The sequence below is a fragment of the Mycobacterium branderi genome (assembly GCF_010728725.1).
GTDB classification, from domain to species: domain Bacteria; phylum Actinomycetota; class Actinomycetes; order Mycobacteriales; family Mycobacteriaceae; genus Mycobacterium; species Mycobacterium branderi.
Genome location: NZ_AP022607.1, coordinates 743,727 through 859,069, shown reverse-complemented (window position 1 = coordinate 859,069; position 115,343 = coordinate 743,727). Strand labels below are relative to the sequence as shown.

The window sequence follows — 115,343 nt, the reverse complement described above, 5'->3', positions numbered from 1 at the left end:
TCCTGCCGCCGCGGCCTCGCTCGCACTAACTACTCCGCTTGAAACTGGACTGGCGGATTTTGTGCGCCGACATGGGCATCCACGGTGATGGCGCCGGTAGTGCCGTCGATCGTAATGGTGGCACCGTCGGAGATTCGGCTCATCGCGGTCGGGACCTGGACGGCGGGCAGTCCATACTCGCGCGCAAGGCAGGAACCGTGTGCGAGCCTTCCGCCGGTCTCGAGAACGAGTCCCGATATGACGCCGAACACTGGTGTCCATCCCGGATCGGTGCTGTTGCAGACCAGGATGTCTCCGTCGGTTAGAGTGCCAATCTCTCGGAGGCTCTTAATGATTCGGGCCGTCCCTACGGCGCGCCCGGCGGATAATCCGGCTCCGCTCAAATCGGCATCAGCGTCGGGCGTTTCGTCGAATTGAACGCCTTGACCGTTACGCAAGAACAGCGGTGCAACGACCTCTTTATCGTCTTCGCGTTTCCAATCGCGGAAGCGGCCCTTTATCTTCAGCCGGTCCAGGACCGGGTTGCCGCGGCCGTAGCACAGGTCGAAGGCTTCTTGGTGACCGAGGAAGAACACGTCCATTGGATAGTCGATGAGGCCACGCTCGGCGAGGCGCCATCCCAGTTCAACGTAGCCTCTTTTCATTGCGAGTAGGCCGCGGTCGACGAAGTAGCGCTCATCGTCTCGTATCACAGTCCACCTGTGCACGTAGTCGAGTGCGAGTTTTAAGGCTTCGGCCTTCAACGTGCCGAGGGGTCCTTGTTTGAGGTTGGCGATGACTTCCTTGGTGGCGGCCTCGCGTTTTGCATTGACGCGTTGTTCGAGGACAGACGGGCGCACTGGATCGCTCACGTTGAGCAATGCCCGGAACGCTTCGTAGTCGATCGAAGGGTCCTCACATCGCCGGGGAAAGTACATGTCACGGTCCGTCATGCCCCGGTGGCCATGCCGGCTGACGAAATCTTCGTAGCGGCAGAGGAATTCCCGGCCTGCCGGGAAGTTGCGTAGGCGCTCGAAGAACTCGTCGCCACTGTGGTTGCGGAAGCAATGCAGAAGCGCTTCGGATTCGCGAATCGTCTGCGCGAGTTCCCATACCTCCGCGTTCTCGATCTGGGTCGCTGAGCGCGTCGTAGATCCGGAGATCAGGTCTCCGAACGCGTTTGGATTGTTGCCGGTGTACCAGTGGGCGAGAATCAAGCCCACGACGGCGAGGGCATCGCGTGCGTAGATGACGTAGCCGTGCCAGACCCTTTCCGAAAGCGTCGCTTCTGCGGCGGCGTATTTCTGCAGATACGTCTCGAGTTGGCGGTCGGTCATTCGAGCGAGCCGCTCTGGCGTGGTTCCGTTGTACCACTGCTCTCGCTGGTCCATCCATTGCCGAAAGACGTTTAGCCAACGATAGAAACCGTCGTCGGGATTCAGCATTCGGATCCGCATATACATGCGGACATAGTCGAGGTAGTTGAACTTCGCGGACATGACGTCGGCGTGCCACGATGGCGGCAGCCAGTTCTGAAGCATATTCGCGCGGATGGGCGGCGGTGCCGTTGCCTCCAGAAGCCTTCTGTGCAACTCGCAGTTGGAATAGACCTTAGCCCTGTGGAACTTCCAGTACCTCAGCCGGTCGAGCTCAGCGCATCCCCAGCCCTTAACGGCATATAGCTGCGCTTGGTGTTGGCCGGGTGCGCGCATGGAATACATCATTGGGCTGCATGGGCCCGTCCATCCCTCGTCAGCTGTCGCGCGTGTCCAGATCGTGTCATCTGGCTCGGGTACTCGCTGCCAGTCGTCCAGATCTACATCCCAGCTGAACTCGACGCCCGTGATCGGACGGGACTGCAACAGGAAGAAGGTATCTGCGTGTAACGCCCATTCAATATCTTGAGGCACATCGTGGTAGATCTCTTGTACATGCCGACCGAGCTCGGCTAGCTTCACCACCCGATCATCCGACAAACTAAAGGCATTGCGGTCGGCCGCCGGAAGCTCTTCGGTGATGGTTCCGCTGCCCGTGTCCCGGTTGGGGATAGCGCGGGTCGCCTTGTCACCGAGCGTCTTTGCGCGGATCCGTAAGTCGCCATGCTTCACCACGAATTCGTCGGGTGTGACGGTGCCCGAAACCACCGAGTCTCCCAGCCCCCAGCTCGCGTTAATCAGGATCTCGTCAGTCGCGGCGTTGACGGGATTGGCGGTAAACATGACCCCGGACACATCCGAGTCGACCATTGTTTGCACCACCACGGCGATACGCGCCCGGCACTGATCGAACCCATTCTGGTGACGGTATGCCGTTGCCCGCGCTGTCCACAGCGACGCCCAGCACCGCCTAATCTGTTCAAGCAGCTCGGTCGCTCCCTTGACGTTGAGATACGTGTCGTGCAACCCCGCAAATGATGCATCGGCCATATCCTCTGCTGTTCCTGACGACCGCACCGCGACCAGTACTTCCTCACCGAGTGCGCTGTAGGCCTTCTCGATGTCAGCCGCGACCTCAGCCGGCACCTTCGCCGAGCGGACCAGTTCGCGGATGGTGGCCGTCGCATCCTCAACCAGCCCCGCATCGCCAAAGTCGATCGTGTCCAGCGCATCCCGGATCAGTTCGTCCATGGCGTTGGCTTCTAGGAATGTCGCGTATGCCTGCGCCGACACACAAAACCCTGGTGGTACGGGTAGCCCGTACGCCGCCATCACTCCGAGATTAAGGGCCTTGCCGCCAACCAGGTTCCTGCACACGGACTCGTCAAGATCAGCAAGGTCTTCAAACCCAAAGATCGTCGGGCCATTCATCGAGACCTCCTCCCGAGTGGCTTACAAGCTGCCCCTGCAACGGCTTTCTCACCGGTATCCGGCGAAGAAGGCCCGGACGTCCTCGACGAAAAGCTGGGGTTGCTCGAATGCCGCGAAGTGTCCGCCGCGCGGCATGTCGGACCAGTGTGTGATGTTGTAGTTCGCTTCGCACCACGCTCGCGGTGAGCGGATGATCTCTTTCGGAAAGGCCGCCACACCGGTGGGCAGGTCGACGCTGCCGGCGGCCTGGAAGCTCTTGAAACTTTCCCAGTACATTCGCGCTGAGGACGCCGCCGAGGCGGTGAGCCAATACACCATCACGTTGTCGAGCAGTTCGTCGCGGCTGACCACGTTTTCCGGGTGGCCGTCGCAGTCCATCCACGACCAGAACTTCTCGATGATCCACGCCATCTGGCCCGCTGGCGAATCCACCAAGCCGTAACCGAGTCTGCGGTCGGGTCGACTGCTGCTTGGCGTAGCCGGAGTCCCACGTTTCGTAATATTCGAGGCGGGCCAGCGCCTCCCGCTCATCGTCGCTCGGATTGTCCAGGGCGCCGGCGGGTGGCGCGCCGAAGGGCATGTTGGTATGAATGGCGATGCAGTGGCCACGGTTTCGGCCCAGCTGTGTAGTGACCGCCGCCCCCCAGTCGCCGCCCTGTGCGCCGTAGTGGTCGTAGCCCAGCCGGACCATCAGTGTTTCCCACGCCTGTGCGACTTTGCCGATACCCCAGCCGGTCGCGACCGGTTTCCCGGAGAAGCCATACCCGGGAAGGGAGGGGCAGACGACGTGAAACGCGTCTTCGGCTTGCCCTCCGTGTGCCGTCGGGTTGGACAACGGCTCGATGACTTTGTGGAATTCCACGAATGATCCGGGCCAGCCGTGCGTGATCACCAGCGGCAACGCTTCGGGGTGCGGGGAACGTTGGTGCACAAAGTGGATCTCGAGCCCGTCGATGTCGGTGGTGAATTGGTCGTAGCGATTCAGTGCCGCCTCCCGCACCCGCCAGTCGTAGCCGTCTGCCCAATAGGCGGCGAGCTCCCGGGCGTAGTGCAGCGGCAGACCCTGGCTCCAGTCATCGACGCATTCGCGCTCTGGCCAGCGGGTTCGCGACAGGCGTGCGTGCAGATCGGTAAGGACGTCGTCGCCAACCGTGATGCGAAACGGCCTGGGGTCTGTCATGGCGCTGCCATGGCCTGAATGCCCAGCATCCGTGTCCCGGGCGGGCCGTGTAAGAGTCCGGCATTGACACCGTCGGTAGGTAACACCTACACATTATGTATGTGCCACTTACTTCGAATCAAGCACGCGGGCCGGCGCGGCGGCGGCGGCCGCGCGCAGTAAGCGGCCGGCGCCGGCGATATGCGTGATGCGGCGGAGAAAAGGCGGGCGACATGTCGACGATCAGCAGCGGTGACCGCGACTGGAACATGGTGCTGGATGGCTTCCGGTCGTTTCTGGCCGAGCGCTGGCACGGCGCCAGCGCGATCTGCGTGAACATGGCAGAAGCCGTTCGTACAAACGGCTTTTCGAGTGAAGCGCGCTGCTGGATGTGTCGTGGCGCGAGCAGGGGGTGCCACGCTCACGTGGAATGGTACTGCGGGTCCCGCCGGCGGGCGAAGGGGTGTTCCCCGACTACGACCTGGTCCGGCAGGCCCGCGCCATGACGCTCGCGCGCTGCCACGGGGTGGCGGTGCCTGAGGTCATCGCCGTGGAAACCGATGAGTCCTATCTCGGTTCCGCGTTCCTCGCGATGGATCTGGTGCCGGGAAGAATTCCCGCCGACGAAGCACCCCAGTACTGCGTCGCCGGGTGGTTGTTCGAGGCCGCACCGGATCGGCAACGCGAGCTGTACAACAACTTTCACGACACGTTGGCCGATATCAACCGCATCGGCGCCACTACCGGCGCCGACCTGTCGTTTCTGCATCGCCCGCAGGGTGAGGGACCGGCAGGTGAGTTGGCGTGGTGGTCGAGCTACCTGGATTGGGCCACTGACGGTTTGCCGCCAACCGAAATGGTTGAGGCGCTAGCATGGCTGCACCGCAACCGCCCGGACCCAGAGCCACCCGCAACGCTGGTGTGGGGCGACGCCCGCTTCGGAAACGTGATCTTTGACGATGCCTTCCGGGTGCGCGCAGTGCTGGACTGGGAAATGGCAACGGCCGGCCCGGCGGAGGTCGACCTCGGATGGTCATTCGCGGTCCGGCGCTCGATCCAGCGCGGCAATGGGCTACCACTTGACCGTGAACTACCCGGCTTTCCCGATCGCGCGGCGACCATCCATCGGTACGCACGGCGCCTCGGCCGGCCGATCCAGGCACTTGGATGGTACGAGGTGTTCGCCATGGTCCGGATGGGCGCCGTCCTCAAGGCGCTGGCCGGACTGCTGCACCAGCGCGGCATCACCGACCACATCGTCCACACGATTCCACCGCTGCAGGATTGGATCTACGACCTGATGGAGGCCGCCCCATGATGTTCGCCGGACCTCTGGTGCCCGCAGACGATCACCTCAACCATCAGATCGCCGACACCTTTGCCACCGTGTCGCAGACCGATCGGGCATGGACCGAGAAGGTTGCCGCCTCGGCGTACTCGAACGACGGCCGACTGCAAATGGACTTCGGCGTCGGCAAATACACCAACCGTGGGGTGATCGACGCGTTCGGTGGGGTCAGTCGCGGAACCGATCAGTGGACTGTACGGGCGAGCAGGTCGTTGACGCCGGACGTGGACTCGGTGTCGGTGGGCCCGTTGCACTACGAAATCGTGGAGCCGATGACGCGGGTGCGTTTCGCGCTCGACCCGAACGACGTCGTACCGATCAGCTTCGAATGGAACTTCACCGCTGTCGTTCCCGCCGTGCTGGAAAACCGCGAGCAGCACCGCTCGCTGGGCGGTACGCGCATCGATGCCGATCTGGTGCGATACCACCAGATCGGAGTGGCCAGCGGATGGGTCGAGGTCGACGGTGAGCGAACCGAATTCGATGACTCGACTTGGATTTCCACCCGCGACCATTCCTGGGGGGTTCGCTACTACGTCGGCAATCCGGTGACTGACATCCCACCGGCGCCCGAGCTCGGCGCATCGTCGCACCACATGATCTGGATGCCGGTCCTGATGCAACGTGAGGACGGCTCCCGGTGCGGCTTTCATCTGTACTACACGGCGAGCACCTCCGAACTGGTGGGATCGTCGTTACAGGTTCAGGGCGGCTTCGAGTATCCCGATGGCCGAAGGGATGTGGTCGTCTCGGCGGTACCCGAGCTGAAGTACCGTCCCGACAATCGCCGCTTGCTCGGCGGCACCATCGCCGTGACGCTGGCGAGTGGTGAGGACCATCTCCTCACCGTTACCCCGATGTCTGACACGGGTTTTCATCTGGGAACCGGTCTGTACTTCGGCTTTGACGGTGACATCCATGGTGTCTGGCACGGTCCCCTGCACGTCACGGGCGAATACATCGCAGATTGCGACGCGCCGCAAACTGCGCGCCGGCTGCACCAGCTGCGCGATGCCGTGGTGGAAGTCCACGACCAGGGCGACGGCACGCGCGGCTGGGGCAACATTCAGACGATGGTGATCGGTGCACACCCCGGCCTGGGCCTGGACGCCGATACCTCGTTCGTCTGACCGGCGCGTTGATCCGTGGTTAGGTGATCGGGAACGACTGCCCGGCAGGCGCATCCGTGTCGAGGTAGAGGATCGAGTACCGGCGCGCAGCGAATACCCAGCGGTCACCGTCACGGCGCAGCTCGTCGTCATAGAGCGCGTACAGGTTCATGGCCGCGAGTCCGGGGGGGGAGCGCCCTCGGCGGCGCGGCCGAGCTCGTGCACGGTCGCTCTGCTGTGGGCGATCTCGTCGTGCACCGAGACGACGATGTTGCTGACGGTGAACAGGAAAAAAGTCGAGCCTCGATATCTGCGAGGACAATTCAGCGACGATTGCGTCGCGGCCCTCGATGCGTTGATCAACGGGTGGTCCGATCGTCCACACTGCGTCCGGTGCGTACATCGCAGCGTATGTCGCGACATCACGCCGGGTGACCGCGTCGGCGTAGCCCTCGATGACGCGCCGTACTGCCGCCTCACGACGAAGCATCTCCAGTTCGTGGGTCCCGATGTCGGTGGTCATCCGTTGCCTTCCTCGGCCTGGGCCGCTGTTGCTTACTTGCTGAATTCGATCGGAAGGTGTTCGTAGACATACATGTTGAGTCCCAGATTCGGATAGGTGGCCGTCGGTTCGCCGATCGTCATCCGTGCCGGGCGGGTCAGTAGTTCATCGAAGGCTGCGCGTATCTCGGCGCGGGCCAACATCGCACCCAAACAGTAGTGAGGGCCGCCGCCGCCGAAGGTGACATGCGGATTGTCGGCGCGTGAGATGTCGAAGGTGAACGGGTCCGGAAATACGTCCTCGTCGCGGTTCGCCGACGCGATCATCGACACCACGCGTGATCCGGCCGGTATCGTCTGACCGTCCATCTCCAGATCCGTTTCGCGCCGCGCACCCAGAACGCGATCGGCGATGTCCACCGCAATACTTCTTCGACAGCAGATGTGCGGACGGACTCATCAGATCGGTAGCGCTCCAGCTGATCCGGATTGTCGATGAAGGCCTGAAGGCCCGCCGTGAGGGCGTTTTTCGAGGTGTCGGCGCCGGCGAGGCTCAAGACGAAAAAGAACACTTCCAGCTCGTTCTGCTCGAGCGCATAACGATTGCCGTCGTCGTCGGTAGCGATCGCGGCGCACAACGTGCTCCAGATGTCGTCGGTGGGGTTGCGCCGTTTCTCGGCGGTCAGCGCGGACGCATACTCGAAGATCTGCATGTAGATGCCGGGCTCGTCTTCGGGCTTGATGCGCGAGGTCGGCGACTTGCTCATGATGATGTCGTCGATCAGTGTGAATATGCGGGGCCGGTCGGCTTCGGGGATGCCGACGATGTCGCCGATGACGGTCATCGGCAGGTGCCCGGCGACCTGGGTGACCCAATCACCGCCGCCCGATGCGTACAGTTCGTCGACCATCTTCTTGGCGCGTTCGCGAATACCCGCTTCGAGTTTGGAGATCGCGCGGGGAGTGAACGCGCCGCTGAGAATCTTGCGCCGCTTGTTCACATCGGGCGGATCCATGTTGATGATGCTGGGATAGGACGAAAAGGTGTCAAGCGCCTGAATGAGCGGGCCGTCGGTCGCGGTGAAACTGTCTGTGTCACGGTGGATCCGCACGACATGCCGGTGCTTGGTGCACACCCAGAAGTCGCGCTGCACCAGCTCGGCGTATTCGTGATGGATGATCGGTGATTCCTGGCGCAACCGGGTGAACACCTCGTGCGGGAATCCGGATTGCCAAATCGCCGGATCGGACAGGTCGATTGCGGCCGTTGTCATCTGGTCACCTCCTGGTCGAAGACAACCACGCCGCGGATATTGCGATCCTCGCGCAGGTCGTCGTATCCGTCGTTGATCTGGTCCAGCGAGTATGTGTTGGTGATCATCTCATCGAGCTTGAGTATTCCAGAGCTGTAGAGCTCCAACAGCTTTGGCACATCGGCGCGCGGATTCATCGAGCCCAGGATGGTGCCGCACAGTGTCTTGTTCATCAATGTGAAGTCCTGCATGTTGATATTGATCGACGTCATCGTTTGGGGCGACATTCCCGTGACAACGCAGGTGCCGCCTTTGCGTGTCATCGCCAGCCCCGCCGCGGGAAGGTCGCTGTGCACCAGTGACGGGGACAAAACGACGGCGTCTGCCATCACGCCGCGAGTGATGTCGCGGACGAGATCGATGGCCTCCTCGGTCGATGCCGCGGTGTGGGTCGCGCCGAAGCGGGTCGCCGACGTGCGCTTGAACTCGCTCGGGTCGACCGCGACGATGCGGGCTGCCCCGCTGATGTGTGCGGCCTGAACTGCGCTGGTGCCGATACCGCCGCAGCCGACCACGACAACGGTGTCGCCGCTGCGGACATTCGCCCGGTTGGTCACCGAGCCGAAGCCGGTCGGCACGGCGCAGGCCACCAGCGCGGCCGGCGTGAGGGAATGTCGGGGTCGATCTTGACCAGTGAGGTCTCGGCCACGACGGTGTGCTCGGCGAATGCGCCGACCTTCGACAGGTGGCCCAAGCCCTGACCCGACAGCGTGTGGTGGCGAAACGTCCCGTCCGTCGGCATACCGGGCACCATGGTCAACGATCCCGCGTCGCACAGGTACTGCGTGCCCGATGCACACCATCGGCAATGCCCACAGCTGGCGACGAATGACATCACGACGTGGTCGCCGGGCTGGAACTCGCTGACCCCGTCACCGACTTCCAGCACGACCGCGGAACCCTCGTGACCACCGATCAACGGGAACATCTCGGGCATGCCCATGGACTTCATCACGTCGTTGGGTGCGGAGAGGTCTCCGGTGACGATGTGTTCATCGGAGTGGCACATGCCGGCCGCCACGTTCTTGAGTAATACTTCGCCGGCCCTGGGCGGGTCGAGTTCAAACTCCTCCACCGACCACGGCTTGCCCACTCCGTGCAATACGGCCCCTCGTGTTCGCATCCCGGCTCCCGTTCTGGCCCTGCGCCCCGCCTCGACCCATACCCGTCGATGCTTCGGACGTGCGCGCCGTATGTGCTACTTACTTAGTCTGTAGGTGCCACTGACATCAGTCAAGGGATGGCGCGGCCGCTGCACAGTCTGCGCCCACCGGTTGCGCGTCCGGCGCCAAAAGCGTTCCCATTGTTTCTTGGCCGGCTGTTGAGCACCCCGAACAGCAGGTGGGTGAATTGCCGGAAGACCGTCGGCTACAGCGCGATCCAGACATTCTTGGGTCTGGTGAACTCGCGGATCCCTTCGCGGCCGCCGGTGCGTCCGTAACCGCTGGCTTTGACACCACCGAAGGGCACTGACGGCGGAATCCCGAAGAAGCCGTTGACCCATACGTTTCCCGCGGCGAGCTCAGCTACGACCCGATGCGTGTGTTGGAGATCCTTGCCCCACACGTAGGCCGCCAGCCCATAGGGGGTGTCGTTGGCCAACCGCACGGCCTCGGCGGCATCACTGAACCGAAGTAGCGCCAACACCGGCCCGAACACCTCGTTCTGGGCGATGTAGGAGTCGTTGTCGACGTCGGCCAACACGGTCGGAGGTATGTAGTAACCGGCGGCGAATTCGCCGGACATCCGTTCGCCCCCCATAACGACGCGGCACTCGGTGCGGGCGCGTTCGATCATCGACATGATCCGGTCTGCGGCCGCTGCACTGACCACGGGCCCCATGTGGGTGTCGGCGTCGAAGGGATCGCCGACGGTCAGCTGCGAAAGGATGTCAACGGCCATATCGACCACCGCGTCATAAACGCTGTCTTCGGCAATGACGCGTGTTCCGCTCAGGCATGTCTGCCCGGCAAGTTGCACGATGCCCCCGACCGCCTGCTGCACGGCCGCCGGTAGGTCGGCGTCGGCGAAAATCAGATTGGCACTCTTGCCGCCGAGTTCCAGGCACACCGGCGTCAGGTTCTGCTGTGCGCCGGCCAGCACGCGACGAGCCGTCGCTCCACTGCCGGTGAAGTGCAGCTTGTCGATACCGGGATGGCTGGTGAGGGCTTCACCGGCGCTGGGCCCGCCCGGCACCACGCTGACGACTCCCGGTGGAATACCGGCCTCTAACAACAATTCTCCGAAACGCAAGCTGGTCCATGGTGCGAGTTCGGGAGGCTTTAACACGACACAATTTCCGGCGGCAAGAGCCGGCGCGACAACCATGCCGATGGAGGCAAGGGGTCCGTTCCACGGAATGATGACACCGATGACGCCGTACGGCTCTTCCACCGTGTAGTCGAATGCCGGTACGGGCCAGGTCGCTTCGACCGTTCCGCCGATCTTGTCCGCCCAGCCGGCGTTGTATTCGAACAAGTCTGCTGTCAAATGTGGGGAGTGGGCGGCCAGCGACACCGGTGTGGCGTTCTCGATGACCGTGGTCGTCGTGAGTTCGTCGGCGTTGGTCCGGATCAACTCGGCTACCGCTAACAGCAGCCGACGCCGGTTGTCGCGGGGAAGAGCCGCCCAGGCGGGCGCCGCAGCACGTGCTGCTCGTACGGCAGCGTCGATCTCGGCGTCGCCGGCCAATGGGACACGCCGGGTGGCTGTCCCCGTGGCCGCATACCGGTGCTCGTGCCATCCACCGCTGGAGGTGCTGATCCGTTCGTCGCCCACCAGCAGGTGCGGGTCCGGTAGGACCTCGAGGGGTGGCGCGGTCATAGGCATGTCATCGCTCCTGGGTCGATGAGCTCGAGGTGTGCATCCGGACTCCTAATCACCCCAACGTCTCTCGTCCGGGAGGTCGATTCCGTAGGTGATACTTACCCAGTATGTGGGTGGCACTGACACTAATCAAGGCATTTCGTCACCACCGGGGGCGTGACCGGTGCGGCGAATCCGCCCGACCTTTCGGTAATTATCACTAACAGCCCCTGTATGTGGCACTGACATTTGGCGGTGATTTCTATTGCGATCATTGGAAACAGAGGGCTAACATCCTGTTCAGCGGGGGCTCATGGAGGTTGCGATGGCATCGGACGGGCAAGTCATCCACGCAGATGCGATTCTGGCGGGGGGATCGTTGGCCGGGCTCGTCGCCGCGGCCGTGTTGTCGCGACAGGGCTACCGGGTCATCGTGCTGGAGGAGACCGGACACCTCGGCTCGCGGGTCGGGGGGACGCAAGTAGACGGCTATTGGATCGACTGGGGGCACCGCGACGGCCACGGCGTGGGTGACATCGCGTTTGCTCCCGTCTTCACCAGGCGCGCCGCGGAGGCGGTGGGCATCTCCGCGCCGCTTCGTCCCTTCGTTGGCTCGTGCCTTCGGGTGCATTGGCTGCCCGATCAGCGGGTTACCGAACTCCCGATGGAGTCGGTGGTGGGAACCAGCGCCGACCCGGTCCAGCAGGTCCGCAGCTTGTGCACCTGCTTCGGCGTCGCGCCGGACCGCCTGGAGCAGGTCACCAAATCCATCCTTGACGCGATGATGCAGTTGGTCGGCATCAGCGACGAAGAAGCACACGCTCTGATACCCGCGCGACTGGCCGACTGGTTGGTGCGAAACGTCAGTGAGCCTGAGGCCAGGCGTGTGATTCTGCAGCAAAATGAGCTTGTCCCACTGGGCCCGAACGAGTCGCTTGGCCGCTATATCACCCATCTCAAGACCTTCGCCGGGGAAGCCGGCGCGGTGGTGATCGACCACGAACGCGTCGGCGGTGTGCAGGGGATCGTCACCGCATTCGCCGACGTCGTGAAAGACAACGGCGGACAGATCCTGCTGAACATGAAGCCTCTGGAGGTAATGGTCGGCGACCACGAGGTGCAGGGCGTTATCGCTCTTGACGAGTCGAGCCTCGTTCACGAATTCCGCGCACCGATCGTCATCACCGACTACGAGGGCTGGCGGCTGCCCGAATTCGTCGATCCCGATTTGCTGCCGGCCGGATTCGTCGAAGCGGCCAGCGACTTGCGCCAATACAGCGTCGCGTTGCCTTCGTGGTGGGCGGGGCTTAGTCGGTTGCCCCGGCGCAGGTCCGACGGTGAGGTGGAAGACCACGCAAGTCCCTGGCAGCGGATCTTCCGTGGCCGTGCTGATGTGAAACACGCATACGGCGGTTGGTTTTTCACGTCCGCATTTTCGAGGAACTCGGCACCACCCGGTAAGCACTTGCTCACATTCTGGTTGGAAACCTTCAGTGAGTCCGGTAAGCCGGGCTGGCGCAGTTGGGCGGATGCCCGCGCAGACCTCGATGTCGCGATCGATTACCTGCACCAGTACTACGCCGACCTTGATGAGTGCGTGGAATGGTCGCGCTACCAATACAAGACACCGCCGTCGTGGCTGTCGTGGTACTTGAAGCCGGCATATCGGCATCCAGTCAAAGTGTCGACGATCGACGGCTTCTACGTCGCCAGCGCGACAGCAGAAACCAAGGGCAGCTTCTTAGACATCGAGTGTGCTGTCGGACTAGAGGCCGCTGAACTGGCTCAGCAAGAACGAGGTCACCTCGTCAGCGACGCGCACGGCCACTGACCGCGGCACCGCCCCGAGCAAGGAGGATACCGATGGCGAACCCGAGCGAGCAGGAAATCAGAGACTTCGTGGCCGAACACTGCAGGATCTGGATGACCCGGGACAAGGAGGCTTTCATCAAGCTCTGGAAGAGCTTTGCCACCAAGGAGGTCATATTCGAAGATCCCGTCGGCACACCCCCGAAGGTGGGATGGGACCAATGGTCGGACATGTGGGACCGGTTCAATCCGTACATGGACGAATACCGCCCGGAGCGCGTCTACGTCTGCGGCACCGAAGCGGCGATCGCCTTTTACCACAAGATGAACACCGCCGGGGAGATCGTCGAGATTCGCGACATCGAGATCTGGAAGTTCGACAACGGCATCGTGACCGTGCGCTGTTGGTGGGACTTACCCGAGGGCGGGGCACACGCGGCATCTCTGACCGAGTATGCCGCCGAAGGGCGAACGTAGCAGCATGCCCGCCGAACGCACCAAGCCCGCCGTTGACAGCGACAGGCACCTGGTCGCGCCATGACGCGCAATCGGACGCCGCCGTTAGATACTCTGTCTACTATGCCGCCGCGTGGTAAAAATGCAGCCCGCCGGGTAGAACCCGAGCGCGACGGCGTTCGCGCGCGACTGCTCAAGGCCGCACATGAGCTCTTCACCGAAAAGGGCTATCGGGCGACGACTACCAAAGAAATCGCGGTGAGGGCAGGTGTCGCCGAACTCAGCCTGTTTCGCCACTTCGGTTCGAAGGTGGAAATTTTCGAAGCCAGCATCCTCACGCCGGTCAAGACCTACATCGACCAGTGGTGCCGTTCCTGGGTCGATTTCTCCAGCGAGGCAACCCTCGACGAAATGGCGGACAACCTCGTCGAGGGCCTCTATACACTCATCCGGCAGGATCGTCGCATCTTCCAGGAGTTGGTCGCAGCACGTTCGGATCCGCTGAGTGACCTGTACCCGTCGGCTGTCGCGGTCAGTGGCGAGTTGCGAAAGGGATTGCGCGCGGTCCACGATGCCTCCCTCGTCATCGCCCAGAAACACGGATTACCCGCCGATGACAAACCCGCCACGATCGGCGCGGTAGCAAGCATGATCATCGGTTCGGTCTTGCTCGAGGACTGGGCTTATCCGGCCAACAAGCGCGTGCCGGGCAGGACTCGCATGATCCGGGAGCTGTCCACGCTCATCGTTGACGGAACGACGCACCGCGGTCGGGGATAACGGCCGCCGCAGCACACGCCGGGCTCATCGGCAGCGCAAGCACTCTGTGAGTATCGGCTGACCGCTCGGGTAACCGCGTGAGGGAGAAGGCATTTCCCGCATGCGAACGCCCGCCCGGGGCCGCAGATCGGCCCGGCGAGCGGCTATGGCCGAGGATGCAGCGAGGCGACGAGCAAGTTCCGCAGGACGCCCTCATCGCCGCCATCTTCGGGCTTGGCCGGTTCGGCGAGCAGGCTGAAGTTGATCCGGACGATCCAGCGGGCCAGGGTGTCCGCCGGAAGGTCGCGGCGAATCTGGCCGGCTGCGGCGGCAGCCTCCAGGCGTCGCCCGACCATCTCGGCGAGCTGGGCCCGCCACAATTCAGAGCCTTCGGCAGCGTGATATGTGGCGCCCAGGGCTTGGTGGTCTTCGAGCAGTGATCGCATCGTCGGCGAGCTGCGGGCAATCTCGTTGCCGCGCAGGCACGCCGCGACCAGCTGAGCCAAGAAGGGTTCGTCAGTCTGCCAGCATTGTTCGACGGCTTCCAGCGTGGCGGTCATCGCTCGCACGAAGGAGGCTGCCAGCAGCGCATCCTTCGTCGGGAAGTAGTAGTAGACCGTTGACCGGTGCACGCCTGCGCGCCGGGCGATGTCGCTCATGCGGGTGCGTACCGGACCCTTCTCGGCGTAGCAGGCATCGGCCGCGGCCAGCAACCGTTCACGCGCCTCTTCTTCATCTGCGGGCAAGTCAGCGCGCCACGAGGGCGTGCGCCGTTCCCCGGGCTGAGCGGTCACACGATCAGCCTAAGCAATCCCACTGGTCTCGGCTCGGACCCACGTTGCGGTCGCACAACCAACTCGACGGGTGTCCGGTGGCAACGTCAGGCCGCGGGCGGCGGTTCTGTTGGTTGTCGGCCGGCCGCAGCGAAGGAAGCATTGAGTCACCGGTCCAACCTGTATAACCTAGTTCACTACAATTGCTGACCTTACCACCATCCGCGCAACGAAGAAGCCGATGAAGCCCACCACTGACGTAGCCCGTGCCGCGCCGCTCGTGGATGAGCTGCTGTTTCCGGAAGCGCCGCGTTGGCGAGCCGGGCAGCTGTGGTTTTCCGACATGATCGCCAAGCGCGTGTGCACCACGGACCTGAATGGAACCGTTGCAACGGTTGCGCAATTCGACGAGATGCCCGGCGGAATCGGGTTTTTGCCGGATGGCACACCGCTGGTCGTCGCTATGGCCACGGCGCGCCTGTTGGCCATCCGGGATGGTTGTGCCGCGGTGTATGCAGAGCTGGGTGATGCGGCAAGAGGACATCTCGACGACATGGCGGTCGCTATCGACGGCACTGCGTACGTCGGCGCCGTAGGAAACATGTCCGCCGATACGGAGGGCACGCCACCGGGCGGCGCACTCGTTCGCGTGACGCCGAGCGGCGTGGTCAGCCGCGATGCAGACAACCTGGCGTTTCCCAATGGTGCGGTCCTGACGGACGCAAACACCACTTTGCTCGTCAACGAGACATTCGGGGAGCGGATCACCGCGTTCGACATCGGTGAGGACGGCCGGCTGCTGAATCGCCGAACATGGGCGGCGCTGCCCGGACTTCATCCCGACGGACTTGCCGTCGACGAACTCGGCGCGGCCTGGGTCGGCTGCTATCGGGAGGAGAAGTTCGTCCGAGTCCTGCAGGGCGGGCGGATCACCGACGTGATCACGACCGCGGGCAGGTGGGCAACCGGAGCCGAACTGGGCGGCCCCGACGGTCACACGCTTTTCCTGCTTAGCGCAGACACCGATCAGCGCCGGTTCTTCAACGGCGACTCACGGGGCCGTATCGATACCGTCCGCGTCGATACCCCGGCGGCATCGCCATGACCGAGCTGACCGAAGCGGCCGCTGCCCTGCCGGAGGCGATCAGGTCCTGGCTACAGCAGACCACCGGCGCCGCGCGTATTCAGGCTCGGCGTCGTCCCGGCGGCGGTCGGCGCGAAGCCTGGCTGATCGACGCGCAACGACCCGAGGGAACAACGCAATCGCTGTTCCTGCGTTTCGACGATTCGAACCCGGCCACCACGGGTGATCCGTTCACGCTCGACCGTGAAGCACGCTTCTACGCGGCGTTGCAGGACACGAAGGTGCCGGTCCCGCGACTGGTGGCATCCCATCCGAGCCTGCAGGCCATGCTGTGCGAGCGGGTCGAAGGTGAGACGTGGTTCTCCCGTCTCGAGGATGAGAACGCCCGGCTGGCAATCGCCCGCGAGTTCATGAGCAAGCTCGCCGCACTGCACCGCGTCGATCCTGCTCGCGTGCAGATCGACGAGCCACGCGGTCCGTTACGGCGTTGCGTCGAAGCGGACATCGCCCGATGGGAATCGCTCTACCGGTTCGCCGACCCGCCGAAAGACCCGACGATCGAGTTCGGCTTCGCCTGGCTGAAGGCCAACATCCCCGACGTCGAGGCCGACCCGGTGATCGTCCAGGGCGACACCGGCCCGGGTAACTTCCTGTATTCCAACGGGCGCATCACCGCCGTATTGGATTGGGAACTAGCTCATTTCGGCGATCCGATGGCCGATCTGGGCTGGCTTGCGCTGCGCGCCGTCCAGGAGCCATTCACCTGTCTCGCCGATCGGCTCGACGACTATGAGAAGTTCTCCGGAATATCGGTCGACCTCGACCGCGTCCGCTACTACCGGCTGCTGGCCGAATTCAAAGTGGTGGTACTCGGGTTCCGTCGCACCGTTGGGGCCGACGTTCACGGAGAAGTCGGCAACACGCTGATCTACGAGACCTTACACAACACCCTGTTCGCCGATGCACTGGCCGAACAGTACGGGCTTCGCGGCGAAATCCCCGTGCAGATCGACGGTGAGCGGACCGACCGGCAATGGCTTTACGACACGATCCTCGCGCAGCTCAAAGACATCATCGTGCCGGCTACCAAGGATCCGTTCGCCACACTGCGCGGGAAGGGCTTGGCCCGAATCGTCAAGTACCTGCGCGAGATTGACCGCGGCGGGCCGGCCGCAGAGCAGCAAGAACTCGATGCGCTGGAAAAGGTGCTCGGCCGACGCCCCGACACCATCGACGAAGGCCGCCGGCAGCTCGCCGCCAACATCGACCAGGACTCGCTGACCAACACTGACATCGTCGGCTACCTGCTGATCCGGGCTCGCCTGCAGCACGAGTTGATGCGCCCGGCGATGGGTGTGCTGGCCGACCGGCACTTCGATCCGCTACCCGATGAACTGTCGGCCGGAGGCGGCTCACGATGAACATCCGGAATGTGTTCGGGCCCAACGACGATCGCCTGCATGCTCCAGGCGACAGTCACTATGAGACCGAGACCTTCTGGTACTCGTTGGTTGTGCCCGAGCGCCGCATGGGCGGCTGGATCTACGCCTCGGTACGCCAGAACGCCGGGGTGACCGCGGGCGGCATGTGGCTGTGGGACGACTCCAGCCCGCACCCGCCCGACGCGCCGTTCTACGAGTACTTCGCTCATCTGAAGTTGCCGACACAACACGAACCGGCATGTCTTGCCTTCCCGACCGGGATGCGCATCGAGGTCCACGAGCCGCTGATGATCTACGGCATCGCTTACGACGATCGCAACCGCATGAGCGCACAACTCCAGTTCAAGGCCCTCGAGCCCCCGGTGCCCTTGCCCACCGGCGAACCGCCATACCCGAAAGCGCAGCACTTCGACCAAACCGGTCATGTCACCGGGACGATCACGCTCGACGGGGAACCGATCCCCGTGGACTGCTTCGCGATGCGGGACCGCTCCTGGGGCCCTCGCCCCGAACGGGGATACCGGCGTGTCGGCTACACCTGGGCCGCCGGACCCGCGGTGAGTCTGCTGAGCTACACCGCGCCCGCCGGTGATGGGGAGGAGCGCATCTACTGTGGATACCTGCGCCGTGAAACCACGCTGTCGCGAATTGTCAACGGTGTCCGGCGAGTTAAGCGCCACCCGGTTGAAGGATGGGTCACCGCCATAACGGTCGATGCCGAGACCGAAGACGGGGAGCGGGTCCGCGGGCAAGCCCGCGGACTGAGCCGGTTGCTGCTCTCGATCGGCAACCACATGTGCGCATGCACCTTGCTCGACTGGCAACTCGACGGCCAACGGCTCGCCGGCGAGGACCAGGACGTCTGGCCGATACCGGAATGGCGGGCGCTGCGTGCGGCCGGCAGACAGAGGTCCGGCAATGACCCCACCTACCCCTCACAAAGGAGCAGTGATGATCGACCAGAGTAACGATCCTGTATTGGAGTACCGCTTCTTACGTGGCGGCGACCCGCCCTGTTCCAACTTCGCCAGACTGGATCGGTTCCAGGAAAGCCACCGTCCGTTTCTGCGCGTTCACGAGGACGCCAACGACTACTGGGTGATGACCGACCACGACGCGATCCTCGAGGGTCTTCAACACCCCGAGCTGTTCTCAAACTCGGTCATGGTGCCCATCGAGCCCAACCCGCCGTACAAGTGGATCCCGATGATGCTCGATCCGCCCGAGCACGGGAAATGGCGGCACGTGTTAGGGCTGTACTTCTCGCCCGGACGCGTCAGCAAGCTCGAGGACGCACAGCGCGCCTTCGCCGCTGAACTCATCGAGAAGTTCCGCGAGAACGGCTCATGCGACTTCTACGCCGATTTCGCCGCCGTGTTCCCGACAACCATCTTCCTGCAGATCATGGGCCTTCCGACCGACAAGCTCGAGGACTTCATGCGCTGGGAAGACAAGATTTTGCATGCCACACCGGAAAGCGATCCGGACCGCTCCATCGCCCTGAACGCCATGCTGGAAGTAATGGGCTACTTCTCCGGACTGATTACCCAGAAGCGTGAAGACCCCGGCGCCCGCGGCGACGACATCGTCAGCCACGCCATCGAATGGAAGATCGACGGTGAGGCGCCATCCGATAACGATCTGCTGTCCTGCATGCTGTTGTTGTTCATGGCGGGGCTCGACACCGTCGCCGCGCAGTTGTCATATGCGTTCTACCACTTGGCGACTCATCCCTGCGACCGCGAGAAACTCGTTGCCGATCCGTCCAAAGCCTCCGAGGCTGTGGAAGAGCTGGTGCGCGCCTACGCGATCGTGCAGACCGCTCGAATCGCCACCAAGGACATGGATTTCCACGGTTGCCCCATCAAGAAGGGCGACATCGTGGCCTTCCCGCTTGGCATGGCCAACCGCGATCCGAACGAATTCTCGCGCGGCGGCACAGTTGATTTCGACGCGCCGCGGCCGCGCCACATCAGCTTCGGCGCGGGACCGCACCGCTGCCTCGGTTCTCACCTGGCCCGACAGGAAATGACGGTTGCACTCCAGGAGTGGCATCGCCGCATCCCGGACTATGAAATAGCCGACCAGTCAGTGGTGTCAGAGCACAGTGGCGGCGTCTACAGCCTCGACCGACTCCCGTTGCGCTGGAAGGTCTGAGCTAGCGCCCTCAGCCCAACACCGGGCGCACTTCGACCAACCCGACCCGTTGCACAGCACCCAGGAAGGAGAATCCCGATGAACAGTTCTCACAACCAGGACGATATGGGCTTTCGGGACCTTACCTGCTGCGTGAACGAAACCACCCGTCCATGGGTGGACATGTACGGCATCGTCGGCACCCAGGTGTTGCGAGTCTCCGCCGACACCGGCCTCTGGGTGATCCGCAACCGTTTCCCTCCCGACTTCCGGGCGCCGACGCATCTGCATACCGGTGAAGTGCACGCCTTCACCATCGCCGGCACGTGGAGCTACGAAGAATACGATTTCGTCTCCACCCCGGGATCCTATGTCCACGAGCAGGCCGGAGCGGTGCACACGTTAGTGATCGGTTCGGCGGGGGCCGAGATCCAGTTCGTCGTCAACGGAGCCTACGTGAACTACAACCCGGACGGCACCATCATCGACGTCCAAGACGGCCGCTCCGTGCTGCGTAGCTACCTCGAGGAATGCACAGCGCAAGGCATCGACGCGCCGGAGGGCATCCTGGTATGACGCAAGTCGTCTGGGACCCCTACGACTGGGACCAGCAAGAAGATCCCTATCCGGTGTTCGCATTGATGCGTAAGCACGCGCCGGTGTACCACAACGACGAACGCGGCTTTTGGGCGCTGTCACGCCATCGTGACGTCGAGGCAGCCTTGCTCGACTTTCGGCGTTTCAGTTCCGCCGATGGCATTACGCTCGGGCCGAAGCAACAAGACGGGGCCGAGATGATCATCATGATGGACCCGCCCCGGCACGACGAGTTGCGCCGGCTGATCAGCCGGGCGTTCACGCCTAGGCGTATTGCCGTACTGGAAACGTCGGTCCGCGCGATGTGTCGTCGCCTACTCGATGAGGCAGACAGCGTCACACAGATCAACTTCGTCGAAATGTACTGCAATGTTGTGCCAATGGCAGTCATTACCCATGTGCTGGGCGTACCCGACGCGGATCGCAAAAACTACCAGCAGTGGATCGACACATTCCTCTTCCGAGCCCCGGGGCGTGACACGGTGACGCCAGAAGGGCTGGCCGCCGCGTCGCACGCATTCGAAGCTCTGGCGTCTCTCATCGCGCAACGTCGAATGAACCCGGGTGACGACATCGTCAGCGCACTGATCGCCGCCGAGGAGAACGAGCAGCGACTCACCGACAACGAACTGCTGCAATTCACGTTCCTGCTGCTGATTGCCGGCTACGAGACGAGCACCAAGCTGATAGGTAACGCCGCGTATTTGCTGTGGCGCCATCCCGATCAACGTCGTCTGCTCGCCGCCGACCCCACCATGCTTCCCTCAGCGGTCGAGGAGGTGCTGCGCTTCGACAGCCCGACGCCCTACATGGCACGAACCTTGACCAAGGACGTCACGATCGATGGCGTCACAATGCCGAAGGGAGACAAAGTCGCACTTCTGCTAGGTTCTGCGAACCGCGATGCCGAGGTGTTCCCTGAGCCCGACCGCTTCGACATCACGCGCCCGCCCGGCAGGCATCTCGCCTTCGGCCGCGGTGTCCTTCCTGCCTAGGCTCCTCGATTGCGCGCCTGGAGGCACGGATTGCGATCGAAGAGCTGCTGGCGGCGTTCCCCGAGTACGTGGTCAACCCCTCCGGGCTCGAGCGCACCCGTACAGATAACAACCGTGGGTACGCCAAAATGCTTGTCCGACTGGCGCCATCCGTACCGGATTCCACTCAACACCGTGCAGCCGATTGTGCGCAATAGCGTCTCGCTCAAAACGTCACCGTTAGTTTGTTCATGCCGTTGAGGTGGGTGCTGACCATGTATTCGGCGTCGGTGACGTCGATACCGGGTAGCCGCGATAGCAGTTCGTGGAACATGACCCGAAGCTCCAGGCGGGCAAGCGGGGACCCCAGGCAATAGTGGCTGCCTCCCCCGAACGCAATGTGGGGGTTGGGGTTGCGCTGGATGTCGAAACGCCACGGGTCGCTGAACACCGCCTCGTCGCGGTTTGCCGACAACAGAAAAACGACCACCTTGTCGCCGGCCTCGATGACCTGGTTACCAAGGGCGGTCCGGCGAGTCGCGGTACGCCGGAGATTCGGCAGCGTAGTCGCCCAGCGCAGCATCTCTTCGACCGCGCCGGGCAGGTAGCGGTCCAGGTCTGAACACAGCAATGCCCGCTGGTCGGGAAACAGGGACAAGGCATGCAACCCCACACACATCGTGTGCACGGTGGTTTCATAGCCAGCCATGATCAACAGGTTGAAGAAATCCCCAATCTCGTCGTCGGTGAGCCGCTCACCATCGACGGAGGCCTGCACCAACGCGGTCATCAAGTCCGGCTGCGGACGCCTGCGGCGTTCCGCGGCAAGACCCCGACCGGTATCGGCCAACCGCTGCAGACACCGCACGGTGAACTCGTAGGGATCCACACCCGGGTATTTGACCGCGAAACTGGGATCATTCATGTGTCCCTGGTCATCGACCAACTCCGCCAACGACTCACGCTGCTCCTCAGGAACCCCGACCATCTCGCTGATCGCCCACAACGGCAGACGCCTGGCGGCGTCCACGAAATCACCTGGCCCCTTGATCATCAGGTCATCGACAATCATCCGTGCCCGCGCGACCACCTTTGATTCCAGCTCGGCCACCGCCCGCGGCGTGAAACCCGTACTAACAAGCTTTTTCAACTTGGTGTGCCGCGGTGCATCCATCGTCAGAAACGAAATGTGCTTGGATGCCTCCGGCGGCAGGTCATCAAATGTCACCCCGCGCGCGGAAGAAAAATCGGCTGGACGCCGATGCACTTCCGACGCAAGCGCCTGGGTCACCACCGCCCAATACCCCTCGCCGTCAGAGTGTTGGGCACCCGACTCGATCGGCCGCTGCCACGACACCGGTCGCTCGCGGCGCAATACCGCATACGCACGATCGCGCTCGCGCATCGGACTCGACCAGAACTTCGCCGACGAAACGTCGACCTGATCGTAAGCACGACCCGTGCACACCATTACATCCACCTTCGCAAGCGGCCAACACCCACCGCCGGCAGCGACGTGCAGCCAGTGAACAGCGACCTTCGCGTAGTCTCCTGCACGCCAATCAACGTTGTCAACTAGTTAGTTGGCTAACGGCCCGAGGACAGGTTGCCGCTTAGCTCTTACGGCTTGCAGCAGCCACGATGAACGGATGTTGCGCAGCCCCTGAGAATCATGCTCGATCGCGAGCCTTGCCTAGGCTTGCACCTCGGTAAACCGAAATGAGACTGACACCGCCGGTAGCTGCTGCCCGAAATCGAGAACCGGCAGACCCGAGGACACCGCCGAGAGCACAACTGCCCTTTGCCAGTGCTTGACTATCGCCATCCCTTGGAAATAGCGTAACCAACTCGATGGTTGGTATCTGTCCTGTCTTCGCTTCGCCGCATCCTGTGGTCCCTGGGCCGGGAAGCAAGCATGACGGACGATCTCAGGGGCGAGCGCATGGGCGCACTTGACGGAATCGAGTGGGACGGTTGGACGCATAGCTACCGTCCCGCGCCGGATTGGCGGGATCGGCTCTCCTCCAAGCTCAGGTTCAACACTGATGTCGATGAGGACCTGGATGCGATCACCTTCGAAGTGCTTCGCAACCGCCTCTGGACGATCAACATCGGCCACGGCGACACGTTGACCCGGATGTCCGGCTCACCGATCTTTCAGGCACTCGATTTCAACATGACGCTGCTCAGCGAGGATGGCGAGATTGTCATGGGAGCGCCCTTCATGCAGTACCTCAACACCGGGTCGACACTGCTTGTGCGCTATGTGATGGAGCGAATGAGCGAGAGCCCCGGTATCGAGGATGGCGACATCTTCGTGGCCAATGATCCGTGGATCGGGGCGTCGCATCAGATGGACGTCTGTGTGGCAATGCCCGTGTTCGTCAATGGGGGCCTTTTCGCATGGGTTTCCAACGCCGCCCAGCAGTACGACCTCGGAGGAATCGTTCCGGGGGGATGGCCGCAAAACGCACCCGACGTCTTCAGCGACCCGGTGGTGTTCCGGCCATTCAAAATGGTCGAAAAGGGCGTTCTGCGTATGGATTTGGAAGAAATGTACCGGCGTCAGTCGAGGACGCCGGACATGGTTGCATTGGATATGCGTGCCCAGCTGGCAGGTTGCCGCTTCGCGGCTCGCCGGTTGTGTGAAGCCTGCGATGAGTTCGGAGCACGCGCTGTCAAAGCCGGGATGCGCCGCATCCTGGACAACGCCCAAAAAGCCTTCGCGCGCAAGCTAGAACGCATTCCTGACTGCGTGCTAAGTGAAGTGCTGTACTTTGACGAGAATCTTCCAGGCGATCGGACAACCCACCGCGTGCAGTTCAATATCACGAAGCGCGGGTCACGCTTGCTGGTCGACAATGTCGGCACCGATGATCAAAGCGAAGGGCCCAACGGGTTTACCTACACGAACTTCGTCGGGATTGTCCTGGGCGTAACAGGTCAAACCCTGCTGCACGAACACACCTTCTCTGTCGGCGGCGCGGAGCGGCAGATCGACTTCCATCCTCTGCCCGGCAAGCTGACCTGCGTTGACCATCCCGCTGCCGTCAGCGGTGGGGTGCTCAACATCAGCAGCTGCTATGAGCGGCTGCGCAACATCTTCACCCGGCTCATGATCAACGATCCCGAGCTGGCACATGATGCCAGCGTCTCCGGCCCCGATACGCCGTTGACGGTGATCGCGGGAACCAATGATCGCGGCAACTTCTTCGGAACTGCGTTGACAGAAGCGTGCGGTTTCGGCGGGGGAGCGCGCTCCCACATGGATGGCGTCGAAACGTGCGGCTCATCATCGGATCCGCTCATCCGGATGCCCAACGTGGAGGATAGTGAACAGTTCTATCCCATACTCGTGCTCTATCGCAGACAGGCAGAGGACACCGGTGGAGCCGGGCGGTGGCGCGGTGGGGTCGGCAACGAGGTCGCGATCACACCCTATCGAGCCGGCGGCATCGAGATCATCACCAATGCTGCGGGCCAATCGGTCTCGACAAATCAGGCCGCGGGAGTATTCGGTGGCTATCCGTCGCCTACCGCGCACTATCAAATGCTTACCCAGACCGACCTGGCCAAGCACTGGGAATGCAAGCACATGCCTCGCACGGTCGATGAGCTCGAACGTGCAGAACGCCTGCGGCTGCGCGGAAAGTCCAACGGCACCCCCTTCCGCGACGGCGATGCGCTGTTGCTGGTCGTATGCGGAGGGGGCGGATACGGCGACCCGCTGGAACGGGAGCCGAGCAAGGTCGGATATGACGTCGCGGGCGGGTACGTTTCGGCCGATGCGGCGCTGCGGGTCTATGGCGTGGCGATTGCCGACTCCGGCGACGTGGACTTCGCTGCAACCTCGCGGCGGCGCAACGAGATCCGCGCCGAGCGCGGTAGATGGCGACCGGCCGCGGAATTCTTCGGTGAACCCGTCCCCGCGCTGACCTCACCGGCGACCGGCGCCCCGCCCAGGCCCGTACATGAGTACCTGATCGAGCGCGACGAGGCGAGGCATCGAGTGCTCGCGTGCGCTCGATGCGGTGTAGTCCTCACCGACTATCGCGCGAATTACAAGCTGGCTCTGCTCGTCGAGCAGGCCGATGTGAGTCTCATTCCCACGGTGGGCGATCCGCGGGTGTTCCTCGACGAAGACATGGTCTTTCGGCGCTACTGCTGTCCGGCTTGCCAGGTGCTGATGAGCACTGAGGTCGTGCGGGCCGCCGAGCCGGCGCTGGCGGAGGTGTTGTTCACGTGAACGGGGTCGATTTCCCCGCGAGCGGATACATCATCGGTGTGGACGTCGGTGGCACCTTCACCGATTGCGTGGTCCTCGACCCAACCGGGCAGATCGTGATCGGCAAAGCGCCTTCCACCCCGCCCACCTTCCAGGATGGGTTCGTCGACGCGGTGTCCGCCGCGGCCCGCGATCTCGGCCTTGGCGCCGCTGAACTTCTTTGCAGGGCCGGGGCGGTTCTGCACGGGTGCACGGTGGGTACCAATGCCCTGGTGGAACGGCGCACTCCGCCGGTCGGGCTGCTCACCACGGCCGGCCACGGCGACACACTGAGTTTCATGCAGGCCGGTCACCGGCTGGCGGAGCTGGACGCCCGTGAGATCGCCCGCCTGGCGGGTCACACGAAGCCCGCGCCGCTGGTTCCGAAGCAGCTCATCCGCGAAGTCGATGAGCGGGTAGCCGCTGACGGGGCAGTGGTTGTCGAAATGGACGACACGGCTGCCCGCCGTCAGGTTCGCGAACTGCTGGGCGCCGGAGTCGAAACGTTCGCGATCGCTCTGCTCTGGTCGACCGTGAATGCGAAGCACGAGCGGCGATTGGGCGAATTGGTAGTGCAAGAAGCACCGGGAGCCTTCGTATCGCTGAGTTCGGAGGTCGTCGCGCGCCGGGGAGAGTACCCGCGCACCGTGGCGACGGTTATCAACGCGATGATCGGTCCGATTACCTCTAATTATCTGAAAGAGTTGGAGTCACGGCTCACCGAACTCGGTTACCGCGGGCAGTTGTCCATCATGAGTTGTACGGGCGGGCTCATCGACGTGCGAGCCGCGCGTGAACGACCGTTGCTCACAATCGGATCGGGACCGGTCGCTGGCGTGATCGGTGCGGGCAGGCTGGCCCGCACATCGGCAGTCACAGAGCAGGCGGAGCGGCCCGACGTGCTGACCGCTGACATGGGCGGCACGACATTCGACGTGGGAATCATCCGGCGGGGCCGCCCGGTAACCCGCATGACCACCCGCTACGGCCAGTACGAGTACTTCGTGCCGACACTCGACGTACGCTCAGTCGGCGCGGGTGGGGGCAGTATTGTCGGTTACGACAACCAGACAGGAAGTCTGCGGGTTGGACCACGCAGCGCGGGTGCAGTACCCGGCCCGGCCGCGTATTGCCGCGGCGGTGTGGAGGCCACCATAACCGACGCCGATCTGGTTCTCGGCCTGTTGAATCCGTCGACGTTCCTCGGTGGGCAGCTGGAGTTGAGCGTGCCGGCCGCGCGCGAAGCGCTGGAGCGGGCCGGGGCCCCGCTCGGTTTCAGTGCCGAGCAAACGGCCGCCGGTGCGGCACATATCTTGGATGCTCACATGGCCGACGCCATCCGGATGTCGAGTATCCAGCAGGGCTACGACCCGCGCGGGTGCGTCATGTACTGCTACGGAGGGGCCGGCGCGCTGCACTGTCCCGCAGTTGCACGTGCGCTGGGAATAACGACCGTGGTAATGCCCCTCGGCGACCTCGCGGCCGGGTGGTCGGCATTCGGAGTCGCTTCTGCCGACGCTGTCGTCGTCCGCGACGCCGCCGTACTGTTGTCCTCCCCGTTCAACCCGAACGACCTTGAGGATTTATGGAGTCAGCTCGAACGCAATGTCGAGGCTGAGCTTTCACCTGAGGTTCGGCGGGCCGGCCCGACGTATCAACGCTTCGTCGAGATGCGTTATGCGATGCAGGTGAACCAGCTGACCGTGCCCGCTCCCGCCGGACCGTGCAGCGCGGCCGCGTTAGACGAACTGGTTGCGGCGTTCGAGCAAGAGTACGAGCAGCTCTACGGTCGCGGTAGCGGGTATCCGCTCGCCGGCTACGTGATCACCTCATTGCGGGTAGCTGCCCGCGCGCGCACTACCGACTTTCAACTGCGGCCCGGGGTAGACGCGCCGGCCTACCGCGCCGAACCCATGGACGAACGTTCCGTGATTTGGTACGACAGCGGGCCGCACCCCGTGCCGACGCCGGTGTATTCGGGCGCGAAACTTACCGCCGGCGCCGCCGTTGATGGTCCGGCGGTGGTTGAGTTCGCAGACACCGTCCTCGCGTTACGCGATCGGCAACGGGCCGTGATGGACCGCTGGAACAGCCTGATCCTCAGCATATGAACCACTGTGCGTACGAACTTAACCGGAAGTGATCAGCGCTGCGTGATCAGCGTTGCGTCATGCCCGCTTCGCCGAGACCGGCACATTCGAATAGCCGGCCACGCTGGTCATCGCTACCCGGCGTAAACCCTCGTAATCAACGGTGTAGTCGGGCAGGAAGTCGAGAAGATTGTCGAGTGCGATGGCCGTTTCCATGCGGGCCAAGGCAGCGCCCAGCCAGCTGTGGATGCCGTATCCGAAGCCAAGATTTTGCGCTTCGCTGCGATCGCGATTGATATCGAAGGTCTCGGCGTCGGTAAACGCACGGTCATCGCGATTGGCAGCTGCACCGAAGAGCATCACCGCGCTACCTGCTGGAATCGTCACGCCATGCAGTTCAATGTCTTTGAGCGTGTAGCGGCAGTCGTACTGCACGGGCCCCTCGAATCGCAGCAGCTCCTCTACTGCCGCCGGGATCTTGCTGCGATCGGCGCGCAGCAGCTCCCACTGGTCACGATGCCGCGAGAACACCACCACCGCACTGCCCACCAACTTGGTGACCGTTTCCGCGCCGGCACCACCCAGCAAACTGCAAAATCCGGCGATCTCACCGTCATCCAGCCTGGTGCGACTGCCGTCGTCTCGCTCAACCTCCGCGGCGATCAGCCCACTGATCATGTCATCTTGCGGGTTAGCGCGACGCTGCCGAATCAGACCGTGGTACAACAGCGTTAACTGCATCATCGCATCACCGGCAGAAGTGTTCACCTGGCCCGGCTCGCGCTGCAGGAATTCATCGAACCACAACCGAATCTGCTGATGGTGCTCCTCGGGCACCCCCAGCATGGTGGTGATCACGTCGATGGGGAACAAGGCCGCGAAATCGGCCACCACGTCGAAACCGCGGGGATCGACCCGCGACAGGTGATGGGCAATCCTGTTGCGAACCAGTGCTTCTTGCGCCCGAATCGCCCGTGGCGTGAACACCTTGTTCACCAGACCGCGCATCCGGCGATGCGCCGGCGGGTCCATCCAGATTATCGACTGACCGTGCTTGACCTCGCCGCCATGGATCTCCTCCAACGTCACACCATGAGCCGAGGAAAACGTCTCGAAATCCCTGAAAGCAGCTGCCACGTCGCCATGGCGGGTCAACGCATAAAAGTCGTACTGCTCGCTGTAATACACCGGCGCTTCGTCACGCAGGCGGCGATAGATGGGGTAAGGATCGTCGAAGAACTCTTGAGAAAACGGATCGAACACCAAACTGGACGTCGTCATCGCCTCACACTCCACAACACCGGTGGCCCAGGCAACTGCTTGTAATCACCCGCACGGCCGACTCATAGCAAGCAACACTGAGATGCCTCGCTCGCACTTACTGTGACACCGTGACCATGATCTGTAAAGCTCATGCGTCTGCAGGTGCTGCAGATCGAGTTGGGAAGCCGCGCAGGCCTTGTCATCCCTCAACCGTGCTGACGAGGGTGGGTTCATGGCTTTCTCTGGGCCTGATTCCACTTACGATCTCGTAGACGAGCCAGATCGCAAACAATGACAAGGCTATCGTCAATACCGCACCCGCGTTCTGTACAGCGCGGTTGTCAGTGCTGTTAATCGCTGTGAAGTATGGAACGAACACCGCAAGGTGGATTCCGCCGACAAGCATCGGCATGAGCACGACAAGAAGCGCTGAGCGCCGGCCTTTGAGCACCGTTGTTCCATGCATGAGTCCGTAGACCATCGCGCCGCTAGCCACGACGGCAGCACTATTGCCGAAAGACCAGGTGGCAGGCAGGGTAATAGGGGATTGCAGGGGAGGGTCACCGTAGTAGCGCAACCAGTCAAGCGTCACTGGCGGAATCTCGAAAATCGTGTAAAAGGGAACCGCGAGCAGTAGGTACGACGCCCACCCCCGGCGGGCGTTAGGGTGGCGTTCCAGCACGCGGATGGTCACCAGTGCCGGAATACCTACGTAGAAGAAGTAACTGAAAACGACGAACAGCGAGAATTTTCGCTGGGATAGATCGACGAACCACACGTCGATGTTGTCGGGCCACTCGATGTGCCCTAACACCTCGCACAGCGCCTCGTAGAAAACGACCAGCCCGGCTCCGAGATATAGCTAGACCGGGTATGGCGAACCCCACCGACGCGCCAACCCGGCGAAAACTGCAAATCCAACGAGTGCCACCGCACCGAACACAATCACAGCGACGGTCTGCTGTCCGATCGACCAAGTCCAGTGAGACGGTTCCTGGAACGGATCAGTGCGCATTCCCAGCAGCCCAGCCATCACCCGCTGACCTCCTTAAGTCGGAATCAAGATGCTCATTGGATCCCAAGACGTCGACGTGAATTTCCTGAGAGTGATCTTGCAGACTGCTGCCGAGTGGTGCGTCTTCGCTTCTGCTTGGAACAACTAACATGGTGGATACGGAAAGTGTTGCGCTATAAGCCAAATCGATCAACCGGATCATGTTCGTATCCCGACGCGCCTCGCACTCAGAAGGCTACTTCCAGCCGATTCACCGCGTTCAAGTGACTGCCTACCATGTACTGCGCATCCACCACCTCGATGTCGGGCAGACGGGACAGAAGCTCGCGGAAAATCGTCTCCAGTTCAAGGCGAGCGAGCGGGGAACCGAGGCAGAAATGGCTTCCGCCCCCGAACGCCACATGGGGATTGGGGTCGCGGGTGATCTTGAAGCACCACGGATCGTCGAACACTGTTTCGTCGCGATTCGCTGACAGCAGGAACAGCACGACTTTGTCGCCGGGGTCGATTTTCTGGCCGGCGATGGACGTTGCTTTCGCTGTTGCGGTGCGCCGGAAGTTGACGCCGACGGTCGTCCATCGGAGCATCTCCTCGACAGCCGGACGCAGGTAGCTGTCCATGTCGGAGCACAACAGCTTGCGTTCCCCCGGGAACTGGGATAGCGCATGCAAGCCGATGCTGATGTTGTGGACGGTGGTGGCGTAGCCAGCCGAGATCAGCAGATCAAAGAAGTCGCCAATCTCCTCATCGGATAGCTTCTCGCCGTCCACGGATGCCTGCACAAGCGCGGTCATCAAATCGTTTTGCGGCCGCTGACGCCGTTCTGCAGCGAGCCGGCGGCCCAGCTCAGCCATCCGCGCCAGGCCCTGGACATTGAACTCATAGGGATCAACGCCGGGATACTTCACCGCAAAGCTGGGGTCGTTGATGTGCTCCATGTCGTCGGTCAACTCACCGAGTGCTTTCCGCTCATCTTCGGGCACACCGACCATTTCGCTGATCGCCCACAGCGGCAGGCGTTTCGAGACCAGCTCGTGAAAGTCTCCCGGGCCGTGGTTGATCAACTCGTCGACAATCATTCGTGCGCGTTCGGTTACCCGTTCGGTGAGCGCCGCGACTGCCCGTGGCGTGAACGCGGTGCTAACCAGGCGCTTGAGCTTGGTATGGCGCGGTGCATCGAGCGCCATGAAAGACATGTACTTGGACACCTCTGGCGGCATATCTTGATAAAAGATGCCTTGTCCCGAGCAGAATTCGGCGGGACGCCGGTGTACGTCGGCCACATCTGCATGCCGGACGACGGCCCAGAATCCATCACCCTCGGCGCGATGCGCTCCAGATTCGACCGGTCGGTGCCAAGACACCGGCCGCTCCCGGCGAAGCATGGCGTATGCCTTGTCCCGCTCCTGCAAGGGGCTGGCCCAAAATTTTGCTGAGGAGATGTCGATTTCGTCGTAAGGCCGAGACCCGCTCATGCGAGCATCACCCCCTCCCGCGTTCAGCCCACCCTGTAGTCACACGGCAGCCTTCCAAGTCAGAGCGGTCGATGTGCCAAGGCTGTCAGATCTGCGCAACCGTTGTCAACTATTCGGTTGGGATCCGACTTACTAGCGCCAATCTGCGGTGTCATCAGCCTCTCGTCCCGGCTATCTCCTCAAAGCAGAGGCCGCCGTGGCCCACTCCTGCACACCGGCTGACTCAAGGCGGGCGTTCCAAAGTGGTAGCGGCCTTGACCGACGCCGGGCAGCCACATGACCAGTGCCGATACTTTGACCAAGGGTACTCAGGAGTTTGTGATACCTCTCGAAGCGAGACTGCTGCGTGTCGATGAACCGACATACCCGGCGTTGTAGCGAAGGTCGCAGTTGTCGCGGTGCTTGCAGATCCGCTGTGGCGCCGGGGCTTTGGTGCCCTGGCCATACCTGATCGACATCGCGCCAATCCTTCCGGGAAGATAACCGCGGCAGCAGGTTGCGGGATTTGTTCAAGTCTTGACTGTCTATTGTGTGAAAAGTTAGCGTGCGATTGAAATCGGCGGAAAAGCCCGGGGCAGAACGCCGCGAGCCGCTCTGGGTGACGAGAGGCTAACGACGATGACGACGTCCAGCAAGGCGGACGATGTGAGAACGCTAGGAGCGTCGCTGAGCAATTGGGGGAGATGGGGCGACGATGACGAGCGCGGCACGACCAACCTGATCACTCCGGAGAAGCTGATCGCGGCATCCAAGTTGATCAAGGCGGGGAAAACGTTCGATCTGGGAATTCCTTTCGACGAGAGCGGGCCGCAGCCGGGCGGTGACCGAATCAACCCGATCCGTCTGATGTCGGCTACCGGTGATCTGCAAGTGTTTCCCGGTGGCTTCAAATACGCCGACGATTATGTCTTCATGCCACTGCAGGCGGCCACCCAGTGGGATTCCCTCGCCCACGTCTACTACGACGATCAGCTTTACAACGGTTGGCCCGCACACGATGTCAGCGTGAAGGGCGCAGCCCACAACGCCATCGACAAGCAAGCCAAAGGGATTGCCGGACGCGGTGTGCTGCTCGACATTGCGGCGCTCAAAGGCGTCGAGTGGATGGACGCCGGTGACGTCATCGGCCCCGATGAATTGGAAGCAGCCGCTGACAGACAAGGCGGCGTCACGGTCGGCAGCGGCGACATCCTGCTGATCCGTACGGGCTGGCGAAAGAAATTCCTTGCAGAGCGAGATGCCGCTTCGTGGATGGCCGGTGAGCCCGGCTTGGGGCAGGCCTGCTGCGCCTGGCTCCGTGAGCATGATGTCGCGGTAGTGGCGTGCGACAATTGGGGTGTCGAGGTGGCGCCCGGGGAGAATCCGAATTACCTGTTCAACGTCCACATGGTTCTGATCCGCGACATGGGTATGACATTGGGCGAGATGTTCGATTTCGAGGAGTTGGCCGCGGACTGCGCCACCGATGGCGTTTGGGACTTCTTTTTCTGTGCACCGCCTCTGAAATTCTCTCGTGGCGTAGGGTCGCCGATCAATCCGCTGGCCATCAAGTAAGCGAATCGTCGTACTTCCCAGTGGTGTGGTTCTGCTTCTGCATCAACGCGTTGGTGGGCGGCGCGCACCAGCGACGGGTGGACTGGTCGACGCGTAGCGCGGTGATCATCCGAAGCCCTCCGGCCAATCTGATTCGGCGGTCAGTCCGAGTTCGGGCCAAACGCCGCGAATGACGCTCTCCAGGATTCCGTAGCCCACCGCATCGCCGTCGCGGACGCGCACGGGGTTGTCGCGGAATTGGCCGAGCGCGGCCAGGTGTTCATCGTCCAAGCAGTCGGCGATGTGTTCCCCGCTGACTTCAAGTGGACCCTTCCACGAGCCGTGTGAGAAGCCGGCCCAATTCCCGTAGCCGGCTGTCTTGAGAAAAAATCCCGAGCCACCCAGCCCGCCGAGGCGCTCCACCTCGATCACCCGTTGCTCGCCGTCATCCATCGTCAAAATCAACTCGCCCCCGGTGATGACGCGGGTGCGCGGGTCGTAGCGCAGCCGCGGGTCGACCGACCGTGCGGGAGTCTGTCGGCCCTGCGCATCGTTGATGTAGGCGCCGTGCATCGTCCACGCCTGCAGCCGCAGGAGGAAAACGGCTGTCTCGTAATGGCTGCCGTCCGGCCGACGGAAGAATGCCGGCATCCAGTTCAGCATGCTGCGGCCAGACTGAGCGGCCGTTATCGGGCCTGCGATGAGGTCGCGGGGCTGGTCGCCGATACCCTGACGCACCCCCCAGGAGTGGTCCCTGAATCCGAACCACTCGCCTTCTCCAAGGTGCTCGGTGTGTCCGTCGATTGTCACCGTCCCCGTTGTCCATCCGCCCTGGTGGTATCGAACGACATTCATGTCGACGCGGTTAGAGGCGGGGTTGCGACTGAAGTTGCGGTCCTCGAAGAACGGTGGTGTCACCCCGGAAAGAACTACATCGAACGAAATCGGTTGCACGTCATTGGGCTCCAGGACGAAGCGCACTTTGCGCAACGGCTCGATGATCTCGTAGCGGACCGGCCCGATCGTCATTTCTTCGGGCGCCAGGCGTAGTTCGCGGCTGGCCCGCACGGTCCATTGCTCAGAGCCACGTGATACGCCGCCGAAACCATCGATTATGCCCCGGTTCTGATACTTGCCCAGGCCGAAGTCGATCTGCAGAGCGCCATCGCTGCGTGCAATGGAGGCCCAGATCTTCTCGGTCCAGGTGTAGTCGGACTGCGAGAGCACGGCGAAGGTGTCGATGATCTGGTGGGTAAGGGCCTCGTCGGCGCCCAATAGTGGTCCAATGTCCTTGATTGTCACGGTAACTGAGGTCCCTGTCTCGATATCGCCAGTGTCGCGGGCATCCAATCCATTTCCATGCTGCACATCTGTCACCAAGGCCGTATGCGTGCACTATTCATAGCGATTGACACCAACCGACCAAACGGTCCCAGAGCTTGCCGCGTGTGGAGGCAAAATTGTGCATATGGGCCATCCGATCGCAGATGAAAAGCGTGACGTCAGTGGATCTTCCATAAGCCGACGGCTCCGAGTGGGGGTTAGTTGCGGCGTCGCGTTCCCCGAGGCCGATAAACACCGGACAGCGCACCATGGCAGCCTCGGCGGCGATGTAACCCGGTGACAACATTGCCCCGGCGCAGTTGGGCAGCGTCGCGCTACCGAATACCGGTGCCTGTTCTCGCAATGGGTAGCCGCCGCGGGTGTCGGCATCCACAATGTCGTCGGGCACGTCGGACCAAAAGAACGGATAGAGGAAGTCGGGTATCAGTGCGGCAGTGCGGGCCACGGACTGATCGGCGGGATCTCCGTCCCGACGGTCGGCACCTAGTTCTATGCTTCCGGCGACTTCGGCGGTCTGATGCTGATCTAACAACGGCAACACGGTATGGATGCCGCTGAAGCCCAGGACCGCGATCGCGTCATAGCTACCGTGCACGCCGGCCATGATGACGGTGACGGCCCCGCCCATGGATTGACCTACACCGATACGACGTGCAATGTGCACCGGGGGGTATTTCGCTGCCGCACCGCCCTGTTCGAGTAACCGCGAAATCGCCGTTACTGCGGCATGGTTGGCAGCGGCGATGTCCTCGACGCGCAACTGGTCGCACACCTGCGGTGAGCTTTGCCCGACGCCGAGGTGATCAATGGCAACCATTACCAGCCCGGCCGAAACGTGATGTTCTGCTTGCGAATAGCCGGCGCGACCGGGAAAGTGCATGTCGAAATAACCGCGGCTGTAGCCACCGCCAGGCAGCGCATACACAACCGTGGCACCGGCAGCCAACGCGTCGGGTCGGGGCAGAAACACGGTGGCGGCCACGCGGAGTCGGCCAGCTATGTCACAGCTGCCGGAAACGTCGACAACGAGGTCGGCTCGGACGCATTCGGATGCGTCCACTGCGCTCATGCTGCACTCCTCACTGTTGACCGCGAGCGGTGTTTGCAACTGTCGCCCGAGCCCGCCAACATGCGCTGTTGCTTCGCCACTAGTACGAGCGGGGGAGGCCCAGACAGTGCTGGGCAACGTAGTTGAGCACCATTTCTCGACTCACCGGAGCGTTGCGCATAAGCCGGGTGAGCCCCCAAAGGTCAGCGAGACCGTACTCGCTGGCGAATGCATTACCGCCGTGGATCTGGATGGCCTGATCGAAGCACTTCAGCACGGCGTCCGCGGCGGCGACCTTGGCCATCCCGGCCGCCTCACCGACTTCCATGCCGTTGTCGAACAGCCAGGCTGCCTTCTGCATCATCAACCGCGCCAGTTCCATATCGATCCGCGCCTCGGCGAGCGGGTGGGCGACTCCCTGGTGTGTACCGATCGGGACGCCCCAGACGGCGCGCTGTTTCGCGTAGCTGGTGGCCTTGTTGATGAAGTATCGCGACAGGCCGGTGGCTTGGGCAGCCACTGAGATTCGCTCGGGGTTCAAGCTCGAGAATATCTGCGTTGTGCCCTGGCCGGGGACACCGCCGATCAGGCGGGTTCCGTCGACGCGCACATCGTCGAGGTAGACGCTGTTCTGATTGTCGGGCACCTGCATGGCCATTGGGATGGGCGTGAACGCTAAACCGGGTGAGTCGACGTCGACGATGAACAGTGAGAGTTCGGCCCGGTTGCGCTGCGTCGATCCGGTACGGGCCACGACGAGCACCGCGTCGGCGACATCGATACCGGTGATGTATTGCTTGGTGCCGCGCAACACCCAGCAATCGCCGTCGCGGCGTGCGGCCGTCTTGATGCCAAACATGTTCGAACCGGCATCGGACTCGGTGATGGCGAAGGCCATCTTGAAGCTGCCCTCGGCGATGCGCGGCAACCAGTATTGCTTCTGCTCATCGGTCCCGAATTGGTTGATGACCGGTCCGCACATCCCGGCAACGATGAGGAACAACAGCGGACAACCCTGTGCCGCAAGTTCTTCGATGACGATGGCCATCTCCTGGAAACCGCTGCCGCCCCCGCCGTACGCCTGGGGTAGGTTGACCGCGCCGAAGCCCTGCTGGAAAATTGCAGTCCAGAGCTCGTCGGTGAACCGCTTGTCCTCGACGCATCGAAGAAAATAGTCGTGACCAAAGTTGCTAGCAATCGCGCGAACCGCGGCCCTCAGCACGCGGTGTTCGTCCGTTTCGATGAAGCTCATCGCGAGGCTACCCCGGTTGCCAACCGATTAGTTGGGTACACTATTCCGCACTATGCCTGATGGAAATCCGGGTGTCAATCAGGGACTGCCGCTCCCGGGCGCTCAGCCATGAGCGCATCCGTGCAGCTGTCGGTCGGCGTTCGCAACTTCGCCAACGCCCCGCCAACCGACTGGCGCCATCTGCTCGACCAGGCCCGCGCCGCAGACGATGCCGGCATCGATCGGATCTTCGTCAATGATCACGTCGTGTTCGGGTCGGACCTGTCGGCCTATGGCAATCCGCGGCTCGGCGGCAGGGTTGGTGGTGTCCAGCCCACCGGTCCAGACGGCGACTGGCTGGAGCCGCTTACCGTGCTCGCCGCGATGGCGGCGGTCACTAGCCGGGTGCGGCTCGCGACGAACGTGCTCGTCGCACCGATTCGCCCCCCGGTCCTGCTCGCCAAGACCGCCACGACCCTAGACGTGCTGTCGCATGGTCGCTTCGAGCTCGGCGTCGGGATCGGCTGGCAGGAGGCCGAGTTCCGCGCTCTCGGCATCGATTTCGCCAAGCGCGGTCAGGTCCTCGACGAGTTGCTGGCCGCTTGCCGGGAGTTGTGGACGACCACCGAGGCCCGGCTTGTTACTGATCGGTTCAGCCTTGCGGGCGTGCACATGATGCCTAAGCCAACCGCTGCGGGCGGTGTGCCGGTGTGGATCGGTGGCAGCCCGATTACCGGCGTAGCACGCCGGCTCGCGCGCTACGGTGCCGGTTGGATCCCGTGGGGCGCCACACCGGAGAACTTCCCGGAACTTCTTGAGCGCATGCGTGATCTGGTAGCGGCGCAGGGTCGCGATTTCTCGACGGTCCAGGTGTGCTACGCGATACCCACGATCCTGTCCCGGCAGCGACGCCTCGACTTCGACGCGATGTTTGAGCCGGTGCCGAAGCTGATGGCCCAGGGAGTAGCGGACTTTCGCATGATGCCGCGGTTGCCAGTCGGATATCCGGCGGCACGCGAGCTGTTAGAGCAACTCGGTCAGGCGTTCCGCTCGGTGATCGGCCCCGGCGGCCAGCCCGACGACGCCCGGACGGAGGTGCGGTAGGTGTCAGATGGACTCGCAACGATCTTGGGGCGGCTACGTGCTCGCGTCGAGCAGGATCCGGACCGGCACCTGGCCGCCTGCGGCGGCGGGTGGAACAGCGTGGGTCAGGCATACGACCGGGCCCGGCGGTTGGCCGCCGGGCTGTACCAGCTGGGCGTGCGCCCGGGCGACCGCGTGGCGTCGATGATGGCCAACCGCGACGAGGCACTCGATGTGTTGTTTGGGTGTGCGGCACTCGGTGCCGTGCACGTGCCGCTGAACATGTTCCTCAAGGGGGAGTTCCTGCGCTATCAGCTCGTCGACGCCGATCCAGGCGTCGTGATCGCCGATTACGCGGCGTATCCCCTGATGGCCGAGGTGGCGACCTCGTCGCCGGAGCTCAGCGAGGTGACTTTCGTGTCGCTTGACTGCGATGCGGAGGGTTCGAGCGGCGCGATCCGGTATCGCGATCTGTTTGTCGATCCCACCCAAGCCTGGCCGGATCCGACGCCCGACGACCTGGTCTCCGTGCTCTACACGTCGGGTACGACGGGGATGCCCAAAGGCTGCATGATCAGCAACGGCTACTTCGTGCGCATGCCCAGGGCGCACATGATCAACGGCTGGTTCACCGCGGACGACACGTCGCTGTGCCCGCTTTCGCTCTATCACGGCTTTGCGCTGAGCGCGCTTATGGACGCGCTGGTGGCCGGCTGCCGGGTCAGCTTCGAACCGACTTTCAGCGCGTCGGGGCTCATCGAGCGGGCACGCGAGATCGGTGCGACGCAGGTGTTCGGCGTGGGAGCGATGGCCGCGGCGCTGCTGGCTACGCGGCCGCGGGCCGACGACGCTGACCACACCATCGAGCGGGTCATCTTCATCCCACTCGCGCCGCAGGTCCAGCGCGAGCTGGCGTGCCGGTTCGGGGTGCGGGCCATCGGCGAAGGCTACGGCCAGACGGAGGTGCTTCCGGCGACGATGGGATCGGGTCGACGCAGCGCAGGCGAGCGCACGAGCGCCGGTGCCCGGGTGCCCTGGCTCGACGTTCAGGTCGTCGACGACGACGATCGTCTGCTGCCCGTGGGACAAACGGGCGAGATCGTGGTGCGGCCACTCGAGCCGCACTCGATGTTCAGTGGCTATTGGCGCAACGAGCAGGCGACTCTCCAAGCGTGGCGCAACCTGTGGCATCACACCGGTGACCTCGGTGTCTTCGATGATGAGGGACTGCTGTATTACGTCGACCGCAAAAAGGACGCGCTGCGCCGACACGGCGAGAACGTCTCCTCCGTCGAACTGGAGCTGGCGATCTGCGCGCACGCCGCCATTGCCGAGGTCGCGGTCCACGCGACGCCGGCCGACGTGCGCGAGGACGAAATCAAGGTGTGCGTTGTGCTGAAGCCGGGAGCGCAGCTGACGCCGGAGGAGCTGTTCGACTTCTTCCGCACGAACTTGCCGTACTACGCGGTGCCGCGCTACGTCGAGTTCCTCGACGAACTTCCGGTCAACGCGATGGGTCGGGTGCAAAAACATAAATTGCGCGAATCCTGGGACACGCCAACGACCGTCGACCTGCAGGCGCTCGGCCTGGTCGTGGAGCGAAGCGCCCGCCGAGGAGCTCGGCGCGGTCCGCGGTCAGAGTCGCAGTAGGCTCCGCGAGCGTGATGTCGCGGTGCTGGCATGCGACAACTGGGTGTCGAGGTGGCGGCCGTTTGACGCCGAATTACGGCTTCAACGTTGACACTGTCTATCCGTGGCTTTCAGCTCACGGCCGGGGCATTTGACGAACCGCCGAACGATCGAGCATCATTACCAACTATGCGGTTGGGTACGATCTGGTTGCGCCTGCCCAGTAAAGGAGAGCCTCGATGAAGGATTGGCCGTACGACGTCTTCCCGACGGGCTGGTATCAGATCGGCTACTCTGCCGAACTGCCGCCCGGGGAGATCCGCGCGGTCAAGTATTTCGACCGTGACTTGGTGCTCTTTCGCACCGAGACCGGCGTGCTGTCACTTCTTGACGCCTTCTGCGCGCATCTGGGCGCACATTTGGGCTACGGCGGCGTGGTGAAGGGTGAGTGCATCGAATGCCCGTTCCACGGCTGGCTGTGGTCGTCGCACGGTACATTGGCCGAGATCCCCTATGCCCCAGGCGAAACGCGAAACGTCAGCCTCGAACGCTGGGTGACCGACGAGGTCGACGGTCTGATCCTGATGTGGTATGACGCTTTCGGTCGGGAGCCGTTTTGGCGGTGGCCCGGAATCCCTGAATTCGCCGATGACGTCAAGCATTACCCGATCTACCCGCAAGGTGCTGACCACGTCGGGATCCGTAAGATCATCCCGCAGTCCCCGGTAGAGAACACACCGGACTACCACCACTTCAGGTGGGTGCACGGTGCAGGCGAGTCGGGGCGGCCCCTGATGTGGGAGGAGCAGGGGCACTACTTGCATACGCGGATCGGGTTTGTGTTCGGTGCCGGCAAACCGTCGACCTGGATGACCCCCGATGGCCCGGTCATCGGCGAGATAGAAACCGAGGCATGGGGACTGGGCTTGTCCAATGCGCGGTTCGTGCTCGGCAACTTCATCACTTCCCAGTTGACTGCCACCACTCCCGTCGACAGGGAGCATTCGCAACTGTTCGATACCATCACCTCCACTCGTGAACCCGGCAGCGACGATCCTCAACCATCGGGACTCGCCGGGCGCATGATCGAGTTCCAGAAGGGCCAAATCCGGCACGACTTCAAGATCTGGGAACACCAGCGCTACGTCGAGCACCCGCCCTTCGCCGGCGGTGAGGAACAACATTATGCACGCTTCCGCCGCTGGTCACGCCAGTTCTACAGCGATGCCCCGTATGCCACGAGACCCGACCGGCATGCCGCGGCGAGCGTGGCGCGTGTGCCCGGCTCGGTGCAGTCATAACGATCACGGGCTTAGAGATTGGCAACTGGCTCGTCCAATTCTTTTAGGTGGCTTCCATAAAGGCAAACTCTCGAATTCTGAGCTACGCGAATGCTGTCTGAGGACCAAGTCAAAGCTCTGATGCTATGACTGGCGAGTCGAAAGGGGAGAATATGCGAAGCGAAGACTTTGATGTGATCGTGATCGGCGCTGGATTGGCGGGGTTGTGTTGTGCTGGCGAACTAATGTTAGCCGGAGCCCGACCGCTCCTGATCTGCGAGGCGAAAGAGGTCGGTTTCGCTCTCAAGTCCCACATGGTGGGGGGGAATCGGGGCCTGTCTCAAGTCCCGACGTGGCAGGTCGGATGGGGAGGAGGCTGGTGGCCAACGCTGGTCCGGCAGCTGAACGTTCCAGTACGGACGCCCTTGGGATTTGGACAACTGGATAATGCTATGGCCCTTAAAGGCGAAGATGCTGCAACCCTTCCGCAATGCGCGCTCTCTGGCGAATCCGCGGCAGGCGCGTTCGTCGAAGGCTTCCCTTTCCTAGCTGAATACCAAAAGGAGATTGGTCGCGTCCTTGACGCAGCGCTGGGCATACCTTACCCCGAACTCGTGAAGATGCATCGAACCCCACTGGCCCAGTGGTTGCAGGACATGAAGTGTGACGAGCTGGTATCAGACTTCTTGATCAAGCTAGGCGGATTCGTATCTGCAGCATCTTCAGAATTCTGCCGAAATCATATTTCCGTATCTGGCGCATTCGGTTACTTTCGCAGCATGTTTTGTGGAGAGGCGACTTACGGGCTCCCCTATCCCGACAACCGGCATGGTCTGGCCATCCCACTGGCGCGTGAGATCGAGAATCGGGGTGGGGTTATCCGGCGAGGCGGCAAAGTGCATGAGATTCTCATGAAGAACGGCCGAGCTGATGGCATAGCTATGGACGATGGGACCGAAGCCCGAGCCCCCATCGTTGCGTTTGCCTGCGGGAACGATCGGATCGCGAAACTTCTCGATCCAATTCCGCCAGAGCTCGAGGCATCGATCGCGTACAGCGAAAAGACGACTCATCTGGATTTCACTGTCTTCGCCGTCATCGAGGGAACCGTGGTACCGCGGGACAAAGCAAAATGGGTTGCCGCAGTCGATTTCGAGGACGGCCTCCTCGAGTGGACGGTACGTCTGCACGATCTCGCTCCGTGGACCACCCAGCCCGGTAAGCAATTTCTTTGTGCTGAAAGAATTCTGTAGCCGACTGACGTTGAGCGCCTTGGCGGCCGCGATGCGATCATCGCCGGACTGTACAACACTCTCGAAGAGCGTTTTCCCGGCTACAAATCGGTGATAGGCGAAACTGCCTCCTCTGGCCACAAGCCCGGCCATCTCTGGTTCGGCAACTGCACAGTTGGACCCAAGCTCCCGCGGAAGAGTGATTCGGTCCCGGGTCTGTGGTTCGTGAACGAAAGTTCGGAGCCAACTTGCGGCACATACATGGAGGCAGCCGCTAGCGCCGGGATACTCGGAGCCCGCGCAATGGCCGCAGAAAGGTTGTCTGCCACGATGGTTGGCCCCTGAGCCGACCCGCGTCATCGAATCCAGCGAACGGCCTGCGGCTAGGAAGTTGCGCCGTAATGCTGCGTCGCTGAGTTTAGCTGAGACACAGGGACTGCAGCTGTTTGGGATGCGGCCAGACCTTCGGCCCCTAACTCGACTCCGATCCCGCTGTCCCTGATATCGCCCAAGGCGGCTGCAGTAGTCGATGTCGTTGAAGTTCACCGATTCAGCCGCTGATACGCAAACGTTGTTGTCTTGGCACACTGAGGAAGCCGTGTTCGCACCAGTGGTTGTCTGACCACCCGCCCGCGCCCGGATATCAGGCGGTCCAGGCGATCGGCAGCGTCTTGATTCCGTGAATGAACGGCGAGAGCAGCCGTGCCGGTTCTTCGGTCACGACAATGTCGGGTACCGCGCGGTGCAACTCCTCGAACATGACGCTGATCTCACGGCGAGCCAGGTTGGCGCCCAGGCAGAAATGCGCACCGCCACCGCCGAACCCAACATGCGGATTGGGGTCGCGGGTCACGTCGAACATCCATGGGTCGGGGAACTTCGACTCGTCGCGATTGGCCGAGCAGTACCATAGCGTGGCCTTGTCTCCGGCGGCCAGCTTCACACCACTGAGCTCGATGTCTTCGGTAAGGGTGCGCCGCATGTAGATCACCGGCGAAGCCCATCGCACAATCTCTTCGACCGCCGAGGGACACAAACCATCGAAGTCTGCCCACCATTTCGCCCGCTGCGCTGTGTAGCGGGTCAGCGCCAGAAGGCCGTGACTGATCGCGTTGCGTGTCGTCTCGTTGCCGGCGACCACCAGCAGTATGAAAAACGAGGCGATCTCCGCCGACGAGAGCCGCTCGCCGTCAACCTCGGCCTGCACGAGGCTGGTGGTCAGATCGTCGCCCGGACTGTTGCGGCGGTCCTCGGCGAGCGCAGTGGCATAGGCGCCGATCTCCATTGAGACCTGAGCGAACTCCTCGAAATCCGTTGCTAGATCAGGGTCGCCGAAGCCCAGGATCACGTTGGTCCAATGGAAGACCCGCTGGTGGTCCTCCTCGGGAATGCCCATCATGTCGCAGATCACCTGCAGCGGCAGCGGCCCGGCCAGCTCGCTGACGGCCTCGCCGCTGCCGTCTGGATGATTGGCAATCAGCGACGCAACAAGGCTGTGCGCACGCTCGCGCACCGATGCCGCGGCGCGGGCCAGTACCCGAGGGGTGAACGCGCGGCTGACTATCGACCGCAATCGCTGATGCCGGGGATCGTCGAGCACGATCATCGACCCGTAGAACTCAGCTATCTCCGGCGGCTGGTCGTTGATGACCATATTGGGACTCGAACTGAACAGCTCAGGATGACGGCTGGCATAGAACACGTCGTCGTGCTTGGTCAGCGCCCAATGCCCGGGCCCTTGCTCGAAGCCGGGCTGGACGGGCTCGGCCCAGAAGGAGACCGGTGCCTCACGGCGCAACGTGGTGAATGCCCCGTCGCGTAGATCGTCGTCGAGCGACCAGAAGTCCCATGAGCTGAGATCAATGTCGGTGAGTGGAACGTTCGGCGGTGCTATGCCGTTCACTCGCGGCGCGATGCCCATGTTGACTTTCCTTGTCGCTTAGCGGGTTACAGGAAACTCCTCCACATCGTGGATTTTCCCTGCTGACGGTAAATCGGTAGATGCGGGGCGCGCGTTGCGGTGTCGCTCGGCAAGATTACGCGCGGCGGCGTAGTCGGGCTTGCCATTCGGGCCGCGCGGGACAGCGTCGACGAAGGCGATCTCCTTCGGCGCCTTGTAGCCGGCCAGCCGCTTCTTCACATGAGCCACCAGGTCGGCCGGCGATGGTGGGGCCGAAGTGTCCACGCTCACCACTGCGGCGACTGCCTGCCCCCACACCGGATCCGGAATTCCGACGACCAGGGCGTCGGTGACTGCGGGATGATCGAGCAGGACGGCCTCCACCTCCTCGGTGTAGATCTTTTCCCCACCGGAGTTGATACACAACGAGTTTCGACCGACGAGGTGAATCCGGCCGTCGACGTCGACGGTGGCGTGGTCACCCGGCAGCGCCATACGCCGTCCGCCGATCTCGACGAACGTAGCGGCTGACTTGTCGGGATCTTTGTAATAACCCTGCGGGACGCGTCCCGAGACGGCGAGGCGTCCGATGACTCCGGATCCGGGAGAAATGGGTTGGTCGGCGGCGTCGAGCACCATCACATCGGGTCCGATGGAAAACGCAGCAGTGGCCGGAATGTCGCTCTTCGTCGCTACCGACCAGCCCATGCCGAATCCTTCGGATGAGGAGAATCCGTCGAGGATGGTTGCCTGCGGCCAGTACTCAAGCAGATCCCGCTTGCATGCCTCGCTGAGGATCCCTCCCGAGGAGAGGATGTTTCGCACACTTGAGGTGTCCCACCGATCGGGTTCGCGACTCGCGGCGTCGAGGATGCGGCGCGCAAAGACCTCGCCCGTGATCGCGAGGCTCGAGACGCTGTGCTTCTCGATCTCACTCAGCAGCTCGGCCGCGTCGAAATTGTGCCCGTTCAATGAGACGACGCAACCACCTTGGTGCATGGTGATGAATGCGCCGAACAGGCCGGTGCCGTGCATCATCGGGCAGGCTGAAATGTGAACCCGCCCTGGGCTCGTCAGCCGCGACGGGATGGCGGCGACGCCCTCCTCGAGCGGATATGAAACTCCGCCGACGTCGTTAACCTGCTCTAGAAAGTCGATGCTGCGCCACATCACTCCTTTGGGCATGCCGGTCGTGCCGCCGGTGTAGAGGAGAAACAGGTCCTCGCTGCTGCGTCCCCATGGCGAACGGACCGCTGAGCGTTGGCCGCAGCCGCCCGCGGCCGCTTCGTACGGAAGGGCCCAGTGCGGGCATCGCAATGTTCCGTCGTCGACATGGATCCACTGGCGCACGCTGCTCGCTCTGGCGCGCAATTCGTCGACACGCTCGGTAAACGAAGCGTGAAAGACGACGCAGCTGACATCGGCGTTCTCCCACAAGTACAGCAGTTCGTCCCCGCCGTAGCGATAGTTGGTGTTGACGGCCGGTATCCCGACCTTGAGCGCGGCGTGGGCGACTTCCAGGTACTCGGGCCCGTTCCGCAAATATTGCGCTACCCGATCCCGGGGGCTCGCGCGCTTATCCAGCAGGGCGGCAGCGACCCCGTTCGCGCGGCGATCGAACTCGGACCACGTGAACATCCGTTCGCCCTGGATCTGAGCGGGGGCATCCGGCACCACCTCGGCGACCTTCTCCCACACGTCGGCCAGGTTCCAGTCCAGCCTGGTGGCCAATCACTACCTCCTCGCTCGGGCTGATACGAGGGGCTACTCGGCGCCCTTCAATTCCTCACCGGTGCCGTCATAGATCCTCAATCTTGGCGCCTCATCCGGCTGCTGCTGGATTTCTGGCCGCTATCGGGCAATGTTGGCTCTCACCCATTTACGCTGCCAGCGCGCGGAATCGGTAAACCTCCCCTGCCAGTCTCTACAGCGCCCAAGCGCTGTACCCAACCCTGCAGTTGGTTACACGCACATCCTGAACCATGAGAGCCGCCGATGCAACTATTAGCCTGTCACGCGCACCGGGCAGCCGCAGAACCGCCGCAGCCGCGTGCGGATACGTGTCTGCGTTCAGCTGAGGTAGACAGATTGCAGCTGTTGGAATGCGGCCAGCCCTTCGGGCCCGAGCTCGCGTCCGATTCCGCTGTCTTTGATACCGCCGAAGGGGCTGCAGTAGTCGATGTCGTAGAAGTTCACGCCGATCGTCCCGGTACGTATCCGGGATGCGACAGCACGCGCTCGCTCCGGATCGGCGCTCCACACACTGCCGCCGAGGCCGTACCGGGAGTCGTTGGCGATGCGAATCGCATCTTCCTCATTGTCGTAAGGGATAACCGTGAGCACCGGACCGAAGATTTCTTCACGGGCGATGGTCGCATCGTTGGACACGTCGGAAAAAATCGTTGCCGACACGTACCACCCCTTGTCCAGATCCGGTGGCCTTCCCCCGCCCAGAACAAGGCGCCCCTCCTTGCGGCCGAGAGCGATGTACCGCTCGACACGGTCACGCTGCCGGCTGCTGACCAGCGGCCCCAGCATCGTGTGCAAGTCGAACGGATCTCCCATCGGCAGCGCCGAAGCGAAGGCGGTGAGCGCATCGACGACCTCGTCGTAGCGACTTCGTGGCGCCAGCACCCTGGTACCGAGCATGCATGTCTGGCCGCTGTTGACCAGCGTGCAGGGAAACAGCCCCTGAACTGTGGACGCGAGGTCGGCGTCGTCCAGGATCACGGTCGCCGACTTACCGCCCAATTCCAAAGTCACAGGCCGCAACAGCCGGCCGCATACCTCACCGATCGACCGACCAGCGCGCGTTGACCCGGTAAAGGCCACCTTGTCGACGTCCGGGTGTTGCACAAGATAGGCACCAACGGCGGGCCCACCGGTGACCAGATTGATGACGCCAGGCGGGATTCCAGCCTCAGCTGCCGCGTCGGCAATCAGCCACGCGTCCAGCACCGTTTCGGGCGCCGGCTTGAGGACGCAGCTGTTCCCTGCGGCCAGGGCAGGTGCGAGTTTGAAAAAGGTGACGCTCTGGGGAAAGTTCCACGGCACGATCGCCGCCACGACACCTACCGGTACCCGGCGTACAACCGTTGTCCCGCCGCTCATCGACACCCGCTCCTCTTCGAGCCGGACACTGCGCGCCAGCGTGGCGTAGTAGCGCAGCAACTTGGGAGGTGCGACCACCTCGGAAAGGTTCGCGATCGTGGTTGGCATACCGTTCTGCAGCGTCACAAGCCGACCCAGTTCGTCACCGCGCTGCTGCATTACGTCAGCGAATTGCTCCAGGGTCGCAGCGCGTTTGGAGGAATCCCAGTGCGCCCACCCGTCGGGATCGTCGACGGCCGATCGTGCCGCCAGGACCGCAGCGTCGACATCCTCCGGTGTCGCCTCGGGTGCGGTGCCGACAACCTCTTCCGTTGAGGCGCACACGATATCGAAGTGTTTGTCGGTCCGCGAAGGCACCCATTTGCCACCGATGAACAGGCTGCTGCCTAACCGATCCATCTCGATACTCTCCCTGGTTGTTGGTGGCGATTCATTGCCGCGCTCGATCGTAGGCCCGACCCAGCACGGTTGCCAGCCACAAAGTTGACAACCGAGCTCGGTGCCGGTTGCTTTCCCCGGATGGGCGGGGCAGCGCACCGGCTAGTGGCGGCCTTACCTGTTGCGACCAGGTCGCCCGTGCTGGTAGTTTCCCCCTTACCCAACCAATGAGTTGGCTAAGGAAAATATGCAAGACACCGTGACAGGCCCGGCGCCGGGCCAATTTCGAGAATTAGCGGAGCTTGAGGCGCTGAGGCAGCTGAAGGCGCGCTATTTCTACTACATCGATACGAAGCAATGGGACTTGTGGCTGGGGTTATTCACCGTCGACGCAACGCTGGCCTGGGACAGCGCGGTGTCGACGGGCGGGCGTGACGGCGACACGAGAAGCTTCACCGGGCTGGATGCCATCAAGGAGAATGTGGTGCGGGGCATCCTGAACCCGACGACATCTGTGCATCAGGGGCATACGCCGGTACTGGAGATCATCTCGGACACTGAGGCGCGAGGTATTTGGCCGATGGAGGACATCGTCGTCGCGACCCACCTTCACCGCCTGATCCATGGGTGGGGGCATTACCACGAAACATACCGAAAGGTCGACGGTGCCTGGAAGATCGCGTCGTCGCACTTGACCCGGCTACTGCTCCAGGACACCGGATTGTGACACCGCAGAATGCACGCTCACCAGACTGTGCGGGCAATCGCGCGAAATGTGAAGTAGTGGACGACCGAACTTGCTGTCCCGGGAGAGGGCATCGTGAACGCAACCACAACTAATGTCTCCATCGATCTCTGGAGCTCCGCGTCGTTTGCCAACGGCCATCCAGTGCATCAGTATCACTGGTTGCAAGAGAACGCACCGGTGTACTGGCATGATGAGCCCGGCGGTGCGGGGTTCTGGGCGGTCACAACTGCTGGCTTGGTCAAGGAAGCCAGCGTCCGCCCGCAGATTTTCAGTAATCGATTCGGAATGACGATGTATGACGTCAGCGAAACCGAACTTTCAGCGATCCAGCACATGATGATGTTCATGGATCCGCCGAGGCATACGCAGTACCGCAAGCTGGTCAGCAGCGAGTTCACCCCCCGCAGCGCCGCCCGCTGGGCCTCGCTGATCGACCGGCTGGCCGACGAGATCATCGATCAAGTCTGCGAAGCCGGTGAATGCGAGCTGATGAGCCAAGTCGCCGGGTTGCTCCCGTCGTATCTGGTTGCCGAACTGCTCGGTGTCCCACGTCGAGACGGTATCCGGCTATACGAACTGACGGAGGTCATGCACTCGGCACAGGATGCGGTCAGCGATGAGCAGCGCGCCGCGGCTCGCGAGGAAATGCTCCAGTTCGGAACCGATCTGCGCGCGAGGAAAGTCCGGCAGCCCGATGAATCTCTTGCCAGCCGTTTGGTGCACGCGGAAGTCGACGGTCACCGGCTCGATGACCTGGATTTCAACTTGTTCATCCTGCTGCTCGTCAACGCCGGCGGTGACACGGTACGGAACCTGGTGGGCGGTGCGATGTTAACGCTGTTCGAGCATCCCGACGCCAAATCGCGACTGATCGCTGACATCGCAGGTTTGATGCCCCGGGCCGTCGAAGAGTTTCTGCGCTACCAAAGCCCGGTGGTCTTCATGCGCAGGACGGCATTGCAGGACACTCGGCTGGGTGCGGTCAACATCGCCGCAGGCGAAAAGGTTCTTCTATACTTCGGGGCCGCAAACAGGGATCCTGCGGTTTTCGCCGATCCCGACGATTTCATCGTGGACCGGCATCCCAATCCTCACATGGGATTCGGCGCGGGGGGACCGCACTTCTGTCTGGGAGCACATTTCGCCAGGCTCGAGATCTCGGCGATGATGAGCCGCCTGCTTACCCGATTACCGAACTTGGAGCTGGTCGGCGAACCGACTTGGTTGGCGTCGAACTTCATCTCGGGCCCTACCGAGGTCAACTTGAGATTCACGCCGTCACTAAAGGGCGTCCGCTACTGATCCAGTCGGGGCGGCCTTGCAGGAGAGAGAACGGTCTTGGCAATTAACGAAATACGAGCAGCTGCTGAAGAAGCACCGCGACACCGGCTTGCAACATGAGGGGGCGCTGGGCGTGACGCCGGGACCGTTGGCGGGATTGCGGATCGTGGAACTGGCCGGTATCGGCCCTGGCCCGCACGCGGCGATGCTGCTCGCCGACCTCGGTGCCGACGTCGTGCGCATCGAGCGGCCGTCCTACCGCGAGCAATTGGATTCGCCGGACGCACCACAGCCGATGATGCGTGGTCGCCGCCGCATGCTGGTTGATTTGAAAGATTCGGCTGGCCGAGCGGACGTGTTACGGCTGGTGCAGGTTGCCGATGTGCTGCTCGAGGGCTTCCGGCCCGGAGTCGCCGAACGGCTCGGGCTCGGCCCCGCGGACTGTCATGCCGGCAATCCTCGCCTGGTCTACGCCCGTATGACCGGGTGGGGGCAGGAAGGGCCGCTGGCCCTAAGAGCAGGCCACGACATCAACTACCTTTCGCTGACCGGCGTGCTGCACGCCATCGGGCGAGCGAAGGAGCGTCCCGTGCCACCGCTGAACCTGATCGGTGATTTCGGCGGCGGCTCAATGCTTCTGGTAATCGGCATACTTGCGGCGCTGTGGGAAACACAGCGCTCAGGCTCCGGACAGGTGATCGACGCCGCCATGATCGATGGCGCGTCGCTTCTCGCGCAAATGGTGTGGGGGCTTCTGCCGCTGGGCCAATGGAAGGATGAGCGTGAGTCGAACCTGCTTGACGGTTATGCACCGTTCTACGACACCTACGAGTGCGCCGATGGCGGCTTTGTGGCGGTGGGAGCCATCGAACCGCAGTTCTACCGAGCGCTCATCGACGGACTGGGTATAGATGCTGCGACTCTTCCCGATCAATTGGATCGACAACACTGGCCCGAGACAAAAGCGAGATTTGCCAACGTCTTTGCGTCTCGCCCGCGCGAGCATTGGGAGAGGTTGTTCGCCGGCACCGATGCTTGTGTGACGCCGGTGCTCTCGTTCGGGGAGGTATGCAACCATCCTCACATCGCTGCCCGCGAAACAGTGGCAAAGCGGACCGGGGTCGTTCAGGCCATGCCCGCGCCACGGTTTTCGCGCACTCGGACTGAGCTGCCCGAACTCGATGGTAAATGGTGCGATCTGGATCAAATTCTGGCCGGTTGGGAAGAGGATCATGGCTGATGTCGAACTGACCGTCGACGCCGATGTGTGCGAGGCCAATGCCGTATGTGTTGGCATAGCACCCGAGTTGTTCGCTCTTGACGACGAAGATGCGTTGCAGATACTCGAGGTCCGGCCGCAGCACGACATGCTCGAGCGTGCCCGGCAGGCAGTGGACAGCTGCCCCAAACGGGCGTTGCGGTTGAGGCAGTCGCCGCCTTAACGGTGGGGCGGGAAGTGGCCGGTCTGCGTTGACGCCACCTGGTGGTGATGCTACGTTCGCGCTATACCCAACTAGCCAGTTGGGATAAGCTCGTGGGTCTGTGGGGTAGTACGATGCCAGACACCGAGGTGTCACAGAGGAGTCGGGGTCGATTTGTCGGCCGCAGCGCCATTGTCACCGGCGGGGCTTCCGGCCTGGGGTTGGCGTGTGCCCGACTTCTGATTGCAGAAGGAGCATGGGTTACGGTCTGCGGCCGCGACGAGACGAAGCTGAAAAGCGCAGCCACGCAACTTGGTGATCGAGCCAACGGGGTTGTCTGCGACGTGTCCGACGAGGCGGCGGTGATCCGGGCCGTGGCTGCGGCGTCTGAGCGAACTGGACGCCTCGACCTTGCGGTAGTCAATGCCGGCTTCGGCTCCGGCGGACCCATTTTGAGTGCTGACAAAGCCAGCTGGGATGCCGTCCTCGCCACCAACCTGACTGGGTCGTTTTTGACCATCAAGCATGCGGGTCGAGCCATCGCCGAGGCCGGGGGCGGTTCGATCGTCGCGATGTCATCCATCGCCGGGGTGTTGACTCATCGATTCATGGTGTCTTACAACGCTTCTAAAGCCGGCCTGGAAATGCTCGTGCGCACCGCCGCTGACGAACTGGGCGTGTTGCGCGTCCGTGTCAATGCCGTGCGCCCGGGACTAGTGCCAACGGAAGCGTCAACGGAGCTGGTGCAGACACCTTCCGTGCGCCAGGATTATCTGGACAAGATGCCGCTGGCGCGGACCGGCACTCCCGAAGATGTCGCCGCGGCTGTCGCATTCCTGCTGTCGGACGAATCTGCCTGGATCACCGGCGCCATCCTCGATGTGGACGGCGGCCATCACCTGCGTGGTGGCCCGAATATCGATCCGCTCATCGAAAAGGCGACCAGCCCGGAGTTCGTGGCATCCGCCGGATTCCGCCCAACACGCTAGCTCTTCAGAAGACGGAGACGTCAATGCCTCGTGACACGAAGACACTTGCCGCAGGAGTGGAGGCGTTTCTGGGTCGACCGGGCGCGGTCACGACTGTCGACACGTTGGCCGCGGGACACTCGAATGAAACCTACCGGCTCGGCGGCATCGACATGATCCTGCGAACTCCGCCGGAGGGCCCGGGCCTGCTGCCGCCCTACGACATGAAGCGACAACACGACGTGCTCGCGGACATCCGGCAAGCTGCACCCGACGTGCCGGTGCCCCGCGTCTACGGCGTGTGCACCGACGAGAAATTCATCGGAGCACCCTTCTATCTGTGCTCGGCGATGCGTGGCGAATCGTTCGAGTACGAAGCACCCGCCTGGCTCGCCGAGTGCACCCCTGAATTCCGCCACCGGCTGTGCGAACAATGGATTACGGCGATCGCGACGGTGAACCGGACGCCACCGCAGCCCAGCCTGGGCCGCCCACTAACGCCGGAAGCGGTCTACGGGGAGTGGCGCAAACGTGCGCAACGGAACTCCACAAAATCGAAACAACACGCGGCTCAAGGGTTAGCGATCGCAACGGTCTTCGACACTCTGTCAGATCTTGGCTTCGTCCGCAGCGGCGAACCTGCCGTGGTGCATGGTGATCCCAAGATCGGGAATACGCTCTGGCACGGCGGCAAGCTCACCGCGCTCCTGGATTGGGAGATGGCACACAACGGTGAACCGCTGTATGACCTCGGCTACGTACTCGGGTGGTTCCCGGGAGATATCGATGTTCGCGACATACCATTGCCCAGCTACGACTACTTCGCGCTGCCTGGCATGTTTTCGCGCGGGGAAACCATCAAAACCTGGGAAAAGGTCAGCGGTCGGAGCGCTCGTGGCGTTGAGGTCTACGAGGTAGCCGCGATCGCAAAGCTCGCCGGCATCCTCCACCAGGGGGCTATCGCCTACGAGACCGGCGCATTACCCGATGAGCGCATGGCGCAGTGGGGAGCGGTAATTGACATCCTGCTCAAACGGGCCTACGACTTGCTCGCCCTCTTACCAGTTAAGGAATGACCGCAGGCCATGCGATTAAGGAACCGGCATGCTTGTCCCACTTGATGATTACTTCATTCACCAGAGTACTGACAGCATTGCGATTCCGGGTGGCGGGAGGCCCGAATGGCAGGAACGTAACTATTTCAACGTGCACTCAACCAATGGCGATGTGCTGTTGGTGTGCGGTATGGGCACCACACCGAACACCGATTTGGCCAGCGCATACGTGATCTCGGCGGTGCCGGGAATCAACGGCGGTCAGACGGACTGGCGCGGGGTACGACCCATCAGTGGCGATCGCGCCCGAATGGACATCGGTGAATTCACCTTCGAGATCGTAGAGCCGATGAAGCAATGGCGAATAACCATGATGCCCAACGGGTCCGGACTGGAGATGGACCTTTCCTGGACGGCCCGACACCGGCCGTGGGAGTTCGATCGCATCTCGGCGGCAAAGCCCGACGGGGAGGCAATACACGATTTCGCTCATCTGCACCAGTCGGGCACTTACCGCGGCTGGATGAAGATCGACGGAAATCGCTACGAGGCAGACGGCTGGTACGGTGTGCGCGACCGAACCTGGGGTATCCGCGAAGGACTCGACTTCTGGATCTGGTCGTGTGTCCAGTTTCCGGACCGGAGCCTTAGCTTGTATCACTTCGAGGACGCGGCCGGACAGATCCAGTACTCCAGCGGCGGATTCTGCTATCCCGATCGAGTTGGGCCGGGCGTTCAGATCGTGGATCACGACTTCGAGCTGGCCGAGGGCGAGCGGGTGCCCAGCCGCGGCACTGTCCAGCTCCAAACAGTTGATGGGAAGAATGAGGCTCTCGAGTTCCGCGCCCTGGGCCCGCTGGTGAGCTACATGGCACCCGAGCCAGTGGATCTATCCAACCCCTACGCATCGGCGCTCGGCCGACCAGAGGCCGGCTGGGAACACTGGCCCAACAAGGAATATGCAGATGCGGCGCGGCGCCATGGCACGATCCATGACTCATTGTGCGAATTCCGGCTGGGTAACGAAACCGGTTACGGCGTTTTCGAATTGGTAGCGCTGCAGTATCAACGCTACGGGTGGACAACCCCCTTTGAGTTCTCGGCATCGATCGAAGCGGGCAAGGGTGGCAAGCAGCGACGTGGCTGAACGTTCAGTCGACCTTGCCGACCTGTTCGATGCGGTCGCTGTGAGGCCATCATGATCCAGCGGGGACGCGTCGCGGTGATTACCGGCGCGAGTCGCGGCCTGGGTCGCGCCGTTGCGCTTCGGTTCGCAAACGAGGGTGCTGATGTGGCGTTATTGGCGAGGTCTCGTGAGGCGCTCGACGCGGTGGCCGATGAGGCTCGTGCCTGCGGGGTACGAGTTGCGGCAATATCCACCGACGTGACCGCACCGGACTCCGTGCTGGAGGCCCACGACGAGGTCAGACGATTGTTCGGCCGGGTAGACATCGTCGTGAACAACGCCGGAAGTCTGCTTTACAAGACGTTCATCCCGCTGCCCGGAATCGAGGACTCCTTCCCGGGCTTCGATACCGCGATCAGCGAAGAAGAGTGGGCAGCACTACATGAAACCCATCTCGGAGGTGCAGTGCGCGTCCTGCGCGCATTCGGCGGCACCTTGGTCGACCAACGATATGGGCGGGTGGTCAACGTCGTCTCCAACGTGGTCCGGCGCACAGTCCCGTTCACCTCCTGCTATGACACGGCGAAGGGAGCCCTCGTGCAGCTGACTCGCTCACTGGCGCGCGAATGGGCGCGCTACGGCATCACTGTGAACGCGATTGCGGCCGGCCACTTTCGGACTGCGATGACACAGGCACAATTCGAAGACGAGGACTCCTACCGCCGGATGGTCGCACGTATACCCGCGGGTCGCCACGGCACAGAGTCAGAGTTTGCGGCCCTGGCGGCTTATCTCTGCGGCGAGGAGAGTGGATACCTCACTGGTGAGGTCATCGCCATCGACGGTGGTGAGACGTTGTGATTCCGGTGCACAACTCAACGACGCTTCGGCACCGACTTTTTGGAATCAGACCGACGACGGCGGAGCAGAGATGACCAACCACAGCGTAAATCTCGCAGACCTCTTCGAGGTGATCGTTGACGTCGTTCCTCAGCGAACTGCGGTGGCTCTCTCGGACGGATTTAGCTACACCTACCAGCAGATGGACGACCGCGGTAACCGCTGCGCCCATATGCTGGCGGGTCTCGGAGTCGAACGAGGCGACCGGGTGGCAGTCGTGGCGCACAACCGTATCGAGTGGCTCGACGTCTTCCTGGGCTGTTTCAAGATCCGCGCACTGGCGGTTAACATCAACTACCGCTATACCGCCAGTGAAATCACGCACATCATCGCCGATTGCGAACCCAAAGTCGTTGTCGTGGAAGCCGCACTGGCGGAAGTCATACTGACCTGTCTACAAACGGTACGGCAACGTGCACATGTAGTCGTTCTCGACATGGACTCGCCGATGGACAGCCCTGGGTCGGTGAGCTATTCGGCGCTGCTCGCCGATATGGATCCCGCGCGAGTCTCTGTCCGAAGGTCCGGAAACGATGGCTACCTGCTCTACACCGGCGGAACTACCGGGCTGCCCAAAGGGGTTTATTGGAAGCATCACAATTTGTTTCACGGAGCGCTCAATTGGGGCCCGGGTACGGGGCAACTCATTTCAGATGTGGCCGATGGGAAATGGGACCAGCGGCCGGCCACGGCGACGATGGCTGTCGCACCCCTAATGCACGGCAACGGGCAATGGGCAGTTCTACGAGCCTGGGCATCCGCGGGCACTGCGGTTGTGTGGGTAGGGCCGACGTTTGACGCCCCGCGGGTGTGGGACACCGTGCAGCATTTTGGCGTTGAGGTGATGAGCATTGTCGGCGACGCCATGGCGACCCCGTTACTGGCACAGCTGCAACGGAATCCAGCCAGATGGGACCTCTCGTCATTAGTGGCATTCGGATCAGGCGGTGCGGTGTTGTCTCCACATGTCAAGGCAGGCTTGAAACAAGCGTTGCCGCACGTCCAGATTGTCGATGGCTACGGTGGAAGCGAGGCCGGCACGATCGGTACCCGGGCGGGCGCCGACGGTGAGAAGCCTCCCAGGTTCGAGGTTCGCCCGGGCACGGCCATCCTGCGAAGCGACCTCAGCGAAGCGGCTGTCGGAGAGACTGGACTACTTGCGGCCTCAGGCGCCATTGCCAGCGGGTACTGGCGAGATGACAAAAAGACCGCTGAAGTCTTCCGAACAGACGTTGATGGTCGACGGTGGGCAGTGATCGGAGACAATGCCGTCCGCAACGAGGACGGAACAATCACACTCCTTGGCCGGGGGTCGCTAGTTGTCAATACCGGAGGAGAGAAGGTTTTTCCGGATGAGGTGGAATCGGTGCTCAAAGAGCACCCCGCCGTGCTCGACACCATAGTTGTCGGGGTTGACGATCCGTTGCTGGGGGAGCAGGTGGCGGCTGTTATCGCGATTCACCCTGCATGCGCCATGAATCTTGCCGAGCTGCAAGCGCATGCGCGTAAACAACTTGCGGGATACAAGATTCCACGAACTGTGGCGATTGTCGACGAGATCCGACGGTCGCCGGCGGGCAAGGCTGATTACAACTGGGCCCGAGAGGTCGCTAACGCCGTAGGGAGCACATCGTGAAGACGCGGGCAGCGTTACTCACCGGGGTAGGGGAGAAGTGGCTCGTGGATGATGTCGAGCTCGGCAAGCCCGAACCTCACGATGTGATCGTCGAAGTCAGGGCCGCCGGCTTATGTCACTCCGATGAGCACATGGCCACCGGTGACATGGTCATACCCGAAGAGGCGCGCTTGGCAATGGGTTTGCCGTCACAGTTTCCACTCGTTGGCGGACATGAAGGCGCAGGCGTTGTCGTCGAAGTCGGGTCGGCGGTCGAACGGTTCCAAGTCGGTGACCACGTGGCCACCAGCTTCATGCCCGCTTGCGGCACGTGCCCATCGTGCGCGAGTGGACGCCAATATCTTTGCGATTTGGGATTCAGTCTGCTGCAGAAGGCGGACAAGCCCAAACACTTGTGGCGTGGAGAAGGTACGAACGTTTACTCGAACCTTGGCACCTTTGCCGAATACGCTCTCGTACATGAGTTTTCGTTGATCAAAGTTGAGCAACACGTCCCCTTCGAGATCGCTGCCCTGCTGTCGTGTGGTATTCCGACAGGCTGGGGCGCGGCCGTAGTTCGTGCACAAACCCAGCCGGGCGACGTCGTCGCCGTTATTGGCGTAGGTGGCATCGGCATCAACGCGGTCCAGGGCGCAGCCGCAGCTGGTGCACGTGTCGTCATTGCTATCGATCCGATCGGGTTCAAGCAAGAGAAGGCGCGTGAGTTCGGCGCGACGCACACCGCGTCATCGGTCGGCGAGGCACTACCGCTGATCCAGGAGCTGTCTCGGGGCCAGCTGTGCCATCGGGTGATCGTGGCTCCCAGCGTGCTTTACGGCGATATTCTCAGCGAAGCGTTGTCCATCACCGGAAAGGGCTCCACGTGCGTGGCAGTCGGTGTGGCACCGTTCAGCCAAACTCACGTGCCGATGGCCCTTCACGACCTGGTGTTGTGGAACAAGGAATTGAAGGGCACCGTGTTCGGTTCGATGAACCCTCGGATAGCGATTCCGGAGCTGCTCGCGCTCTACGAATCCGGGAAGTTGAAGATCGATGAGCTGATCACCCGCCGCTACTCGCTCGACGAGATCAACAACGGATACGACGACCTTCGTGACGGCAAGATCCTGCGCGGCGTCGTGACTGTTTGATCGACTGCGGCGGCGACACGTGTAGCGACTAATGGCCCTACCCCCGGGGGATAGAGCGAGCGACTGTTCACCCCGCGGGGTGTGGCATCCAGACGCCCCTCTTCGGACATACCCAACCTCTCGGTTGACAACGATGTGAACCTGGGCGAGACTCACTTTGAGGTGCGCCGTTACCGGGCGGCTGGGCGGACGAGCAGTCCGCGGTGTGAGTGGGATAGCAATGACGACCAGCAAAGGCGAATAATGTGATCGCTAACGAGCTCGGCGCCGTCGGAGTGTGGAGCACTGAACTGCACTTCGGAGAGCCTGACGAGGCTGCGGCCACCGCGGCTGAACTCGAAGAGCTGGAATATGCGGCTATTTGGTACCCAGGCGCTTTCGGCGGGCCTGTGTTCGACATGGGTGCGACTCTGCTGGGGGCAACACAACGGATTCCCGTAGCGCTGGGTGTCCTGAATCTGTGGAAACACGCCCCGGCTGAAGTGGTCGCTGGCTTCAGTCGCCTCGACGATGTAGCGCCGGGCCGATTCATCCTGGGTATCGGGTCGAGCCATGCCTCGATGGTCAATACGGAGGAACAGGCCGATCTTTACCGGCGCCCCTTCCGGGCGATGACGAACTACCTGAATGCGCTCGACGAGGCCGGCTCGGCGATTCCGCAGAAGCGCCGGGTCCTTGCCGCCCTTGGTCCGAAGATGCTCAAGACGGCAAAGGAACGAGCCGCAGGCGTTCACCCCTATTTCGTCACTGCGGAGCATACGCGGCGGGCGCGAGAATCGTTGGGCGGCGACGCATTATTGGCTCCCGAGCACGCGGTAGTGCTCGAGCAGCAGGCCACTCGAGCGCGGGAGATCGCCCGGAAATACACGGGCGCCTACCTTGGCTTTCCGAATTATTGTCGAAATCTTCTACGCCTCGGCTGGAAAGAAGAGGACTTCCTGGATGGGGGCAGCGATCAGCTAGTTGATGCATTGGTCGCGTGGGGTAAGCCGGAAGAGATCCGAAAGAAGGTGTACTCGCATCACGAGGCCGGCGCAGATCACGTCTGCATCCAGGTCATCGGCGAAAACTGGGGTCAAATGCCCCCAGAATTCCCGCGCAGGGAATGGCGCGAGCTGGCGGCGGCCCTGGTTGCTTAGGTGCCCACCAACGTGCTTTGGGTCCGGAACTGACCTTTTCATGACGACGAAACGCATGGCCGGCCTGGCATTTTCGAGTGATATGTAACTGAGGAGCGGATGTGAGGACACGCGGCGCGATCATTCGCCAGCCTCCCGCAAAATACGAGGTCGTCGATATGGAGCTCGACGATCCCAGAGCCGGAGAGCTCAGGGTGAAGATGGTTGCCGCTGGGCTCTGCCACTCCGACGAGCACATCGCCAGCGGTGATCTGCCCGTGCAGACCTACCCCTTCGCCGGTGGGCATGAAGGTGCGGGAATCGTCGACTCGGTGGGGCCCAACACGATTGGATTTGCTCCGGGGGACAAGGTCGTCTTCTGCTTCATACCCGCGTGCGGCCGATGCACGTGGTGTGCGACCGGTCGCCAAAACCTTTGCGACCTGGGGGCTGCACTGCTTTCGGGGGCTCGCTGGACCGATGGTTCTTATCGCCTGCACCTCGACGACGGCACACCCGTAGCGCAGATGTGTGGCATCTCGACTTTCTCCGAGTACACGACCGTGGCGATCGAATCGGCGGTCAAGGTCCCCGCCCACACGCCGCTGGAGACGGCGTGTTTGCTCGGGTGCGGGGTCGGCACCGGATGGGGAGCCTCTGTCAATACCGCCAGAGTCCGGCCGGGCGACACAGTGATCGTGATGGGCATCGGCGGCATCGGGGCGAACGCGGTGCAGGGTGCGGCACACGCCGGAGCCACCAACATCATCGCGGTGGACCCGGTTGCGTTCAAGCGGGACACCGCCGAAGCACTGGGTGCCACACACGCGGTCAGTGATATGCAGCAGGCGACCACGCTCGCGCAAAGCTACACCAATGGACAGGGTGCTGCAGCAACAATCATCACCGTAGGTCTGGTCGAAGGTGAGCACATTTCGCAGGCGTTCTCTTCGGTCCGCAAGGACGGAGTCGTCGTAGTGGTGGGTCTAAGCAGGGCCAGCGACGTTGGCGCACCGATACCGCTCACCGAACTCACGCTGTCGCAAAAGAAAGTCGTCGGCTCGTTGTACGGTCAGTCGAGTCCGAATGCCGACATCCCGATGTTGCTCGACCTTTACAACGCCGGGCATCTCAAACTGGACGAGCTCGTGACGACCCGATACGGATTGGACGATATCGCGCGAGGCTACGAAGACATGCACGCCGGCAAGAACATCCGCGGCGTACTCGTCTTCTGACGCCGACCGTGTTCTCGTAGCGCCAGGGCCGGAGCACCGGCGCTGCACGCAGAGTTGGTGACCCAGTCGAGCTCGACGACGAAAGGACGTCCCAAAGTGGGTTTGCTGGAAGGGAAGGTTGCGCTGATCACCGGCGGCTCGCGCGGCCAGGGCCGGGCTCATGCCATCACCTGCGCGCGGGAGGACGCCGACGTCGTCATCGTCGACGTCACAAAGCCCGTCGCCGATGTGCCCTACGAACTGGCGACGGCGGACGATCACGCCGAAACGATCCGCCACGTGGAAGCATCGGGCAGACGCGGCATCGCCATCGAGGCGGACGTGCGCGACCAAGCCGCGCTTGACAAGGCGGTCTGCCGCGGCATCGCAGAGTTCGGCAAGATCGACATTCTCATTGCCAATGCAGGGATTTGGACGCTGGGCTACTTCTGGGAGCTGACCGAACAGCAGTGGGAGGAGATGATCGGAATCAACCTGACCGGCGTGTGGAAAGCGGCGAAAGCCGTCGCGCCGCACATGATCGAACGCACGAGTGGCTCGATCGTGATCATTTCATCGGCTAACGGGCTCGAACCCGGCGTCCGGTTCGGGCACTATGTGTCCGCCAAGCACGGCGTGATCGGCCTGATGAAGAACATCGCACTGGAACTTGCGCCATTCGGTGTGCGGTGCAATGCGATCAGCCCCGGCGCGATCAGAACCCCGATGACCGACCACCAGATGGCATGGGACATGCTCGCCGGTCACGAGGGCGCCACCGAGGAGGACATGATCGAAGGCGGCTACCGCTATGGCGCGTTGCGTGGCCGCACCTTCCTTGACCCGCAGACCATCGCAGACACTGCGCTGTACCTCAACAGTGACCTGGCCGCAAACGTCACAGGCGTGACGATCCCGGTGGACGCGGGCCACCTACTGCTGGCCGGTGTCAATTCCGATCCCATTAAGGGATAACCGAAATGCGCGGCGGATGCCCCAGATAAGCAAGATGCGGGCGCGGACACCAACACCCGTGTCGGGGTGTCCTGCCGCTCTAGCGTTACAGCATGCCAGGTATCACGACGCGCGATCCCGGACGGCCCTTTTAGGCTTCACACCAGCCGCATTCGCAGCTTTGCGGCGACCGCGCTCCTTGGGTCCGGGAATCAGCTGGCTGCCGTCGGGCTGAGTGGGTGACGGTCCGTCGCCCTCAACCCTCGCGCGCGAGCGCCGGGCCGGGATCGCATTGCTGCTTTGCTCTAAACGGACGTCCCCAGCTGTGACACCGGGGGCGAGGATGCCGCTCATCACGAAATCGGTGATCTGATCAATGATGTGCTCGTCGGTGCCGCCCGCCGGTGTGCGATACCACATTGGGATGTATGCGAGGATGCCGATAATGGAGTAGAGGATTACCGTAGGGTCGAGCTGCCTGAACTCGCGGGTGCGAGCCCCTTCTGCCAGAAGGGATTTCACAAACTCCTCATAGCGGTAGATTCCCTGGCGGATCGACTGCGCCTGCTCACGGGGAAGATGATCGTCGATCCAGTGCATCTCCTGAAAAAAGACGACCAGTTCGTCATGCTTGGTCGCGACGTGTGCGATTTGGGCGCGGACGAATGACCGCATCCGATCAGCACCGCTGCCGGTCAGCGGAACCTGCGCCAGCAAATTAAGGGTGGCCTCGATCTGTTCGGAGAGCAGCTCATTGAGCAGCGCGCTCTTTGAAGGATAGTAGTGGTAGAGCGTTCCCTTGTTGAGACCGACTTCATCTGCGATCTGGTCCATTGTCGCCGACAAATATCCGTGCTCACGGAAGATCCGCGCCGCAGTCTCGCGGACTTCGGCGCGTCGTGACGGCCTAGGCATGGCTCACCCGGTTCACAAGTCGCATTACGTCGAAATTGTAGCCTACTCATGCTCGGCAATCAGATATGACGTCGCCGCCGGCGGGTGCTGACAGCGCCATCAGCCCAGCTCAGCGCCGCTGCCGCCGCATTCCGGCAGGCGCCGGCGGAAGCCAAACCATCGGGTGGTTATACGTGCATACAGCTAAACGCGAGTGGCGTCACTTCCCAAGTTTGAACGCCCGGGGAGGCCTTTAACCAACCGAGGATTTGGTTTAAGGTGAGCGCGTGGATGCGACCCGCCGGATCAAGCCCGCGGCAGGCGACCAATGAAGTTGCAGCAGATGCTCGGGTCCGAGCTCGGAACGTGGCTCAGCAAGGCACTTCCGGAGTCCCGGCCCCCGTGGAGCTGCGAGCGGATCGCGGGCGGCTACAGCATGCTGACCTACCGGCTCACCGATACCGCAGGTCAATGCTGGGTGCTGCGATTCCCGCCGGCAGGCAATAGCTCCGGTCGCGCGCACGACACCGACCGCGAAGCGCGAATGATGAACGCGCTTCACAACAGCGCGGTGCCGGTCCCGACGGTACGGATCGTTGGTACTGCCGAAGACCCGCTCGGCGTGCCCTGTCACGTCACCGATTTCGTTCCCGGTCATGTGCTCGGCGACGCTGACAGCGCGGCCCGGTGCTTGTCGCCTGAGGCGATCCGCGACGCATCGGTCAATATCGTCACAGCGCTGGTCGAGCTGCATGCTGTCGACCCAGACGAGGTGGGACTGGCCGACTTCGCTCCGCGCGCCAACTACCTGGAACGGCAGCTGCGCCGTTGGCAATCGGTCCTCGACGCTGCTGCTGCGCCCGAAGTCGCCTCTCTGGCAGCCGATCTCACTGATATTGCTGAGTGGTTGGAAGCCGGCATCCCTTCCGAGGCGGCGCCCCGGATCGTTCACGGGGATTACCGCCTGGGAAACGCCATCGTCGACGACAACGGTGGGATACGTGCTCTGCTCGATTGGGAGCTGACCACGCTCGGCGATCCATTGGCCGACCTGGGTCTGCTGGCTGCGTTCTGGGCGCCGCCGCCCCGTGCGATGCTGGGTGTCCGCATGCCGACGACCGCGCCGGGGGCAATCGGCGTCGATGAGGCCCTGGAGCTGTATGCGAAAAAGACCGGAAGCGACGTGGACGATTTCGCCTTTTATCGGGTGTTCTCGGCCTGGCGGTTGGCGTGCACAGCATTTCGGGCCCGGGCTCGCTACGCCTCAGGGGCAATGGATGACAGTGCGGATACCGCTCGGTTCGTCGATGCCTGTACAGCCTGGATCGAGATAGCGCATCAAGCGATGAACGCACGATAGGTCCTGGAAAGCGGAAGGCCACCACGCATGTTCGCCGAAACCATCGATCCGGTCCATGAGTTTCGCCATCCCGCTGATACGGACCCGAGCTTCAACGAGAGTACCTACTACAACTTCGCCAGCGCGCCGTCCGGTGTCGTCGGATGGCTGCGCATCGCGATCCAGCCCAACCAGGCGACGGCACAGGCCACCGCACTGCTATTTCTGCCCGGAGGCGAGGTCGTTTTCGCATACGCTCGCCCCGGAGCCGTGGCAGATGACGCCCTGGCGGTGGGGCCCATCAGCATTGAGATCGAGCAGCCGATGCGCAGGCAACGTCTGCTCTTTGAGGGTTCGGCCTCGGTGCTGAGCGACGGGCGCGCACTGAGTAATCCGGGGGCGGCGTTGCGCAGCGCACCGACCGAACACACAACGATCACACTGTCGGTCACCGGCGCAGGCACGTCGTTCGGGACCACCGGCGAGAGCCGCTCCGATGCCCTCGAGGACACGCTTGCGCTGGGCCACTTCGAACAATTCACCCGGGTGATCGGGGAAATCACCGTCGGTGGCAGGACCTTTGGCGTCGATGGTGGGGGATTGCGTGACCATTCGTGGGGCCCGCGCGATTGGGCCGGACCGCTCTACTACCGGTGGGTGACCGCGGTGATGCAGGACGGATCGGCGCTCATGGCTTTGAAGGTCCAGCGCCGCGACGGCCAGCAGACCGCGCGCGCCGCAGTGTGCAGTGCTGACCATGCCGTCGCGGCCGCCTTGCAGGAGGTGTCAGTCAGCTGGACGGCGGATGGCTTTTGCCGGGAAATCCAGTGTGGCTTGGAGCTCGAGGGCGACCACGTGGAGTTGTGCGGCACCGCCCGGCAGCCAGAGCAATTCGTACCGTTGCGGCACCGGCGAACCGGCCCGGACGGCCGCGAGCAACTTACGCGCATCGGGTACGCGCCCTACGATTTCGTCTGCAGCGACGGCCGGCGCGGCCTGGGCATGGTCGAAGCGCTGGATCAAATGATCGACGGATATCCGGCCGGCATGAACGATTCGCCCGCGCGGTGAAGTGGAACCCAACTAGATAGTTGACTACCTCTGGGGGCTGGAAATAGCCTGATGCAGACCACTGCTGCAGGAGGAGCGTGTGCGAGCTCTAACCGTCACCCAGGCTCTTAGCGACCGCCTGAACCGTGTGCCCGACGAGGCGTTCTTGCACTGCGGCGCGCTTAGCGACGGCTGGATGACACTTGCCGAACTCGACGCTCGCTCCAGCCGCCTCGCCGGAGGGCTGGCCGCCCTCGGTGTGCATCCGGGCGACCGGGTGGCGGTCTTGGCTCCCAATCGGGTCGAGATGATCGACACATTGTTTGCGATGGCCAAGTTGGGCTCGGTGCAGGTGCCGCTGAACTATTGGCTCAAGGGCGATTTGGTTCACTACCAGCTCCAGCATTGCGGCGCGCGTGTACTCATTACGGATAGCTGCGGGCTAGCGATTGCTGCACCAGTGTTGCCCACCACCGCCGTGGAGCAGGTGGTCCTGTTGGACGCCGGGACCCGCTCCGACGGTGTGATGTTTGAGGATCTGCTGCAGGCCGCTCCGATTCAGCCGGTCGCAGCCCAGCCGGGAGACCTGCTATCCATCAGCTATACCGCGGGCACCACCGCAGCCCCGAAAGGCTGCATGCTCAGCACCGGCTACTACGCGGCGGTCGGGTACTCCTACGGCGTGCGCGGCTGGGTGATACCCGGCGACCGGATCTACACTTCGTTTCCGCTGTTTCACGCCAGTGGGCAGCTGGTTGCGTTCATGTCGGCATTGGTCAACGACGCCTCGATCGCGGTCGCACCCGAATTCCACGCGTCGACCTTCATGCGCGACGCCGCCGCGTTGGCGGCCACCACGTTGATGGGCGTCGGCGCATCGGCCCACGCCATCCTGGACCGGCCGGACAATCCGGACGACGACCGACACCCGTTCCGCCTGGCGGTCTGGGTGCCACTACCAGCACCGCGACAACTCCAGTTCGAACGGCGTTTTGCCACTCCGGTGATCTCAGAAGGATACGGCCAAACCGAATGCGTACCCATCACCGCCAGCGACGTCCACGGTCAACGTGATCGAACCACTTCCGGAAAACCGGCCCCGCTCATCGACGTCGAGATCATTGACGAGCACGGAGCTAAGGTGCCCACCGGCCAGATAGGGGAAATCACAGTGCGACCACGTGTCCCCCACGCCATGTTCAGCGGGTACTGGAATCAGCCTGCAGAGCCGACCAATTCGGGCGGGCAGGCCTGGCACCGCACCGGCGATGCCGGCAGACAAGACGACAGCGGCTTTATCACCGTGGTTGACCGCATCAGAGACATAATCCGACGCCGCGGGGAGAACGTGTCGTCATTGTATTTGGAAAATACCCTGCGCGAAATGCCCGGTGTGGCCGACGTGGCAGTGTGCGCCGTCCCATCGCCGCTGGGCGAGGACGACATCAAGGCGTGCATCGTCGAAACCCACACCGGCGCACTGAATCCGGCGGCAATCTATGAGTTCTTGCGTGACCGCGTCGCTTACTTCGCGATGCCCCGTTACGTACACGTGCGGGATTGTCTGCCGGTCAACGCGCTGGGACGGGTAATGAAACAGCAACTGCGGGACGAAGGATTACCACCAGGCTGCTGGGATTTCGAATCGCTGCAGCTGACGGTGCCTCGCGACGAGCGACGCGCATCGGCGCGGGGCTAGGGGATGCGATCATGACGGTATTGACCAGAGAACAGCTCGACTTCCTCACCGAGCTGCGCGCATATTTGGACGGACTCGACCCTGAGCTGGTCGAGAAGACGCGGGCGGAGAACATCGAAGACCCGATGCAGCCCCGAGAGCATGGGCGCCGGTTCCTGCGACGGCTCGGCGCCGATGGGTGGCTGGGTGTCTCCTGGCCCCGCGAATACGGCGGGCAAGGCCGCAGTGCCATTGAACATTGGCTGTTCGCCGAGGAGCTCTACAACCGCAGACTCCCCAACGGGTTGCTCACACTCAACAGCATTGGGCCAGTACTAATGCGGATGGGTAACGACCCTCAGAAAGCCGAGTACCTGCCACGCATCATCGCCGGCGAACTCGAATTCGCCATTGGATACAGTGAACCCGACGCTGGCAGCGACCTTGCGGCACTTCGCACCCGGGCCGTGCGCGACGGTTCGGACTATGTGGTCAACGGTCAGAAGATCTGGACCACCGGAGCATCGGTGGCCACTCACCTGTGGCTGGCGGTACGTACCGGCGGGCAGGAGGATCGCCATCACGGCCTTAGTCTGCTGATCACTCCGATGGACGCGCCCGGCATCTCGATCACCCCCATCATCACCCAGGCGGGCGAACGAACCAATGCGGTCTTCCTCGACAACGTTCGGATCCCGCAGAGCCAGCGGGTCGGTGCGGAAAACGACGGGTGGGGCGTCATCACCGCTGCTCTCAACTTCGAGCGGATGTTCTACCACAACGAACCACGTTGGGAATTAAGGCAATTGACCGACTGGGCACGACAGGCCGGATTATTGGATGGCGACACCGCCGAAGCGCACGCCTTGCAGGTGGCGGTTGGTGAGCTGGCCGTGGACGTGGAAGTCTGCCGGCTGTTCGCTTTGCGCGGAGCACGCATCCTCGCCGAGGGCGAGGTGCCCTACGCCGAGGCATCGGTCAACAAGGTGTGGTGGGGGGAGCTGCGACAGCGCATTTGCAACACCGGCCTGGACCTGATCGGCGAGACCGGCACAGTTGCGTTCGGCTGCGAGTATGCACCTGCCCACGGGCATCTCGAGCGCGGGCTGCGGTCCTCACCGGTTTGGCGGTTCGGCGGCGGAACCAACGAGATCCAGCTGGACATCATCGCGACCCGCGGCCTGGGAATGCCCCGATGACCGCAACCATCGACCAAGATCACGCGCTGCTAGCCACCACCGCACGTAGCTATTTCGGCGGCTTCGTCGACAACAACTACCTCAACGAGCAAGAGGACTCGGCTCAAGGATTCGAGACGGCCCGCTGGAAGCAGATGTGTGAGCTCGGCTGGACCGCGATCGGTCTGCCCGGACGGGTGGGGGGCGGCGACGGCGATCTGGCACTCACCGCAATCATCGCCAAAGAGGCTGGGCGAGCGGCGTTTGCTTCGCCACTGCTGCAAACGTTGCGTGCTGCTGCGGTGCTGGACACCCTCAATGGTGACCGGCGTTTCGACGGCGTTCTGCGTCGCATCGCCGAGGGGGCGACGACATCCCTTATTGCACCACCGGATAAGACCATCCGCGCCGCAGCCGACGGCGACAGCTATCTGTTAGGCGGGGAACCCGCAGTCGTCCAGTGGCTGATTGAATCTGAAGTGGCGATCGCCGTGCTTCCCCGCAGCGACCGAAGCGGCTGGCTGTGCGCAGAACTCGACCGCAATCAGATCACCGATCGCGCCGAGTCGGTTCGCAGCACAGACAATGAGCGTGCGACCCGCTTCGACGCCGACGGGTTGGTTGTGTGTCGCGAGCAGGTGTTAGCCGACGATCTTCCCGATCGGCACGCCGCATACGCGCTGGCCCGGGCCGATCTGCTGCGGGCGAGCGTGATGGTCGGCGGCAGCGAGGATGTCCTGGCCCGGACAGCCGACTATGCCAGGCAGCGCAACCAGTTCGGCCAGCCCATCGGGGCGTTTCAAGCGGTACGTCATCACCTGGCGCGCATGGTGATCGCCGTGGATGCCGCCCAACTGGTTTGTGACGAGGCGCTGACCCGGGCAACGCCGGATGCTCACGAGTCGGCGATCGCAGCGGTGGCCTCGTTCGTCGCAGGACGCAGCTATGTCGACGTGGTTCTGACCGCTGCCCAACTTCACGGCGGTGTGGGCACCACCACCGAGCACATACTTCATCACCATTACCGGCGAGCCAAGGCAATGCAGTTGCGTTCAGGCCTGCGCGCCAACCGGTTACGTGACATCACCGCCGCGCTGGTCTGCCGGGGCGAGGGCAGCCTGTGGTGATCGGGGCACGCGAGCCGAGGTGATCAGGTCCGCTCGATGATCGTCGCGGTGCCCATCCCGCCTCCGGTGCACATGCTCACCAGACCGACGCTCAGATCCCGCCGTTCCAGTTCGTCGAGCAATGTGGCCACCAGCATCGGACCGGTTGCCCCGATGGGATGACCGAGCGCAATCGCGCCACCGTTGACGTTGATCCGGTCGTGGTCTACGCCAACGTCGCGCATGAACTTCAACACCACCGCGGCGAACGCCTCATTGACCTCGAAAAGGTCGATGTCGCCGGCTTGCATGCCCGCCCTGTTCAAACACCGCTGGGTTACCGGACCCGGCGCCGTCAGCATGATGACCGGTTCGCTTCCCACCGCAGCGGTGGCGCTCACTCGAGCCCGCGCTGGCCAGCCATGGGCGGCGACCGCTCGTGGACTGGCCAGCAGCACAGCAGCGGCGCCATCGGCGATACCGGACGAATTCCCGGCGTGGTGCACGTGCTCGAGCGCGGTAACGCCGGGATAGGTTGCGCGGCAGTTGTCATCGAAGCTGACCGGGTAACCATCGAGAACCGCCGAGCCCAAAGCGGCGAAGGCCGGTTTGAGCTGTGCGAGCTGCTCCAGGCTAGTCGGGCGGGGTAGCTCTTCATGCTCGAGCATCACTGCCCCGCCCGGGTCGGTGACCGCCATCATCGACTTGATAAAACGATTCTCCGTGGTCGCGATCGATGCCCTGCGTTGTGACTCTGCGGCATAGGTATCGACATCGAGGCGGCTGAAGCCCTCTACGGTCGCGATGAGATCTGCCGAAATACCTTGGGGCACCAGTGGATAGGCATCGCGAAGGCGGCGATTGCCACCGTCGAGGGTAGGCCGACCACCTGGCTGGTAGCGTGACATCATTTCCACACCGGCGGCTACGCACACGTCGGCTTGCTTCGCGCGAATCATCATGGCCGCGAAATTAAGCGCTTGCTGGCCAGAACCGCAGAACCGATTCAACGTAACGCCGGGAACGGTGACCGGCCAGCCCGCGCCGAGGACCGCCAGGCGGCCGATGCAGTCGCCGTGGTCGCCTTCGCCGACTGCGCATCCGGTGATGACATCCTCGATCACCGCCGGGTCGAGGGCCACCCGCTGTTGTAGCTCGGCGAAAACTCCGGCCAATAGTTCCTGGGGGTGCAGGTCCGCCAGCGCCCCACCGGCCTTGCCTTTCCCACGCGGGGTACGAACTACATCGACGATCAGCGCGTCAGTCACCCCGGTATGTTATCCCAACTTAGTAGTTGGCTAAACTGGCATCACTGGACGAGGAGGATCGGCATGGGCGCAGATCGGCTGGCTTTTGACGACCGGGTGGCAATCGTCACCGGAGGCGGCAGCGGTTTGGGCCGAGCCTATGCGCGGCTGCTGGCGGCCCGTGGCGCGCGAGTGGTGGTGAACGACATCGCGGTTTCCGACGGCGGGCAAACACCCGCCGAACGCACCTGCGCAGAGATCGTCGATTCCGGGGGAACTGCGGTGCCGCACAACATGGGTGTCGACAAGGCCGGTGCCGGTATCGCCATGGTCGAGACCGCGCTGAAGACGTGGGGCCGGCTGGACATTTTGGTCAACAATGCCGGGGTCACGAGAGACAGATCGTTTGCGAAGATGACCGCCGACGAATTCGATACAGTGCTGGCCGTCCACCTGGACGGGACCCTGGCGGCCACCCGCGCAGCCTGGGCCCCGATGCGAGATCAGCGGTATGGGCGCGTCGTGCTCACCACGTCGGTAGCCGGTCTGTACGGCAATTTCGGCCAGGCCAACTACGCGTCGGCCAAGGCAGCGTTCATCGGGCTCGGCCGGACGCTGGCGATCGAGGGTGCTCGATCCGGAATACTGGTCAACCTCATCTCACCGGGTGCTGCGACCGCAATGACCGAAAACATCCTGCCGCCGGAGATGAAGGCGACGATGTCACCAGACTTGGTGGCCCCGATGGTGGCATACCTGTGCCATGAATCCTGCACCGTCAGCGGCGAGATATTCGTGGCACGGCAGGGGCATTTCGCGCGCAACCTCATCGTCGAGACAACCGGCTGCGACATCGCGGATCCCACCCCGGAGGCGGTCGCTTTACATCTCGACCAAATCATGGACACTGCATCCTGGACGGTGCCGGAGGCAGCCATTCAGCTCGACAGTGCGACCAAAACCTAGGGTTGCACGTGTCGCTGGCCTCGAGCGTCATCAGGCCGGTGTCCGGCATTCGCTGGTTGACCCCAATACATCACGCTGTTAGTGTCGCTGCCAAGCGTTCCCAACTGAATAGTTGGGAACGCTAACCAAGCGTTTCGCTCGCCAGATGAAAGGAAGGCCGGATGAGCCATCTGCGATTTGGATACTTCATCGCGCCCTACCACCGAGCCGGCACTAATCCTACGCTGGCGCTCCACCGTGATCTTGACTTTGTCGAGCATATTGATCGGCTGGGCTACGACGAGGTCTGGTTTGGCGAGCATCATTCGGCGGGCACCGAAATCATCGGGTCCCCGGAAATCTTCATAGCGGCTGCCGCCAGTCGCGCTCCGCGGATTACGTTTGGCACTGGAGTGGTCTCCGTGTCGTATCACAACCCACTGTGGGTGGCCGACCGGATCGTTCTGCTCGATCACCTCACGCGTGGTCGTTTACTATTCGGGGTCGGGCCCGGGTCATTGCCCACCGATTCAGCGATGATCGGGCTGAACCCCACCCAAACGCGGGAGCTACTCGAAGAAAACCTCGACATCTTGGTCCGGCTACTCGACGGCGATGCGGTGACGGCCACGACGGCCACGCACACACTGGTTGATGCCCGCCTACAGTTGCGGCCATACAACCCCGGCGGGATCCCGATCTCGGTCGCCGCGGTCGCCTCACCCACTGGCGCCCGGTTAGCCGGACGCTACGGCCTTGGGCTGTTGTCTATTGGCGCCACGCTTACTGCGGAAGGTTTCGATGCGCTCGCGCATCACTGGAACATCATGGAGGAGCGGGCGGCAGCCTACGGCACCACGGTGGACCGCAACCAGTGGAGCCTGCTGAGCCCGTTCCATATCGCCGAAACCGAAGAGCAGGCCCGCAAGGAAGTCGCCTACGGCATCGTCGAGTGGTCACGTTATTTCGCCAACATCGTGGCGTTCCCCCAGATGGCGGTCGAAACCGGCAATGTCGACCAAATGATCGCCTTCATCAATGACTCCGGCGTCGGAGTGATCGGTACCCCGGATCAGGCCAGGGGACACGTTGAGCGACTGTTGAAGCAGACCAGCGGATTTGGGTCGCTCCTGCTGATGGGCCATGATTGGGCCGCACCGCAGGCCACGAGACGCTCGGCCGAATTGTTCGCCGAGGAGGTGATCCCGCACTTCCAGGGTCAGGCCAAGCCGACACTGGAAGCCGCAGACAGGGCAGCCGCGGTGCGCGAAGGGTTCAACAAGGCGCAATTCGCCGCTATCGACCACATGACCGCGAAGTACCAGCGGGAGCTGCAGGAGCGGGAATCCTAACGCGCACTGGCCCATAGCGAAATCCGTGGATAGGTGATGGGTATGCCTACAGGCCATACCGTTGACGGCAAGCGTCACATCGGACCGCTGTCGCATTGGCCGGCGAGCGCCGATGAGAAAGCGCTGGGCGAGACGATACCGCAGCTGTTGGCACGGCGCTGCGCCGAACACGGTGATGCCGCGGCGTTCTACTGGCCGCATGGTTCCGGATTGGCACACATGACCTACTCCGAACTGTCCGCGGCGGCCACAACAGTCGGCGCTGCCCTTGCCGGGCTGGCGGAGCCGGGGGAGCGAATCGCGGTTTGGTCACGCAACAGCGTGGAATGGGTGCTGCTGGAATATGGTTGCGCGCTCGCCGGACTGATTGTCACCCCGCTGAATGCGGGATGGACGGATACCGAGGTGTCCTACGCCGTCGAACTCACCGATCCAGCAGCGATCTTCGTGGGATTCGACCATCGGGGAACAAATCTCGTCACTCGCGCCGCGGCCATACCTCACGGTAAGCCCGTGTTCGCACTGGATGATCTGCGTGACTGGGCAGCGCGGACCGCTCAATCCGTGCTGCCAGTCGTTGCGCCTGATGATCCCTTCCTCATTCAATTCACCTCCGGAACGACCGGTCGGGCGAAGGGTGCGGTGCTTACCCAGCGCGCGGTTCTCAATGTGGCCGATCTTCGTAATCGTCATGATGTGATCGGCGACAACGACGTCTGGCTTAACCCGGTCCCCTACCATCACGTCGGCGGGTCATGTTTCGTCATCCTGGGCGGGCTGGTCAGCGCCGGCGCATTCATCGTCCTCGAAAGCTATTCTGCGACACAAACGCTCGCCCTGCTCGAACACCGCGTTGTCACCCGGATCGGTGGAGTTCCCACAATGGTCACCGACGCGTTGGAGCACCTTGGTGACAATCCCCGACGGGCGGGAATCAGATCGGTCTCGCTGGGCGCAGCCATTGTTACCCAACACCTGGTTGATCGGATCAAGGCGACGTTGGCCACCCCGGTCGTCATCACCTACGGACAGTCGGAATGTCCAGCGATCACCTCGACGAACATTGACGACGACTCCGCCACGGTCGCCGGCACCATAGGGCGCCCCGTACCCGGCGCGGACGTGCGGATCGCTGATCCCGAGTCGGGAACCGTGGTGCCGGTGGGGCTGTGCGGGGAGATTCAGGTCCGCTCACGCTGTGTGATGCGGGGCTACTGGGGTATGCCGGAGCAGACCGCGGAAAGTTTTACCGAGGACGGATTTTTGCGTACCGGCGATTTGGGCGCGATGGATGAGCGTGGCTATGTCACGTTCCGGGGACGCGCTCGCGATGTGATCATCCGCGGAGGTGAAAACATATATCCCGCTGAGGTTGAGGGATTGCTCGTTGCGCACCCGGGCGTTGCCGACGCGGTGCTGGTGGGCGTCGACGACGAGCGACTCGGTGAGATCGTGGCGGGCGTGGTGGTCCGTACACCGGGCAGCACGGTGACCGGTGCGCAGCTGGCCGAGTACCTCAACGGATCGGTGGCCCGGTTTAAGATTCCGGCGCTCTGGCGGTTCGTCGCCGAGCTGCCGCTCACATCGTCGGGCAAGGTGAAGCGGTTTGTTATCCGCGACGATACCAACGCGGAGTTTGCCGGTAGGATCGGGTGACACTGCGGCCCAACGGCGTTCGCGCTAGCAGGCCCAACGATGCTTGGTCGCAGCGTCAAACATCAAGGGCTCCGGATGGAATACAACGGTGTGAAACGGCCTGTATCAGCGGCCCCGGAACACCGGGCTGCGGCGCTCGAGGAACGCGGTGATGCCCTCCGCGCAGTCCTCGGTTGCGACGTTGATGGCCACAGCTGCCGCTTCAGCATCGAGCTGCTCGTCAAAGCTGTTGGTCGCTGCCCGGCCGAAAAGCTGCTTTGTCTGGGCCAGCGCGATGGGTGGTCCGTCAGCCAAACGACGTGCGAGCGCATCTGTGTAACTGTGTAATTCGTCGTCGGCGACGACGGCACAAACCAAACCGATGCGTAATGCGGTCTCAGCATCGACAGTGTCGCCCAGCATGGCCAACTGCTTGGCCATCTGCATGCCCACTAGCCTTGGCAACAGCCATGTCCCGCCGAAATCCGGTGATAGACCTCGCTTGACAAACACCTGGCAGAAGGACGCGGTCCGGGTAGCCACCACCAGATCGCAACCGAGCGCGAGATTGGCGCCAGCGCCGGCTGCCACGCCGTGCACAGCCGCAATCGACGGCTTGCTCATCTTGTGCAGGTTGGCGGCGGCAGCATGAATTCGGCGCATCAAGTGCAGCACATGCTCGTCGCGATTGACCTCGCTGAGGTTGGCACCCGCGCAGAACGCTTTGCCCTCCCCGACGATCACCATGGCCCGATCCGATGGTGTGCGGGCGATCTCGTCGAACAATTCGGCGAGGTGGGCGAAATCGTCCGGCGCGAGCGCATTCAAGGTCTCGGGTTTGTCCAGATGCACCCACGCCACACGGTCGTTGCGATCAAGCCACACCGCCATATCCGTCCCTTCGGCCACAGGTCACTTCAGTGCCGGCGATCACGTGCCGTGATGCTGAGCGCATCGCACGAGTGCCAGGCGTCGCTTCGTTAACCGCCTTTTCCAAGTCGATTCACAGTTTCGCGGATCGCCTCGCGGGTTGCCTTCTGGTCGAACAGATTCACCTGGGCGAGATGTTCATGACGCAGCTGATCGGTAAAGTCCCCTGTGGCCGAGGTACGCAGCAGCCGTTTGGTCCATCGCGTCGCGAGCGGAGGCTTGCGCGCGATTTGTTCGGCCAGGTCAAGCGCACGCGCGGTCAACTGGCCTACCGGGACCACTTCGGACACAAGTCCCACGTCGAGAGCGCGGTCAGCGGGGAGAATCTCGGAGCGCAGTAGCAGATCGGCGGCGACCGAGCTGCCGACGATCCGTGGCAGTAGATAGCTGGCGCCGAGTTCTGGGGCCAGCCCCAGGGAGGTGAAAGCCGTTCCGATGCGGGTATTCTCAGCGGCGATGCGGATATCGTGCAGCAGTGCGATCGCGAAGCCCCCGCCGACCGCGGCCCCATTGACCGCCGCGATTGTCGGCTTGTCCAACGCCCATAGCCGCGACACCACGCGACCGGCGTTGCCGAGATCGTCGACCTGCATCTCGTGGAACGACAGCGGGGCTACTCCCTTGTCCCCACCGATCTTGTTCGACGCCAGAAGCTCTCGGGCCGGCACATCCACTGCTTTCTCCAGGTCGGCGATGTCGGCCCCCACGCAGTAGTTCTTACCCTCGCCCGTGGTCACCACGACATGGACAGAATCGTCACGGCGGGCTTCGTCGAAAACCTCAGCGAGGTCGCGAAGTAACGTACCCCCGATGGCGTTGCCGCGATCCGGACGGTTGAAATGAACCAGCAGCACAGCGCCGAGCCGCTCCGCGACGATATCGGACATGATTCTCCGTTCCCCGGCTCGACTGTCATCGGCGACGGCTTCCCACGATGATACCAACTGTGTGGTTGGCTATCATCGCATCCCGCGGAGGCCGGTCGAATAGGCTGGCCAGAGTCCGACGGAACACGTTGCTGGTCTATCTGGGAAGCATGGACATCCTGCCGCCGCCATAAGCTGACCGACGCGATCAGTAGCCGGCCGCAGCTCTGCGTCGCTTTCGGTGCACATCGGGCGCCAACATCGGCAGCTCACGCAGCCCACACAGGCGATGCGCAGCTAGCAGGGTCGTCTTCGGGCAACGTGAGCAATGCGGTTAAACATTCTAATAAGCTAACTCGGTATATAAATAGATGTTTCCGCGCTCGCCCGGGCGCCGGCGGCGGGATGAGGGTTCGCCGTTTTCCCGCCGGTGGCAATCACGCTAATGCCGCCACACGCCAACTGTTCGTCAGATGACTGTAATTAGTTGTTCGGTTCGTTGTGGGGACAATGGCCGTTATCGAGGTGGCATTCATCGCGCCGGGGGTAAGGCAGATTGCCCTTACGCCCCGTTTACGCCCGCGTCAGTCCGCATAGCCGCAGGTCATCGCACTGGGGTGCGATGACTAGTTGGCGTCAACCGCCGCGGCGGTGCCGACTGACTACGCGGCGCACGGGCCGTTAGATGACGGAGGATGGCTGCGGAATCGGAAAGCCCCGCGATTGTACTGCCGAGTAATACCGCCGGGTACCTGCTTACTTTGTTTACTTCGTTTAGCTATTACTGCAGTAGCCGGCGCCATTGCGATGGCCGTAAAAGCTCAGTCGTATCCCCTCGATCTTGAAAGAGCATATTGGTGATAAAGAGCGTCAGGTAAGAACCGAGAAAATGCCGGGCGGCAAACGCCAGTTGCATATTCTTGGCCACTAGAGCGAAATGGGCTGCCACCGTGCGCAGCGACCGAGCAAACAAGGCAGTCCGCGAGCGCCTGGCATTCGGCCGCCCGAACGCCTACGGGCGGAAACACCTGGCTACAGGCCGCGAACGGACCTGGCAGGCCAGCGCTACCGGCATGCTGGCCAGAGAATTCCGCGCCCGCGGGCTAAGCTGACCGTCCGGATCCGGACACCGGCGAGACTCGGGGCCGCCGATCGACCGTTGCGACATTTAGATCAAATTTGTCGGACTACGCAGCAAATCCAGCCCAGTTTGACAAATGTCAATGACGATGATTGCTCAGAGCTATTTCGCCAAAGTGTTGCCCTCGGCGAAAGCCATCGTGTACCGTCCCGCTGTGTCACGCGCCGCACGGTTGAACGCGGCGTGTTCCTTTTAACGGAACAGGGAGGATTGTCGTTCTAATGGCAGCCCTGAATGGGCCCGGGCGGGTGCGCTAGTGGTCGAGATCAGCACCCCTGGTCCTGCTGCGGCGAAGCCGATACGTGAAGTCGGCAGCTTCTTCGCGTTGTCGCTCGACATCCTGGTGCAGCTGGTGCGTCCGCCGTTCGCCTGGCGGGAGTTCATCAACCAGAGCTGGTTCGTCGCCCGGGTGGCGATCGTCCCGACCCTGTCGGTGTCGATCCCGTTCAACGTGTTCGCCATCTTCATCATCAACATCCTGCTGGTCGAGATCGGCGCCGCCGACTTCTCCGGTGCGGGCGCCGCGCTGGCCTGTGTCGTCTACATCGGCCCGATAACCACGGTGCTGGTGGTCGCCGGTGCCGGCGCCACCGCGATGTGTGCGGACCTCGGCGCCCGCACAATCCGCGAAGAAATCGACGCCATGCGCGTGATGGGGATCAACCCCGTCCAACGACTGCTCGTGCCGAGAGTGGTGGCACTCGGGGCAAACGCGTTGCTGCTCAACACCATTAACACCATCGTCGGTTTGGTGATCAGCTATTTCTTCTCGGTCTACTTCCAACACGTCAACCCCGGTTCCTACGCGTGGAGCCTGCCGCTGCTGGTCGGGCTGTTCGAGACCCTGGTGGCCTATGCCAAGGCGGCGATCTTCGGCCTCGTTGCCGGCCTCATCGCGTGTTACAAGGGAGTGACTGTGGGGGGCGGGCCGCAAGGCGTCGGCAACGCGGTCAACGAGACCGTGGTGTACACGTTCCTGGCGCTCTATGTCATCAACGTGGTATTGACCGCGATCGGCACGAAGGCGGCGATGTGAGTACCGCACCCACTGGACAGCGGCCGCCGAGCAGCGCGCCCGTCGGGCAACGGCTGCCCAGCGCCGCCCCTTCTGCACCGCGGGCGCCGCGGCTGACGAGGAGCGTGCGCGGCTTTGTCGACGGGTGGAACCGGCTCGGCAACCAAACCGCCTTCTACGTCAAGACTTTGGCGCTCACGGGCGAGGCGATCACCCGCTACAGAATCGAGATCATGCGGCTCATCGCCAACATGAGCCTGGGCGTGGGTGCGCTGGCCGCCATCGGCGGCACCGTGGTGATCACCAGTACCTTGATGTTTTCCACCGGTTCGCTGGTGGCCATCCAGCTCTTTCGAACTTTGTCGACCTACGATCTGCAGGCGCTGAGCGGTTTCGCCTCGGCCTACATCACCACTCGTCTTGTCTCACCGCTGATCTCGACCATCGCGCTGGCGGCCACCATCGGCGCCGGAGCCACCGCCCAGCTGGGCGCCATGCGCATCAACGAGGAGATCGACGCACTGGAGGTGATGGGCATCCGAACGATCACCTACCTGGCCTCAACCCGGATGGTGGCCGGGGTGATCGTCGTGGTCCCGCTGTGGTGCCTGTCCACGCTGGCCGGGTACCTGGCGACCCGGCTTCTGGTCATCTTCGCGTTCGGGCAGGCACCGGGCGTCTACGACCACTACTTCTATACCTACCTGCAGCCAATGGATCTGGTGTGGGCGTTGCTTGAAGTCATCGCGATCGGAGTGACGATCATGCTGGTGCACACCTATTACGGCTTCAACGCCGCGGGTGGTCCGGCCGGTGTCGGTGAGGCGGTCGGCCGCGCCGTGCGCGCCTCACTGATTGTGGCCGTCGCGGTGGCGTTGGCATTGGCGTTGGCCCTCTATGGGGTATCCGGCAACTTCCACCTGTCGGGGTAGCGACGATGCCAAAGACGAGAAGGAAACGGCGCGAGGCCGTCCTGCCCCCGGCGCTTTGGACGGTGATTCTTCTCGCGTTCATCATCGGGGCGATCGTGCTGACGATCGGCGCGTTCAACAGAGACTTGCAGCCGTATGCCCGGGTGACCCTCGCGTCCGATCGCGCCGGGCTGATGATGGACCCGGACGCAAAGGTGAAGTTACGCGGCGTGCAGATCGGCCGCGTTTCTTCGATCCAGTCGGGCGATCCGGTCAAGCTCCAGCTCGAGCTGTATCCCGATCAGCTCAAATACATTCCGGCCAACGTCACCGCCCAGATCACCGCCACCACGGCGTTCGGCGCCAAGTACGTCGAACTGATCACTCCCCCCGACCCGAGCCCGAAACGGCTGGCCGCCGGGGCGGTGGTGCGGTCACGCAACGTTTCCACTGAGGTGAACACGGTATTTCAGAACCTGGTTGGGGTGCTCAACAAGATCGATGCACCCAAACTGAACGCGGTGCTTTCGGCGGTTGCCGACGGTTTTCGCGGCAAGGGCGAGCTGATCGGGGAGGCGACCACCGACCTGAACCAGTTCCTGCTGGACGTCAATCCGCGCAGCGAAACCATCCGCGCCGACTACCGAGCCCTGAAGGGCTTCAGTGACACTTACAGCGCTGCCGCGCGCGACATTCTGACGGTGCTGGATGCCGCCAGCACGACGAGCAAGACGATCAGCGATCATGCGCGAGACCTTGATTCGTTGCTGCTGAGCGTCACCGGGTTTTCCCGCAGCGGCATCGACCTGATCGGCCCCACCAAGGACAACCTGGTGCACGGCATCAACGTGCTGGAATCCACCACGCGCTTGCTGATGAAATACAACCCGGAACTGACCTGCACGCTGGTCGGCGGCAAGAACGTCATCGATTTCGGTTTCCTCGACGTCACCGGCGGGGCCAACGGGTATTCGGTGATCCTCGACGTCGCTTTGCTTTTGGGCGACGATGCGTACCGGTATCCGGACAACCTGCCGATCAACGGCGGCAAGGGCGGACCGGGCGGCAAACCGGGCTGCGGATCGTTGCCCGATGTGACCAAGAACTTCCCGCAGCGCTACCTGGTGACCAACAGCGGCTGGGGCACCGGGATGGACGTCCGACCCAACCCCGGCATCGGCTTCCCGGGCTGGGCAGACTTCTTCCCCGTCACCCGCGGAAAGCCGGAAGCGCCGGCCCTTCGCCACCCCTCAGGCCCGGCGCCCGGTCCGGTACCCGGAACGGCCGGCTACCCGGGCCCGGGACCCTACGGTGCACCGGAATACGCCCCCGACGGGACACCGCTCTATCCGGGCCTGCCGCCGGCACCTCCGCCCGGGCAGCCCCGCGAGCCCGGACCGCCGCCTTCCGGGTCGGAGCCGTTCGTGCCGGCAGTGCCGGGGATACAACCGACAGCTCCGCTGCCGCCGCCACCGCCACCGCCGCCACCACCTGGCGTAGCCGGGCCCTGACGGACGGAACCGACCACCAGACGCGGTAAAGAGAGGTTGACATGCGAGAGAGCTTGACGGGGGCCCTGTGGCGCCTCGGCATCTACACCGTCGTGTGTCTAATCGGCATGTTCGCCCTGATCGCGGTGTTCGCTTCATTGCGTTTCGAGAAGACAAAGACTTACAACGCCGTCTTCGCGAATGTGTCCGGGCTGGCGGAGGGAAACTTCGTTCGCATCGCCGGTGTCGAGGTCGGCAAGGTCAAGCACATCGAGATCCAGCCGGATTCCACTGTGCGCGTGGAATTTTCAGCGGCCGATTCGGTGATACTCACCGAGGGAAGCAGAGCCGCTGTGCGTTTCGCCAACCTCACCGGTGACAGATACATGGCGCTGGAAGAAGGAGCCGGCGGAGTCAAGAAACTCGGTCCGGGCGCGACGATTCCGATGAGCCGGACCGAGCCGGCGCTGGACCTCGATGCGCTGGTGGGTGGCTTCCGGCCGTTGTTTCGCGCCCTCGACCCTGATCAGGTCAATAAGCTGACCAGTCAACTGATTACGGCCTTCCAGGGGCAGGGCGGAACCATCGGCTCATTCCTGAATCAGGCTGCGGCCCTGACCAATACCCTGGCCGACCGCGACCAGTTGATCGGGCAGGTCATCACCAATCTGAATACCGTGCTCGGTTCGCTCGGCGGTCAGAGCAAGCAGTTCGCCAAGGCCGTCGACTCGCTGTCTGAACTCGTGGACGGCCTGGAAGCCCGCAAGCAGGACATCAGCAACGGGGTGGCGTACGCGAACGCGGCGTCCGCGTCGGTCGCCGATCTGCTGGCCCAAGCCCGCCCACCGATCAAGAAGGTGGTCCACGAGACCGACCGAACCGCCCAAACCATCGTTGACGACCGCGACTATTTCGACAACTTCCTCAACAGTTGGCCCGATGCCCTGCAAATCATCAACAGACTGGGTTTGTACGGCGACTTTTTCAGTTTCTACATCTGCGATGTCGTGCTCAAGCTCAACGGCAAGGGCGGTCAGCCCGTGTATGTCAAGTTGGTCAGCCAGCCCAGCGGGAGGTGCACGCCACGATGAAAACCTTCTCCGAGCGCAACCCGATTGTCGTGGGCCTCATCGGAATCGGCGTGACGCTGGCGCTGATGCTGTTGTCCCTCAATTACGACAAGCTGCTGTTTTTCAACAAGGGCAAGACCTACTCGGCGTACTTCGCCGAGGCCGGTGGTCTTACGACCGATAACCCGGTTCAGGTGTCGGGATTTCGGGTCGGGCAGGTTTCCAGTATCGAGCTGGACGGACCGCGGGTCCTGGTCAAGTTCCACGTCGCCAAGAACGTCCACCTCGGGGATCGCACCGAGGCGGCAGTCAAGATGAAAAGTCCTTTGGGCGCCAAGGTTCTCGAGGTGACTCCGCGCGGTGAGGGGGAGCTCAGCGGGCCGATACCGCTGGACCGCACCACGCCGGCCTATCAGGTGCCCGATGCGTTGGGGGATCTGACGACCACGGTCAGCGGGCTGAACACCGGGCAGCTCTCCGAGTCGCTGGCCGTGCTCGCCAACACGTTTTCCAACACCCCGCCCGACCTGAAGGCAGCGGTGCAGGGGGTGGCGCGGTTCTCCCAAACGCTGGACGAACGCGACAAGGCGCTGCGAAATCTGTTGAGCAACGCCAACAAGGCCACCAAGGTGCTGGCCGAACGCAGCGACGAAGTGGTCCGCCTCGTCAACGACACCAACTCGCTGCTGGTGCAACTGAACACGCAAAGCCGCGCGCTGGATCAGATCTCCAACAACCTTTCCGCGGTGGCCCAGCAGGTCAAGGGCTTCATCAGCGAGAACCGCAGCACGTTGAAGCCGGCGCTGGACAAACTCAACGAGGTGTTGACGATTGTCGACAACCGCAAAGAACGCGTGCAGAAGGCGCTGACCAAGCTCAACATCTACGCGTTGGGACTCGGTGAAGCGGTGGCGTCGGGGCCGTTCTTCAAGGCTTACGTAGTCAACCTGCTGCCCGGACAATTCCTGCAACCTTTCATCGACGCGGCGTTCTCCGATCTCGGCATGGACCCGAACGTGCTCTTGCCGACGCAACGCGCCGACCCGCAGGTCGGACAACCGGCAACGCCGCCGCTGCCGGTGCCCTACCCGCGGACCGGCCAGGGCGGGGAACCGCGACGGACCCTTCCGGACGCCATCACCGGCAATCCCGGCGATCGTGGTGGCTGCCTGTTGCCGGTCGCCGGCTGCTATCCGCTCAAGGACGAACCCGCAGCACCGCCGCCTGGCGGGCCGCCGCCGGGTCCGCCCGCCCAAACGCCTCCGGGCCCAGGGCAATCCATCATGCCGCCGAAGGGACCGATTGAGTACCCGGCGCCCGGCCAGATACCGCCGAACCAGCCGCCGGTGGTGGGCGGACCCGGTCCCTTCGGGCCTCCGCCGGGCCCGGCGCCGGCTCAAGGTGGTGGGCAGTGAAATCCCGTCGCGTCAAGCTGGGCTTGGCAGTCGCGCTGGCGGTGGTGCTGATCGGCGGCATCGTCGCAGTGGTGCGCTCGGAGACCGGTATCGGGCACACGAGTGTTACCGGATACTTCGCGAACAGCAACGGTCTCTACGCCGGTGATGATGTGGTGATCCTCGGCGTGCCGGTCGGCCATGTGGAAAAGATCGAACCACAGCCCCAACGAGTCAAGATCACATTCTGGTGGAACGACAAATACAAGGTGCCCGCTGATGCCAAAGCGGTGGTCTTGTCGCCGACCCTGGTGACGCCGCGGGCCATCCAGTTGACGCCCGCCTACACCGGTGGGCCGGCGATGCAAAACCATGCGGTGATCCCGCAGGAACGGACCGCTGTTCCGGTGGAGTGGGACGACTTTCGCAAACAGCTCGAGCGGCTGACGCAGATACTGCAGCCGACCGGGCCGGACGGAACCAGCACGCTGGGGGCGTTCGTCAACACCGCAGCCAAGAACCTGCGCGGCCAGGGCCCCGATATCCGGGACACGATCATCAAACTCTCGGAGGCGATTTCGGCTCTCGGCGACCACAGCAACGACCTGTTCAGCACGTTCAAGAACCTGTCGATCCTGGTCTCGGCGCTACACGACAGCAGCGACGTGCTGCAGCAACTCAACCAGAACCTGGCCGCGGTGACGCGGGTTCTGGCCAACGACCCCAACGAAGTTGGGAACGCGATGCGCAACCTGCACGACGTGGTCGATGACGTCACCAGCTTTGTCAGCGAGAACCGGGAAACGCTGGGGACGACGACCGACAAGTTGGCGTCGGTGACCCAGGCGCTCAACGACAGCCTCGACGACGTCAAGCAACTCCTGCATGTCGCCCCGACCGCGTTCCAGAACTTCCTCAACATCTACCAGCCCGCGCAGGGGACGCTCAGCGGCATCATCGCCGCCAATAACTTCGCCAACACCATCCAGTTCCTGTGCGGGGCGGTGCAGGCGGCATCGCGCCGCGGAGCCGCGGATTCGGCGAAGCTCTGTGTGCAGTATCTGGCGCCGATCATCAAGAACCGCCAGTACAACTTCATCCCGATCGGGGGCAACCCGTTCGTCGGAACGATGGCGCGCCCCAACGAAATCACCTACAGCGAAGACTGGTTGCGGCCCGACTACGTTCCGCCGACACCGCCGGCGCCGCCGCCTGGGCCGGCCAACGCTGCACCGCCTGCCGATAACTCGCCATTGGCCGCAGAGGCGCCGGATGCCCAGGCGGCCGCCGCACCGGTGTCGACCAATCCCGATGACGGCCTGCGCGGAATGATGGTGCCACCCGGAGGTACACCATGAGTGGATTACGGTGCCGGTTTGTTCTGGCCGCGGCGCTGCTGGCCGCTATGACCGTGGTGTCCGGCTGTAACTTCCACGGCGCGAACTCGTTTCCGTTACCGGGAACCAAGGGCCGCGGCCCGGGCTCATACACCATCCAGGCGCAGCTGCCCAATATTGAAACCATGGAACGGAATTCCCGGGTGCGGGTCAACGACGTCACGGTCGGCAACGTGACCAACATCGAGCTGCAAGGCTGGCATGCGCTGGTCACCATGACGATCGACGGCGACGTCGACCTGCCGGCCAACGCGACCGCCATGGTCGGGCAGACCAGCCTGCTTGGCTCGGTGCACATCGAACTGGCGCCACCCAAAGACGTTCCGCCCCAGGGCAAACTGCACAACGGATCGCTGATCCCGCTGTCGTCGAGCGGCGACTATCCCTCCACCGAGCGGACACTGGCCGCACTTTCGATGCTGCTCAACGGCGGTGGCCTGGGCCAGGTCCAGGACATCACCAAGGCGTTGAGCACCGCGTTCAGCGGGCGCGAGCAAGACCTGAGAAGCCTACTGGGACAGCTGGATAAGTTCGTCAGCTACCTCAACGACCAAAAAGACGACATCATTGCCGCCACGGACAGCCTGAACAACCTGGTCGGTCAATTCGCCGAGCAGAAGCCGGTGATCGACAAGGCATTGAAGACCATCCCCGGCGCGCTGAGTGTGCTCAAAGACGAGCGGGACAAGATCGCTGAGGCGCTCGATCAGGTGGGCAAATTCGGTGCGCTCGCGGCGGATTCGGTCAACAAGACCAAGGAAAACCTGGTCAAGGAGCTCAAGGACCTCGGTCCGGTGCTGCAATCATTGGCCGACGCCGGGCCGGCACTGACGCGTTCGCTGGACTTCTACGGCACCTTCCCGTTCCCGAAACCCACGCTGGGTAAATGGATCCGCGGCGACTACGCCAACCTGACCGCGGTCATCGACTTGACGTTGAGCCGGCTCGACGCCGGCTTGTTCACCGGCACCCGGTTTGAGTGCAATCTGACCGAGCTGGAGCTGCAGTGGGGCCGAACCATCGGCCAGATGCCCAGCCCGTGCATGGCGGGCAGCCAGTACAACCCCGGCAACCCGCTGGTCGTTCCCTACCACTTCGATCAGGGGCCGTGACATGCTGACCAGAGGAGCCAAGATCCAGTTGTGGGTTTTCGCGGTGATCTCCCTGCTGGCGGGCGGCATCATGTTCTTCGCCTACATGCAGGTCCCGACGGTGTTCATCGGGGTCAACCGCTACACCGTCAAAATGGAGTTGCCGCGGGCGGGCGGGCTGTACCCGAGCGGAAACGTCACCTACCGGGGCGTCACGGTCGGCCGGGTTCAGGCGGTGCGCCTGACCAATACCGGCGTCGAGGCGCAGCTTCAGCTGGACTCGGATATCCGCATCCCCGCCGATCTGGAGGCCCAGGTGCACAGCGTGTCGGCGGTGGGCGAGCAGTATGTCGACCTGACGCCGCGCAGCAGCAACGGGCCGTCGCTGAAAAACGGCGACGTGATTCCAGCGGACCGCACCTACGTTCCGCCGGACATCAATTCGCTGCTCGAGGCGACCAACCGTGGCCTGACCGCAATCCCGCGCGGCAACTTGAAAACCGTGGTGGATGAGAGCTACACCGCGGTCGGCGGGCTGGGTCCCGAACTGTCCCGGCTGGTCAAAGGGACCTCTGAACTGTCGATCGATGCCCGAAAGAACCTGGACGCGATCATCACCTTGATCGAGGAGTCAAAGCCGCTGCTGGACAGCCAAACCCAGTCATCGGACTCGGTCCAGGCGTGGGCCTCCCACCTCGCCACGGTCACCAAGCAGCTACAGACCAACGACTCTTCGCTGGCGGGCCTGCTGCGCAAGGGCGGTCCCGCCTCGGAGGAGATCCGGCAGCTCTTCGATCGGTTGAAGCCGACGCTGCCGATCTTGCTGGCCAACCTGGTCAGTATCGGCCAGGTCGGCGTCACCTATCGCGACAACCTGGAAATGCTGCTGGTGGAGCTGCCGCAGGGGGCGGCTGATCTGCAAGCGATCGTCACCGCCAACCACAACACCAAGCAGGATTACCTCGGCGCTTACCTGAGCTTCAACTTGAACATGAACTGGCCGCCGCCGTGCACCACCGGATACCTTCCGATCCAACAACAGCGGGCTGCGGCCTACGAGGATGCCCCCGAGGTCCCCAAGGGAGACCTGTACTGCCGGATACCGCAGGACTCGCCGTTGGCTGTTCGTGGCGCACGCAACTACCCCTGTGAAACCCGGCCGGGCAAGCGTGCCCCGACCGTCAAGATGTGCGAAAGCGACAAAGAGTATGTTCCGTTGAACGACGGCTTCAACTGGAAGGGTGATCCGAACGCGACGTACACCGGGCAGGGCATCCCGCAATTCCGGCCCGGAGAGGAGCCCCCGGGCTACGTCCAGCCGCCGGCTCCGCCCAGTCCACCGCCGCCGCCGATCGCGGCCCTTCAGTACGATCCGGCCACCGGCATGTACATCGGACCAGACGGGCATATGTATTCATCAGCCGACCTGGGCCGCAGTGCCGCAAAGGAGCACAAGACATGGCAGAGCATGCTGATCCCGCCGACAGGGCACTGAGCGAAACAGACCAGACGACAGCCTCACAAGGCACGACCGGAACCGACGACGGTGCAGCGCAATCACCAAAGGTGACGTCGCAGGAGACCGGTGCAGCGGCCGAGACCGCGCAGGAACCGGAGCAGGCCAAGACCGGCGGCGACGACGCCGAGGACTATGACGCAGCTGTCGACGCCGGAGCCGACCCGGACTCCGACGACAAGGCCGCGTCCACCAAGCGCCCGATGTCGCCGGTGCGGCAGGCGACAGCACTGGGGTTGCTGATGGTTGTCGCATTGGCGGGGCTGCTCGGCTGGCTGGGGTACCGGATGTATCAGACACATCAGGCCCGTCAGGAGCGCGAGCTGCTGATCCAGGTCGGACGTCAGGGCGCGCTGAACCTGACGACGATCGACTGGGAGCACGCCGACACCGATATACAGCGCATCCTGGATTCGGCGACCGGCACGTTCTACGACGACTTCTCCAAGCGGTCACGACCCTTCATCGACGTGGTCAAAAAGGCGCAGTCGAAGTCGGAGGGAACGATTGTTGAGGCGGGCCTGGAGTCGCACTCCGGTGACGAAGCTCAAGTGCTGGTCGCTGTCTCGGTCAAGACATCCAACCTTGGCGCGCCCGACGCGGAGCCGCGCCATTGGCGAATGCGAATCGCGGTGCAAAAGGTCGGTGACGACGCGAAGGTCTCCAACGTCGCGTTTGTGCCATGACGAAGCCGTGGTCGGGCAAGCTCCGACAACTGAGCCGACGAACCAGAAAAGGAAACAGCGCCGTGCGGGTTGACACCGACGCCACGACCGAGCAGGACGCCAGCAAGGTCTCCGAGGAGACGACCGAGCAGGTCGCAGACGCGGCCGATGAGCCCGACGACGCCGCCGGCGCCGATGCCGCTTGCGGCTCCGGGGACGAGCCGGATGTCGCATCCTCCGAGGACGCCGAACCCGACAGCGCCGAATCCGAGGGCGCCGAAGACGCCGCCCCTGCCGCGCCGAAGCGGCGAATCAAGTGGCCGCAGATCAAGTGGTCACACGTGTCGGCTTTCGGGGTGCTGCCCATCCTGGCGTTGTTGCTCGGCGCGGGCGCGGCCTTTGTGAAGTGGCAGGACTCGTGGGCCCGGCTGTCGGAAACGGCCAGCATCGAATCCGTTACGGCGGCCAAGGAATCCACCGTTGCGTTGCTGTCGTATCAGCCCGACTCGGTGGAGAAGGACCTGGGGGCCGCCCGCGACCGGCTGACCGGCTCGTTCAAGGACTCCTACACCCAGCTGACTCACGACATCGTGATCCCCGGCGCAAAGAAAGACCACATCGCGGCGGTCGCCACCGTTCCCGCCGCCGCCTCGGTATCGGCGACCCCGCGCCACGCGGTCGTCCTGTTGTTCGTCGACCAGCGGGTGACCGTCGGCACCGACGCGCCCACTGACAGCGCCTCCAGCGTGCGGGTGACGTTGGACAAAAGCGGTGACCGCTGGTTCATCTCCGGGTTCGACCCCGTCTAAGGGAGCGTCGAATACCGCTGTGGTCCAAGCAGCTACCGTTGCCGCGGTGTTACAGCGTGTACTGTGACGGGCCGAAACTCTGGCACAGCGTGTACGGGGGCTGGTAGATGCTGGCGCACCCCAGGGCCCGCACGATGTAGGTCGCGCCGGGCTGGTAGGGATAGCGCACCCGCGCCTCGTCCGGGCCGTTCTTGGACGCGCATTCGCCCTGCGAACTCTCGCCTGCCACGGACAGGCAGACCACCGACGAATTCGGTGAGGCCTCCATCGTGCACGGTCCTGGGTGCAATGTGGCCAACACCAGGTTCAGGCCGGATACCTGCACGACTTTCGGCGGTGTGAGTACGAACGAGCACTGTCCGGCCGAGTCGCCACCCGACGGTGAGGCGTGCGCCACCCCGGCAGAGAAACCGGCGATGCAGGCGATCGCCACGAGCATCCGCAATGCCGCCAGATAGCGAATCATTTTAAGATTATACGTTAGCTGTGGGTTTGCGGTCTGCTATTTCGGCTGGAATCGCTGCGCACCGTCGAGACGGAGAACTTCGCCGTTGACGTAGCGGTTCGACAGCAAAAACGCTGCGGCGTCGGCGAATTCGCTGGGCGCGCCGAGGCGTTTGGGGAACGGCACGGTCGCGGCGAACCGTGCGAGCGCCTGCTCGCCGACCGATTCCATGATCGGCGTCTTCATGGTGCCGGGCGCGATGGTGTTGACCCTGATACCGGCCGCGGCGAGGTCGCGTGCGATCGCCAGGGTCAGCCCGATGACGCCCGCCTTGGCCGCCGCGTACGCGCTTTGCCCGATCTGGCCCTCGTAGCCGGCGATCGACGCGGTCATCACCAGCGCACCGCGTTCATCGTCGGCGCGGGGTGCGGCGCCGGCGATCGATGCCGCAACCAGACGGGCGACGTTGTAGGTGCCGGACAGATACAGCTCGATCGTCTTGGTGAACACGCCGAAATCGGCGGGTGTGCCGTCGCGGCCGACGATGCGTTCCGGTGGGCCGCCGTAGCCGCCGTGCGCGGTGACCGCATAGCGCAGCGCGCCAAGCGTATTCGCCGCTTCGATCGCCTCGCGGACGCTGTCCTCGTCGGTCACATCGGTGGGGACGAACAACGCGTTGTCACCGAGTTCGTCGGCCAGGGCCTTGCCTTTGTTCTCGGCGAGATCGGCGATCACCACCGCGAGCCCGTCGGCGTGCAGACGCCGCACGGTTGCCTCGCCCAGCCCGCCCGCGCCGCCGCTGACGATCGCCGACGCGCCCTTGAATGCGGCAACTGTCACTGTTTCTCCTTCGGGTCGTGGGTTATCTCCAGCCGGCCAAGTCGTTCCCGATGACGACGTCCCAGGGGTTTTCGGCGCTCAACGCGATCTCACCGAGGCGGCGGGCGTGGTGGGCGGTGCTGCCGTACTCGGTGATCCAGCTCTGCGCAGCCGTGGTGGCCAGCCACAGCCGGTGCTCGATGGTCACCCCGATCGCGCCGTGCAGCTGGTGGGCGATGGTGGTGACCGGGTCGACGACGCGGCCGGCCACCACCTTGGCAACCGTTACCGCGTAGTCGCTCTGGGCGGTGCCAAAGCCATGATCACAGGCGGCGGCTACCGCTAATGTGACTGCGGCGCGGGCTCTTTCGATCTCGCCGGCCATGGCGGCCAGTGCATGCTGGACCGACTGAAATTTGCTGAGCGGCCGGCCGAACTGCACGCGTTCGCTGGTGTGCTCCACCGAGAGCTCGGCGGTGGCATCGAGCGCGCCGATGATCTGCACGCAGCGGGCCCAGGCCGCGCGACGCACAAGTTCGTCGTACACCGCGGTGTCGAGGCGGCAGAACCGCTCGGCGGGCAGCGCGAAGCCGACCCGGTCGCGCGGCTCGCCGGCCAGGTTGTGCCCCGCGGAGATCTCGAGCTCGGCGGGGGCGACCGAGGCAACATGGAGAGCATCAGAGGTGTTGGCGGCCAAGACGATTGCCGCGGCCGTCCGCGTCCACGGCACCTCGTGCGCGGTGCCGCAGATCCGGCCGTCGGCTACCTCGGCGTCGCACAGAGCCACGGTGAGCGGCCCGCTGAGGGGCAACTGCAGCTCTGCCGTCGTGGCCAACCACGCTGCCAGCAGGTCGGTTTCGGCGATCGGGACCGCGCCGGCGTGGCGGGCCAGGCCGCGCAGCACGATCGCCAGCTCAGCCGGTCCCGCGTCCACGTCAGGTGTGCTGGTAAGGCGGGCCAGCCCGGTCTGTTCGAGGTCGCACCACAGTGCGTCGTCGAACCGCCGCGGCCGGTCGTGCCGGCCGGGCCGGGCATCCAACGATCGCCGGCCGATGTCGTCGACCAGCCGGCGCAGCTCGGTGTTCTCGTCCCCGGCGCCGGTGCTTTGGAAGACCCCGCCGGCCAATGCGGTGGGCGCGTTCATCGCAGCCCCATGCCGCGGGCCACCACGCCGCGCAACACCTCGTTGGTGCCGCCGCGCAAGGTGAACAGCGGCCTGTGCAGTCGCGCTGCCTCGAGCATCGCGCGCAGGTCCGGCGCCAGGGTTGCGTCGGCCAGCAAGTCGGCCACCAGCTCCACCGACTCCTGCTCGAACCGGGTGCCGAGGTCCTTGACCAGCGCCGCCTGGTTAGCCGCCGATCCTCCCGCGGCGAGAATGCGGGCCACCGACACCGACAGCTGGCGCAACGAGATCAGCCGGGCCAGCAGCTCACCCACCGCTGGGGCGGCGCTGTCGCCGGCGTTCGCCACGGCGCCGATCGCGGCGGTGATCAGCGGCGTGGTGGTCAGGATGCGCTCCGGGCCGCTGCGTTCGAAGGACAGTTCGGCGGTCACCTGCTGCCAGCCGTGGCCGATCCTTCCCAGCACGTCGTCGTCGGCGACGAAGACATCGTCGAAAACCACCTCGTTGAAGTGGTGCTCGCCGGACATCAGCGCGATCTGGCCGATGGTGATCCCGGGCGCGTCGGCGGGTATCAAAAACTGGCTGAAACCGGCGTGGCGGCGTTCGGGGTCGACCGGGCTGGTGCGGGCCAGCACCACGATCAGGTGTGCGCGGTGCGCACCGCTGGTCCATACCTTGGTGCCGTTGACTGTCCAGCCGCCGTCGGCGCGGGTGGCTTTGGTGGTGACTGCGGCAAGGTCCGACCCGGCGCCGTACTCGCTCATCCCGATCGCCGAGTAGAAGCGTCCGGCGGCGATGCGGGGGAGCAGGCGCTGGCGCTGCTCCTCGCTGCCGTAGCCGAGCAGGCCGGGCGCCAGCTGGCGATCGGCGACCCAGTGCGCGGCCACCGGTGCGCCGTGGGCCAGCAGTTCCTCGGTGACCACATAGCGGTGCAGATGACCCAACCCGTGGCCCCCGTAGTGCACCGGGATGGTCAGGCCGAGGAATCCGGCGTCGCCGAGGCGTGCGCTGAATTGCTCGTCCCAGCACGACAGCCAGGAATCCACCGCGGGGGCCCAGCCGAATTCCCGTTGGTCTGCGGCCAAGAACTCGCGGATCGATGCCCGCAGCTTGGCCAGCTCGGGCTCGTTGGCGCACAACAGGTCAAAGGAACTCATCGCCGGCTCACAGGGCCGGCAACGGCGTTGTCGGCAGATAGAAATCGGGGCTCAAATCCTGCTCGCGCGTGGCGAATCGATACGCCGAGAAGTCGTCGACGCCTTCCTCGCGCAGCACCTGTTCATCGGTGAAGAAGTTCCCGGTGCATTCCGCGGCGGTTCGCGTCACGATCGCGTGTGCGGCGTCGGCCATGATTTGTGGGCTGCGGCCCTGCGCGCGCGCGGCGTTTTCACCCAGCACCGCCATCATCCCGGTGCTGGCCACGGTAGTGGCTGGCCAGAGCGAGTTGGCGGCGATCGGGATGGACCGGAATTCGGCGGCCCACCCCAGGGTCAGCAGGCTTTCGGCGTATTTGCCGACCGTATGACCCAGATGTGCTGCCGCCCAGGCGGGTTCGAGGTTGATCGGTGGTGAGATGGTCAGGATATGCGGGTTGGGTGAGAGTCGCAGGTGCGGGTATGCGGCTTGGACCAACGCGAACGGACCGCGCACATTGATCGCGAACAACCGGTCGAGCACCTTCACGGGCAGCTCGGGGGTGCGGCGCAGATCCAGCGCTCCGGCATTGTTGATGACGACATCGATGCACCCGAATCGCTCGATCACCACCTCGACCGCAGCGGCCACCGATTCGGCGTCCCGAATGTCGCATCGCAGCGGCAGAGCGTCTCCGCCCGCGGCCAGCACCGCCTCGGCGGTCTGCGCCAACGACCCTTCGATGCGGGGATGGGCGGTGTCGGTCTTGGCGATCAGTGCCAGGCGGGCGCCATCCTGCGCCGCGCGAAGCGCGATCGCGCGCCCGATGCCCCGGCTTGCGCCGGTGACCAGCACCACGCGGCCCTCGAGGCTGCGCTGCGCGCGAGCGGACAAGACCGGTTCCCTTCTCTCCCCAGTGGCAGACAATGCTATAACTATATAGCGTATTGATTACCAGAGAGCGCTGGAGACCCGGATGACCGACATCGTGGCGATCGGCACCTACCTGCCGCCGTGGGAGCAGGGCGGCAGGCGGGTGAAGGGGCCCGACGAGGACGCGCTGACCATGGCGGTCGCCGCCGGTCGCGCGGCCGATCCCGGGGCAACGGCCAGCGCAGTGGTGATGGTGTCGCGCAACTTCCCGCTGCTGGAGGGCGGCAACGCGGCGGTGCTGTTGGCGGGGTTGTCGTTGCCGGCGGACGTGCCGGTGTCCGAAGTGCTCGGCGGCGCGCCCGCCGTGCTCGACCAGATCCTCGCGGGCGCCGAAGGCACCCTGGTCATCGCGGCCGACGACTCCGACAGCGCGGCCGGTGGCGCGGCGGTGCTGATCGGCGCGGGCGGCGGCGCGAAGCTGTCGCCGGCCGCCCGCCAGAGCCGCAGCCTGCCCACGGTGACCCGCCACGACGACGGGTCGCGGCAACGCTACGTCGATCCCCGGCTGCAGCGAGAAGTGGGACTCAAATCGACGCTCAAGCGCCTGGGGCTGACCGGGACCCCGGTGGTCGCCGCGGTCGCCGGGGTCAAGCGCAGCCAGATGGGCAACGACTTTGACGTCACCGACACCGCCGACGACCCCGCGGTGTCGGCCACGGCGGTGATCCGGCTGATCGCCGCGGCGATCGAAAACGGCCGGGCGGGGCTGGTATTGGCGATCGAGCAATCCAGCATCAGTGTCGCCGAACTGAGCACCGGCGGCCATCGTCCCGGCGTCACCCGCGACGAGGCGGCGCCGACCGAGCTGCCCAAGCTGCAAGTCAGCGAGGGCGTCGGCATCCCCATCTCGCTGCCTGCCTACGCGCGTGCGTTCGAGCCGAAACTGCGTTGGGAGGCGGCGGTTTTCGATGAGCGCCCGGGCATCGATACGGCGCCGCTGTTCCCGCCGCGCGCCCGGGTCGACTCCGGCGGCGCGTTGGCCGATCAGTACCGGCTGGCGCCTCTGCCGCGCACCGGCACCGTCTACACCCACACGACCGTCCGGATCCCCGTGCCCGATCTGCCCAGCCCGTATTCGCTTGCGCTGGTTCAGCTCGACGACAGTCCGGTGCGGGCCCTGCTGAAGGTGACGGGCGTGCCGCCCGGCACGACGGCCGTCGGTCAGGCCGGCACCGTGGTGCTGCGACGGATCGCCATTCGCTCGGGGATTCCTGACTACGGGTACATGTTCTGGCCCGGGAAGCCGGCTGCCGCCCAACCCGAAGGAGCGCCGGCATGAGGAACGTCGCGATCGTCGGCGCGGGAATGACGCCTTTCGCCGAGCATTTCGAGCTCGGTATCAAAGACCTGGTCCCGATGGCCTATGCCGAGTGTGTGGCACACGTGGACAAGGGCATCGACAAGTCCGAGATCCAGGCCGCCTGGTTCGGCGAGCTCTCCACGACCGACGGCTTTCCGTCCGGCATCCTGGCCGACACGCTCGATCTCACCGGCATTCCGGTCAGCCGGGTCGAAAATGCTTGCGCGACAGGCAATGACGCGATTCGCCATGGTGTGCTGGCCATCGCCTCGGGTCTCTACGATGTGGTGCTGGTGGTCGGCGCCGACAAGGTGCGCGAAACCGCGTCGAATACCACGTTTTGGGAGTGGGCGGCCATGACCCGCGACAATGCGTGGGATTATCCGCTCGGCCTGGTGGCGCCCGCCAATTTCGCGCTGCATGTCACCCGCTATCTGCATGAGTCGCCGGCCACCAAGGAGCACCTGGCGATGGTGGCGGTCAAAAACCACTTCCACGCGCTGAACAACCCGAAAGCCCAGCTGCGCTACGAGATCACGGTCGAGCAGGCGCTCAGTGCGCCGATGGTGGTCGACCCGTTCGGGCTGTATGACTGCACGCCGCAAAGCGACGGCGCCGCGGCGGTGATCCTGGCGGCAGCAGACGTCGTGGATCGCTACACCGACCGCCCGGTGTGGGTGCGCGGCATCGGGCTCGGCGTCGACCGGGTGATGCACCAGCACAAAACGGACATGACCACGTTTCCTCCCACCGTTCGGGCCGCCAAGGCTGCGATGGCGATGGCCGGGGTGACGCCCGGCGATATCGATGTCGCCGAGGTGCACGACTGCTTCACCGGTGTCGAGTTGATCAGCTACGAAGACCTCGGTTTCGCCAGCCGTTTCGAGGCGTACAAGCTCATCGAGGCCGGCGAAACCTATGTGGGCGGTTCGATGCCGGTCAACCCGAGTGGCGGATTGAAGGCCAAGGGACACCCGCCGGGGGCCACCGGTGTCGCGCAGTGCTATGAGCTGTTCAACCAGCTGCGCGGCGAGTCCGAAAACCAGGTCGATGGCGCGCGAGTCGCGTTGGCGCACAACATCGGCGGGCCCACCGCGGTGTCTGCGGTGACGATCCTTTCCACCGGGAAGGACTAACCGGGCCGGGTCGCTGTCATTCCAGGAGGTCGACGACCGTGGACAGCTCGGCACCGGAAAGCACGTATTCCTCAGCCTTTTGCAGGTGACGGCTCCACAATGCGGCGGCCTTGTCGGCATCGCCGGCCTTGATCAGATCGACCAGCATCTGGTGTGTCTTGTGGGCGCGCCGGCCCGCCTGCTCACCGCGCTGATCGCTCGCCGGCTGCAGTGAACGGTTGGCCTTCTCGATGATGTGGTAGAGCATCGAGCTGATGATCTCCAGCGTCTTGTTGCCCGCTAGCCGGGTGATCGCGGCATGGAATTCGGTCCGGATGTCGACTCCCTCGCTGCCGGCCAATTCGGCCTCTTGAGCGAGGATTTTCTCCAGTTCGGCGATGGCCTTGGCGGGTCGCTGCTTGGCCAGCTGCACCACCATCGGGGTCTCCAGCGCGGCGCGCGCATCATAGACATCCTTGAGGGTCACGGCCTCGAATTCCAGGATCAGCCCGGCGTAGCGGGCCAGTGTTTCCCGCTTCGGGCGACTGACCCGTGCACCGCCGCGAACGCCGCGCTGAACTTCGATCAGCGACTCGGATTCGAGCACCCGGAACGCCTCGCGCAGCGTCGGCCGCGACACCCCGAACCGCTCGATCAGTTCGGATTCCGGCGGCAGCATTGTGCCTTCGGCGATTTCGCCTCGGATGAACATCCGGCGCAACTGTGCGGCCACCCGGTCGGCCATCTTCGGCTCCCGGAGATTGACGACCTCCATGCTGCCCCTTTCCTCGGCGCCGCCTAAACAACTAACTAGTTGACAGGTTAGCCGATGGTGGGGCTCAGTCCGGAAATCGGCGAAAGCTAATAGCCCATTGAGCGGCCCATCAAATCCTTCATGATCTCGGTGGTTCCGCCGTAAAGCCGCTGCACGCGTGAATCTCGCCACAGTCGCGCGACCTCGTACTCATTGATGTAGCCGTAGCCGCCGTGCAGCTGCAGGCAGCGGTCGACGATCTCCCACTGCACTTCGCTGGTCCACCACTTCAGTCCGGCGGCGTCCTCGTCGCTGAGCTCACCGTCGTTGGCTGCCAGTACACACTGGTCCAGGTAGGTTTGCGCGGCGTCGAGCTTGGTCTGCATCTCAGCGATGAAATGGCGGTTGACCTGGAATTTGCCGATGGGTTGGCCGAACGCGGTGCGTTCGGATGCGTAGGTCTTGGTCAGCTCCAATGCCCGGCGCGCCATCGGCAGCGCGTAACAGGCGATGCCGAGGCGTTCGGTCGCCAGATGCGAAACCAGGTGATAGAAGCCGCGATTGAGTTCTCCGACCAGGTTTTCCTTGGGCACCCGCACGTTGTCGAAGAACAGCTCGGCGGTGTCGGCGGAGTGCTGGCCGATCTTGTCGAGCTTGCGGCCGCGGCTAAAGCCCGCCATACCGTCCTCGATCATCAGCAGGCTGATGCCCTTGCGGCCGGCGGCCGGATCGGTCTTGACCGCGGCGAGCACCAGCGTGGACAGCAGCCCGTTGCTGATGAACGTCTTCTGGCCGTTGACCACCCAGTGATCCCCCTCGTCGCGGGCGGTGGTCTTGATGCCGGCCAGATCCGACCCGGCGGCCGGCTCCGACATCGCGATCGACCCGATGAACTCACCGGAGATGAACTTGGGCAGCCAGCGATCCTTTTGCTCGTCGGTGGTGAGGTCGACGAGGTAGGGCACCAGGATGTCGTTGGCCACGCCAAGGCCGATGCCGACCGCGCCGCTGCCGAAAAACTCCTCGGAGACAATCTGGTTGAAGCGGTAGTCGGTGATGCCCAGCCCGCCGTACTTCTCGGGCAGCGCCCAGCCGATCAGGCCGTGCTCGCCGGCGGCGCGCCAGGCCTGGCGGCTGACCTTGCCGTCACGCTCCCACTGTTCGGCGTGGGGCGCGCATTCGCGTTCGAAGAACGCCCGCGCGGTCTTGCGGAAATCGTCGTGAACCTGTTCAAAGATGTTGCGGCGCAAGGGCTACCTCCGGTCTCTGGTCAGCCGCAGACCACGATCGGCGGCAGCGGCCCGCCGGTGGTGCTGAAGAGTTGTTCGGCGAGGTTCATTTCCAGTTGGTGGTAGGAGCCGTAGAGCAAGTCGACCTGGAAACCGCGGCTTACGTAGCGGTGCAGGTCGTGTTCGGCCGTGAGACCGATCGCGCCGAATACCTGTAGCGCGGTGTTCGACACCGTGCGGTGTGCGCGACCGGCGGCCGCCTTGGCGGCCAGCGCCGACAGTTGTCCGCCGTACTGCCAGGACTGGTCCATCAACGAGCGCGCGCCTTCCACGGCGGCGCAGGCTTCGGCCAGCGCGTGGCGCGGTGATTGGAAAGAGCCGATCGGCACACCGAACTGGGCGCGCGCCTTGGCGTGCTCGACCGCCAGGTGCAGGATCTGCTCGCTGATCGCGATCAACTCGGTGCCCAGCGCGCGGTGTGCGGCGGCGAGCGCGTGGTGCCACGCTTCGGAGGCCTCCACCAGCTCGGCGGGCAGCGGCCCGCGCACGCGGGTCCAGTGCACGCCGGGGTCGAAGGTGTCCACGCGCTCGGCGTGCAGGTTTTCGGCGTCGAGCACACCGATCCACACGCTCGGCCCGGGTCGGCGCACCGGCACCACCACGCGGGCCGGCAGCGGCCCCAGTACCACACCGCTGACCTGCTCGCCGTCCGAGGCCGGCGCGGGGCCGTCAGCGCCGGTCGCCATCACGATCGCGTCGGCCGGTTCGGCAAGCGAGCCGGCAAGCTCGGCCAGCATGACGCGGTCGAGGCAGTCCGTCTGGGCCAGCGAGCGGCCCTGGGCCCGGAACAACAGCTCACAGGCTTCAACGGGGTACTCGGCTTCGATGTCGGAAAAGCCCAGCTCGGCCAGTCGGGGGCCGATGACGGTGTGCTTTCCGGCGATCTCGTCGAACAGGCGGAACACGGCCTGCTCGATCATCGGCCAGGATTCGTCGGTCGGTGTCATCAGGCCCGCACCTCCCTGGGCAGCCCCAGAATGTGGTCGGCGACGATTCCGCGCTGGATCTCGACGGTGCCGCCCATGATCGTCGCGGCGCGCGAATACCACCATTCCGCCCGGGTGGTGTCCAATTCGGCTGCGCCCTCGCCGTTTTCGCCGATCAGCAGCCAGTGCCGCTGCAAGTCGAAGATCAGGTCGCTGACATCCTTTTCGGCCCGGCTGAACAACAGTTTGTCGATGCTGCTGTCGGGCCCGACGACCTCACCGTTGGCCAGTTTGCGCACCGTGGTGGCCGAGCGGGCCTGCGCTGCCAGCACTTCGATATAGGTGCGGGCAAATCGCTCACAGTCCGCGGCCGGGGCGCCGTTGCGCGCGATGGTCTGGTGCAGCCGGCCGAGCTGGCCGAGCAGCTTGGTGGCCACCCCGTAGCCGTACATGCCGCGCTCGTATTGCATCAGGAACATCGTGACCGCCCAGCCGCCGTCGACGTCCCCGACAACCCGCTCGCGGGGAACCCGCGCGTCGTCGAAGAACACCTCGGCCAGCTCGCGCCGGCCACTGGCCAACGGGATCGGCCGGATCGTCACACCGGGTGTGTCGACGTCGACGAGAAACATCGTCAGGCCCCGGTGACGGCTTTCCGGCGCGCCCGTGCGCGCCAAGACCAGCAGCCGGGTGGCCGTCGGGCCCTGGCTGGACCAGATCTTTTGGCCGTTGATGACGAAGCCGCCGGCGCCGTCGTCGCTCGCCCGGGTGCGCAGTGCGGCGAGGTCGCTGCCCGCCTCGGGCTCGGAGAAGCCCTGCGCCCACCATTCGGCGCCGCACAGATAGCGCGGCAGGTACTTGTCGGCCAGGGTCGGCGCGAACTTCAGCAGCGCCGGACCCAGCACCTCCAGGCTCCAGTGCTGCGCGGGAACCGGCAGCATCGCATGCGCCAGCTCCTCGAAGTAGACCGCGCGGTGAAGCTCGGTGCCGCCCAGCCCGCCGGCGCGCTGCGGCCAGCCGTAGCGATTCCAGCCGGCCTCATGCAACCTCGACAACACCGTCGCATCGAACGCGATCGACTCCTCGGCGCTGTCAAACGCGGCTGAGCGCCATCCGCGCACCCAGTCCTGATCGGCCAGGTAGCGCCGCAAGTCCTCTCGATACAGCGCCAGCTGCGACACATAGTCGGGCTGGTGTATGCCCGGCGCGCCGTTCACAGATCCTCCAAACAGCTAAACAATTAGCTTGATTATACTAGTGCACGTTGTTCACCGCGGCGGTGAAAGGCCGTCATATGGCCGGCAGTGGACCGGCCAGCCCACGAGGCGAGGTGCCCCACAACCAGCTCACCGCCTGGCCGATCTCGGAAAAGACAAGGCTCTGACCGTCTTTGGCGTGGTAGCAGCGCGGGGCCTCGGCGAAGCCCTCGATGCGGCTGAGCTTGTCGCCGCTGATCCGCAGGATCTGACCGGTCAGCCAGGAGGCCTCCGCCGATTGCAGCCAGGCGACCACGGCCGAGCTGCGCGCGGGATCCATCGCGGGGTCGTCGGCCCGGTCGGCGAAGACCTGCGCGCTCATGCGGGTGACGGCCAGCGGTGAGATCGCGTTGGCGCTCACCCCGTAGCGGCGCATCTCCAGTGCGGTGACCAGTGTCAGGCTCGCGATCGCGGCCTTGGCGGCGCTGTAGGCGCTTTGGCCGGCGTTGCCCCAAAGACCCGCGCCCGAAACGGTGTTGACGATGCGCGCGTCGATCGGGTTGCCCGCCTTGGCTTGCGCGCGCCAGTAGTCGCAGGCGTGCTTGGTGACCGCGAAGGTGCCTTTCAGGTGTACCGCGATGACGGCGTCCCAGTCGGCCTCGCTCGTGCTGGTGATCATCGCGTCGCGCACGATGCCGGCGTTGTTGACGACGCCGGTCAGGGTGCCGAACGTGGACACCGCGGTGTCAATCATGTCGGCAACGTCGTCCCAGGCCGTCACCGAGCCGGTGTGGGCCACCGCCTTGCCGCCGGCGCGCTCGATGTCGGCGACGACGTCGGCGGCCGGGCCGGCGCCCCCGCCGCTGCCGTCCAGGCCGACCCCGGGGTCGTTGACCACCACGGCGGCGCCGTGGGCGGCGAGCTCGAGGCAGTGCGCGCGGCCCAGGCCGCGCCCGCCGCCGGTGACCACGATCACGCGGCCGTCAAGTGCTGGCATGCGATGTATCTCCTTTTAGACTGCGAACAATTCGGTGATGAGCTTTCGGCGCTGCGGCCAGTCGGCGTCGCGCAGGTCGGCGTGCCCCGACTCGGTGACGATCACGTCGACGTCGTGGGCCGGGGTGCTGGCCGGCCGGCTCAGCTGCTCGACCAGCGGTGAGCGCCCGTTGACCGTGGCGGGGGTCGCGATGATGGACAGCCCGGACCGATGCGCCCGGGCCGCCGCGCAGTAGTCGGGATGTCCGCCGATGCCGCCGATGATTTTCTCGCCGACGCCTTCGACGTTGACCTGTCCGGAAAAGTCGATCTCCACCGCGGTGTTGACCGCGATGAACGGCTCGCCGCGCGCCAGCCGAGTCAGGTCGTGGGTGTGCTCGATGCCCCGCAGGATCGGGCGTCCGTCGGCCCAGTCGTAGAGCTCCTCGCTGCCCACCAGGTAGGTCGCCGACGGCTGCCCGATCAGCAGGCCGCGACGGTCCAGGTCGACCACGGCGTCGGTGAGCAGGCCGGTGTCGAGGCGCAACGGCACGGCGGTGCGCCGCAGCAGCGCGGTGCCCAGCGGACCGGGACCGTATTGCAGCCGTGCGCCGGCGGGAACGAACCGCAGCACCGCATCGGCCAACTGCTCATGCACCGGGTCGGGTTCGCGGTGCAGCCGCGCCGGTGGCTCGCTGCCGGCCGCGATGATGCTGACCTGATCGGGTGACAGCGGCGGTTCGGCGCCGGCGGCCGGGGTCTTGTCGTCGAGGACCGCAAGGATCGGCACACCGGCTCGGGCCAGGCCGTGCTGATACGAAACCTCGCTGCCGAAGTGCAACAATCCGTCGCGTTGGACAAGCCGGGTGATCAGCAGATCCGGACGCAGCGGCCCGGCCAGCAAGGCCGGCCATGCCGAGAGCCGGGCGGGCACGTAGCGGGCCGCCGGGCCGGCCAGCAGCTCGCGCCCAGCGCCGCTGGGCATCAGCACGAGCACTTCGGCGAACGCGTCGGGGTCGAGCCCGGTCGCCGGGGTCGGCAGCCAGCCCAGCACCAGCCGCAGCGACCCGACATCACGCGCCACCGAGCTAAGCGCCGCAAGCGCCTCGGCGCCGAGCACGCCGGCGCCGTCGCCGACGGCCACGGTCATGCCCGGGCGCAGCCGGGCGGCGATGGCCCCGGTGAGTGTCACCGCGGTTCTTTCGGCAGGCCCAGCACCCGCTCACCGAGGATGTTGCGCTGGATCTCGCTGGTGCCGGCCAAAATGGTCTGCGCCCGGCCGACCAGCATGTGCCGGACCAGCTCCTCGTCGGCGGGATCCGTACAGGCGTCGGTGCCCAGCGCGTCGGTGGCCAGATCGCCGAGGTCACGGTCGGTTTCCGAGGCCATCAGTTTGAGCACCGAGAACTCCGGCGAGGTCAGGTCCCCCCGCTCGACGGCGCGCTGCCAGGTGAACCGCAGCAGCCAGATGCGCGCCCACAGCTTGGTCAGGGTCCGCGATAACGCCGGGTCGAGCAGGTTACGGGCGCGGGCGGCCTCAACCAGCTGTTGGTGGCGCTGAAACATCGTGACGGCGTGAGAGCCGACCGTCAGCCGTTCGCGTCCCAGCGTCGCCAGCGCGATGGTCCAGCCCTGCCCGACCTCACCGATCAGGGTGTGGTCATCGAGTGCGACGCCGTCGAAGAACACTTCGTTGAACTTGGATTCGCCGTCGATTTGGCGCAGTGGGCGCACGGTGATTCCGGGCAGCTGCATCGGCACGACGAACATCGACAGCCCGCGGTGCTTGTCGGCGCCGGTGCGCGCCAACAGGATCCCGAAATCGGCCGAGGCGGCCGCCGAGCTCCATACCTTCTGCCCGTCGATGCGCCAGCCGGTGTCGGTCTGTTGCGCGCGGGTGCGCAGAGCGGCCAGATCGGATCCTGCGCCGGGTTCGGAAAACAGTTGGCACCACAGGTGTTCTCCGGTGCGGATGGGTTCGAGATAGCTGGCCTTTTGCTGATCGGTGCCGAATTTGATCAGCACCGGGCCAACCAAGTCCGGACCGGCGATGCTGACTTGGCGGGGCACCCCGGCGCGGGCACACTCCTCGGCGAAGACGGCTTGCACCACCACCGATGCATCGGCGCCACCGTATTCGCGCGGCCAGTGCAGGCACGTGTACCCGTGGGCGGCGAGGTAGCGGTGCCATTGCCGACCCGGTTCGACATCCGATGCGGTCGGCGTCTGCCCGTAGTTGCGCAAGCCCGGGGGTTTGGGTGCGGCGTTTAGGAAGGCACGGATCTCGCGCCGCAGGGCCTCAGTAGTGTCCACGTGGTCTCGTTTTCTCAGAGCAGCCTGGCGTCGCCGGCCAGCCGGTCCCAATGTTCATCTGGCCGACCGAACAGCACCTCGTCGGTGCGGGCGCGCTTGAGGTACAGACCGGCCGCGTGTTCCCAGGTGAATCCGATGCCGCCGTGGATTTGTACGTTGGCGTGCGCGGCAGCGCGCAGGGATTCCGAGCACACCGCCTTGGCCATGCTGACCCGCCAGCCGCTCTCGTCGTCGCCATCGTCGATGGATTGCAGCGCCGCCAACGAGGCCGAACGGGCCAATTCCAGGTCGACGAGCATGTCCGCGCAACGATGTTTGATCGCCTGAAAGCTGCCGATGGGGCGCCCGAATTGCTCTCGGGTCCGGGCGTATTCGGTGGCGAGTTCCAGCACGCGCTCGCAGGCCCCCACCTGCTCGGCCGACAGCACCGCGAGTGCACGCTGCATGCAGTGATCGATGAGATCGTCGACGGGCTCGCCGGCGACGAGCTGTTCGGCCGGCGCGCGTGTGCAGGTGATCGTCGCCATCGGGCGGGTCGCGTCGAGAACGCGTTCTGCTTGCACGGTGATGCCGCGTTCGGCGGCGTCGAGCAGAAATACCGCCGGCTGACCGTCGGCGATGGCCACCACCACGAGGTCGTCGGCGGCGCCGCCGTGCAGTACGTGGCGTGCTGTGCCGTCGATCGTCCATCGGCTGCCGGTTCGGGCGGCGGTGAGGGCGATGTCGGAGCGGTCCCAGCGCCCGCCCGTGCCGGTGATGGCAGCCGCGGCCGTGCGTTCACCGTCGATGAGCGGCTCCAGCCGCTCGGCGGGCACGCCGGCCTCGACGAGAAGCCCGGTCGCCAACACTGTCGAGGCCACAAACGGCACGGGCGCCAGCACCCGGCCGAGCTCGTGGGCGACCACGCCGAGCGCCATCGTGTCGCTGTCCGTACCGCCGAGCCGTTCGGGCAACGCGATAGCCGTCACGCCGACCTGGCGGCACAGCACATCCCAGAGTTCGGTGTCGAATCCGCGTTGCTTGCCGTGGTGTTCGAACGCCACGGTGCGCACCCGCTGTTCGGAGGCCAGTCGGGCGCAGGCGCGGCGAACCGATTCGGCCAGTTCGGTTTTCTCGTCGGTGGACAGTGCGGTCATCGGCTCAAAATGGCGACGGCGGCGCTGCCCGGCGCCCCGTACAGCTGTGCCAGCGCCACCGTCGGGTTGTTGGGCACCTGGCGCTCGCCGGCGGCGCCGCGCAGCTGCTGGACCAGTTCGTAGATCTGGCGCAATCCGGACGCTCCGACCGGTTCGCCGTTGGCGATCAGTCCGCCGTCGGTGTTGATGGGAAGCCGGCCGCCGATTTCGGTGGCGCGGTCGGCGATCAGGGCCTCCTGCTCGCCGTCTTTGCACAGCCCGCTTTCGGCCATGTGGATCACTTCCGAGCCGGAGTCGGTGTCTTGCAACTGGGCAACATCGATCTCCGCCGGTCCGATGCCGGCGTCCTCGTAGGCGGCCGCGGCGGCCTGTGCCGTGGTGCCCGGCACCAGTGGCATCTCGATGGAGGTCCGCAACAACTCGAATGCGCCCTCGCGGCGGCTGCGTAATTCGCTGGCGCGCAGGTATATCGGGGTGTCGGTGTAGCGCTTGGCCACCTCGGCGCGGCACACCACTGCCGCGGCGGCACCCTCGTTGGGGTTGCAGTACATGTATTGGCGCAGCGGCGCGTTGACGATCGGGGAGTCCAGGATGGCATCAGCGCTCATCGGCCTGCGGCGCCAGGCGTGCGAGGCCAGGGCGCCGTTGGCGAAGTTCTTCTCGGCGGTCTTGGCCAGTGTGCGTTCGGTGATGCCGTGGTCGTGCATGTAGCGCATGATCTTGTGACCGAAGTAGTGGGTGGTCAAAAACATGCCCTGGTCGCCGTACCACTGAGGCAGCCCCGACACGGCCGGGTCGGCGCCGAACGCGCCGCGCGGATGCTTATCCAGCCCGACGGCCACCGCCAGTTCGGCCTCACCGAGTCGCACATCCCGCGCGGCGAGCGTCAGCAGTGTGTTCCCCGTCGCGCATCCGCTCAACGCGGAGCGGGCGGGCACACCGGTCATGCCGGCGAGCAGTGTGATGGCCTCCGGGTTGGCCACCTCCAGGCTGCCGGCCCACACGCTGCCGACTTGGCTCCACTCGACGCCCGCATCGCGCAGTGCCCTGCTGATCGCGATCGCACCCATTTCCAGCGCCGACCGGTCGGCATAGCGTCCGAAGGGGTGGATCCCGACTCCGATGATCGCGATCTCGGGGACAGTGGGCATGGTGCTCCTCGGGCAGCTCACACGTATGGAGTAAACTAGCTAACTATATAGCTGATTGCCGTGTTTGGTCCACTTTCGGGATACCGGAGGCGAACGGGGAGGACGTGACACCGTGAGCATCTCGCTGCTGCTCGAAATGGCGGCGTCCAGCGATGCCGGCCGCCCGGCGGTGGTGTCCGGCGAGACCCGATTGACCACCGGTGAGCTGAACGCATGGGCCGACGGCGGGTCAGGTGTCATCGCCGCAACGGGCGCCGCGCATGTCGCCTACGTCGGCACCGGCGGGATGTTGTTGCCGCTGTTGATGTTTTCCGCGGCGCGCGCGGCGGTGCCGTTCACGCCGCTGAACTACCGGCTGAGCACGCCCGCTCTGTGCGAACTCATCGGCCGGTTGGCCGAACCACTCGTCGTGGTCGACGAGGAGTACCGCGACGTGGTGGGCACCGCCGGTAAGCAGGTGATCACCTCCGGGGAGTTCGTCGAGGCGGCCCGCAGCACCGAGCCGCTGCTTGGGTTCGCCGATCCGGATGCACCCGCCGTGGTGCTGTTCACCTCGGGCACGACGTCTCGGCCCAAGGCCGTCGAACTTTCGCACAACAACCTGACCAGCTACGTGACCGGCACCGTTGAATTCGCCTCGGCCGATCCCCATGACGCCGCGCTGATCTGCGTGCCGCCCTACCACATCGCCGGTGTCGGCGCGGCCCTGTCGAACCTGTATGCGGGCCGAAAGATGGTGTACCTGCCCCGATTTGACCCACACGACTGGGTGCGGCTGGTGCGTGAGGAGCGTGTCACGACCGCCACCGTGGTGCCGACCATGCTGGACCGCATCGTCTCGGTGCTGCAGGCCGGGCCGGTGCAACTGCCGACGTTATGCAACCTGGCCTACGGCGGTTCGAAAGTGCCGCTGCTCCTTGTGCGTACGGCGCTGGAGCTGCTGCCCGATGTCGGCTTCGTCAACGCCTACGGCCTGACCGAGACCAGTTCGACGATCGCGATCCTGACTCCGGGCGACCACCGCGCGGCGCTGCTCGCCACTGACGAGGCCCTGGCGCGCCGGCTCGGCTCGGTCGGCCGGCCGGTGCCCGGCATCGAGGTGCAGATCCGCGACGAGAGCGGTGCCGTGCTGGGACCGGGGGAGACGGGCGAGCTGTTCGTGCGCGGCGACCAGGTGTCGGGCCGCTACACCGAGATGGGCTCGGTGCTCGACGCCGACGGCTGGTTCGCGACCCGTGACCGGGCCTTCGTCGACGACGACGGTTACCTGTTCATCGGCGGGCGCAGCGACGACACGATCATCCGCGGCGGCGAGAACATCGCGCCCGCCGAACTCGAGGATGTGCTGATCGAGCACCCGCACGTGCGTGACGTCGCCGTCGTCGGCGTCGACGATCCGCAGTGGGGTCAGTCGATTGTCGCGGTGGTGGTGCCCACCCCTGGCGTCGACCCTGACCCCGACGAATTGCGCGAGTATGTACGCAAAAGCCTGCGCGGTTCACGCACTCCCGACCGAGTAGTGTTCCGCGACGAACTGCCCACCAACGCAACCGGAAAGGTGCTTCGGCGGGAAATCGTCGAATCCCTGCACGCCACCCACAATTAACGAGGGATCGAAATCATGATCAAGAACGGAACCCGTCTGGCCAGCCAGGTGTGCGACACCCAGGTCATCGTCGTGCGCAGCGCCGACAGTCTCGACGACTTGCGCTGCGGCGGCGCGCCGATGGTGCCGTTGGGCGCCGATCGTTCCGGGGAACTGGATCCGGCGTTCGCCGACGGCAACGTGATGGGCAAGCGTTATGTGGACGAGAACGGCGCCGAGGTGCTGGTGACCAAGGCGGGCGCGGGCACGTTGGCAATCGGCCAGACCGCACTGAGCCTCAAAGAGGCCAAGCCGTTGCCGGCCAGCGACTAAAGGGCCGGGCGGGCTAGGCCGGGGTGAAGGCGAATGTGAGAAACGACTGACCGTCGGTGGTGTCCAGGGTGGTCGTGGTCGATGTCATCGGCTGCCCGATCCGCAGATCCTCGGGCCGGCTGCCCACGATCAGTGATTCCACCAAAACCCCTTCGGGCAGCTCGACGTAGCCGACGACATAGGGCTTGAAGCGCTCGGGTGAGCGATCACCCTTGTACGGCAGCGGTGGGGCGAATTCCTGTGTGGTGAACGTAAACAGCGTTCCCTGGGTGGACAATTCGATCGCGATGATGTCGTCGGTGTCATCAAACAGCTCGGGCCGCTCGGCCGGGAATCTCACCGCGCCGCTCGACCGGCGTTTGGACCCGAGCAGCACCGCCCGCCCGCCCTGGATCCGGAACAATCCTTCTGCGATCAGTGCAGTCATGTCATGCCACCTCGATTACCATCGCGGAGCCCATCCCTCCGCCGGCGCACATCGCCAGCACACCGATGCCGCCGCCACGGCGGCGCAGTTCGTAGATCGCCGAGGTGATCATGCGGGCCCCGGTGGCCGCGATCGGATGCCCCAGGCTGATTCCCGAGCCGTAGACGTTGACGGTCTCTTCGTCGAGGCCGAGTTCGCGCGAACAGGCGATGGCCTGCGCGGCGAACGCTTCGTTGATCTCGAACAGCGCGACGTCGTGCAGTGTGCGCCCGGCGAGCTCAAGTGCCTTGGGAATCGCGGCAATCGGTCCGCTGCCGGTCCGGTCGGGCGGAACTCCGACCGAACTCCACGACAGCACCCGCGCCAGCGGCTCGCGCGAAAGGCCGGGCGCGGCCAGCGCGACGATCGCCGCCGCGTCGTTGAGACCCGACGAGTTGCCGGCGGTGACGGTGAAACCGTCGATCTCCGGATGCAGCACCTTGAGCGCTGCGAGGCTTTGCATGCTGGTGTCGCGGCGCGGATGCTCGTCCTCGCCGAACGTGCTCGTGGTGCCGTCGGACTTTCGCACCTGGATCGGCACGATCTCGTCGGTGAACGATCCGGCGTCGATCGCCTTGATCGCCCGCTGGTGGCTGCGCAGCGCCCATTCGTCCTGGTCGCGACGGGAGATGCGGTATTGCACCGCGCAGTTGTGCGCGACGGTGATCGACATGTCCAGCGCCGGCGCGTCCGGCGTCGGCGGGTGCGACAATGAATGCCACGGATCCTCGTAGTCGTCAGCGTCCTTGCCGGTGGTGAACGGCTTGCGCTTGCGCACGATCGGGGTGGTGGACAGCGATTCCGTGCCGCCGGCCAGTACCGCGCGGTTCATGCCCGAGCCGATCTGCCCGGCGGCCATGGCCACCGCCGACAGGCTCGATGCGCATTGCCGGTTGACGGCCATGCCCGGCACATCGGTGAGACCGAGATCGACGGCGACGTAGCGGGCGATGTCGCCGCCGCCCTGCATGACTTCGGCCAGGATGAGGTCGTCGAAGTCGCCGGCCGCCATCCCGGATCGTTCGATGACCGCCGACACCACCGGCTTGGCCAGCTCGGCGGCGGAGACGTTGGCCAGGGTGCCCTTTCGCGCGGTGCCGATCGGCGTGCGCGCGGCGGCGATGACGATCGCCGGGGGAGTGGCTGTGACCATGTCGATCCTGACTGTCGGTGGGCTCCTGGCCGACGCCGCGGCACAGGGTATACGGTTATACAGATAACGGTATACTAGGTGAGGAGCGGCTACATCTGTGAAGGTGATCACCTCCATCGACGATGCGATCGCGGCGGTCGGGCAGCCGCTCGGTGTCAGCGACTGGCAGCACATCGACCAGCAACGCGTCGACGCGTTCGCCGACGTCACCGGCGACCACCAGTGGATCCACGTCGACCCCGATCGCGCGGCGTCGGAAAGCCCTTACGGCACAACGATTGCGCATGGATTCTTGACGCTGTCACTGATCCCGGCGCTCAGCCAGCAGAACTACCGTGTCGAGAACCGGAAGATGGGCATCAACTATGGGTTGAACAAGGTGCGGTTCCTGGCTCCGGTCGCAGTCGGAAGCCGGGTGCGGGTGCGCTCGGAGCTGCTGGAGGCGACGAAGGTCAGCGACGACATCGTCAATCTCACCGTGCGCAACACCGTTGAGCTGGATGGTTCCGATAAGCCGGCCGCGGTGGCCGACATGATCACGAGGGTGGTGTTCTAGCCATGCGCGTTCGCGTAGACAATTCCAAGTGCGCCGGCCATGCCCAGTGCTACGCCGTGGACCCCGACCTGTTCCCGATCGATGAGTCGGGCTACTCGAATTTGCAAGAGCACGAGGTCAAACCGGAAGACGAGGAACTCACCCGCCAGGGTGTGGCCGCGTGCCCGGAAATGGCCTTGATCCTCGAGGAGGATTGAGCGCCGGTCAGGACAACGAGGGCCGCAGGCCGTCGTAGGGCACGACGCGCCCGCTCAATCCTTCGGGCTTGCCGATGGTGCGGGGCACCAGCAGGCGGCGGCTGAACCGCCAGCCGACGTCGAGGCGAACCACGTCGTCTTCGTAGATGCCCAGAAATTGGATCGGGCGGCCATCCGAACGCCGCCGCGCCCATTCGGTGATCGGGAACCGGGCCGAAGCGCGCTCACCGCGGACGCACACCAGCCCCTGGTGCACCGTCTGGAACACAAACTCGAGATCGCCGGTGGTGGCCCGCAGGACCTCGGCAATGGCTTGCGGCCCGAGGGCATCCTCGGTGGTCGGCGACGACAACACGCCGTCGGGTGCATAGACCTGCACGGCCTCGTCGATGTCGCCGCGGGATATGGCGTCGGCATAGCCGGCGGCGAGGTGCTCGATGGCGATGATGTCGGCGACGTCACCGGCGCCCGGTTCGGGAATCAGCATGGCGTCTCCGCGACAGCGCGCATCCGCACGAACGCGGCGGCGACAAGTCTGTTGTCGCGGCCCTGGTCTCGAAGCTCGACGCGGCATCCGGCGGTTGACGAATGGACCCCGACGAATACCGGGGTCGCCACGAAGGGACCCGATCGCCCCGGGGCGACGATGGTCAGGCTGAGGTGCTCGATTACCAGCGCCTCGGTGCCGAGCTCGGCTGCCGCCGCCTGCAGCGCCGCGGTTTCGGTGATCACGAGCATCGGGCCGTGATGCAGCCGCTCCGTACCGATTTCCGGGCGAAGGCCGGGGATCTCGAGGAGGCCGTCGGGGCGTCGCCGTCCGGTGTAGGCCTGCCACAGCGGCGGCAGGTAGGCCGTGTCCTCGACGCCGTCGCCCGGCTCGGGGTAGACGTGGCCTTCCGGTGTCGGGGCGATGACGGACCAGTTCGCGGTGCCGAAGCCGATCGCACGATCCCGGGTCTCGGCGTCATAAATCCGTGCCTCGGTGAAAACCTGGGAGCGGGCTTCCCTGATCACCTGCCCGGACACCGAAACCGCGCCCGCATCGATCGCCGGGTCGAGGATCTGCACGTCGATCTGTGTGAGCGCCAGGATCCAGATCCTGTCGATGTTGATGCCGGCGGTGTCGAGCATGGCGATCGCCAGCGGCGCCGCCAGCACCGCCCCGGCCGGCGTGCGCAGATCCGGTCGCAACCGGATCTGGTTGTCTGCGTGGGTCCGGTCGATCCAGCGTGGCTTCGACCCGAGGTAGCGGTAGGTCATCAACGCATCGAGCGACGCGTCCCATTCCCCGTAGGGGCTGGCGGCCTCGCGGCGGGTGCCGGCATTGGTCATCGGGGTCGTCTCCTTGCCGAAGCGCGCGGCGCGCGGCGGGATAGCACTAAATGTTTATATGCTAGCCGCCCCGGCAGCGGAACGTCGAAGCTTAAACAGTTAAACAATCAGTGATTTTGGGCTAGTCTTCGCATATGCGGTTCCGCCTGCGGCGCGCCACGGCGCCGATGCGCTCGGGGAACTAAGGCAGCTCGTGCCGGCGACATTGGCAGGCCGCGCCGCCCTGATCACCGGCGGCGGCAGCGGGATCGGTCGGGGGACCGCGCTTGCGCTGGCCGACCGGGGCGCCGCCGTGGCGGTGCTCGGCCGGACAATCGAGCAGTGCGAGCAGACCGTGCACGACATCGAAAAACGTGGTGGCACAGCGATAGCCCTCGGTGCTGATATGACCGAACCCGACGACATCGAGCGTGCAACAGCGGCTGTCAGCGACGCCTGGGGGCGCATCGACATCGTTGTTCACTCGGCCCAGAGCTTCAACTACGGGCCGATTCGCAAGCTGAGCACCGAAGATCTCGACCAGTCCTGGCGCACCGGCCCGCTGGCGGCGTTCCAGCTCATGAAGGCGGCTCTGCCCGCGCTGCGGGAGTCGCGGGGACTGATCGTCAACATCGCCTCCGGCGTCGGCATCACGGCCCCGGCCGCCATGTCGGCCTACGCCATGGCCAAAGAAGCGATGCGCGCACTGACCCGGGTAGCGGCTGTCGAGTGGGGACCGTATGGCATACGGGCGGTGGCATTGTGCCCGTTCGCCGCGACGCCGGGACTGGACAACTTCGAGGACACGTTCGGGCTGCGCAGCGAGCGCGACCTGATCCCGCAGATCCCGCTGCGCCGCCTCGGCGATCCCGAGCAGGACGTGGGCCGCGTTGTTGCGTTCCTTGCCTCGGAGGACGCCGGCTACATCACCGGAACGACGCTGATGGTCGACGGCGGCTACAGCTACCTGCGATGAGAATCGGAGACCAGCCATGAAATGGGGAATCGTCTTCTCCAGCACCGGTTTCCCCGACCCGGACAGCGCTGTGGCACTGGCGCGGGCCGCAGAACAGGCCGGGTTCGAGTCGTTGTGGTCACCCGAGCACGTGGTCATGTCCAAGCACCCCGATGCGACCCCGTACCGCGGTTCACCCGACGGCAGCATGGCAAGGCTGGCCCGACGAGGCGGCATCCCCGACCCGTTGATCTGGTTCGCTTATGTCGCCTCGGCGACCAGCCGAATACGGTTCGGCACCGGCGTGCTCATCCTGCCCGAGCACCAACCGGTCGTGCTCGCCAAGTCGGCTGCGACGCTGGACCATTTGTGCGGTGGCCGGCTTCTGCTCGGCGTCGGCGTGGGCGACTTGCCCGAGGAGTATCACGCCGTCGGCACGAATTTCGCCGATCGGGGCCGACGGATGGACGAGTACATCGACGCGATGCGAACGCTCTGGGGCCAAGACACTGCGTCGTACCACGGCCGTTACGTCGATTTCGACCGAGTGGAGTGCCGGCCCTGGCCGGTGCGGCGATCCATCCCGCTGCTGATCGGTGGTTCATCCGAAGCGGCGATACGGCGCGCAGCGACCCGCGGTGACGGCTATTTTCCGTTCATCTTCCCCGGCCACGACCCGGAGGTCGAATTGCCGCGGCTGTTGGATCGGGTGCGCGCCGAGACCCGTGCCGCCGGACGAGACCCGTCGGCGATGGAATTCACCGCCGGAGGCGCGCGCACCGTTGATGAGGCCAAGGTGTATGCGGATTTCGGCATTCACCGGCTGACCGTTGCGATTCGGGCCCGCACGCTCGCCGACATGCGCGCTGAAGTCGCCCGGCTCGGCGACGAGCTGGTGTCGAAGACAAGCGATCTGTGAGACGTCGGCGATGGATTTTTCCCGGCTGCGCCTTAGCCATTCCGAACTGTTGCGGCTGCTGTCGACCCAAACCGAATGCACGCTGAGCTGGCTGAATCCGGAGGGATGGCCGGTGGCGGCCGTGCAGACGTTCGTATGGCACGACGACGCGTTGTGGGTCACCTCGTTTCGCGACCGCCCACGCGTTTCGTTGCTGGCACGCGAGCCGCGAAGCGCGGTGACCGTGTCCAGCATGGGAACTCCGCTGGAGGCCCAGCAGATGGCCAGTGCCCGAACGGTGGCAACGGTGCACGATGACGAATCCAGCGCTCGATGGTTCTACCCGATCTTTTCTCAGCGCGTGATCTCCGACCGGACCGGGGCACGGGCAATGGCCCGCGCGCTGGCAGAGCAGGACCGCGTGATCATCGAATTGCGCCCTCAGTCGTGGAACACGTTCCGCGGCGCGCGGATACGCGCAGGTTGACTCCGGCTTATTTGATCAGCCGACGTTGACCGGTCGTTGCGGTTGGCGCCGGCCCATGACCAGCTCGCTGAACGCCGAAAGGTAGTCGACGGCGGCATCAACCGAGGACGCGTCGACGTGCACGATCGCCCACGTCGCTCCCAGGTCGGCGAATTCGTCGATGCGCTGCAACGCTTGTTCCACGCCATCGTCGGCGTCGAAATCGACCACCGGCACGTCGATCTGGATGTCGACCGCGTATGGATCGCGGCCGGCCGCGGACAGCTCGGCCCGAAGTTCCTCCACGGCTCGGCCGAATGTCGCGGGCCCGTCGATGACCGCGGTGCGAATCGAGGAGGCCATGGCTGCCGGTGCGATGACCGGACACCAGCCCTGCCCGAACTGCACCACACGGCGTCGGGCGGCCTTGCTGTTCCCGCCGATCCAGATCGGTGGATGAGGCTTTTGGACCGGTGGGCTCAGCCACACCGGCGCGGTGGCGGCGAACCCGTCCTGGGTCACCGGCTCATCGGGGCGCCGCCAGATGCGCACCAGTGCCTGCAGGCCGTTGTCGAGCAGTGCCGCGCGCTGATCGAAATCCACACCCAGCGCCGAGAATTCCGATCGCAGGTAGCCGGCGCCGACGCCGGCGGTAAGCCGGCCGCCGGACAGAATGTCCAGGCTGGTCAGGTTTTTGGCCGCAAGGTAGGGGTTGCGGAAGGGCAGCACGTAGAGGTTGGTCAGCAGACGGATACGCCGGGTGTCCGCGGCCACGTAGCTCAACGCGGCCGCCGGATCGACCGTGTCGTGACCGCCGGCGCGACGCCATTTGATCGACGGGGCCGGATGATCGCTGAAAGCGATCGCGTCGAAACCACATTCTTCGGCCTGCACCGCCAGGCGCCGGATCACATCGGGCGCAAGGAAACCGGGCGCGGCGTCCGGGATCTCGCTGGGATATTCGAGTGTGAACTTCACCGCCGAATGTCCATGCCCGCGTCCACCTTGAGCACGCTGCCGGTGAAACTGCGGCCCTGCTCGGATATCAGGAACAGAATCGCGTTGCTGACATCCTTGGGCTCGATCATCGGCAGATCGGGCAGCGCGGTCTGCATGGCGTTGACCAGATTCGGGCTTTCCTCGATCACCTTGAACAGGGCGGGGTTCTCGGTGACCATCGGCGTCGCACAGTTGGTCGGCGCGACCGCGTTGACCCGGATGCGATCCGGTGCCAGCAGATTGGCATACGACCGCACGAGACCGGTGATCGCAAGCTTGGACATGTTGTAGGCGTCCGAGCCGCCGCGGCCATCGGTGAGGTCCAGTAACGCCGCCATGGAACTGGTGGCAACGAGATTGCCGCCCTGGCCGCGTTGCTTCAGGTGGGGGATGGCGACCTGGAAGGTGTTCCACACCCCGATCAGCATGATGTCGATGCCGAGCCGCAGGGCTTCGGATGCGTCGCGCTCGTCCGGATTCGTCAGGATGACACCCGCGTTGGCGATCACGGTGTCGACGTGGCCGAACTGGGCGACGCCCTCATCGAACGCGGCCTGCAGGGTGGCCTTGTCCCGCACGTCTGCTTTGCGAAACACCATGTCCCGCCCTGTCTTTTCGACCAGGCGCGCCGTCTCTTCCAGCTGCTCTGACGTGCCCAACTTGTACGGGATGACGTCGAGGTCTTCGCAGATGTCAACCCCGACGATGTTCGCGCCCTGCTCGGCGAACGTGACCGCGTGTGATCTGCCCTGACCACGCGCGGCGCCCGTGATGAACACGACGCGGCCATCCAACAAACCCATGACGGCTTCCTTTCCGTTGACGGGCGGCGACTCGGTGGCCTCGCCCAGAATCATACAACTATTTTAGTAATTGTCGGGCGTCGATCGTGTGGATCAGTAGATCGAGGACGTGCCGCCGCCATCGACGTGGAGGTTCATGCCGTTGAAGAAATCCGCCTTCGGGCTGGCGAGCATCGCAACGGCGTAGGCGACGTCGTCGACCTGGCCGATTCGATGCACGGTCTGACCGGTGCCCTTCAACACGTATTGTGCGGCCCGGTCGAGATCATCGCCCCATCCCCGCCGCTCGGCGAAGACGCGCAGGAAGTCGCGCAATCCCTTCGTCATGATCATCCCGGGCATCACCGTGTTCACCGTGACACCGCTGCCCGCCAACGCTTTTGACAGTCCCATCGACATGTTGATCATCGCGGCCTTCGATGGTCCGTAGTCGGGCTGGCCCGATGTCGGGATGATGCCCGCGGCCGACGCGATCTGGATGATGCGCCCCCACCGGTTCTCTTTCATGGCCGGCGCCAGGGCGTGGATCAGATACCCGGCGGAAAGCACGTTGCGTTGGTAGGTGACGCCCCATTCCGAGACCGGTAAGGCGAACCACGACTGCACTTCGGTGTCCGACGGTCCGCCCGCGTTGTTGACCAGGATGTCGATCCCGCCGAACTCAGAGGCCGCGGCCTCGGCGACGGCCGCGGCACCGTCTTCGCTGGCCAAGTCGCCGATCACCGCCACCGCCGTGGCATCGCGCTGCCGGATCTCATCAACCACCGCCGAGACACGCCCGACATTGCGGCCGTGCACGACCACCGAGACGCCCTCGGCGGCCAGCGTTTTCGCGATTCCGGCACCGATGCCCGAACTGCTGCCGGTGACCAGAGCCCGCTTGCCCTGTAAGCCGAGGTTCATCGCATTACCTTTCGTGCACCGCATCGAGGTGGGTGTAGCGTGGCCGCGATCGGTATGCGAGGCTGAACCTGGCATCGTGCCAATCATTTTCCCGCCGTGTGGATTTCGGCCTCACAGACGCGTGCCCCGCTTGAGCGCGGTGAAAAAGTCGTAGGACGGGTCGTCGCCGTCCATCCGCCCTGCAGCGATGCTGCCGTTGGTGATGGGATTGGCCGGGTCGAGCGCCGCCGGCACGGCCATTTCATTCGCCCAGTCGACGGTGCATTTGCGGTGCGCGATCTTCCACTGTCCCTCGCGCCGGGAATAGCGATCCAGATAGCGGCCACCGGTGATCAGCAGGTTGGCCGTGTCCCCGGATTCGGCGCGGTGGTAGGCGATTACATACGCCTCGCCTTCCGCGCTGTCCGGGCCGGTGAGCCGAATCAGGTGGTTGGTGATGTTGTGCTGGATCACCGCCAGCCCCGCCTCCATCGGCTCGATCAGGTCAAGGAATTCCGCTGCGGTATTGGTGGGGTTGATGCCGTGCTCGTCGCGGGCGTTGCGCTCATACAGCGACCGGGCCAGGGCCACGTCGCCGCGATCGACGGCGCGGCAGAACTGCAAAACGAGGTCGCGGATCGCGTCCTTTGCGACAAGCGCATCGATGCCCGTCTGGTCGTCATGCACTTGTTCCGAAGCGAGGCCAGTCATTTCGTTCCGATCCTTTCGCTAGTGATCAGCCGGCGCGGCCAGGCTGCCGGTGATGGGCAGCCGGGACTCTGTCTGTCGCCACCGCAGCTGCGCCTCCTGGGCCGAACAGTCCAGCAGATCGGTCAGTGCCGAGCCCAGGATCACCGGTCCGAACGTGATGACCAGCAGCATCGCGGCGACGGTGCGCAGTTCGTCGGGATCTTCGGCCAGCCCCTCGGG

Annotated in this window: 99 protein-coding genes and 4 pseudogenes (2 of these 103 cut by a window edge); 59 read left to right on the top strand and 44 right to left on the bottom strand. The window is 64.1% G+C overall.

Annotation, left to right across the window (positions count from 1 at the left end):
* Window positions 1-29: pseudogene (locus G6N47_RS29085) on the top strand (VOC family protein) (it extends 432 nt beyond the left edge of the window).
* Here the strand turns inward: G6N47_RS29085 and G6N47_RS29080 are convergent.
* Both G6N47_RS29080 and G6N47_RS29075 read right to left on the bottom strand, forming a co-directional pair.
* On the bottom strand, window positions 30-2,786 hold the full coding sequence (locus G6N47_RS29080; protein ID WP_083130725.1) for a PEP/pyruvate-binding domain-containing protein: 2,757 nt from the start codon (window positions 2,784-2,786) through the stop codon (window positions 30-32).
* 48 nt (window positions 2,787-2,834) lie between these two features.
* A pseudogene (locus G6N47_RS29075) lies at window positions 2,835-3,966 on the bottom strand (epoxide hydrolase family protein).
* A 409-nt stretch (window positions 3,967-4,375) separates the two neighbouring features.
* On the opposite strand from G6N47_RS29075, the gene G6N47_RS29070 reads away from it, so the two are divergent.
* The gene (locus G6N47_RS29070) at window positions 4,376-5,263 is read left to right on the top strand and encodes a phosphotransferase family protein (protein ID WP_232080471.1); all 888 of its coding nucleotides are present in this window, start codon (window positions 4,376-4,378) and stop codon (window positions 5,261-5,263) included.
* A complete protein-coding gene (locus G6N47_RS29065; protein WP_083130723.1) occupies window positions 5,260-6,423 on the top strand; it encodes a hypothetical protein in 1,164 nt (387 codons plus the stop codon). Before G6N47_RS29070 ends, G6N47_RS29065 begins: the two co-directional genes overlap by 4 nt.
* Window positions 6,424-6,442: 19 nt before the next feature.
* Here the strand turns inward: G6N47_RS29065 and G6N47_RS29060 are convergent, their stop codons facing one another.
* The 4 genes and pseudogenes from G6N47_RS29060 to G6N47_RS29045 form a co-directional block, all read right to left on the bottom strand.
* Window positions 6,443-6,925 carry a nuclear transport factor 2 family protein gene (locus G6N47_RS29060; protein WP_232080470.1) on the bottom strand — a complete coding sequence of 161 codons (483 nt, stop codon included), beginning with the start codon at window positions 6,923-6,925 and terminating at the stop codon, window positions 6,443-6,445.
* A 32-nt stretch (window positions 6,926-6,957) separates the two neighbouring features.
* Window positions 6,958-8,177: pseudogene (locus tag G6N47_RS29055) on the bottom strand (cytochrome P450).
* Window positions 8,174-9,339: pseudogene (locus G6N47_RS29050) on the bottom strand (NDMA-dependent alcohol dehydrogenase). Before G6N47_RS29050 ends, G6N47_RS29055 begins: the two co-directional pseudogenes overlap by 4 nt.
* Before the next feature lie 245 nt (window positions 9,340-9,584).
* Entirely contained in the window at window positions 9,585-11,045 is a 1,461-nt protein-coding gene (locus G6N47_RS29045; protein ID WP_179966483.1) for an aldehyde dehydrogenase family protein, read from the bottom strand.
* Between the two features lie 301 nt (window positions 11,046-11,346).
* Between G6N47_RS29045 and G6N47_RS29040 the strand changes: the two genes are divergently transcribed.
* The 3 genes from G6N47_RS29040 to G6N47_RS29030 all read left to right on the top strand — a co-directional run bounded on the left by G6N47_RS29040 (window position 11,347) and on the right by G6N47_RS29030 (window position 14,066).
* Window positions 11,347-12,852, top strand: coding sequence for a phytoene desaturase family protein (locus G6N47_RS29040; protein ID WP_163659991.1), 1,506 nt, complete (start codon window positions 11,347-11,349; stop codon window positions 12,850-12,852).
* Window positions 12,853-12,884: 32 nt separating this feature from the next.
* Entirely contained in the window at window positions 12,885-13,307 is a 423-nt protein-coding gene (locus tag G6N47_RS29035) for a hypothetical protein (protein ID WP_083130716.1), read from the top strand.
* A 102-nt stretch (window positions 13,308-13,409) separates the two neighbouring features.
* Complete coding sequence (locus G6N47_RS29030; protein ID WP_083130715.1) at window positions 13,410-14,066, top strand: TetR/AcrR family transcriptional regulator; 657 nt, start codon at window positions 13,410-13,412, stop codon at window positions 14,064-14,066.
* A 143-nt stretch (window positions 14,067-14,209) separates the two neighbouring features.
* Here G6N47_RS29030 and G6N47_RS29025 read toward each other — a convergent pair whose 3' ends face one another.
* Window positions 14,210-14,839: a TetR/AcrR family transcriptional regulator gene (locus G6N47_RS29025; protein ID WP_169717248.1), complete on the bottom strand. Its 630-nt coding sequence runs from the start codon at window positions 14,837-14,839 to the stop codon at window positions 14,210-14,212.
* A gap of 220 nt (window positions 14,840-15,059) precedes the next feature.
* Here G6N47_RS29025 and G6N47_RS29020 point away from each other — a divergent pair, with 220 nt between their 5' ends.
* From G6N47_RS29020 to G6N47_RS28995, 6 genes are all read left to right on the top strand, one after another.
* On the top strand, window positions 15,060-15,923 hold the full coding sequence (locus G6N47_RS29020) for an SMP-30/gluconolactonase/LRE family protein (RefSeq protein ID WP_083130714.1): 864 nt from the start codon (window positions 15,060-15,062) through the stop codon (window positions 15,921-15,923).
* Window positions 15,920-17,323 (top strand): phosphotransferase family protein, encoded by a 1,404-nt coding sequence (locus G6N47_RS29015; protein ID WP_232080469.1) that lies wholly within the window; start codon window positions 15,920-15,922, stop codon window positions 17,321-17,323. Before G6N47_RS29020 ends, G6N47_RS29015 begins: the two co-directional genes overlap by 4 nt.
* Entirely contained in the window at window positions 17,320-18,312 is a 993-nt protein-coding gene (locus tag G6N47_RS29010) for a DUF7065 domain-containing protein (RefSeq protein WP_083130713.1), read from the top strand. Before G6N47_RS29015 ends, G6N47_RS29010 begins: the two co-directional genes overlap by 4 nt.
* Window positions 18,296-19,501 (top strand): cytochrome P450, encoded by a 1,206-nt coding sequence (locus G6N47_RS29005; RefSeq protein ID WP_083130712.1) that lies wholly within the window; start codon window positions 18,296-18,298, stop codon window positions 19,499-19,501. The genes G6N47_RS29010 and G6N47_RS29005 overlap by 17 nt, the downstream gene beginning before the upstream one ends.
* 78 nt (window positions 19,502-19,579) lie before the next feature.
* On the top strand, window positions 19,580-20,056 hold the full coding sequence (locus tag G6N47_RS29000; protein ID WP_139799397.1) for a 2,4'-dihydroxyacetophenone dioxygenase family protein: 477 nt from the start codon (window positions 19,580-19,582) through the stop codon (window positions 20,054-20,056).
* Window positions 20,057-20,139: 83 nt separating this feature from the next.
* Entirely contained in the window at window positions 20,140-21,072 is a 933-nt protein-coding gene (locus G6N47_RS28995; RefSeq protein ID WP_211281498.1) for a cytochrome P450, read from the top strand.
* A 205-nt stretch (window positions 21,073-21,277) separates the two neighbouring features.
* Here the strand turns inward: G6N47_RS28995 and G6N47_RS28990 are convergent, their stop codons facing one another.
* Window positions 21,278-22,522, bottom strand: coding sequence for a cytochrome P450 (locus G6N47_RS28990; protein WP_083130708.1), 1,245 nt, complete (start codon window positions 22,520-22,522; stop codon window positions 21,278-21,280).
* A 444-nt stretch (window positions 22,523-22,966) separates the two neighbouring features.
* Between G6N47_RS28990 and G6N47_RS28985 the strand changes: the two genes are divergently transcribed.
* Window positions 22,967-25,297, top strand: coding sequence for a hydantoinase B/oxoprolinase family protein (locus tag G6N47_RS28985; protein WP_083130707.1), 2,331 nt, complete (start codon window positions 22,967-22,969; stop codon window positions 25,295-25,297).
* Complete coding sequence (locus G6N47_RS28980; RefSeq protein ID WP_083130706.1) at window positions 25,294-27,426, top strand: hydantoinase/oxoprolinase family protein; 2,133 nt, start codon at window positions 25,294-25,296, stop codon at window positions 27,424-27,426. Before G6N47_RS28985 ends, G6N47_RS28980 begins: the two co-directional genes overlap by 4 nt.
* Before the next feature lie 57 nt (window positions 27,427-27,483).
* Here G6N47_RS28980 and G6N47_RS28975 read toward each other — a convergent pair whose 3' ends face one another.
* The 3 genes from G6N47_RS28975 to G6N47_RS28965 form a co-directional block, all read right to left on the bottom strand.
* The gene (locus tag G6N47_RS28975) at window positions 27,484-28,686 is read right to left on the bottom strand and encodes a cytochrome P450 (protein ID WP_083130705.1); all 1,203 of its coding nucleotides are present in this window, start codon (window positions 28,684-28,686) and stop codon (window positions 27,484-27,486) included.
* Between the two features lie 181 nt (window positions 28,687-28,867).
* Entirely contained in the window at window positions 28,868-29,446 is a 579-nt protein-coding gene (locus G6N47_RS28970) for a hypothetical protein (protein WP_139799396.1), read from the bottom strand.
* Window positions 29,447-29,910: 464 nt separating this feature from the next.
* The gene (locus tag G6N47_RS28965; protein ID WP_163659988.1) at window positions 29,911-30,966 is read right to left on the bottom strand and encodes a cytochrome P450; all 1,056 of its coding nucleotides are present in this window, start codon (window positions 30,964-30,966) and stop codon (window positions 29,911-29,913) included.
* Between the two features lie 810 nt (window positions 30,967-31,776).
* On the opposite strand from G6N47_RS28965, the gene G6N47_RS28960 reads away from it, so the two are divergent.
* Window positions 31,777-32,712, top strand: coding sequence for a cyclase family protein (locus G6N47_RS28960; protein ID WP_083130701.1), 936 nt, complete (start codon window positions 31,777-31,779; stop codon window positions 32,710-32,712).
* A 105-nt stretch (window positions 32,713-32,817) separates the two neighbouring features.
* Here G6N47_RS28960 and G6N47_RS28955 read toward each other — a convergent pair whose 3' ends face one another.
* The 3 genes from G6N47_RS28955 to G6N47_RS28945 form a co-directional block, all read right to left on the bottom strand.
* Window positions 32,818-33,993 (bottom strand): hypothetical protein, encoded by a 1,176-nt coding sequence (locus G6N47_RS28955; protein WP_083130700.1) that lies wholly within the window; start codon window positions 33,991-33,993, stop codon window positions 32,818-32,820.
* A 97-nt stretch (window positions 33,994-34,090) separates the two neighbouring features.
* A complete protein-coding gene (locus G6N47_RS28950) occupies window positions 34,091-35,017 on the bottom strand; it encodes an alpha/beta fold hydrolase (protein WP_232080468.1) in 927 nt (308 codons plus the stop codon).
* Between the two features lie 166 nt (window positions 35,018-35,183).
* A complete protein-coding gene (locus G6N47_RS28945) occupies window positions 35,184-36,335 on the bottom strand; it encodes an acyl-CoA dehydrogenase family protein (RefSeq protein WP_083130698.1) in 1,152 nt (383 codons plus the stop codon).
* A 108-nt stretch (window positions 36,336-36,443) separates the two neighbouring features.
* Here G6N47_RS28945 and G6N47_RS28940 point away from each other — a divergent pair, with 108 nt between their 5' ends.
* The 4 genes from G6N47_RS28940 to G6N47_RS28925 all read left to right on the top strand — a co-directional run bounded on the left by G6N47_RS28940 (window position 36,444) and on the right by G6N47_RS28925 (window position 41,559).
* Window positions 36,444-37,418: a TIGR03619 family F420-dependent LLM class oxidoreductase gene (locus G6N47_RS28940; protein ID WP_083130696.1), complete on the top strand. Its 975-nt coding sequence runs from the start codon at window positions 36,444-36,446 to the stop codon at window positions 37,416-37,418.
* A complete protein-coding gene (locus tag G6N47_RS28935; protein WP_083130694.1) occupies window positions 37,419-39,047 on the top strand; it encodes an AMP-binding protein in 1,629 nt (542 codons plus the stop codon).
* 218 nt (window positions 39,048-39,265) lie between these two features.
* Window positions 39,266-40,327, top strand: coding sequence for a Rieske 2Fe-2S domain-containing protein (locus G6N47_RS28930; protein ID WP_083130693.1), 1,062 nt, complete (start codon window positions 39,266-39,268; stop codon window positions 40,325-40,327).
* 152 nt (window positions 40,328-40,479) lie between these two features.
* The gene (locus G6N47_RS28925; protein ID WP_163659986.1) at window positions 40,480-41,559 is read left to right on the top strand and encodes an FAD-binding protein; all 1,080 of its coding nucleotides are present in this window, start codon (window positions 40,480-40,482) and stop codon (window positions 41,557-41,559) included.
* A 622-nt stretch (window positions 41,560-42,181) separates the two neighbouring features.
* On the opposite strand, the gene G6N47_RS28920 is transcribed toward G6N47_RS28925, so the two are convergent.
* The 3 genes from G6N47_RS28920 to G6N47_RS28910 form a co-directional block, all read right to left on the bottom strand.
* A complete protein-coding gene (locus G6N47_RS28920) occupies window positions 42,182-43,459 on the bottom strand; it encodes a cytochrome P450 (protein WP_083130691.1) in 1,278 nt (425 codons plus the stop codon).
* A gap of 18 nt (window positions 43,460-43,477) precedes the next feature.
* The gene (locus G6N47_RS28915) at window positions 43,478-45,169 is read right to left on the bottom strand and encodes an AMP-binding protein (RefSeq protein WP_083130690.1); all 1,692 of its coding nucleotides are present in this window, start codon (window positions 45,167-45,169) and stop codon (window positions 43,478-43,480) included.
* A gap of 339 nt (window positions 45,170-45,508) precedes the next feature.
* On the bottom strand, window positions 45,509-46,948 hold the full coding sequence (locus G6N47_RS28910; protein WP_083130689.1) for an aldehyde dehydrogenase: 1,440 nt from the start codon (window positions 46,946-46,948) through the stop codon (window positions 45,509-45,511).
* 238 nt (window positions 46,949-47,186) lie between these two features.
* On the opposite strand from G6N47_RS28910, the gene G6N47_RS28905 reads away from it, so the two are divergent.
* From G6N47_RS28905 to G6N47_RS28845, 13 genes are all read left to right on the top strand, one after another.
* Window positions 47,187-47,654 (top strand): nuclear transport factor 2 family protein, encoded by a 468-nt coding sequence (locus tag G6N47_RS28905; RefSeq protein ID WP_232080467.1) that lies wholly within the window; start codon window positions 47,187-47,189, stop codon window positions 47,652-47,654.
* Between the two features lie 180 nt (window positions 47,655-47,834).
* Window positions 47,835-48,977: a cytochrome P450 gene (locus tag G6N47_RS28900; protein ID WP_211281497.1), complete on the top strand. Its 1,143-nt coding sequence runs from the start codon at window positions 47,835-47,837 to the stop codon at window positions 48,975-48,977.
* Between the two features lie 112 nt (window positions 48,978-49,089).
* Window positions 49,090-50,196, top strand: coding sequence for a CaiB/BaiF CoA transferase family protein (locus G6N47_RS28895; RefSeq protein ID WP_083130888.1), 1,107 nt, complete (start codon window positions 49,090-49,092; stop codon window positions 50,194-50,196).
* On the top strand, window positions 50,189-50,398 hold the full coding sequence (locus G6N47_RS28890) for a ferredoxin (RefSeq protein WP_083130687.1): 210 nt from the start codon (window positions 50,189-50,191) through the stop codon (window positions 50,396-50,398). Before G6N47_RS28895 ends, G6N47_RS28890 begins: the two co-directional genes overlap by 8 nt.
* A 113-nt stretch (window positions 50,399-50,511) precedes the next feature.
* Window positions 50,512-51,366, top strand: coding sequence for an SDR family NAD(P)-dependent oxidoreductase (locus G6N47_RS28885; RefSeq protein ID WP_169717247.1), 855 nt, complete (start codon window positions 50,512-50,514; stop codon window positions 51,364-51,366).
* Between the two features lie 23 nt (window positions 51,367-51,389).
* On the top strand, window positions 51,390-52,421 hold the full coding sequence (locus G6N47_RS28880) for a phosphotransferase family protein (RefSeq protein WP_083130685.1): 1,032 nt from the start codon (window positions 51,390-51,392) through the stop codon (window positions 52,419-52,421).
* Window positions 52,422-52,551: 130 nt separating this feature from the next.
* On the top strand, window positions 52,552-53,547 hold the full coding sequence (locus G6N47_RS28875; protein ID WP_139799393.1) for a DUF7064 domain-containing protein: 996 nt from the start codon (window positions 52,552-52,554) through the stop codon (window positions 53,545-53,547).
* A 51-nt stretch (window positions 53,548-53,598) separates the two neighbouring features.
* On the top strand, window positions 53,599-54,387 hold the full coding sequence (locus G6N47_RS28870) for an SDR family NAD(P)-dependent oxidoreductase (RefSeq protein WP_083130683.1): 789 nt from the start codon (window positions 53,599-53,601) through the stop codon (window positions 54,385-54,387).
* A gap of 70 nt (window positions 54,388-54,457) precedes the next feature.
* Window positions 54,458-56,062 (top strand): AMP-binding protein, encoded by a 1,605-nt coding sequence (locus G6N47_RS28865; protein ID WP_083130682.1) that lies wholly within the window; start codon window positions 54,458-54,460, stop codon window positions 56,060-56,062.
* Window positions 56,059-57,192, top strand: coding sequence for an NDMA-dependent alcohol dehydrogenase (locus G6N47_RS28860; protein WP_083130681.1), 1,134 nt, complete (start codon window positions 56,059-56,061; stop codon window positions 57,190-57,192). Before G6N47_RS28865 ends, G6N47_RS28860 begins: the two co-directional genes overlap by 4 nt.
* A 245-nt stretch (window positions 57,193-57,437) precedes the next feature.
* On the top strand, window positions 57,438-58,331 hold the full coding sequence (locus tag G6N47_RS28855) for a TIGR03620 family F420-dependent LLM class oxidoreductase (protein WP_232080466.1): 894 nt from the start codon (window positions 57,438-57,440) through the stop codon (window positions 58,329-58,331).
* A gap of 101 nt (window positions 58,332-58,432) precedes the next feature.
* On the top strand, window positions 58,433-59,548 hold the full coding sequence (locus G6N47_RS28850) for an NDMA-dependent alcohol dehydrogenase (protein WP_083130680.1): 1,116 nt from the start codon (window positions 58,433-58,435) through the stop codon (window positions 59,546-59,548).
* 96 nt (window positions 59,549-59,644) lie between these two features.
* Entirely contained in the window at window positions 59,645-60,502 is an 858-nt protein-coding gene (locus tag G6N47_RS28845; protein ID WP_083130679.1) for a mycofactocin-coupled SDR family oxidoreductase, read from the top strand.
* Window positions 60,503-60,604: 102 nt separating this feature from the next.
* Here the strand turns inward: G6N47_RS28845 and G6N47_RS28840 are convergent, their stop codons facing one another.
* Window positions 60,605-61,396, bottom strand: coding sequence for a TetR/AcrR family transcriptional regulator (locus tag G6N47_RS28840; RefSeq protein ID WP_083130678.1), 792 nt, complete (start codon window positions 61,394-61,396; stop codon window positions 60,605-60,607).
* A gap of 307 nt (window positions 61,397-61,703) precedes the next feature.
* On the opposite strand from G6N47_RS28840, the gene G6N47_RS28835 reads away from it, so the two are divergent.
* From G6N47_RS28835 to G6N47_RS28815, 5 genes are all read left to right on the top strand, one after another.
* Complete coding sequence (locus tag G6N47_RS28835; protein ID WP_083130677.1) at window positions 61,704-62,735, top strand: phosphotransferase family protein; 1,032 nt, start codon at window positions 61,704-61,706, stop codon at window positions 62,733-62,735.
* Between the two features lie 27 nt (window positions 62,736-62,762).
* Complete coding sequence (locus G6N47_RS28830; RefSeq protein WP_083130676.1) at window positions 62,763-63,785, top strand: DUF7065 domain-containing protein; 1,023 nt, start codon at window positions 62,763-62,765, stop codon at window positions 63,783-63,785.
* Between the two features lie 79 nt (window positions 63,786-63,864).
* Entirely contained in the window at window positions 63,865-65,463 is a 1,599-nt protein-coding gene (locus tag G6N47_RS28825) for an AMP-binding protein (RefSeq protein WP_083130675.1), read from the top strand.
* An 11-nt stretch (window positions 65,464-65,474) separates the two neighbouring features.
* On the top strand, window positions 65,475-66,641 hold the full coding sequence (locus G6N47_RS28820; protein WP_083130674.1) for an acyl-CoA dehydrogenase family protein: 1,167 nt from the start codon (window positions 65,475-65,477) through the stop codon (window positions 66,639-66,641).
* Entirely contained in the window at window positions 66,638-67,747 is a 1,110-nt protein-coding gene (locus tag G6N47_RS28815; protein WP_083130673.1) for an acyl-CoA dehydrogenase family protein, read from the top strand. Before G6N47_RS28820 ends, G6N47_RS28815 begins: the two co-directional genes overlap by 4 nt.
* A 23-nt stretch (window positions 67,748-67,770) precedes the next feature.
* Here the strand turns inward: G6N47_RS28815 and G6N47_RS28810 are convergent, their stop codons facing one another.
* Window positions 67,771-68,979, bottom strand: coding sequence for an acetyl-CoA C-acyltransferase (locus tag G6N47_RS28810; RefSeq protein WP_232080481.1), 1,209 nt, complete (start codon window positions 68,977-68,979; stop codon window positions 67,771-67,773).
* 78 nt (window positions 68,980-69,057) lie between these two features.
* Between G6N47_RS28810 and G6N47_RS28805 the strand changes: the two genes are divergently transcribed.
* The 3 genes from G6N47_RS28805 (at window position 69,058) to G6N47_RS28795 (ending at window position 72,926) form a co-directional block, all read left to right on the top strand.
* Window positions 69,058-69,939, top strand: a complete 882-nt coding sequence (locus tag G6N47_RS28805; RefSeq protein WP_083130671.1) for an SDR family NAD(P)-dependent oxidoreductase — start codon at window positions 69,058-69,060, stop codon at window positions 69,937-69,939.
* 161 nt (window positions 69,940-70,100) lie between these two features.
* A complete protein-coding gene (locus tag G6N47_RS28800; protein WP_083130670.1) occupies window positions 70,101-71,270 on the top strand; it encodes an LLM class flavin-dependent oxidoreductase in 1,170 nt (389 codons plus the stop codon).
* Between the two features lie 42 nt (window positions 71,271-71,312).
* Window positions 71,313-72,926, top strand: a complete 1,614-nt coding sequence (locus tag G6N47_RS28795; protein WP_163659982.1) for a class I adenylate-forming enzyme family protein — start codon at window positions 71,313-71,315, stop codon at window positions 72,924-72,926.
* Between the two features lie 105 nt (window positions 72,927-73,031).
* Here the strand turns inward: G6N47_RS28795 and G6N47_RS28790 are convergent, their stop codons facing one another.
* Window positions 73,032-73,796, bottom strand: a complete 765-nt coding sequence (locus G6N47_RS28790; RefSeq protein ID WP_083130668.1) for an enoyl-CoA hydratase/isomerase family protein — start codon at window positions 73,794-73,796, stop codon at window positions 73,032-73,034.
* An 89-nt stretch (window positions 73,797-73,885) separates the two neighbouring features.
* Window positions 73,886-74,722: an enoyl-CoA hydratase/isomerase family protein gene (locus G6N47_RS28785; protein WP_083130667.1), complete on the bottom strand. Its 837-nt coding sequence runs from the start codon at window positions 74,720-74,722 to the stop codon at window positions 73,886-73,888.
* 1,376 nt (window positions 74,723-76,098) lie between these two features.
* On the opposite strand from G6N47_RS28785, the gene G6N47_RS28780 reads away from it, so the two are divergent.
* The 10 genes from G6N47_RS28780 to G6N47_RS28735 all read left to right on the top strand — a co-directional run bounded on the left by G6N47_RS28780 (window position 76,099) and on the right by G6N47_RS28735 (window position 87,200).
* Entirely contained in the window at window positions 76,099-76,878 is a 780-nt protein-coding gene (locus G6N47_RS28780; protein WP_083130666.1) for an MlaE family ABC transporter permease, read from the top strand.
* A 53-nt stretch (window positions 76,879-76,931) separates the two neighbouring features.
* Window positions 76,932-77,789, top strand: coding sequence for an ABC transporter permease (locus G6N47_RS28775; RefSeq protein ID WP_083130886.1), 858 nt, complete (start codon window positions 76,932-76,934; stop codon window positions 77,787-77,789).
* A gap of 5 nt (window positions 77,790-77,794) precedes the next feature.
* A complete protein-coding gene (locus tag G6N47_RS28770; RefSeq protein ID WP_083130665.1) occupies window positions 77,795-79,279 on the top strand; it encodes an MCE family protein in 1,485 nt (494 codons plus the stop codon).
* Window positions 79,280-79,320: 41 nt separating this feature from the next.
* A complete protein-coding gene (locus G6N47_RS28765; RefSeq protein WP_083130664.1) occupies window positions 79,321-80,349 on the top strand; it encodes a virulence factor Mce family protein in 1,029 nt (342 codons plus the stop codon).
* Entirely contained in the window at window positions 80,346-81,743 is a 1,398-nt protein-coding gene (locus tag G6N47_RS28760; RefSeq protein ID WP_083130885.1) for an MCE family protein, read from the top strand. Before G6N47_RS28765 ends, G6N47_RS28760 begins: the two co-directional genes overlap by 4 nt.
* Window positions 81,740-83,080 carry a virulence factor Mce family protein gene (locus tag G6N47_RS28755; RefSeq protein WP_139799392.1) on the top strand — a complete coding sequence of 447 codons (1,341 nt, stop codon included), beginning with the start codon at window positions 81,740-81,742 and terminating at the stop codon, window positions 83,078-83,080. Before G6N47_RS28760 ends, G6N47_RS28755 begins: the two co-directional genes overlap by 4 nt.
* Window positions 83,077-84,231 (top strand): virulence factor Mce family protein, encoded by a 1,155-nt coding sequence (locus G6N47_RS28750; protein ID WP_083130663.1) that lies wholly within the window; start codon window positions 83,077-83,079, stop codon window positions 84,229-84,231. Before G6N47_RS28755 ends, G6N47_RS28750 begins: the two co-directional genes overlap by 4 nt.
* Window position 84,232: 1 nt before the next feature.
* A complete protein-coding gene (locus tag G6N47_RS28745; protein WP_083130662.1) occupies window positions 84,233-85,705 on the top strand; it encodes an MCE family protein in 1,473 nt (490 codons plus the stop codon).
* Window positions 85,669-86,412 (top strand): Mce protein, encoded by a 744-nt coding sequence (locus G6N47_RS28740; RefSeq protein ID WP_083130661.1) that lies wholly within the window; start codon window positions 85,669-85,671, stop codon window positions 86,410-86,412. The genes G6N47_RS28745 and G6N47_RS28740 overlap by 37 nt, the downstream gene beginning before the upstream one ends.
* 62 nt (window positions 86,413-86,474) lie before the next feature.
* Window positions 86,475-87,200, top strand: coding sequence for a hypothetical protein (locus G6N47_RS28735; protein ID WP_083130883.1), 726 nt, complete (start codon window positions 86,475-86,477; stop codon window positions 87,198-87,200).
* A 49-nt stretch (window positions 87,201-87,249) separates the two neighbouring features.
* On the opposite strand, the gene G6N47_RS28730 is transcribed toward G6N47_RS28735, so the two are convergent.
* Genes G6N47_RS28730 through G6N47_RS28710 form a run of 5 tightly spaced genes read right to left on the bottom strand, consistent with a single transcriptional unit; the run spans window position 87,250 to window position 91,615 of the window.
* The gene (locus G6N47_RS28730; protein ID WP_083130660.1) at window positions 87,250-87,666 is read right to left on the bottom strand and encodes a hypothetical protein; all 417 of its coding nucleotides are present in this window, start codon (window positions 87,664-87,666) and stop codon (window positions 87,250-87,252) included.
* A gap of 36 nt (window positions 87,667-87,702) precedes the next feature.
* Window positions 87,703-88,485, bottom strand: a complete 783-nt coding sequence (locus G6N47_RS28725; RefSeq protein ID WP_083130659.1) for an SDR family oxidoreductase — start codon at window positions 88,483-88,485, stop codon at window positions 87,703-87,705.
* 22 nt (window positions 88,486-88,507) lie between these two features.
* Window positions 88,508-89,608, bottom strand: a complete 1,101-nt coding sequence (locus tag G6N47_RS28720; RefSeq protein ID WP_083130658.1) for an acyl-CoA dehydrogenase family protein — start codon at window positions 89,606-89,608, stop codon at window positions 88,508-88,510.
* Window positions 89,605-90,744 (bottom strand): acyl-CoA dehydrogenase family protein, encoded by a 1,140-nt coding sequence (locus G6N47_RS28715; RefSeq protein ID WP_083130657.1) that lies wholly within the window; start codon window positions 90,742-90,744, stop codon window positions 89,605-89,607. Before G6N47_RS28715 ends, G6N47_RS28720 begins: the two co-directional genes overlap by 4 nt.
* Before the next feature lie 7 nt (window positions 90,745-90,751).
* Window positions 90,752-91,615, bottom strand: a complete 864-nt coding sequence (locus G6N47_RS28710; protein ID WP_083130656.1) for an SDR family oxidoreductase — start codon at window positions 91,613-91,615, stop codon at window positions 90,752-90,754.
* Between the two features lie 82 nt (window positions 91,616-91,697).
* Here G6N47_RS28710 and G6N47_RS28705 point away from each other — a divergent pair, with 82 nt between their 5' ends.
* Entirely contained in the window at window positions 91,698-92,933 is a 1,236-nt protein-coding gene (locus tag G6N47_RS28705; protein ID WP_083130655.1) for a Zn-ribbon domain-containing OB-fold protein, read from the top strand.
* Window positions 92,930-94,090, top strand: a complete 1,161-nt coding sequence (locus G6N47_RS28700; protein ID WP_083130654.1) for a thiolase C-terminal domain-containing protein — start codon at window positions 92,930-92,932, stop codon at window positions 94,088-94,090. Before G6N47_RS28705 ends, G6N47_RS28700 begins: the two co-directional genes overlap by 4 nt.
* Before the next feature lie 16 nt (window positions 94,091-94,106).
* On the opposite strand, the gene G6N47_RS28695 is transcribed toward G6N47_RS28700, so the two are convergent.
* From G6N47_RS28695 to G6N47_RS28655, 9 genes are all read right to left on the bottom strand, one after another.
* Window positions 94,107-94,844, bottom strand: coding sequence for a FadR/GntR family transcriptional regulator (locus G6N47_RS28695; RefSeq protein WP_083130653.1), 738 nt, complete (start codon window positions 94,842-94,844; stop codon window positions 94,107-94,109).
* Between the two features lie 86 nt (window positions 94,845-94,930).
* The gene (locus G6N47_RS28690; RefSeq protein WP_083130652.1) at window positions 94,931-96,073 is read right to left on the bottom strand and encodes an acyl-CoA dehydrogenase family protein; all 1,143 of its coding nucleotides are present in this window, start codon (window positions 96,071-96,073) and stop codon (window positions 94,931-94,933) included.
* Between the two features lie 20 nt (window positions 96,074-96,093).
* Complete coding sequence (locus G6N47_RS28685; RefSeq protein WP_083130651.1) at window positions 96,094-97,059, bottom strand: acyl-CoA dehydrogenase family protein; 966 nt, start codon at window positions 97,057-97,059, stop codon at window positions 96,094-96,096.
* Window positions 97,059-98,255, bottom strand: coding sequence for an acyl-CoA dehydrogenase family protein (locus tag G6N47_RS28680; RefSeq protein WP_232080464.1), 1,197 nt, complete (start codon window positions 98,253-98,255; stop codon window positions 97,059-97,061). The genes G6N47_RS28685 and G6N47_RS28680 overlap by 1 nt, the downstream gene beginning before the upstream one ends.
* 73 nt (window positions 98,256-98,328) lie before the next feature.
* Window positions 98,329-99,231: an SDR family NAD(P)-dependent oxidoreductase gene (locus G6N47_RS28675; protein WP_083130650.1), complete on the bottom strand. Its 903-nt coding sequence runs from the start codon at window positions 99,229-99,231 to the stop codon at window positions 98,329-98,331.
* A 15-nt stretch (window positions 99,232-99,246) separates the two neighbouring features.
* Window positions 99,247-100,359: an acetyl-CoA hydrolase/transferase C-terminal domain-containing protein gene (locus G6N47_RS28670; RefSeq protein WP_083130881.1), complete on the bottom strand. Its 1,113-nt coding sequence runs from the start codon at window positions 100,357-100,359 to the stop codon at window positions 99,247-99,249.
* A gap of 38 nt (window positions 100,360-100,397) precedes the next feature.
* Window positions 100,398-101,522 (bottom strand): acyl-CoA dehydrogenase family protein, encoded by a 1,125-nt coding sequence (locus tag G6N47_RS28665; protein WP_232080463.1) that lies wholly within the window; start codon window positions 101,520-101,522, stop codon window positions 100,398-100,400.
* Between the two features lie 14 nt (window positions 101,523-101,536).
* Window positions 101,537-102,658, bottom strand: a complete 1,122-nt coding sequence (locus tag G6N47_RS28660) for an acyl-CoA dehydrogenase family protein (protein WP_083130649.1) — start codon at window positions 102,656-102,658, stop codon at window positions 101,537-101,539.
* Window positions 102,655-103,809 carry a thiolase family protein gene (locus tag G6N47_RS28655; protein ID WP_083130648.1) on the bottom strand — a complete coding sequence of 385 codons (1,155 nt, stop codon included), beginning with the start codon at window positions 103,807-103,809 and terminating at the stop codon, window positions 102,655-102,657. The genes G6N47_RS28660 and G6N47_RS28655 overlap by 4 nt, the downstream gene beginning before the upstream one ends.
* Window positions 103,810-103,921: 112 nt before the next feature.
* Here G6N47_RS28655 and G6N47_RS28650 point away from each other — a divergent pair, with 112 nt between their 5' ends.
* On the top strand, window positions 103,922-105,415 hold the full coding sequence (locus G6N47_RS28650) for a class I adenylate-forming enzyme family protein (protein ID WP_083130647.1): 1,494 nt from the start codon (window positions 103,922-103,924) through the stop codon (window positions 105,413-105,415).
* Between the two features lie 15 nt (window positions 105,416-105,430).
* On the top strand, window positions 105,431-105,727 hold the full coding sequence (locus G6N47_RS28645; protein WP_083130646.1) for a hypothetical protein: 297 nt from the start codon (window positions 105,431-105,433) through the stop codon (window positions 105,725-105,727).
* 13 nt (window positions 105,728-105,740) lie between these two features.
* Here the strand turns inward: G6N47_RS28645 and G6N47_RS28640 are convergent, their stop codons facing one another.
* On the bottom strand, window positions 105,741-106,154 hold the full coding sequence (locus G6N47_RS28640) for a Zn-ribbon domain-containing OB-fold protein (protein WP_083130645.1): 414 nt from the start codon (window positions 106,152-106,154) through the stop codon (window positions 105,741-105,743).
* A gap of 1 nt (window position 106,155) precedes the next feature.
* Window positions 106,156-107,346: a thiolase family protein gene (locus G6N47_RS28635; protein WP_083130644.1), complete on the bottom strand. Its 1,191-nt coding sequence runs from the start codon at window positions 107,344-107,346 to the stop codon at window positions 106,156-106,158.
* Window positions 107,347-107,443: 97 nt separating this feature from the next.
* Here G6N47_RS28635 and G6N47_RS28630 point away from each other — a divergent pair, with 97 nt between their 5' ends.
* Both G6N47_RS28630 and G6N47_RS28625 read left to right on the top strand, forming a co-directional pair.
* A complete protein-coding gene (locus tag G6N47_RS28630) occupies window positions 107,444-107,902 on the top strand; it encodes a MaoC family dehydratase (protein ID WP_083130643.1) in 459 nt (152 codons plus the stop codon).
* 2 nt (window positions 107,903-107,904) lie between these two features.
* Window positions 107,905-108,099 (top strand): ferredoxin, encoded by a 195-nt coding sequence (locus G6N47_RS28625; RefSeq protein WP_083130642.1) that lies wholly within the window; start codon window positions 107,905-107,907, stop codon window positions 108,097-108,099.
* 7 nt (window positions 108,100-108,106) lie between these two features.
* Here G6N47_RS28625 and G6N47_RS28620 read toward each other — a convergent pair whose 3' ends face one another.
* Both G6N47_RS28620 and G6N47_RS28615 read right to left on the bottom strand, forming a co-directional pair.
* The gene (locus G6N47_RS28620) at window positions 108,107-108,586 is read right to left on the bottom strand and encodes a nuclear transport factor 2 family protein (protein WP_169717246.1); all 480 of its coding nucleotides are present in this window, start codon (window positions 108,584-108,586) and stop codon (window positions 108,107-108,109) included.
* A complete protein-coding gene (locus G6N47_RS28615) occupies window positions 108,580-109,431 on the bottom strand; it encodes a hotdog family protein (RefSeq protein WP_083130641.1) in 852 nt (283 codons plus the stop codon). Before G6N47_RS28615 ends, G6N47_RS28620 begins: the two co-directional genes overlap by 7 nt.
* A gap of 193 nt (window positions 109,432-109,624) precedes the next feature.
* On the opposite strand from G6N47_RS28615, the gene G6N47_RS28610 reads away from it, so the two are divergent.
* The 3 genes from G6N47_RS28610 to G6N47_RS28600 are packed head-to-tail and all read left to right on the top strand — an operon-like array spanning window position 109,625 to window position 111,750.
* Window positions 109,625-110,386, top strand: a complete 762-nt coding sequence (locus tag G6N47_RS28610) for an SDR family NAD(P)-dependent oxidoreductase (RefSeq protein ID WP_232080462.1) — start codon at window positions 109,625-109,627, stop codon at window positions 110,384-110,386.
* 16 nt (window positions 110,387-110,402) lie between these two features.
* On the top strand, window positions 110,403-111,284 hold the full coding sequence (locus tag G6N47_RS28605; protein WP_083130640.1) for an LLM class F420-dependent oxidoreductase: 882 nt from the start codon (window positions 110,403-110,405) through the stop codon (window positions 111,282-111,284).
* Window positions 111,285-111,294: 10 nt separating this feature from the next.
* Complete coding sequence (locus G6N47_RS28600; RefSeq protein WP_083130639.1) at window positions 111,295-111,750, top strand: hypothetical protein; 456 nt, start codon at window positions 111,295-111,297, stop codon at window positions 111,748-111,750.
* Window positions 111,751-111,765: 15 nt separating this feature from the next.
* Here G6N47_RS28600 and G6N47_RS28595 read toward each other — a convergent pair whose 3' ends face one another.
* From G6N47_RS28595 to G6N47_RS28575, 5 genes are all read right to left on the bottom strand, one after another.
* On the bottom strand, window positions 111,766-112,707 hold the full coding sequence (locus tag G6N47_RS28595; RefSeq protein WP_083130638.1) for an LLM class F420-dependent oxidoreductase: 942 nt from the start codon (window positions 112,705-112,707) through the stop codon (window positions 111,766-111,768).
* Window positions 112,704-113,531, bottom strand: coding sequence for a mycofactocin-coupled SDR family oxidoreductase (locus tag G6N47_RS28590; protein ID WP_083130877.1), 828 nt, complete (start codon window positions 113,529-113,531; stop codon window positions 112,704-112,706). The genes G6N47_RS28595 and G6N47_RS28590 overlap by 4 nt, the downstream gene beginning before the upstream one ends.
* A gap of 93 nt (window positions 113,532-113,624) precedes the next feature.
* A complete protein-coding gene (locus G6N47_RS28585; RefSeq protein WP_083130637.1) occupies window positions 113,625-114,434 on the bottom strand; it encodes an SDR family NAD(P)-dependent oxidoreductase in 810 nt (269 codons plus the stop codon).
* 111 nt (window positions 114,435-114,545) lie between these two features.
* A complete protein-coding gene (locus tag G6N47_RS28580; protein WP_083130636.1) occupies window positions 114,546-115,124 on the bottom strand; it encodes a nuclear transport factor 2 family protein in 579 nt (192 codons plus the stop codon).
* Window positions 115,125-115,142: 18 nt separating this feature from the next.
* A protein-coding gene (locus tag G6N47_RS28575; protein WP_083130635.1) for a TetR/AcrR family transcriptional regulator crosses the window boundary here: on the bottom strand, window positions 115,143-115,343 show its 3' portion. It continues 405 nt past the right edge of the window; 201 of the gene's 606 nt are visible here — the last part of the coding sequence; the start codon falls outside the window, past its right edge — the gene reads right to left on this strand; its stop codon occupies window positions 115,143-115,145.

What these genes read in the sequence shown, in the direction of transcription:
- G6N47_RS29080 (WP_083130725.1), bottom strand. Translation starts at nt 2,786, where the DNA reads ATGAATGGCCCGACGATCTTTGGGTTTGAAGACCTTGCTGATCTTGAC.
- G6N47_RS29070 (WP_232080471.1), top strand. Translation starts at nt 4,376, where the DNA reads ATGGTACTGCGGGTCCCGCCGGCGGGCGAAGGGGTGTTCCCCGACTAC.
- G6N47_RS29065 (WP_083130723.1), top strand. Translation starts at nt 5,260, where the DNA reads ATGATGTTCGCCGGACCTCTGGTGCCCGCAGACGATCACCTCAACCAT.
- G6N47_RS29060 (WP_232080470.1), bottom strand. Translation starts at nt 6,925, where the DNA reads ATGACCACCGACATCGGGACCCACGAACTGGAGATGCTTCGTCGTGAG.
- G6N47_RS29045 (WP_179966483.1), bottom strand. Translation starts at nt 11,045, where the DNA reads ATGCCTATGACCGCGCCACCCCTCGAGGTCCTACCGGACCCGCACCTG.
- G6N47_RS29040 (WP_163659991.1), top strand. Translation starts at nt 11,347, where the DNA reads ATGGCATCGGACGGGCAAGTCATCCACGCAGATGCGATTCTGGCGGGG.
- G6N47_RS29035 (WP_083130716.1), top strand. Translation starts at nt 12,885, where the DNA reads ATGGCGAACCCGAGCGAGCAGGAAATCAGAGACTTCGTGGCCGAACAC.
- G6N47_RS29030 (WP_083130715.1), top strand. Translation starts at nt 13,410, where the DNA reads ATGCCGCCGCGTGGTAAAAATGCAGCCCGCCGGGTAGAACCCGAGCGC.
- G6N47_RS29020 (WP_083130714.1), top strand. Translation starts at nt 15,060, where the DNA reads ATGAAGCCCACCACTGACGTAGCCCGTGCCGCGCCGCTCGTGGATGAG.
- G6N47_RS29015 (WP_232080469.1), top strand. Translation starts at nt 15,920, where the DNA reads ATGACCGAGCTGACCGAAGCGGCCGCTGCCCTGCCGGAGGCGATCAGG.
- G6N47_RS29010 (WP_083130713.1), top strand. Translation starts at nt 17,320, where the DNA reads ATGAACATCCGGAATGTGTTCGGGCCCAACGACGATCGCCTGCATGCT.
- G6N47_RS29005 (WP_083130712.1), top strand. Translation starts at nt 18,296, where the DNA reads ATGATCGACCAGAGTAACGATCCTGTATTGGAGTACCGCTTCTTACGT.
- G6N47_RS29000 (WP_139799397.1), top strand. Translation starts at nt 19,580, where the DNA reads ATGAACAGTTCTCACAACCAGGACGATATGGGCTTTCGGGACCTTACC.
- G6N47_RS28990 (WP_083130708.1), bottom strand. Translation starts at nt 22,522, where the DNA reads ATGGTGTGCACGGGTCGTGCTTACGATCAGGTCGACGTTTCGTCGGCG.
- G6N47_RS28985 (WP_083130707.1), top strand. Translation starts at nt 22,967, where the DNA reads ATGACGGACGATCTCAGGGGCGAGCGCATGGGCGCACTTGACGGAATC.
- G6N47_RS28975 (WP_083130705.1), bottom strand. Translation starts at nt 28,686, where the DNA reads ATGACGACGTCCAGTTTGGTGTTCGATCCGTTTTCTCAAGAGTTCTTC.
- G6N47_RS28960 (WP_083130701.1), top strand. Translation starts at nt 31,777, where the DNA reads ATGACGACGTCCAGCAAGGCGGACGATGTGAGAACGCTAGGAGCGTCG.
- G6N47_RS28945 (WP_083130698.1), bottom strand. Translation starts at nt 36,335, where the DNA reads ATGAGCTTCATCGAAACGGACGAACACCGCGTGCTGAGGGCCGCGGTT.
- G6N47_RS28940 (WP_083130696.1), top strand. Translation starts at nt 36,444, where the DNA reads ATGAGCGCATCCGTGCAGCTGTCGGTCGGCGTTCGCAACTTCGCCAAC.
- G6N47_RS28930 (WP_083130693.1), top strand. Translation starts at nt 39,266, where the DNA reads ATGAAGGATTGGCCGTACGACGTCTTCCCGACGGGCTGGTATCAGATC.
- G6N47_RS28925 (WP_163659986.1), top strand. Translation starts at nt 40,480, where the DNA reads ATGCGAAGCGAAGACTTTGATGTGATCGTGATCGGCGCTGGATTGGCG.
- G6N47_RS28920 (WP_083130691.1), bottom strand. Translation starts at nt 43,459, where the DNA reads ATGGGCATCGCGCCGCGAGTGAACGGCATAGCACCGCCGAACGTTCCA.
- G6N47_RS28910 (WP_083130689.1), bottom strand. Translation starts at nt 46,948, where the DNA reads ATGGATCGGTTAGGCAGCAGCCTGTTCATCGGTGGCAAATGGGTGCCT.
- G6N47_RS28890 (WP_083130687.1), top strand. Translation starts at nt 50,189, where the DNA reads ATGGCTGATGTCGAACTGACCGTCGACGCCGATGTGTGCGAGGCCAAT.
- G6N47_RS28885 (WP_169717247.1), top strand. Translation starts at nt 50,512, where the DNA reads ATGCCAGACACCGAGGTGTCACAGAGGAGTCGGGGTCGATTTGTCGGC.
- G6N47_RS28880 (WP_083130685.1), top strand. Translation starts at nt 51,390, where the DNA reads ATGCCTCGTGACACGAAGACACTTGCCGCAGGAGTGGAGGCGTTTCTG.
- G6N47_RS28870 (WP_083130683.1), top strand. Translation starts at nt 53,599, where the DNA reads ATGATCCAGCGGGGACGCGTCGCGGTGATTACCGGCGCGAGTCGCGGC.
- G6N47_RS28865 (WP_083130682.1), top strand. Translation starts at nt 54,458, where the DNA reads ATGACCAACCACAGCGTAAATCTCGCAGACCTCTTCGAGGTGATCGTT.
- G6N47_RS28840 (WP_083130678.1), bottom strand. Translation starts at nt 61,396, where the DNA reads ATGCCTAGGCCGTCACGACGCGCCGAAGTCCGCGAGACTGCGGCGCGG.
- G6N47_RS28835 (WP_083130677.1), top strand. Translation starts at nt 61,704, where the DNA reads ATGAAGTTGCAGCAGATGCTCGGGTCCGAGCTCGGAACGTGGCTCAGC.
- G6N47_RS28830 (WP_083130676.1), top strand. Translation starts at nt 62,763, where the DNA reads ATGTTCGCCGAAACCATCGATCCGGTCCATGAGTTTCGCCATCCCGCT.
- G6N47_RS28820 (WP_083130674.1), top strand. Translation starts at nt 65,475, where the DNA reads ATGACGGTATTGACCAGAGAACAGCTCGACTTCCTCACCGAGCTGCGC.
- G6N47_RS28815 (WP_083130673.1), top strand. Translation starts at nt 66,638, where the DNA reads ATGACCGCAACCATCGACCAAGATCACGCGCTGCTAGCCACCACCGCA.
- G6N47_RS28805 (WP_083130671.1), top strand. Translation starts at nt 69,058, where the DNA reads ATGGGCGCAGATCGGCTGGCTTTTGACGACCGGGTGGCAATCGTCACC.
- G6N47_RS28800 (WP_083130670.1), top strand. Translation starts at nt 70,101, where the DNA reads ATGAGCCATCTGCGATTTGGATACTTCATCGCGCCCTACCACCGAGCC.
- G6N47_RS28795 (WP_163659982.1), top strand. Translation starts at nt 71,313, where the DNA reads ATGCCTACAGGCCATACCGTTGACGGCAAGCGTCACATCGGACCGCTG.
- G6N47_RS28790 (WP_083130668.1), bottom strand. Translation starts at nt 73,796, where the DNA reads ATGGCGGTGTGGCTTGATCGCAACGACCGTGTGGCGTGGGTGCATCTG.
- G6N47_RS28785 (WP_083130667.1), bottom strand. Translation starts at nt 74,722, where the DNA reads ATGTCCGATATCGTCGCGGAGCGGCTCGGCGCTGTGCTGCTGGTTCAT.
- G6N47_RS28770 (WP_083130665.1), top strand. Translation starts at nt 77,795, where the DNA reads ATGCCAAAGACGAGAAGGAAACGGCGCGAGGCCGTCCTGCCCCCGGCG.
- G6N47_RS28765 (WP_083130664.1), top strand. Translation starts at nt 79,321, where the DNA reads ATGCGAGAGAGCTTGACGGGGGCCCTGTGGCGCCTCGGCATCTACACC.
- G6N47_RS28760 (WP_083130885.1), top strand. Translation starts at nt 80,346, where the DNA reads ATGAAAACCTTCTCCGAGCGCAACCCGATTGTCGTGGGCCTCATCGGA.
- G6N47_RS28750 (WP_083130663.1), top strand. Translation starts at nt 83,077, where the DNA reads ATGAGTGGATTACGGTGCCGGTTTGTTCTGGCCGCGGCGCTGCTGGCC.
- G6N47_RS28745 (WP_083130662.1), top strand. Translation starts at nt 84,233, where the DNA reads ATGCTGACCAGAGGAGCCAAGATCCAGTTGTGGGTTTTCGCGGTGATC.
- G6N47_RS28740 (WP_083130661.1), top strand. Translation starts at nt 85,669, where the DNA reads ATGGCAGAGCATGCTGATCCCGCCGACAGGGCACTGAGCGAAACAGAC.
- G6N47_RS28730 (WP_083130660.1), bottom strand. Translation starts at nt 87,666, where the DNA reads ATGATTCGCTATCTGGCGGCATTGCGGATGCTCGTGGCGATCGCCTGC.
- G6N47_RS28720 (WP_083130658.1), bottom strand. Translation starts at nt 89,608, where the DNA reads ATGAACGCGCCCACCGCATTGGCCGGCGGGGTCTTCCAAAGCACCGGC.
- G6N47_RS28715 (WP_083130657.1), bottom strand. Translation starts at nt 90,744, where the DNA reads ATGAGTTCCTTTGACCTGTTGTGCGCCAACGAGCCCGAGCTGGCCAAG.
- G6N47_RS28705 (WP_083130655.1), top strand. Translation starts at nt 91,698, where the DNA reads ATGACCGACATCGTGGCGATCGGCACCTACCTGCCGCCGTGGGAGCAG.
- G6N47_RS28700 (WP_083130654.1), top strand. Translation starts at nt 92,930, where the DNA reads ATGAGGAACGTCGCGATCGTCGGCGCGGGAATGACGCCTTTCGCCGAG.
- G6N47_RS28695 (WP_083130653.1), bottom strand. Translation starts at nt 94,844, where the DNA reads ATGGAGGTCGTCAATCTCCGGGAGCCGAAGATGGCCGACCGGGTGGCC.
- G6N47_RS28685 (WP_083130651.1), bottom strand. Translation starts at nt 97,059, where the DNA reads ATGACACCGACCGACGAATCCTGGCCGATGATCGAGCAGGCCGTGTTC.
- G6N47_RS28675 (WP_083130650.1), bottom strand. Translation starts at nt 99,231, where the DNA reads ATGCCAGCACTTGACGGCCGCGTGATCGTGGTCACCGGCGGCGGGCGC.
- G6N47_RS28670 (WP_083130881.1), bottom strand. Translation starts at nt 100,359, where the DNA reads ATGACCGTGGCCGTCGGCGACGGCGCCGGCGTGCTCGGCGCCGAGGCG.
- G6N47_RS28660 (WP_083130649.1), bottom strand. Translation starts at nt 102,658, where the DNA reads ATGACCGCACTGTCCACCGACGAGAAAACCGAACTGGCCGAATCGGTT.
- G6N47_RS28655 (WP_083130648.1), bottom strand. Translation starts at nt 103,809, where the DNA reads ATGCCCACTGTCCCCGAGATCGCGATCATCGGAGTCGGGATCCACCCC.
- G6N47_RS28645 (WP_083130646.1), top strand. Translation starts at nt 105,431, where the DNA reads ATGATCAAGAACGGAACCCGTCTGGCCAGCCAGGTGTGCGACACCCAG.
- G6N47_RS28640 (WP_083130645.1), bottom strand. Translation starts at nt 106,154, where the DNA reads ATGACTGCACTGATCGCAGAAGGATTGTTCCGGATCCAGGGCGGGCGG.
- G6N47_RS28635 (WP_083130644.1), bottom strand. Translation starts at nt 107,346, where the DNA reads ATGGTCACAGCCACTCCCCCGGCGATCGTCATCGCCGCCGCGCGCACG.
- G6N47_RS28625 (WP_083130642.1), top strand. Translation starts at nt 107,905, where the DNA reads ATGCGCGTTCGCGTAGACAATTCCAAGTGCGCCGGCCATGCCCAGTGC.
- G6N47_RS28620 (WP_169717246.1), bottom strand. Translation starts at nt 108,586, where the DNA reads ATGCTGATTCCCGAACCGGGCGCCGGTGACGTCGCCGACATCATCGCC.
- G6N47_RS28615 (WP_083130641.1), bottom strand. Translation starts at nt 109,431, where the DNA reads ATGACCAATGCCGGCACCCGCCGCGAGGCCGCCAGCCCCTACGGGGAA.
- G6N47_RS28605 (WP_083130640.1), top strand. Translation starts at nt 110,403, where the DNA reads ATGAAATGGGGAATCGTCTTCTCCAGCACCGGTTTCCCCGACCCGGAC.
- G6N47_RS28600 (WP_083130639.1), top strand. Translation starts at nt 111,295, where the DNA reads ATGGATTTTTCCCGGCTGCGCCTTAGCCATTCCGAACTGTTGCGGCTG.
- G6N47_RS28590 (WP_083130877.1), bottom strand. Translation starts at nt 113,531, where the DNA reads ATGGGTTTGTTGGATGGCCGCGTCGTGTTCATCACGGGCGCCGCGCGT.
- G6N47_RS28585 (WP_083130637.1), bottom strand. Translation starts at nt 114,434, where the DNA reads ATGAACCTCGGCTTACAGGGCAAGCGGGCTCTGGTCACCGGCAGCAGT.
- G6N47_RS28580 (WP_083130636.1), bottom strand. Translation starts at nt 115,124, where the DNA reads ATGACTGGCCTCGCTTCGGAACAAGTGCATGACGACCAGACGGGCATC.